Below are 112,866 nucleotides of genomic sequence, written 5' to 3' on the forward strand. Positions count from 1 at the left end.
ACAAGGGGGATATAGTGTCGAATAAAAACCAGGAAGCTTTAACTGAAATTTTAAAGATTGGAAACGTAAAAGACTTTAGTGTTAATATCAAAGCTTCAAAACCAAAGAAAATTCCGACAAAGACAGTCTCTCTTTATCTTGAAGACATGGAAATCAGAGACACGATAAATCAGCCATTTTTATTCATTATATTACCTTTTTTCACATCTAAAAGACAAAGAAATGTAAACCTTGTTTACGAAATAGCCAATGCAGGTATAAAGTTTGGGGCTTCTTTGAGTACAGATAACTTTGAGGGAATAAAAAATCAACAACCTTCAGATTTTGAAAAAAATGTTTTTTATTTTGTATTATACAAGTTTCAAGAACTTTTTATGAATTCTAGTAAGAATGATGAGGAAAAAAATAATAGTATAGCTTTTAATATAGAGGAAGTAATAGATTATTTAGGGCTTAAATTTTCAATGAAATATTATAGAAAAATGGAAGAAACACTTTACAACTTGCAAGCAACAACTTATAAAATAGTAATAAGAAACAGAAAAAAAGCCGGTAACATAATAAGAGAGGTATACAAAGAGCCTTTGAATTTGATTAAATATGAAAAATTTAAGGAAAGAAATAAAGAAACCAATAAAATGAAAGTTTATTACAAAGTCAGACTTGATTACAGGATTATAGAGGAGCTTAAAAGAAAACACTACTCAATATTTGATCGACACCTCTTAAATGACCTTAGAAAGGCTGACAGAGCTTCTGAAAAGATATATCAGTATATAAGCATGAAAAGATTTTCTGATGACATAGGAGAACAGAGAATAGAAACTCTGGCTACGATCATACCACTTACACTAACAAGTAGAATAAAAAAACAATTGAAAAGCGGAGAATATAAAGAATATGAGGTTAGTAAAATAAAACAGGGATTGAAACGGATAAGAAAATCATTTGATATTTTAGTTTCAAAGGGATATCTTTTGAATTATCATGTTGAAGAGCTAAAAGATATAAAAAGTTATAGATTTGTATACAACTTTAACCCTGAGAAAGATAATAACTGCCATATATCTAGCTTAGTTGAAAATAAAAAACCAAAACAAAAGGTAATGGCAAATAAAACAACTCAAAATAATGAAAAATTAGAATTAAATGAGTTTTCTGAAAAAGTGAAAGAAGAGATTAAAAAAGCAAAACGTAACATTTTTGTTTCTAAGTCCTGGAATAAAAGGGTAGATAATAAAATAATAAAACTTTACAAAGAAGAAGGCGAAGAATACGTAATAAACATTTTGAAAATACTGTATTCCAATTTAAATACCCAAATAACCAAGACTCTGGTCTCTTACATAAATGGTATTATAAAAAATCTTAAAAACAAAAATATGGAATTATTCAGCGAAAAAATTGAAACTCCTGAAATAATTGAAAGCAATTCAAAAAAATCTAGAGTCAACTCAGTACCTTTTAAAAATAAAGGTAATATAGAAGATGCCGAAATCGTAGAAACTCCAAAAGATAAAAAAGAAGTTTTAAAAGAAGATCCTATTACAAAATTATTATTAGAATTATACGACAAAATGAGTGATGAAGAAAAACTTGATATAAAAGAGAAAGCAATAAAAAAATATTTAAAAACGACTAATAGTAAGACTTTCAGCAATATTCATGAAAAAATATTCACATCAATGGAAAGGGTATATATTTCACAAATACTAAAAGAGGAAAAAGGATTTGCATGATATAAAAAGCTGTTCTGCATAGAGCAGCTTTTTATATTGTTGGTTATTAAATATTTTATAATATATCCGTGATGACAAAATCAAAAAAAATACTAAACAGGATTTATTATAAATGTAAAATAAAATCAGTATAATTGTAATCCTTGATAAATTATAAAATTTAATCAACAAAATTTTATAAGCTTATTTAAAACTTATTATAATAAAAAATAAATCTTATAATCCTTTATAAATTATACTGAAATATGTATACCTAAGTTTATTATTTTAAATACCTATGCTATAATCTCTAAGGGGAGGAATTAGATGATTGTACAATTTTTATTTATATTTGGAATTACCTATCTTGGAGAGCTTATAAGCACATTATTTAGTTTACAGATTCCGGGAACAATATTAGGAATGTTAATTATGTTTTTTCTTTTAAGTACAGGAATAATAAAAGTAAAACAGATAGAAAAAGCCGCTAATATTTTACTTTTAAATATGGCAATATTTTTTCTTCCTCCTGGAATAAAGCTCGTTGATTCTCTTGATATTTTAAAAGGTAATTGGTTAAAATTAATATTAATAGCAGTAACAACAACACTGATAACAATGGTTGTAACAGGTAAAGTTGTAGATTTTTTTATAAGGAGGAAAAAATGAAAGAGTCTATTTTATATAATCCTTTATTTGGAATAATTTTAAGCCTTATGACTTATGAAATAGGTAAAAAAATTTATACTAGATGGAGATATCCAATATTTAACCCTCTTATGATAGCAATTACGTTAACAATTTTGTTTCTTTTAAAATTTAATATACCCTATGAAGCTTATTCTAAAGGCGGGGATATAATAATGTTTTTTTTAGGACCTGCAACGGTTGCTTTGGGAATTTCTTTGTATAAAAACAGTCAAAGGTTAAAGGAATATTTTTTACCAATATTAGCAGGAGTAACTGCAGGATCATTCACAGCTATAGTATCTGTAATAATTTTGGGAAAGGCACTTGGTTTAAAAAAAGAACTGATAATATCAACGATACCAAAATCAATAACAACTCCAATAGGAATAGAACTATCAAAAAGCTTGGGTGGCAATCCATCAATAACAGTTATTGGAATAATGATTACAGGAATCACAGGAGCTATATCCTCACCATTTATCTGTAAATTTTTTAAAATTGAAAACAAAATATCAAAGGGGATAGGAATTGGGACTTCAAGCCATGCAGTAGGGACTTCTAAGGCAATTGAAATGGGAGAAGTAGAAGGTGCAATGAGCGGCCTTGCAATAGGAATGGCTGGACTAGTAACAATCTTTTTAGTACCTATTTTGACAAAGTTTTTAATTTGAAACATTTAATTAAATCACTATAAAAAGGCTCGTACGAGCCTTTTTATAGTGATTTTTCTTTTATAATTTTAGCAAGCATCTCTTTGATACCAACGTCTACATTTTTAAAAGTAATTTTAAATTGTAGGGCTTCAAAGGTGTAAGAATCCAAAAGTTTTCCTATACTTTCTTCTAAAAATCCATAATTAAGAGACTCTAAAGAATGGAAATCTAAAATAATATTTTTTTTCTTTTTTAAATTTTCGGAAATTTTATTGAAAAGTACTTCTGGACCGTGTTCTATAAAATTTATAATTTTAATAGTCATTTTTAATCACCTCTCATAAGAAAGGTACAAATAATGGGTAGAAATTCCTTTTTAAAATCTATTTTAATTCTATTAAAACTGGACAATGGTCAGATCCGGTTATGTTGTCAAGAATTTCTACTTTTTTTATAGTTGAGATAAAATCCTTATTAACGCAGTGATAGTCGATCCTCCAGCCAATATTTTTTTCTCTGGCTTTGAATCTATAAGACCACCATGTATACTTTATTTCATTTGGATACAAATATCTAAAAATATCAATATATCCTGAGTTTAAAAATTTACTCATCCATTCTCTTTCCTCAGGTAAAAAACCAGGATTTTTTGTGTTGCTTTTGGGATTTTTAAGATCAATCTCTTGGTGGGCAATATTATAATCTCCACATAAAACAATATTTTCTCCATTTTCTACAAGTGAGTTACAATAATCTAAAAGATCAGAACAAAAATTTAACTTATATTCAAGTCTCTTTCCTTTTTCCTGACTATTTGGAAAATAACAGTTTATTAAAGTGAAATTTTCAAATTTTGCCTCTATATACCTTCCTTCATCATCAAAAATATCTATTCCCATATTTTTGATAGATAGCGGCTTTGTCTTTGAATAAAGTGCCACTCCACTGTAACCTTTTTTTACAGCTGATTCAAAAAAAGAGTAGTAACCAGGGATTTTTTTTATATTATCTGTCAGCTGCTCTTCAGAGGCTTTTGTTTCCTGAAGACACAAAATATCAGGATCTAGCTTTTCAAAAACATCTTGAAAAGCTCCTTTTTTTTCAACAGCTCTTATTCCATTAACATTCCAGGACAAAATTTTCATAAGTTATAAGGCTCCTTTTTGAAGATATCGTTTAAGTTTTGCGATCACCATATTTACAGCTATTTTATTTTCTCCCCCTCTCGGGATAATAATGTCGGCATATCGTTTACTAGGTTCACAAAATTCTAAATACATTGGCTTTACTGTTTTTAAGTACTGATCTCTTACTGATTCAAAAGTTCTTCCTCTTTCATGTATATCTCTTTCAATTCTCCTTAAAAGCATCTCATCAGCATCTGTATCAACAAATATTTTTACATCAAATATATCTCTGATTTCAGGTACTGCAAACAATAAAATTCCCTCCACAATTATTATTTTTGAAGGATGGATAGTTATAGTTTCTTCTTTTCTAGAGTGAGTTTTGAAATCATATATAGGTCTCTCTATAATTTGGTTTTTTAAAAGAGTTTCCAAGTCTTTTTTTAGCAGTTCAAATTCAATGGAATTAGGGTGGTCAAAATTTACACCGGCCCTTTCTTGAACCGACATCTCTTTAAGTTCTTTATAATAGGCATCCTGAGCTACTAAAACTGCATCCTCTGACTTAAATGCTTTTACTAAATTTTTTGCCACAGTGGTTTTTCCACTTCCACTACCTCCTGCGACTCCTATAATGATGCAATTTTTCATTATTTTATTTCCTCCTGCATTTTATAGATAAAAATAAGATATTAAATTTTTAAAAACTATTTTTAAATTATACAATACTTGAAATAAAATATCAATAAACCAAAAGAAGACAGCATAGGCTGTCTCCTTAGAATAAAAACTATTTTTACCAACCACCAGAAGTAGCTCTTCTAGAACTAACAGCCCAACCACCAGAAGTAGCTCTTCTAGAACTAACAGCCCAACCACCAGAAGTAGCTCTTCTAGAACTAACAGCCCAACCACCAGAAGTAGCTCTTCTAGAACTAACAGCCCAACCACCAGAAGTAGCTCTTCTAGAACTAACAGCCCAACCACCAGAAGTAGCTCTTCTAGAACTAACAGCCCAACCACCAGAAGTAGCTCTTCTAGACGAAGTAGCTGCAAAGGAAACAGAAGAAACAATTAAAATAAGTGTTAATAATAGAACCAATCTCTTTTTCATAGTGATACCTCCCTATAATATATTGTGTTTAAAATTTTGAAAAAGGTTTTATACTGTTTAAAATATTATAAACTTCTTTTTGTAATCCATTTTTCATGTAAAAATCAATAAAATCAAAAGCAATTTCCAGTCTTTTTTCCCTTTTTAAAAGAGTAAAATAAAATTTTTCGATTTTTTTAACAGTTTCAAGATCTTTTTTGGTAAACAAAGTCAACAAATAACGAACTGAAGAGAATTTTTTATTTAAATTTCTTTTTGTTTTTTCGTCACAAAGTTTTAAAAAATAAGTTATAGCATCTTTTCGTTTATTTAATAGAAGGGAAGTTTCTCCAATTTCAAAAATAATTTGTTCAAAAGTATAATTTGAGAACTTGTCTAAATCAACTAATTCAATCAATTTTTTACATTTTCTAAGATAAAACTTAATTTTATCAGAGTTATTTTCAAGTCTTGAAATATAAAGGAGATTATTATTTATTATAATTTTACGATTTATATCTTTATATTTAAGCATTAAACTTCTATATATAGAGATTGAATTATCATATTTACCGAGGTCTGCAGAAGAAATAGCTTGAAAGTTTTTAACATCAAAATATTGGTCTGAGTCAGAAATATACTCTTCTACTTGACAAAAGTATTCAAGAGCTCTATTGTAATCTTTTAAGCTATCAAAGATACATCCAAAATTAAATAAAATAATTGATTTTTCAGGTAAAAGAAAAGAAATAATTTCAGATTTAATTAAATTTTCAAGGTCTACAGCTGCCTGGAAATTTTCTGTCTGAAGATATATTCTGATTAAGCTCAAGCTAACTTTTCCTAGTGTTTTGGAGTCTCTTATAATGATCAGGTCGTTTAATATTCTTAAATAAAAACTCGCAGCCCTATGAAAATTTTCTTTTTCAAAAAAGATGTTACCAATTTTTTCATAAAGTGTGATTTTGGTCTGAATATCATATTCAGATGCATAACTTTCAATATCGGAGATGACAGGTTCTATAGTATCTTCTTTTTCAAGTTTCTTTAGAAAGTCGATTTTTAATTTTTCAATTTGTTCTTTCTTACTCTCCATCAACTCTTCTAGTTTTACCTTTTCAGGAATGTTTCTTTCTTTGAAAATTTTGTTAAAATTCTCTACAAGAATTTTAGCTGTATTTTCATTGAATTTATTTTTTCCTGTTTCTATCATGGCAAGATGACTTCTAGAAATTTGATCTCCTGCCAGATCTTTTTGGTTTATTTTGTATTTTTTTCTAAGTGCTATAAGTTTTTCAACAGGACTTAAAATTGCCATTTCATTCACCTCTTGTAAAATTGTAGTATATATATGCCTTATTGTCAATAAAAATAATGACCAAAATACAAAAAAATTATTATTTTTATAAAAAAAGACATTTTAATATATAAGAGTAAAAAAATATTATAAAAAGTTATAAAAATATATATTTTTTTCAAAAAAACATCATCTTGTCACTTTTATCAATGACAAAAAAGAATAAAAATGGATAAGTTTTCAAAAAAAACTTGATTTACTCTCTTAAAGGTTGTATATTTAAAGCAAGAAAGATAAATCAACTTTAAAACCAGGAGGACATGTTATGTATATTAATTCAAATTATAGAGAAGAAAATAGATTAACAGGATTATTAAGTCCTTCTGAAATTATTGGAATCTTTCAAAAAGATTACATTGAAAACTTAGGAAGAGAGAAAGTAAAAAGGTATTTACTGGAGAATCTTCTTATGAAACTTCATGCTGTAGATTCTAGTGAAGCTTTATTTCATCTAAAAATGGTGGGAGAAGTTTCAGCTTTACTTTCAAGAAAATATGGTTTTTCTGAATATAAGATAAATAAGATAGAGTTTTTTGCAAAAATACATGACTTGGGAAAAATAGGAATTCCGGGAAAAATATTAAATAAGCCTGGTAAATTGACTGCAGATGAATTTGAAGTTGTAAAGGAACATACTGAAATAGGTTATCATCTTATAAGTAAATTTGGATTTTCAAAAATGGGCGAGAATATAATAAGATACCACCATGAAAAATGGAATGGTAAAGGGTATAGAGGACTTGTGGAAAGAGAAATACCTATAGAGGCTAGAATTGTATCAATTGCAGATGTTTATGATGCACTCAGAATGAAGAGGACTTATAAAGAGCCATTTACCCATGAGACGGCAGTTGAAATTATAAAAGAGGGAAGAGGCGAAGATTTTGATCCTGAACTTGTAGATATATTTTTAAAATGCCATCAGGAGATTAAAGTTATGTATAATACAAAGTTCAACTAAAAAAAGAACCATAATGGTTCTTTTTTTAGTTGTAAAGTATATTTTGATATTAATATATATGTAGCGAAGAAGGAAAAAATAGGAAATATCTGTTTATATAATTAGAATATTACATAACTTGATTTTTATTAACCTTGTGTCGCGGCGCTACCTAAATAAAGTTTATTTTTCCAAGATCCATTTTATCAATAATGGCCAATGATTCTAGGTGGACACCTTCGTTTCTAAGAATATTTCCACCAGGCTGAAAGCCCTTTTCTATAGCTATGCCTATTCCCACAAGTTCGGCTCCAGCTTGTTCTACAATCTTTTGAATTCCAATAATAGCATTTCCAGTAGCAAGAAAATCATCGACAAATAAAATCTTATCATCAGAATTTAAGAACTCCTTTGAAACGCAGATATCATAATCAACTTTTTTTGTAAATGAATGAACAGTTTCAACATACATTCCTTCCATAGTAGTTGGTTTTTTTTTCTTGGCAAAAACTAAAGGAACGTCAAAAGCTACTGCAGCTGCAAGTCCGATGGCAATACCTGAGGCTTCGATAGTAAGGATTTTATTGATTTTTTTTTCTTTAAATCTTTTTTTAAATTCTTTTCCCATCTCCATCATAATGGTAGCATCTATCTGGTGATTTAAAAAACTGTCTACTTTAAGAGTAGTTGGATTTATTATTTCTCCACTTTTCAGAATTTTTTCTTTCAATAATTTCAATTTTATCCTCCTGAACAATAAATATATTATTTTGATAAGATTAGCAATAAATAAAGATATTTCTCAAATTTGATATCATAGCTCTAAAGAGTCTATATTTTTAAAATAAACTTTTACCATATATAACATGGATTATGTTAAATGTCAATTAGTATAAATTCTTATGACGGTTCACTATTCTTTTAATGATTGACAAAATAATGCTTTACGTGTTATATTTTTTAAATATAAATTTAATTAAAAACATCAAAAATGTGACTTATAAACTCTATATTGGTCACAATTTTATTTTGTTTAGATAAAAATATTACTCATATAAACTGCAAATACGGTGCAGTGTATCTACGACTAACCTTAAATTGGTCTCTATGAGAGGTGTAATGACTTAGGTAAAGTTTGAGTATACGCTTTTCGTACTTTAAAATGGTAAGATAGAGCATAGACTTGAACTTTTTTTAATATTATTTTGGAGGTTTTGAATGAAAAAGAACAGTATCGTCATATTAGATTTTGGTTCACAGTACAACCAACTTATTGCGAGAAGAGTAAGAGAGATGGGTGTTTATGCAGAAGTTGTGCCTTATTTTGAAGACATTGAAAAAATCAAAGAAAGAGAACCAAATGGTATAATTTTATCTGGAGGACCAGCTTCGGTATATCTCGATGATGCCCCTACTATAGATAAAGAGATATATGAATTGGGAATACCTGTTTTGGGTATATGTTATGGAATGCAGTTAACAATGCACCTTCTTGGTGGAAAAGTAGCAAAAGCAGATAAACAGGAATTTGGAAAAGCAGAACTTTTGATAGATGACAAGAAAAATCCTTTCTTTGACTGTGTACCTGATCAGTCACAGGTTTGGATGAGTCACGGAGATCACGTAACTGAGATAGCAAAAGGATTTGAAAAGATAGCCCATACAGATTCTTCAATAGCTGTAGTCTGCGATACAAATAGAAATTTTTATTGTGTACAATTCCATCCAGAGGTAACTCACTCTGTTTATGGGAAACAGATGCTTGAAAATTTCGTTTTCAACGTAGCAAAATGTGAAAAAAACTGGTCTATGGGAAACTATATAGAATCAACAGTGGAAGAAATAAGAGAAAAGGTCGGAGACAGGAAAGTGATACTTGCTCTTTCAGGAGGAGTTGACTCATCAGTTGCAGCGGTTCTTATACATAAGGCTATAGGAGATCAGCTTAGCTGTTTCTTCGTAGATACAGGTCTTATGAGAAAAGATGAAGCCAAAAAAGTAATGGAAACTTATGGCGAACACTACAATATAAATATAGAGTGTATAGATGCAGAAGATAGGTTTCTTTCTAAATTAGCTGGAGTAAGTGATCCAGAAGAGAAAAGAAAAATAATAGGTAATGAATTTATTTATATTTTTGAAGATCAGAAGAAAAGATTTAAAGATGCAGATTTTCTTGCCCAAGGAACAATTTATCCTGATGTAATAGAATCTCAGTCTGTAAAAGGTCCTTCTGCAACAATAAAATCACACCATAATGTTGGTGGACTTCCAGAAGAGATGAAGTTTGAACTGTTAGAACCTTTGAGAGAGTTATTCAAAGATGAGGTAAGACAAGTGGGAAGAGAGTTAGGAATCCCAGATCATATGATAGACAGACATCCTTTTCCAGGACCAGGTTTAGGAATCAGAATTTTAGGGGAAGTTACCAGAGAAAAGGCTGATATTCTAAGAGAAGCTGATGATATCTTTATAGAGGAACTAAGAAATGAAGGTCTTTACAGCAAGGTAAGCCAGGCCTTTGTAGTGCTATTACCTGTAAAATCTGTAGGGGTAATGGGAGACGAAAGAACCTATGAATACACAGCTGTGCTAAGGTCTGCAGATACTACAGACTTTATGACTGCAACATGGTCTAGACTTCCATATGATTTTTTGGAAAAAGTTTCAAATAGAATAATAAATGAAGTAAAGGGTATAAATAGAATGACCTATGATATTTCCTCAAAGCCGCCTGCAACAATAGAGTGGGAATAGGATTGAATGGAATCAAATAGTTGAAAACAAAGAGATTGAGAGTAATATATTTTTAAATGCTCCTAGAATGCTCCTAAAAATAAAAAATAGTATTAATTTAAAGCCTGGATATCAAATCCGGGTTTGTTCTTTTTTTGTGGAAATATTTAATATTTTTTTTGAAAACCATTGACACGTACCAAATACACGTGTATAATATAAATGTAGGAGGTGAGGGAGTGAGGTCAAAAGATTTGATGAAAATCATTGAAAAAGATGGTTGGTATCTTGTGAATATTAAAGGTTCGCACCATCAATTCAAACACCCTACTAAAAAGGGGAGAGTTACAATACCACATCCCAAGAAAGACCTACCAAAAGGAACTATTAAAAGTATCCTGAAACAAGCAGGGCTTGAATGAAGCCCTGCACCAAAGGAGATGATTATATATGAAAGATGTTTATATTTATCCGGCAATTTTTACTTATGCTGATGATGGGATCTCTATTGAATTCCCAGGCTTAGAAGGAGCTTATACTTGTGGAGACACTGAAGAAGAAGCCCTTTACATGGCTAAAGACTGTTTAGAATTACATCTTTATGGAATGGAAGAAGATGGTGAGACTATCCCTGAAGCTCTAAAGATTAGAGATATTAAGCTAGGAGAAGATCAATCAGTAGTAATGGTCAGAGTTAATATGAAACCTGTAAGGGATGAGATGCAAAATAAAGCTGTGAAAAAAACTTTAACTATTCCAAAGTGGCTAAACGATGCAGCTTTAAAGCAGCATATTAACTTCTCAGCACTTTTAAAGTCAGCACTCATGGATGAATTAGAAATTAATCACTAAAAAGTCGGGCAATCAAGCCCGACTTTCATCATCTGAAAATATTCTTAAAAATCTCTGATATAGAATCCCCTCTAAGGTTTGCCTTGATACTGAACAGCTTGGTTTTATATTGCAGAGGGTTAAAATTGAACTCAAAGCCCTGTTTTTTCAGGGTTATTCCTTCAAACCCAAGTCTAATTTAACTTTCTTCAGTTCATTTTTAACAGTTTCATTATCCACTAAATTTATATCTCCATTAACATCGCTATTCAGCAGCCCTCTCTCAAAAGCTTTTAACCTATCTGCTATAAGTTTAGCCAAAGATGGTGGAATAGTCTCAGCGGCTTTCCTCCCCAATGCTAAAAATTTTGGGACAGGTAATATCCATCCAACCAAAAATATTGCCAATGGCCAGAGCAACGCCGCATTTTCACTTAAAAAGTCTAATATCCTTTCCATTGTTTCCCTCCTATTTTAAATAAGCGTTAATCATAGCACCCATGAACCCGCTCACCAATACAGTTATTATTGTACTCGTGAGTTGTTCCCAGTACCTTCCAGGCTTTTCTTTTAATTCCTCTACATCTTCCACAACCTTACTTAGTTTCTTATTAAGTTCTGTGTGTTTCTCAGCAATCACAGCTATGTTTTTGTTCATTTCCATAAGGATTTCTTGGTTCTTTTGGACTTCATCTATGCGATGGTGTGCAGATCTCGCTGATGCTTCTACTAAAGATATTCTTTGCTCATGACTAAGCTGCAATTCTTTACACCTTCCTTCCACTTAAGTACCACCTCCGATGTCAGATATTTTCTCCTGCTTTCCACTTCTTATAAAGTCCTAAAGCCCACTCACGGTTTTTCATATATTCTTCCTTTGTTGCGGCACCTAAATATGAATTATAGTATCGTTTATAATATTCCCATAGTCCCTCTGTGGTGTTAGGGATAGGTTGAGGCACAACTTTATACCTTATTCGGCTTGCAATCACGCAGAGGAGAGCTGAGGTCTCCAGTTCCCTGTGCTGAAGTTTGTCGAAATGAATATCATATTTTCTTTTGCAAAATTCTATCCATTTGTTTCCTCTTCTAAGGATGTCTGTAATTCCTATTGGGTCTATCTGCATTATACCAGTACCATAACGGTAATCAGACTTGTCCATCAAGGTCCCTAATTTAGTTTCCTGAGCTGCCGTACAGATCATCAACTCTTTTGTAGCCTCTATATTCTCATTCTCGCTTTTCATAGCTTCACAGACATCTTCTATCATCTCAAATAGCTGTGAAATTCTTGTTATTCCATAGTAAGTTTTCATTGGATCATCTCCTAAAAATAATAATGTACCCATCCAAGTAATGTTACAGATCTATAAAATAGTTTTGCTGTTTTTTTATCCACATCCCATGTTCTCATTGCTCTATAAAACCTTCTATTAGCCTTTCTGAAACCAATTTTTTCTTTAAACCACCAGTCATGGAGAATTGAAGGTGTCGTGTATTTTTCACCAACAGAAGGGAATAACCACTTGGCCCACCACGGACTTGAGGCTCCATCAGTCTCGAAAGTTTTAGTTACGGTCGTGTCTTTATAGGTAAAGTCTTCTGTGACTTCCCATAAGTTTTTGCCTATCTTTTTTAATTTTATTTCTTCCATACGCTATTACCATATTTGGTCTGTATTAAACTTTAAAAGACCTGATTCATCTAGATTGTATACAGCTACTTTTAGCTCTGCTTCTCTAAAAAATTGTGAACTTCTAAATGCACCTATTGCTCGATATATTGTATTGATTCTTGCCGGATCGGTTATTGGGTTCTCTATTTCTCCACTTGAGAAAGCCCAGAATGTGCTCCCATCTTCTTCTAGTTCATCTTTACATGCACGAGCATCTGCTAGGTCCTGAGTTCTACCTTTTATGATTTTGGTTTCTTCAAATGTAGTCCCTGTTTTTAGCATAGTATCTCTTTTATCTGCAAGAGAGTTAATTAAAAATTCTTTCCATTCAGTTTCTTTTTCTTCAGTTAAAATGTAAGTTTGAGAATCTACATCCCAAGTGTGATAATTAGAAGGCTTGTCAATATTTACCACTTCTCCGTTCTGGTACATTTCACCTTCTCCCAAAGAAATTAGTCCGGTTTTAAATTTCTCAGCTGTATTCATCTCTCTGACTATTCCATCGTCCACAGTTGGACAACTCATTACCTCCCCATAATAAATGCAGTGAACTTCTGAATCGTATTCAGGGAGATCTCCCCATTCAGGAAACATCTTTTTATAGTCTCCTCCATAGATGCTTTCAAACTCTTCGGTTCCATAAGAACAATCCCTAATTTTTTTAGCACACCCTTGAGAATCTTTTTCTGTTTTATGATACATAATATAGAGTTTTTTACTCATTTTTACCTCCATTTTTTAATTATTTTTATAATTTTTAAACCTCATAAATTTTAGAATTTAATTAGACTTCTGTAATTGTAAATCTGCTCGATAGATATGTATAAGCTTCATCACTCGCACTTGTTCTGTTAGCTTTTATTTGTAAAATTCCTCCACTTGTAACTGTTGTGGTGTTCATTAGGTTTATAAGTGTTTGGTCTGTGTCGTCCGATGTCATCCCCGTACCATATAGATGTATATCTTTTAGTGTTGTTGTTGGTGAAAGTGTGCCTGTAACGTTGCTACACCCACTTAAACTAAGGTAATAATTCAAAGCAGGCAAATCGCTTAAATCACCCGTTACGTTGCTACAATTCAATAAATTAAGAGCATAAGTCAAATTTGGGAGGTCGCTTAAATCACCTGTAACATTAGTACAGCCACTTAAACTAAGGTAATAAGTCAAAGCAGGCAAATCGCTTAAATCACCCGTTACGTTGCTACAATTCAATAAACTAAGAGTATAAGTCAAATTTGGGAGGTCACTTAAATCACCTGTAACATTAGTACAGCCACTTAAACTAAGTAAATAAGTCAACGCAGGTAAATCGCTTAAATCACCTGTATAGTTTGAATCTGTACCATTATCATTAATTTGCACACCATCCCCATATAGATTGCTAGCATAGAGATAGCTAGTCCCAGCAGGAAGTGTTTTAGCAGGTCTAGTTGAATAAGAAATAGTACCATCTGCCAGTTCCCACATTATGTTAGTTCCGTTTATTATTTCAAAGTCCATCAACCCTGCTCCATGCTTGATAGGGAATCTAGTATATTTCATATAGCTACCTCGTAAAGTCTCTACTTTTTGCGAAGTTGCTTCCAGTGAAAACAGTTCAAAATCTGATGTAGGGTTTGCCACTGCAATTGATCCATTTTCATTAATACATTTGTAATATTTACCTGTATTTTCATCCAGCATTATTTCTTTATATTCAGATGCATTATTTTGCATGGTCTTTGGTTCGGTACTTTCTCCATGTATTGAATTTGATACTTTTTTATTAATTAGCTCTTCCGGAGTATCTCCTAAATACATTATTTCATCCCCCATTACCACATCACCACTTCGGCACCGTTACCATCAACGGTAGTTTTTAATATTGTATATTTACCATCTTTTTTTATTCCAGCGACTACATTAGTTGGTACTAATATCCAAGGTGCTGGAGTTTCTGATTCATCAGGAATTGTATCTGTATCTGCAAAATGAACCAGTATATTTCCTGAAGCACGTTTGCACTGTACTTTTTCAAAATCGCCATAATCTGATAATTTTACAGGCGTTTTTCCTATGATTGCTCTATGCATGAATTACCTCCCTATTTTTAATAAAGTTTAAAGTTTATACTATTTTTGTTATTTTTACTTGTCCGTATTCTTCTCCACCAGTCCAGGTAGTGCTTGAAACTTCTAACTTAAATTGAGTGCCTTTAGTGTCTGTATCGTGAAACCATCCTACTGAGTGCGTCTGTCTTGTCGAAGCGTTTGTCTGATTATGCCCAGCATATCTGGAAACACCTAAATTTGTATCGTCTGGCTTTCTACCGTACAGATATGTACTCCATGAGGAAACCAAGACACCCTTATCCGTACTCGCTACTGCTTCTATGAAATATCTCCCATCGGGCATTGTAACTACTCCAGAGTCTACAGTTATCCCAATTTTATTATGGAGTATACTCAATAAAGCTACCCCAGTAGTATCACTTGGGTTGTACAAAACAGCACCCGATAAACTTTCTAATTTCTTAGCATTATGCCAAACTGAAAATTCTTCAAAATCACTCGTTGGGTTCGCAACTGCTACAGATCCGGAAGTATTTGTGCAGATATACATTTTCCCAGTAACACTGTCTAATCTCTCGTCTAAGTACTCTGACGAATTATCTTGCATTGTAAATACGTCCGTGGTGCTATTATGCCTATCTATGTTTCTAGATTCCTTTGTAGACTTTCCTTCGGCTACCTCGTTTTCTCCATCCCCAAAATTTTTGTTAAATGCAGAATTTTTAGAAAAAGCATCTTCTTTAGTTGCTAAGTCTTGCACAGTAACATAGACATTTGTTGCATCTATAACTGCACTTATGCTTGAAGCGTTTGAGATATAAGTAACTACATCTTCGACTCTTTCAATAGCCCCTCCACTTTCTGCCGGTATCAGGTCAGGGGAATCGGTTCTACAGTATGCGTACAAAATTTCTGCATCATCTTCTCCTTTTGCGAAGACACCTATTTCTTTAAAATAAGTATCCTCTGTTAGTCCTGAATTAGTGAATGTAGTTCTTATCCTAAAAGCTCCACCTCCTAGATCTTCGGTGCTGACTATGCTAATAATTTTAAAAGAGTTTTTCAAATCAGTAAGTTCTGTTTGTATATCTCCTTCTTCTAAGTCACCTTTACCTACCTCAACCTTACTGAAAGTTATTGTTTCTCCTAAAGCTCCCCTTGCTAAGAGGGCTTTCCCTAAATCCGTTAGGATTGTTCCTGTAAATTTAGCCATCCTATCCTCCTATATAATTCTCAAAATCTTCCGCTACTCCATCAGCTATTTGGATCTCTTCAAAAATAGCTGTATTAATTATTGTTCCAAAGTAGTTTGCTCCTTCCCATTGGGATGATGTCATGACTCCTTCTAGGGTACTTCTTGTATTTTTATTGGCTTCTATAACTTTATAAATTTTTGTAAGTTCATCACTTGTCATACTAGAAGGTGTTACAACTTGGAATTTATAAGGATCTCCCTCGTAGTTAAACCATTCTAGAATCTCCGCATCTTCAAAAATTGTTTTTAAATTAGTCTCCAAAGCATATGGGGTTCCTTTTCTCTTATGACTTTTTGTGCTGGCTTGTATCAATGTTATTTTTTGATCTTTTGTAAGATCATCGACATAATAATCCACACTTTCCTGTATTAATAGCTCGTCTACTTCCCAATCTTCAAGGTCATAGTCATTAAGTCTTGTTGTTAGCTTGACCTTTTCACCTGCTTTATATATTCTACTGAGTTCATCATCTAGCCACGCTGCTATTGCCTGTATTTCTATATTGTCTTGCAGGCAAGATTGCACGAGTTCTATTATATTGATATCTTCTAAAACATTATTCATCTTCAACACCTGCATACACAGCACTTATAGTTTCTGCCACTGCGACTTGTTTACCTGATGTTTCAGAATAAGCAGGCTCCCTTATAACAAGTCTTTTTAGAGCTTTTTCTCCATTAACTTCGATGCTCATTAGATCCCCAGTTAGAGAATCTGGGACCACATCTTTTCCAAGTTTAGACTTATTACTTGCTACCCAATCACTCACAACTGTGTCTACTTCGTTCTGAATTGTTAATGTAGAGGATTCCACAGCTTCATTAATATAATAATCAAAATCTATATTATAAGAAGCTTGAGTACATTTATTTACTTCGACTGTATCAGTAAGAGGCCTCACTGTTTTACTTGACAATCTAGAGAGCGTATCCGCTATAGCGTCATCGCTTGGTATTTCACCATCTTCTGCAAGGATCCATACACCAATAACTCCTTCGGACAATTGTTCAACATATGCATCTGTAATTGTGGGGTGTGCATTTAAAGCATGATATCTATATGCTCCGCTTGGACCTGCTATAGAGTACCCTTCCATGGACTCATTAATGTCTTTCCTATATTCTTCTATATCTTGAACATCTGAACCACCGTCAGATTCTGTGATGTTTGTGACTGATGTTACAAATGGAATAGAATCTATAATAGTATTTATCTGCCCAGATACATATCCGTTTCCAGAACTCCCCTCTTCGGTACATTCGGCATTTACTGTAGCTGTGGTATAATTTATTTCGAAATAGGCTGTTTCTGTTGTCTCAAAAATAGCCTGTCCTCCAGCTGTAACTCTTGACCCCATAGGGATAGGCTGCCTCTCGGATAGATTTCCTTCTCTTTTGTACTGTAGTGTCGTAGATGCTTTTGAAGCTTCCCCTCTATCTACTTCTTTATTTTCTCCGTGAAGCTCAATGGTTGTTTCATCTGCAAATCTGACAAAGTTGTTTGCTCCAGCATAATTTATTTTCTTTCCGTGGGTGTATAGTAGATAAGATAAGACTTTTATTAGGGACCTTCTCTCGTCTCCTTCTCTGAGTGTTATACCTGTCAGATTTTTAAAGGTGTTGACTCCTCTTGTTTCTATTTCTTCTCCTGTCTCATTATAATAATTAATATTACTCATTAATACTTATCACCACCTTTGGAGTTATTTTTCCATCAACATCATATTCAAATTCAATATCTTCTACAGTAACAGGTTCATACTCCTCAAGCATGGTAACAATAGCAGACGAATACTCTCCTTTAACTTGGTCAATAGGTTTGTCAACTAGATCTCTTGATACACCTAAGTACCTACCTAAGATCAATTCACCAAGAACAGTTCCCAAGAGGTTTGAACAATTCTGGATTACTCTATCAGTACCTGTAGCATTTAGATTCATTGTCATTCCGGTTGTTATTTCTGTCATACAGCTTCACCTGTTTCATAATCAATATTTTTAACAGTATTTACTTCAGTTACATTCTTTACTGTAGAGCTTTCAATATAAGTTTCCCTGGAATACTCTAATAAAGAGACACTTACATCTATTTCCCATGGTATTCCTTGCTGATCTATTCTTTTTTCTTCTACTTTCAAACTTTCAATACAGTAACTTCCAAGGTTTCGGCTTCCAATCATAAGAACTTCATTTTCTCCAGATTCTTTTATAGTTCTTAAAATATCGAGCCTTTCCGTAGGATTTATACCTAGTTCTGCTTTAAGCTTCATTGATAAGGATAACTTTTTTAAATCGTTTGCCATAAATTCTATTCTGGGTTTTACATTTATTAAGTTATGAGTTTGTATCCTAGCTCCTTCATCTAGTTTCAAATTTTTGAAAGTGCTGGTTTTGTCATAAGCAGCTTCAAAAATTACATTTCCAAAACTTCCTACCATAGATATCCCTCCTACTCATTCATTGCGGTTGTTGGGCTTGTGTTTTTATTATGAATATGTGCATTAACTGAGCCTTTGCTAGTTTCTACGTCAGGAGCAGATATGTTTTCTCCGGCCCCTATAGTCCCTCCTGTAGTTAACGCTGTGGAACATTCTACTAAGGGAGTCGTGCAAGTTATTTTTGAAGAACTTTCAAATACTATATTGTCTGATTTGAATTTAAGAGTTTTAGTTTCTCTGTTGTATTCTAAAAAATTTTCATCTTCCAAAAGGTATTTTATCCTGTTGTCAGAAGCTGGTGGAGTATCTTTTGCTTGATAATACGAACCTAAAACTATTCCTTTATTATTTGAAAAAGGACTACAAAGACAAACTACTGCTTCGTCAATACAGGGCATATTCCAAAATTTATCTTTAGAGGTCCTTGGGGTCAATACAAGGTATTCTCCAGACTGTATTCCTGTATCTGGGAAAGTAACTCTTACAGTCCCAGTAGAGTAATTAACCTTACTAATTTCTCCGTACCTGACTATTTTTCTCAATATTTTTTCAAGCCATCTAAAATCCATCAGAAATCCAACACCCTTCTTATTTTTATCTTTGTATTATATCCACTACCAGTACTGTGTACTGCTTGAGTAACCAGGTATTTGTAATCATAGATTCCAAATCCACTTGTTTTTATTACTACCCCGGCTACTATATCCACATCTCCCATAAGTGATATTTCACCTTGGACTTCAGCTTTATTTTTTTCTCTGAGTTTAGCCCAACCAACTGCTTCTAGCTGTTTTTCTTTTTCTTCTTTACTACCTGATACTGAATAAGAATCGTTAAGTTTTAAAATTCTATTTGTATTATCTTTGTATCCATCTCGAAACTCTAAAGTTCCTGAAGCTGTCAAAGTTTCTTTCAAGTCCTGGTCAAAATAATTTATTTCAAATCCGTCCCATGTATCAAACTCTTCATCCCCAAAACTATAGGATTTTACTTCTGTCTTTTTTATAGTTTTTATTGCATCTTTGCTCTCATATTCTTCTTCATCAAAAATAACTAATTTTTTATCCAGAACTTTCAATGATTTAGCATAATCTTTTGCAAGCTGGTAAAGAAATGTAGAATCTGTTTCTTCGATCTGTTCTACACGGTTTATATCCTCGTCCTCTTCTGATAAAAATACAAGTGTAAGTTCGTTTTCATCTGAGATCTTTTCACAAACAGCCTTTAAAGTCGTGTTTTCAATAGCTCGATTCTTTTTTACCCTGTTGAAATTGGAAGTCACATCTATGGAAAGAGCACCTATTTTCAAAGTATCTGGTGGTCCTTGAAAATTTCTTTTATCTATAGAAAACTCACCACATTTAAGTGTTGTTTCACCATCTTCTTCTATAACTTTGATGCTAGGTGTTATGCTCTCTCCTTTGAGAGGGGCCCAAGAATTTATCCATTTTTTATCTAAATCAGCTATGGTAAGGCTTATTTCGTCCGCTTTATCCAAGTTGTCTGTGTATGAAAAGCTAGTTATTCCGCTGTTTATTTCATCAGAAATATCAGTGCCTTCAAATAGTACTTCTAATATTACCTTTCTAGTTTTTGCCATTTTTTTACCTCCAAGGCGGGAGAGTATCGGAGGTACTTGTTTCTATCTCAGGAACTTCCAGTTCTATCCCAGCCTGAAAAAATACTACATCAGAATATTTTTCATTTGAATTAATTAGATCATCGTAGAAATCGTAGCTGTCGTACACTTTATTTGAAATAATATCCCAGGTATCTCCCTGGACGGTTGTGTATACATTCATCAGAAAGCCAACCTCCCATTGTTTTTATTCATTGCTTCCCATTCTTTTAGAAGATCCTTATTGGAATCAGATATTTGTTTGTTTATTGCGGCATGATCTGCGCCTTCTGGAATTTTGATAGTCCTTCTATCTTCTAAAACTATGCTGGTGTGCTTTGTGTTTGAAGTAGAGCTACTTTGACTATTATTTACTATGCTTTGTGCGTTTCCAATGGTTTTATCCACACCTTTTAATTCTGAGTTTTTATATTTATCTGGATCAATACTTGCCCAATTAGATTCATCTAGCTCTGCAGTTTTGTCATCATCTTTTTTACCCTTCCAACCAGAAAACCATTTTTTTATCTTGTCAAAATTTTTCCAAAGTAAAAATATGGCACCTGCCACTGCTGCAATGGCTGCGACAATCCAAGTTCCTGGGAAAGCTGCCACTGCTGCATTATAGGCCCACTGTGCAACAGTCAATCCTCCTTGTGCTGCAGAGGCTGTAGCGTAAGCTGCAGACATTGAATTAAACACCCCTATAAGACTTTGAATAAACATACCGGTTTTAAATACTCCGAACATAGTTATTGCAGCACCTGTTAATGAGCTAACCGCATCCCAATTTTCTGATAAAAAACCAGTTAATGCTACTATATCTTCTGCAAAATTTGAAATTGTCGGAGCCAGGTTGGCACCAACTTCTATACTTATACCTTCTAAAGCACTTTTCATACTTCTAAGACTGCCGCCAAGGCCACTCTCATTAATTTTTGCCATTCTCTCTGCACTACCTGAATAATTGTTTAAACTGTTGTCAAGTTTGGATGTAGCCTCCTCTGTGGCTGTCAAAATTGTCAGCATCCCTGCGTAGGCCTGTTTTCCAAAAATAGTCTCAGCCTTCATCGCTTTTTGATCTCCTGTTAACCCTTTAAAAGCATTCTGAAGAAGTTTCATTTTACCCATTGTGTCTGCATTACCAAAGTCGCTTATATCAATTCCTAATTCTTTCAATTGACTGTTGTTTACTTTATTTAGAGAAGTTAATGCACTTCTAAGAGTTGTACCGCTTTGACTTGCCTTTATACCATTATTCGCCATGATCCCTATAAGTCTAGCAGTATCTTTTACTTCTAAACCAAAGGCATTTGCAACTGGTGCAGCATACTTGAATGACTCTCCCATCATACTAACAGAAGTGTTTGCTCCTGTTGCTGTAGCAGCCAAAATATCTGCAAACTCTTCTGTCTTATCTGCAGATAAACCGAATGCAGACATGGAATCAGACACTATATCTGCTACAATACCGAGCTCTTCACCACTTGCAGATGCAAGATTTAATGTCGGTCTCAAGGATTTATTTATCTGTTCCACACTGTAACCTGCCATTGCATAATACTCTTGGGCTTCTGCTACTTGTGTAGCTGAAAAGGCTGTTGTCCTACCTAACTCTTTAGATGATTCAGTCAGAGCCTTATACTGGGCTTCTGTAGCCCCACTAATGGATTTTACCCTTAACATTTGATCTTCAAAATCCATAAAAGTATTTATAGAGGCTGTCAGACCAGCGATAATACCACCGCCTACAGCCATTCCAGCAAAATTTTTAAGGTTCATAATTCCAGTGCTAGTCTGCTTGTTTAAATTTTCCATTTGTCCAACTAGTTTTTTATTTTCTTTGACAAAATTCTTATAACTGGAGTCAACTTGACCACTCAGCTTGAAAATCAAATCATGAACTTTCATTTTTACTCCTTTCGTGGATCTCAGTTAACTCTTCTACAATCTTTGGAACTTCATCCAAATACCTGTCTTCAAAATAATCTATAGAGGTATTTGTAGCCCTGTTTAACATCAGGCTTATTTTCCTGATATCTTCATATTCTGTGGGGATACCTAAGCTCCAACTTCGTGCAAAAAAGTTTGTACAAGGGTCACCACCATTTTGTGGTCTTTCCAGGATAATTTATCAAAACTTGAAAGATTCAAGCCGGTTGCTTTGGCCGCACAGGTAAGACAATATAATTCTGAAAACTGCTTTTTTATGGCTGGAACCACTCCTCTTTTTTGATATGTTCTTTCTATGTCTCTAAGATCTGAACCTTTTATTGAATCAAAATCAAGAAAGATCTCCTCTATTGTTGTATCTTTTAAGACAATTGGATTTTCTAATATGACCATTTTTAAGTCTTCTTTAGCTCCATTGTGGGAAAAGTGCATTAACTCTTTTGAAATTGCATTGGTTATTGCAGAAATGTCTTGAACATTCATGATATCCAAAACCTCAGTTGGGACGTTAGAAGCTTTAGCAGCGACCAATACAAAGTAAAAATCTATAAATTCTATTTTAGAAGTTAATACAAATTCGTTTTGATATGTTAGTTCTTTTTCTATCTCTAAAAAATCTTTTGCCTTTAGATTATTTAAGTCATAATTTAATTCTGTTATATCTCTATCTTCTGAAACTGCATATTTACCAGTTAGTTTAACGATTCCTCTACCTGATACGCCTGTGTTTTTCTCGTTCATTTTAATTTATCATCTCCTTAATAGAATTCAAGCACTTCCAATTAAAGAAGTGCTTGAAATATTAACTCAATCCAAGAGCATTTCGGACTTCTGCTAGAACATCTGTTCCATCTATAATGCACACTTGGTTAAATTTGTCATACTCTATAGCCACTTCACCATCAATAGTTTCCTTATATGAAAGTAAGTTAAACGTTTGCTCTGCATCCTGTTTGGTATTTGGCCCTGTAGTGCCGCTGTTTAGTGATTTGTGTGTCGCTTTTGCTTGAATTTCTATTTTTTGAATCTCGGTTTCTCCAGATTCACTGTTATATATTTGTTTTGCCATATAAATTGTTAAATCTTTTGCTCCAGGTTTCATAAGTCTTCTAGAAGCTATTGAAGGAACAACTCTATGCTTCAATACCAAAGGAAGATTGCTATAACCTCCAACAGAACTTGATTCATAGGACCCATCTATCCCGGCACCTGTTATTTCTTCTGATTGATTTTCAAAGTTAGGAGGAGTAATATCCACGATTCCTCCTAACTCGCTGCTTCCTTCTAAGACTCTTATTTGAAGGATTTTTTCAGGTATGTTCTTCATTTATTCCCTCCCTATTGAAATAAAGTTTCTAAATAGCTGACATCATACTCAACTATATTGTGAATATTTTTAGCAGGAATAGAAACACCTAGATAATGATGGAAAACATATTTTCCTGCCAGTAAATTTATAGTACTATTTTCAGTTTCTAAAAATTCAATTCTTCCTCCGAGAAGTTTTCCCTGACTGGTTAGGGAGTTATATCTCAAGTTATAACTATTTACTATATTTTTAATTAGTGTAAGGTTTCCAGGATCATCAACATTGTCCCTTAGATTTAACACAAGTGAATTTTCTTCATTTATAAAAACCGATTTTACATTTATAAAATAATCTTTTACATCTGTACTATCGGGTTTGCAGGCTGTGTAGTTTCCGAAGCTTTTTAACCCTCCACCGAAACTTAATCCTGTTGTAACTCCATTGTCTTCGAGATACTTGCACTTGGTCTCATTCAACGTAACCTCTGTTCCGTCTTTCAAACATAACTTATCTAATTTTAAAGACTTATTGGATGGGGACTCGTAAGCAAAGTTATCATTGTCCCTGTTTACAGTCATCGAAAGACAAGCTTGGTGTAATGCCAAGTGCATTATTTTGTCTCCTAGTCCTCCCATAGGCCATGCAAGAATTTGTTTGTCAGATGTTAAGTTTTTAGAAGTTCTTTCTGCAGGAACGTCTGAGTATTTTTTTATTGAGTCTGTATCAATATCCACCATTGAAATCCCCTGGAAATTTCCATTGTAAAGTTGCATCTTGGTGTCTGATATCGCTGCGACTTCACTATCAGAGCTGAATTCTGTCCAGAGTTTATTTACAACGAGATTATATTTAGAATAGACATCTTCTAGACACTCAAGCCCGCTGTTGTCTCCATCTGTATCAGTACCGCCTATGATATCATCCTGGGTAATTGCAGATGGGTCCAGTTTATCGTATTCTATGTGCGGAGTTCCATCTATTGCCCCCCCATCAACTGCAACGACTTGAAGATATCCGTCTGAGTCGTAAGCCAAGGTATAGTCTGTATCCAATTCATAAGTTGTGTCACCTGCTGAGTTTTTTACTACTACACTCGATTTTATTATTCCATATACCTCTTCTGCCCAAAGATCTGTGTCTAAGGTTTTCAGTTCTTTCAAAGCTACGCTTTTTTTATGTGTTGATTCTTCCAGTACATTTACAAAAATTACAGGAGAAACTCCGTACAAATCAAAAGCTGTATATGCTGCTTCACATAAACTATAACTGAACAGCCCGTTATTGTCGTCTGTGTCATCCACATAACCAAAAGCTTCTGTAAATTCAGATTTTGAATAACATAAAATAGGTTTATTAACATTTTTTTCAGTCGCATAAACAGTCGGAGCACTTCCTATTACCAGTAAGACATCCGAGCCACTCGTTACGGTCTGGACGGTCGTTGCCGCTTCTTCGCTAGAAATTCCTCTATCTAACACTATTTTTCACTCTCCTTTTTGTACTCTTCAAGAGCTTTATTTATTTTGTGATTATAGATGCTCTTTCCGTCAGCTATTTTACTTCTAGATTTTGCAAACTCTGCTGTACTTATAAAAAGTGATAAAAAACTAGGGTTTTTATCTAAAAAAGTTTCAATAACAGATAAAAATTTACCATCTTTTTTGATATATGTTTTATTTTTAGTCAAAACAGTCCCTTTTATATTTGGGCCGATATATACTAACCTTTCTTTAGCCATTATTTAACAACCTCCCACGGGTTTACGCTATAGCTTGGAACTTCAAGCTTTACAATTGTTCTTGATAAAAATATTGGGAACAGATGCTGTTCATCAGGTGTCTCAATGGAAATATCTTTCCATTGAATCCTTAAATCTTCCTGTACAGTTTTTTTTATGATTTCATTGATGTTTATGAGTTCGGCCATTCCCTCTTCAACTTCATCTGATGAAATAAAAACTCTTAATGATATTTCTAATTCTCTATAAGTATCCTTATCATTAGTTTCATGATCAAAAGGAGCAGAAATGCATATATAAGGAGGTTTGAATTTTTCTTCATTATCAAGAGGAGGTACAAACCTATGAAAGTTCATTTTTGACCTTTCTTCTCCGTCTTCTGACTCTCCGTCATTGAAATAATTATTTTCTAATTTTTCTCCCAATAATTTTTCAAAATATATGATGTGATCCAGTGGTGTTCTCAGACTTAATTTATCAGATGTCATTTATCCAGTAACCTCCTTACCTCATGATCAAACCTTTTATCAAACATTGTCTGAGCCGATTTGTTTGCTGCTTCTTTCACTTCAGAGTTATTTGCCATTTCTGGTACAGATGGTCCATATAGCTGTCGTATAGGAAGTCTTGAGCTATTGACCCTTTCAAATACGCCAAAATGTGTTGATACTTCTCCTCCTTTGGATCTAGCTGCAACATTGCTGGTAAAGGCTCTTTTGAAAGTTTTTACTCTGCCCCCTTTTTTTACAGATATTTTCACCTTTTTCCCTTTTCTTGACAGAACCTTATAAGAACTTAAGGGAAGTAAATAGCCTTTTACTCTTATACCTGAATTCATGCTTGAAGAATTAGCTTTTATTACACTGACATCTTTTTTTACAGTTTTAGCTTTCACATAATATCTTTTCCTTATTTCTTTACTAAGAGTTGTTTTAGCAGTAGAATTTGCTCTATTTAATGACCTGTAAAGAGATTTTACAACTCCTTTACTGACACCTTTCAACATATAATCTGCTACTCTTATACTCATGGGGTCTATTGTAATCATTAAGCACCTCTTGTAAGAGTTATATGGTACATCCCACTTTCTTCTTCAAAAGCTGTTATAAGATAAAGTTTGTGGTCTATGTAGATCTTTTGATTTTCTGAAATTTCCTCCTGTAAATCTGAAATTTTTACACTCATTAGATACTCTTTCAGATAAACAACACCGTCTTCATCTTTTAATTTTTCTGTATTGTCTGTCCAAATAACTTTTATAGTTTTATATTCATCTTTTGATCTGAATTTTATATCCTTATTTTCTGAAAACTCTTCGGTATTTAAAAATACATTGTAGATATCTGCATCGACCATTTCTGCAAAGTTCATAGAAATCACTACTCTGATTTTTTGTCTTGATTTAATTCTTCAAGTAGAACTTTATTTTCAGCTTCTAAAGATGATATTTTTTCGGTCAAAGCTTTATTTTCTTGTTCTATTTTTTTTAAATTAGTATCAAGAGCTTTATTTAATTGCTCTAAATCTTTATCATCTTTTTTTTCTGTTATCGATTTTATAGTCCCTGTAGTTTTTAAAAACTGAAAATCTTTGGCAGAGATCCCTTTTACAGGGACCTCTTCTCCAATTTTGTAACCTTTTTTATTTAGTTTACAGTTTCTGTCAAATATATACTTTCCCATAATCCCTCCTAGCTAGTTACAACCCAAGAGAAGTATCCTGCCATATCTCCTGGCTCAAATACAGGTCTTGTTTCTGTAGTCACATGTGCAGTTTTACCGTTTTCAGCTACCTTCAAGTCAGAATATCTTGCTGTAAATTTCAAAGGGCTATCTTTATCTTTTAAATTAATAATAGGAGCATAGAGAATACTTCTGTCAATAGGCCCTCCTACCATGGCATTGTCTGCTAATATTTTTACATTAGAACCATCTGGAGCAGTAACACTTCTGTTGTAAGAGTAAATGTCTACACCAGAATAATTTATAGTTCCTAGATATTTGAATCCTGGAGCTAATTTTTTAGGGTCAATTTCCCCTAACTTGATTCTTCTATTATCAAGTAAAGCCTGAGCTTTTGTGTTATTTATAAAATCGTTTGCTGCATTTTGTCCCAGTACAATTACCTCAACTTTTTCCCCGGATTCTTCTGCTGTATTTATAGCCGTTTCAATATCGGCTACAGGATCCGACGTTGAGGTGTTCCAAAGATCTTCTCCTGTAAGAGTAACCTTATTTGACATGGCATAGTCATATTCCCACTGAGATTCTCCATCAAGTGAATTGATTTTTCCAGTCTGGAGAAACTGTCCAACCATATATTCAATTTTATTTTTAACTTCTGCCTCTTCTTGTCCTAGGAGTTTAGCTTGTTTTCTCTGCAAAGCTCCTGCAGCTCCTGTTTCAACTGCTTCTCCAGCCTCTCTTTTAAATAAAGTTTCTGCTGAGATAACTTTTCTAGATTCTACATACGGTGGATTTTCTATTATTTTTGTGGATTGTCCATTTTCTGTCTGGGCTTTCCCTCCTACTATCGGTGAAACAAATACTGCCATTGATTTACCCATGTTTTTTAGGTCTAAAACGACCTGTTCTGTGTAAACTATTTCATCATTCGGGAAAAACATCTTTGTTAGAGCGTCTCTTTGGATTTCTCCCCTTCTTCTAATCTCTCTAATCGTCTTTTTGTGTGTAATTGTATTTGACATTAATTAATTCCCCTCCTTATACTGTTTCCATGAACAGTGACTGTTTATTGAAATCTACTACCATTGTTTTTTCTGTTACAGAATCATCTTTTACTATGTATGATACATCTACTGCACCTGTTTTTAATATCTCAACTTCTTTAGATCCTCCAGTAGCATCTATAGCCTCCAATGTCACTCCGTAGGCAGTTTCAAAACCTGTGCTTCCATAAATACCACATTCATTACTAGAATTGATTCCTAGTGCTGTGTAAGCTTCCAGGTCTTGACCAGATGCTATTGTTGCAGATACAGTTTTTGCTGGGAAATTCCCACGCATAAATGACTTAAATTCTGTTGTAAAATTCATTAATTACCCCTCCTAGCATTTTGACTGAATACATTCATAATATCTTCTGATACTACCACTGGATTTTCTTCTGAAGGTAATTCACCTTCTTTATGGGCATCAATTACATTCTCTAAAGTTTCTGTGTGCGACTCTTTGGCATGTGATTGAAGTGTGTTGTAAGCTTTAAATTTGTCAGAGTTTACAATTTCAACCATTACCTCGTTTGCTTCTTTGCCATTCTCTCTTGCATTGTTGATGAAGTCAGAAATATCAAAATTTCCAAATTGATTTTGAAGTTTTTCAAGGTTTTCAATCCTTGTTCTTTCCTTTTGCTTTGAACTTGCAGATGCTTCATTAACTACTTGATTGTAAAGATCCGGGTGGCTCTCTTTTAGCTCTTTTAAATCCATGTTTTCCTCCTTTGAATTTTTGTTGTTGTTTTTTCTGGTTCTCAATAAGTTTAAAAACTTATTTTTCGGAAGCTCTTTGAAGGTGTTCATTACTCTCCCCCTCATAAAATTGTTGACTTCCTCTGTATCTGAATCCTCAGCTTTCAATGATAAAATTTCAGTTATAAACCCTGCATCAAAAGCTTCTTGAGAAGTTAACCAGGACTCTTCATCCATTTTATTCATTATTTCTTCCCGAGATAAAGTTGATTTACTTGCATATACATTTACAATTGTTTCTCTAATGGTATCCATAGTTTCAGCCTTTTTTCTAAAATCTTTGGCTTCTCCGCTGGACCATGACCACGGATTATGAATCATGAAAATAGCGTTTTCAGGCATGAGTATCTCATCTCCTGCCATTGCGATTACTGTCGCTGCACTTGCTGCCAAAGCATCTATTCTAACTATAACTTTTGCAGGATGATTTTTTAGAGAATTGTATATTGCTTGAGCTTCAAAGACATCTCCACCTGGACTATTAATTCTCACTAAAATTTCTTCTGCTTCTATTTTTTCTAGTTCCCTGCAGAAACTATTTGCAGATACATCTCCTTCCCAGCATGGGATATTTACAATCTCTCCAAATATTTTTATTTCCGAATTCTTCTCTGAACCTGTCTCACTGAAACACCAAAACTTATTATTCTTCATTACTCACCCCTTTGAGTTGCTGATTTTCAAGCAATAATTGTTTACTTACTTCCTCGAAATCGTTTCCTATGCTTCCTGCTTCTATTTCTCTATTGGATATACCCATTTTCACTCTTTCAGATGCTGCCCTGACCTCTTTATATGGATCTAAGCTGGATTTAGAAGGACCTACCCAATAGGCTCTTGAATAAGCAAGTCTTTTTCTATCGTTGTCCATGTATCCAGGCAAATGAATTTCTCCAAGGGATACCTGTTCTGTAAGCCATTCCTCATAGAAAGGCTGGCACATGTACATCTCAATGAGGCTTCTTTTTTTTAAAAAACCTTTCCAAGCTTCATCCAAGGCAGCTTTTGAAGCTGAGTAGTTTGATCCAAAAGAAGTCAATAGTACTTCCCTCGGAACTCCTATACCTGCACCTATTTCTGTGATTATTGCGTCTACGAAAGTTGAGTAATTCGCATTTGGTCTTCCGGGATTTGCTATTTCCACCTTTTCTCCAGGATTTAGCTTTACAATTCCACCTTTTTTCATACCCACGGTTTTATCTGGTAAATTATTATCTTTTTTATCCACACCTAAGTTTTTTAAAGGATCTGTATTTGCTTCTGTTGTAACAAACACCGTGTACATAGCACCGATAACTGCCGCCATGAGTTCACTTTCACTATATCTACTGTGTTGCTTTAAGGCGGATATAACAGGTGCTAAAAGTGGTACCCCTCTTCTCTGTCCGGGTCTTTCTGGCTCAAAAATATGATGTACAAGCCTGTTTCCATCATCCCCAAAAGCTTTTAATCTTATAGTTTCGGTTGTGTAATACATGTCTCCAGGATGTCTTTTTGCAACATAATAGGCTTCTAACTCACCGTTTGTATTAAATTCCACTCCATTTCTTATCAAATCCGTATCAACAGCATAAGGAGAAGTTATAAGGTCTCCTTCGATCACTCTAAGACAGAGTCTAGTTTTAACGCCTTTTCTTTTCTTATAGCAAGGGACTACTAAAGCATCTCCTGCTACAAGTGAGGTTATCAATGTTAAAGTTTGAAGAGTGTAAAAATTAAACATTCTGCTATAATCACAATTGGTGCTCTTGGCATAGAGATCAAACTTTCTTTTGATTTCTCTTTCTAGTTTTGCTGATTCTTCTTTCGTTATTCCTAATACATCTATATCTATATTTGGTTTGGCCTTCAGACCTGTTCCTATACCGTTAACATGGTATTTGTTAATAGCTGCCCTGGCTATAGGACTTGACATATACAAACGTCTCGTCCTAGCTCCAAGTGTGGCTCTATTATCGTCAATTTCTTCAGTGGGGGATCTGGAAATAGGCCAAAAATCCCAAAGAGCGGAATCGGTTATACTTGCACCTGAATCCACATAATTTTTATATTCCTGCTTAGCTTTTAGCCTGTCTTTAGCCGCTTTTGGACTAAAAAGATATATAGCTTTATCAACTATGCTTGGTTTTACATCGGAATTCCCCATGATGTCGTCGGCCCTCCTTCTCCTTTGATTTCTCTAACCTTTTTCTCCCAATATTGAATTGATTTTCTGATCTCCGGGAGGTCTGCTTTGGTTACTTTTCTGTTTTTATACTCGTACTCCTGAGCTCCTGTCAGTATCGCTTCCTCTGCTGATACTGCATTATCCAGCATCCTTTCAGCCGTTTCTAATGATATTGACATTTTTCACCTCCTTTCTAAGACATATTTATTCAAAGGTTCTCTCATCCTCTTGAGGAGACTGTCCTATGCTGTACCTTACCATTTCAAAGGCTGCCCTGGCATAGTTTCTTATATCCAACGCCTCATTTCTATCTCTGATTTTCTTCCAAACTATTGTCTTTCCATCGGCTTCTTTAACTTCTGAAGTCAGCATCTTGAAGTAGTCGGCTCCATAACCCCTTGAGAGATCTAAAGGAAAGTGACAGTATTTAGGTCCTGGAGTATCTATTTTTAAAGATGCGTAGGTCATATCTTTAAGTGCATTTACACCCAGTGAGAGGAGGTCTATCTTGTTACATTTAGTCCTTCTGAATCCGTTATGAACAGAAACACCTTCTCCCCCACGTCCTTTAATCCCGATGACTTTTAATTCCGCTATATTTTCATTTACGAAATCATAGGTTCGGTCAGTATGATGTCCTCCTGTATCAATGAAACTTAGAGATAATCTCTTTTTAGTTCCGTCTTCACCTTCAAATTCTCTTGCAAGGTAATTTTTTAAGTCGTTCCAAACATCATCAAGCTCTGGGTTTCCTGGGAAAATTTTATATTCTATTCCCCAGTTTTCTCCTTCTTGGTTCCATGCTACAACTTCTGTTTCTATTCTGTTATCCTGGACATCTATTCCTGCTGTAAGAATATCTGACCCTGCAGGTACTTCCGCTTTATAGTTCTCTCTTCTGTTATACAGTATTTCGTAATCTATAATTTCATTTAGATTTATTACAAATGGTAATCCCAGGGAAGTGTTCCAAAAGGTTATTAATCTTTCAGGATCATCCTTTACCTGCTTGTAATCATCTATAATCTCGTTCCATGTCTTCCATGGAGAGGCGAATTCATTTAGATGAAAACCTCTGTGGTCTTTTATATTTGGATTTTTAGATACCCATTTTCCGTTGAGTTGTTTCTCCTTTTTCCAGGCTCTCTCGTCATGATAAGAGCCACACTCTTCACACTCCATTACTACTTCGTTCAGGTCTTCCCATTTGATTCTTTCAAAATCTAGCTCGTTTAAATGTCCACAAGCCGGACAAGGTAGACACCAGACTTCCATACTGGATTCATTGTAAGATTTTTCTATCCTAGAAATACCCTGTATAGTAGGAGTTGATACCCTTATTTTTTTAGAATCCCAAAATGTAGTGGTTCTTTTCTCCACAAGTTCTAAAGGATCTCCTTCTTTCCCAGCACTTACTGGAAATCTGTCTATTTCATCAGCCAATACAATTTTTATAGGCCTTGAAGCTAGTGAACTAGGAGAGTTGGCACCTACAAACACTACATATCCTCCTGGAAAACTTTTTTTTGATACGGTGTTCCCGCTGTCTCTTTTCCTTGGGTTTTCAAAGATTCGTGCTAGTACAGGAGTGTCCCGAATCATCGGGGCTATTCTCTCCCGTGAATATGACTGAGCCATCTCTACGGTAGGCTGTATAAATATAATAGGCGAAGGGTCCAGGTGAGCATAGTAACCAAATACATTATTCAGTGTCTCGGACTTTCCAACCTGAGCCGATGTCATAAGAGTTGAAATTTTTATTTTCTTGTCAGCTATAGTTTCCAGTATTTCAATCATGTAAGGAGTGACCTCGGTTTTCCACTTACCAGGTTCAGCCGAACTCTCTTTTGAAAGCACTCTGAACCTGTCGGCCCACTGGTGAATAGTTAGGTTAGGCGGTGGAGCGAGTCTTTTGAGAATGGTTTTTAATAAATTTATAGTGTGATTATTGTTTATCTTCATTCTCGCCTCCAAAATGATTTTTTACCGTCTCTTCTGATAGTTCAGTCAATATATTGTTGATCTCTTCTTTGGTAATCTCTTCAATGTCTGCCCTGTTTGTTGCACCTATTAAGCTCTTCCCGAGCTTTCCTGGGAGTGATAGACATTTACTCCTGAATGCCATTATCATATCTAAAATAAATTCTTCTACAACCTTTGTTTCATGGAGCTGATTTCTACGTTCCATCAAATCCAGTTCCTTCATTTCCCTCTGGACTCTCTTGAGTTTCATACTCTCATCATTGGAACTCATATATCTCTGTACATTTGTAGCTATGTCATAATTCCCATCTTTGTCAGCTATAAGGATTTTCTTTTCTGTTAAGTTCCTGATACTCTTATGTGTGATCCCTAGAATTTCAGAGAGTTCCTTCTGATTTACGCTCAGCTCTTTCCCGAGTTTTGCCTGTTCGATATATTGCTTTACAGATTCTTCCAGATCATATTTTCCTTGGGAAATTTTTACACCAATTTCTCTTACTCTTCTTGCTGAAATCCCTAGAATTCGAGCTAATCTCTCATCTTTAACTTTTATCCTCATGCTCTACCCCTTATATTTGCTTAATTCTTTGGAAGTGGGAACTCCTGAAAAAATCCTGAATCAAGCCTTTTTTTGGGGTCTTCCGACCCGTTAAAAAAAATTTTAGTTTTACAGTACCTTTTTTAATCGAGCTCTATGTCATTTGCATCTCCAAGCTCTTTCTTGCTGATCTCATACTTGACCATCTCTTGGCGGTGGCTCAGGTTTTCTTCTGCACTCTTGATGTCATATAACTCTTTATCTATGTTATATAATTCCTTGATAGCAGCGGCTCGATTCTTAAGTGCTTCCTCTCTGGACTTCACAGTAGATACTCCAGCATCTAACAGGTACTCTCTTAGCTGAGTGGTAAGATTTTTATACTGGAGTTTAATTTTTACTCTGTCCTCTGCCACTTTAGTAATAAGTTTTTCGGACTCTATATTTCTTATTAGAGCTTTGGTTTTACCCTTCTTCCACTCTTCTCTTGACGACATGTTATATAAAGTACCTAAAGGGACCATGTACTCTATAGATAGATCTACTAGATCCTCACCAAACTCATATCTTTTTTTTATTTCATTTTTCTCTGTAGCAGATAATTTTTTATATCTTTCATTTGGCATATGAGGTCTCCTAGTCTGACTTAATAATTACTTAACGAATATAAGTAGGGTGCTCTTATTGTTATATAGAACTTTTTTATTAGTTTATAGAAAGTGTATTTTTAATCTAGACCATAGTTATTAAAGCCTAGAGAAAGAAATAGAGGTTTTTTTATTTCCTCAATAATTGAGATTATTGAGGAAAAATAAAATCCATCAAATAATTTAATTTTTCTAGATTATTATGATTGGATAGTCTTTTTTCTATTGTTTTTTTTTCTCGGTTTTTGTTCTTCTTTTCATGCTTGTCTACTATCTCGTATAAGAAGAGATAATCAAACAACCAATAATTTTCTGCCAAATGTCTATAGACGCCTTTTCTTTGTTTTTTTCCTATTTTTGCAGCTGAAGCATTTGATTTTTTATATGCTAAATACTCTGACTCTAAAGTTGGCTTAATATTTTCTTCGATGTAATTTACAGCTCTTTTGTAGACTATATTTTTTATGTAGTCCTTAAAAATTAACTCTATAACTCCATAATTTTCTGTTAAAGTGCTTAGTTTGTCATCAAGCTTATGTTTGCTCATTCTGTTCCTGTAACTTGCTCCTATGAGCTCTAATTCTATTCTAGTTATCATTTTATCTAATAATTTTTGATCATTGACTTGAGATGTTTTGCAATAAGCCTGAAAGCTGATTGTTTTCTTTGAGTAGAGAAAAGTATTGTCTTGATATATTTTTTTAAAGTTTTTATTCTTTCCACCATTGCTGATTTTTACAGAATTATCAAAACTTATGAAAAGAAGTGTAAGTGCTTCTATAAGCTCTTTTATATGAATGTCATAATTTTTATTTATTTCTACTGATCTAACCCTAGCGTCTGACAAATCCAATTCGATACCTTTTTTTCTCAAAATCTCAATTAATTTTATTATAGAATTCATAAGGTCTGTTTTGTCTGCATTGTAAATATTGTGGCTGTGTAAAATTTTATTTGGGTTAAAAATAAGTACCTGAAAATGAGTTGTTCTACCGTCAGAGTAAAATCTGGTGGAACTGTTTAGAGAAATCATCTCGTCGTCCAGGTAAAAAGATTCTTCGGTATAATAATCTGTTGTCTTTTCTGATTTCAAAAGCTGGGATCCGTCTTTAATTTTGAAATTATAAATAGATATCTTATCGAGACCTATTCTAAATATTTTATTTAAATCCAGTTCCATACTTTCCCGCCTTTACCCGTATATATTTTATTCTCAATGAAGGGGCTGATTGGTATTGTCTATTTTGACGCTTAAGCCAATCAAATCTAATACCCCTTTATCCAGAACAAAAAATAAAAGGTCCACAGATACAGACTATTACACCTGTACCAATGGACCTTGGGTCTCTATTTTCTATTTAATTTTATTTAATGTGCTACACTTTCTACACCGTATATAGGAGTCTGTGCCATTGCTTGAATAATCTGTATTCCCTGTTATTTTAACCCAGCCATCTTTGACAACAGCTAAAATACGTTCGCATTTTTTACATTTGATTTTTTTCATCTTTACTCCTTTAGTTATAGCTTATGCTCTTAATTTTGTCAAACTTTTTTTGAATATAAAAAATCCCTGAAATAAATCAGGGATAGTTTTTTTAGTTGCTTCCAAATTTTTTAGATGTAAGTATTGATTGTGTGCTCTCAGTATCGATTATATCGGCCATTCGCAAAGCGTGAGTGCTCAGTATCGTGTATTCAGCTTTTATTCTTTCTTGCAGATCTCTTAGTTGCTCTTCCAGATTCTTGATATTGTCTACACGTTCTTTTATCTCTCTTAGCCTTGGGTTGAACTCAATATTGTTGATAGATTCTATTACTTTGTAGTATTGCTCTTCACACTGGATAAAATATTTCCTAGCCTGTCTCCCCTTCTCGTTGTTCTCGATCATTGAGAGCTCTTTGGCCATGTTGAGAGTTATAATGTAATCCAGTTTATATCCTTTTTGAACCATAGAGTGCTTGTTGCCGTTAAATTTCACAACGACACCCGATTTGGTGTCGTTCCAAAGGGTAGTAAAGTCTAGGTTTTCTTCAAATTTGTATTTCTCAATTCTTTCCTTTATCCAACTTGTGAAAACTCTTTTTACTTCTAAAAACTCATGCAGTTCTCTTGCTGAGACCAGGCTATTTCCATACTTGTCTTTTTTTACTTTTACTAACATTTATGTCCACCTACTTTCATGGCTATCTCTATTGCCACTTTTTCTGATGTCACATAAATTTTGTCGCAAAGCCCTTTGATTGTTACTTCGATCATACCGTTTTCCAGAATTTTCATACTCATACTACTACCTCCTATTGAATTTATGAGGCAAATGCAGTATACTATACCTAGCGACGGTGTTAGTTTACTAGCATCTGCCCCTGTGAGTTTTTTCTAGACTTACAGGGGATTTTTTATTTCTTTTTACGGATAATAAGTTGTTGGTTTTCTTCATCTAAAATCAACTCTATTCCTTTTTCTTCCTTTGTAATGCCTAACTTTTCTAGCCATGGCTTAGGAAGAGTCAATCTAGTACCAGTACCATTACCGGCCTTGTAAAAAGAAATGGTCAAGTCTCTCTTTTCCAATTTAGCCTCCTTTTGTTCGCCCCTAATATAAATATAACCTGTTAGGGTCGGACTTGTCAAATGTTTTTTTAATTTACTTCATCTGCCTCATAAAATTCTATAGGAAAATCCCTGATTTATTTAGTTTTTAATGTCCTTGATTACTTCTTTTTATTTTTTCCTGTAAAATTTATCTTTAAAAGATGCATCCATATCAATTAACTGGGTAAATATAATGATTAGCATTCCAAATTCTTTTTCTCCCATCACCAGAATATAAATTCCATATAAGAATGTTATTAGTGACAATATCATGGTTAAAATTCTTTTGAGCTGTCTCTTATTTATCATAATAACCACTCTCGATTCTCTCAAGGGTGCGGTCAATTTTTCGCTTTATGATCTCTCTTATATCATCTCTGTAGGTTTCAAGTATGTTTTGGAACTGATGGTGAAGGCCGTGACTTTCCAGGGCATCTTTGAAGTGGCGACAATGATCGTCAAAGTCGTTCCTTATAGCTCCTTGAGAGTTCTCTATCATTTGCTGGGCAGTTATTATCCTGTCAGCTATCTCCTCTTTTGCTTCTTGAAGTCGCTTTTGACATGGGTCCATCACAAATCTTTGAAGGGAGAGAAGCAACTCAAATCCTTCGCACTTGGCCTGCTCGAGCTGATTTGCTCCTCCAAAATGAATATACACATTGCTGTTTTTATTTCTGTAAGCTGCCGTTATCATAAATCCCTCCCCAAAATATCTATTAGAACTGCACCATTTTTTAAGTTTGAAATAGTTGTATCTTTTTCTTCTATGATCTGCAAAAACTGTTTATGTGTCTTTAACTGGCTCTTTACTTCGAAATAGTCGTTATGAAGGACCTCATTTTCTTCTTCATTTATCAATTCTTCATACTCTTCTATTTCAAGTTGTGCTTCTGCATATTTGACTTCAAGCTTTTGATATTTTTCTGTGAGTTTGTCGAAGCAAGACTTTGGAACTGTTTCGCTAAGCCCTTCGTGATATGGATTGAGGTCTTCTAGCTGTTTTTTTAGGTCGTCAATGTGATTTTCTCTGTATCTCAAGGCTGTATTTAGCTCCCTGAGGTGTCTTTCGTGGCCCTCTGCATCTTTTTCTGTACCTGTGATCTTTCCTTGGAGAGACGATATAGTGTGGAGGTGTTTTTTATTGTTCTCTGAATACTCTTTGAGCTCTTTATTTTTAATATCCAGCTTTTTTTTTAACTGCTGGATTTCTTTTTCTTTTTCATCTATCACATCAAAGGCTTCTACCAGTGTGGGATCTTTCTTTACTGGTATCTCTTTTTTTACTAAGTTGGGTTTTCCTAGCTGGCCAAGCTGCTTCATTTTCTGAATTTTGCTATTGATCGCCGGAAGTGATACCCCTAGGTGTTCCGCCAGGTCTTTTCTTGATTTTTCAAAATTTTCTTTGATATAAGTTTCTTCTGCTGCTGTCCATGTTTTCCGCATTTTTCACCTCTTATGAAATATTATCGATGACTTGATATAGTATTTTTTAATCTTTTAATTGAAGTATTTTAAGTGCTATTTCCATCTTGCCTATGTCTGCCTGAGCTTGATTTTTTAAAGCTTTTTCCAAACTCTCGGCGGCTATTATTTTTAATTCTTCAAGCTTTTCATCTGATTTTTTCTTCATCGTTCCACCTCCTGAACTTTAAGCATGTGATAAACTGCTCCTCTACTCCTAAAAGCTTTATAGGGTCATTAAAACCTTGAGGACCAAGTTTTGAAATAAATTTACCATCAATTTTTCTGAGGTATCCCTCTTCTATTTCAAAAAAACAACTCAGAGTTTTAAACTCTACACTACAGCATTCTTCTGCAGAAAGTCCTGTTATGCCTGACACTTCCACACTTGTAAAATTTTCTTTAGTTTTAGATGCTTCATTTATGCCTTTTAAAACTTCAATATAAGTTTCTAGTTTCACTCTTTTACCTCCTGTATTTTTATATTTTTCAATTTTTCTAGCTGCTTTTTCTTGAACTTCCAGAATTTTCTGAGAGCTTCTATGTTTCCGATTCCATACTTCCTGAGGAGTGCTCTGTGTTCTCCAGGAGTTAGGAATTTACTCTGTTTTCCTAGGTCCTCAAGAAACTTCACTGTTTTTTCAAGAAGTTCTTTTTCAGAGCCATTCAATTTCTATCTCCCAGCCATTTTCAAAGGCATCTCTAGATAATTTTTCAAGGTCTTTGTCAAATCTGACACTGTCTAATTTTATTGATTTTATTTTGTTTAAGATTTTTAAAAAGTTTTCGAGATTAACTATATGTCCTATCATGTCACCCTCCTAATTGAAATCTATTTTTCGTAATAACCTATAAAAACAAACTGTTTTGTCTGTTTATCATAATCAAAATATGGTGGTATCACTGCATTTCTGTTGCTGAGTTTTCCTATTTTTAGATCAAATAATTTAGAATTTTTTTCTATGATTGTGACTCTTTCCCAGATTTTCATGTGTCCCTCCAAACTTAAAATTATAATCCTGTGTATTTTGATAATTTATCCCTATATTCAGTTACTACCGTATCAAACTCGAATGAATATTGTTCTGACAACTTATCAAATTTTTCTATTGGGTCGTTGCAGATCCCGATATCAAATTCATTTACGATAAGGTTTGCAATGTCTTTAATCCTCTTGGTAGCTTTTGATTTACTGAGATTTAATCTAACTTTAACAGGTTTTAAATCATAATTCATCTTGATGGCGTCTACTACAAATCCGGGTCCTTTGTTATTTGATACTACATAATTTACTACTTCGATAAGCCTTTTTGGTGTAGTGTCCAGCTTTTCAATGTTTTTTAATGTCCCATCAGGAACTTTGTAATTGATGGAATCTAATGTTTTTATTATTTCTTTTTTACCGAAGGAACTACCACCAAGGGAACCACTGTGACCGCTAGTAGTGGTTTTTCTTTTTAAGTAAGTATTATTAAGTAAGTATTTATATGTGGCATTTTCATTTTTCTGATTGTCTTTTAGATCAATGTTTTCGGTGCTTACAGAGTTTGACACAGGTGTGTCAACAGTGCAACCCACTGATTTTACTGGTTTAGATGGTGCTTTTGATTTTGGTTTTGACACAGGTGTGACAAGCTCAAACTCTTCCTCTTCTGTATCTACTGTTTTTATTGGCTCCAAGAGGGTAGAGGGGTGTGTCAAGCTATAAACGTTTGAAGTAAACTCACCATTTTTCTTTTTTCTGTTTAATTTTTTTATTAATCCAATGGAGATCATCTTGTCTATTGATCTTCTTGTTTTAACTTTGCATATTTCACCATTTTTATTTCTGATCTTGCATGCTTCTGCAATGACAGGATATGAAGGAAATGCAACCTCTCCATGATTGCTCTTTAGCTTTACCAAATACATGAAAATAATTCTCTCAGACATCTCTAAATCAAGATCCCATATCTCATTGGGGACCATTGTAAAGTTTGTATTCCAGGATACTTCTATTCTCGCGTCCATTAAATTCATCTCCTATGCAGGACCTTCCAGAGTCCTATTTTATTTTTATATTCTTATTTAAAAGCCCCGAAGGGCAACCCTGGAAGGCGGCCCATAGACTTTTGAATAAAGATATAAAGTGTTCTTTTGTGCCAGTGCCCCCTACATGCTATAATCGATTCACCACAAAACAATTAAACTCAAGGAGGCACTATGAAAAAATTACGTAATTTAAAATCTGCTATTTGTGAAAGCGGCCACATTCAAACTTCTGTTTTGGATTCTTTGGCAAGCATAGCTTCTCAAAAGGTTATTGATTTTCTGAAGTAGAATCGTTTTCTAATAACAAAGTGGAAATTCTTCCTATCATCCTAATTTCTTTATCCCTCATAGGTGTTTTTGTTTTAATACAGCTATAGAGCCTGACATATATAAAATCTATGGCTCTATCCTCTGTATCTTCCAAAGTTAAATATTTTTCAGTTACCTGGTCTTTCATCTGCGTCCCATCCTTTAATCGTTTTTTCATAAATTTTCTCTTCAAAAACGTAAAAGTGCTGGTTATATTTATGTCCGAACCAGCACGGACAACCGATTTTATTTTATTGAAGGAGTCCAGCCAAAGGCTGTAAAGACTCTACCGTTAGAGCCTCTTCGATACAGCTAAACAAGCGGAAGTTATAATTAAAAGGGGGACTAGAAATTATAATGGTGTTTAGCTGTATAGAGGAAGGTCCTAAGCTTTTAAATAACACCCATTGAAGAGGGGCAGAAGCCCCTCTTCTTTGTACTTTTATGTACAGGAATTATTCAAAAAAAATTACAGGGTCCAGTTCAAATTTTTCACATATAATCTTCAGCTGTTCTACGCTGAATGTTACCTTTCCCTCTTTTAAATTTTGAATATGATAAAAAAAGTTTTGCTTTGTAATGCCCAGCAACGGGTAGACTTCAGTGTATTTTATTCCCAGTTTTTTTTTAGAATCTATTAATTTTTTATACATATATTCACCTCTTAATTCATTGTACAACTTTGTACAATGAAAGTCAAAATTTTTTTTACTGATTTAAAAAAACTAAAAGCGAGGGGTTTTAATTTATATTTTTATTTTTTTCTTGAATTATATTATTTTATGTGGAAAACTTATGTAGATACGCCAATAAATAACTAAAGGGAGAGGATTTTATGAAAAAAATAATTTTAATGTTATTATTATGTATTAGTATCACTGTTTTAGCTGTCCCACAAGCATCTCCATGGGATAGTGTTACGTATGCAGTAAAAAATTATTTGAAGGATAATGCAAACGATCCTAAAAGCATTAAATATGTAGAATGCAGTTATATACTAAAACTCAGCAATGGAGGGTGGGCTCAACGAGTTAAATTCAGAGGTAAAAATGCTTATGGTGGGATGGTTCTTAATGAGTATGCTTTTTTGATATCTGGCGACGGAGACAGTGCTGTGGTTGTTTCGGCTGGTTCTATGGGTGAATTTAGTAAAGCTCTTTCATCGACAGGAATTAGTATAGTAGGATCGTATAATCATGAAGGAAAGAAAGTAGATTAGTAATAAAAAAAGAGCCCCGAAAGGGGCTAATCTTCCTTAAAGTATTTAAGTTTTAAAGAATTAAAAGAAATACCCTCTAATGATTTATCATCTGATATTTCTGCAAACTCAATGACTGTATTTATATTTCTAGCAATCCAACGGTCGTTAATAGTGCTTCCAATATCTGTAAATGCACCAAAAATTAATGCAATAATAGCTATTATAAAATTAATAGCTTCATGAGAAAGGAATCTCCATTTGACTAGTTTTTTAAGTTCTTCTCCTATATAAAATTCTTCACTTAAGTTCTTCAAAATGATTTTTTTATGTTTATTTTCAATTTTAATTTTTATAATACTAGAACCACTAACATCTCTAAATGGCTGAAAGACATATTTAACTTCAGAATTCTTTGGATCTTTCATGATCTCAATCATTTCTTCTTCTAGTAGGTATCCTACCAGTTTAATTATCTCGTAACATTGAATTTTTCTTTTTTGATAATATTCTGAATAATCTTTGTCAGAAACACTTAAGGTACACTCGCTAGAAGTAAGTTTTAGAGAAGTATTTGGGATATGTTTTGTAAACACCTCTTTAATTAAGTCTTCCAACGTAAAATCATTGATCGATGGGCGGTATTTAATTATTGTCTTCATTATTTTTTTTTGAAATTTCGAATATTTCATAATAATTTATCCTATGAGTCTTTTAGAAATTTTTTCAAAATCTTCATCCGATTGAATATAGAAAGTATCAACACTAGTTATTTCACTTATATCAAGAGTCTCCAAATTTTCTCCTACATATTCCTCGTTTAATTTACTCTTTCTATTATCTATCACAACAAGTATCTTGTCCTGCGCTCTCTTTTCTTTAAAGATTATTCTTAAATCTCTTAAAGCTTCCAATAAATGTAACTTCGAATTTATTCCCGCAAGAATTATTTTATCACTTTCAAAATACAGATTTTTACTAGAAAATGTTTTTTTATGTTCTGTTGTTTTTTTTATAGCTTTAAACTTATAACCTTTATGCTTTTTTTGAAAATTATTAAGAAAATTTTGGATTTCAGTTCTAAAAGCTTCGCCTCTTTGACTTTCTTTGACATTACTCAAAATATAATCAGATATGTAATTATAGTATCTTGTTGTAGAAAGTATATACCTTAAAATAATTTCATCAAAATTTTCATCAAATTCCTCTTTACTAACCCTTTTTTCCATAAGTAAAGAGTGATTAATATTATAACTTTCAAGATGTTCTTTAACCAGTTTTTCAAACTTGGGTGTATCTGGAATTAAATATTCTTTCCTTAATTTATCTGTGGAATAAATATTACTTAAAGAAGTTTCCCAATTTTTATAATGATCATTTTTTATTATAACGTCCTCTTCCTGGAAATCAATTATTAACTCCAAGGTATCGCCACTATTGAAAAAATAAGGGAGTCCTATTTCTATTCTGTTTTGATTCTTTTCAATGAATGTGTAGCCCAGAATTAGATTTTGAATTCTTTTCAAAATTTCCATAATTCCCCTCCTTTTTCTTTCGGTGTAGACATTAATTTAATGTTATCTTTTTTCACAGTAACCTTAGTATACTTGTGGGCATTCAAAAAATCAACTATTATTTGTCTGGTTTCTTTTTTATTGTTTATTAGCATTTTTTCTATCTCTTGAGACTCGCGATCTATAGCTTTTGTTTCATAGTCAGGTAGAACTCTGATGTCTTCCCACGTTTCTTTTGCCTCGTGTATTTTAATTTTCCACCACTTATTATGATTTCCTTTATTCCTTCTGAATACTCCTCTGTCCCTCTCGTAAGATATATATATATTAAAATTTGTATCATTTTTAATATCATAGTGTTGAATAGTAATCTTACTATCCAGCAGATCTCCTTGAGAATCATAGTTAGTTATGAATGCTCGATCTAGAGGAAATGAATTTTTTGTTGTTAGTGGAATTTCAAATAATTCTTTCTTTCCTTTTTCTATATGAAAAGCTTCCCTTTTTTTTTTGCAAGGGATTATCCCCTTTTTTTTAGTATACGTTATATCTATTTTTTCACTTTTTTGAAATTGAATATATCTCAAGCTGCAATACCTCCATTTCCTACCATCTCTGTTCATAATATGTTTTTACAACTCTGCCATTACACTTTAGCATCTTGGGGTTTAGGACAATAATGTCCTGCTCTTCTGGATTGAAAGATACCAAGTGAATCAAATTCTGTCTGTCTACGGTAAGCTGTTTAATAAAGGTTTCGTCGTTATAAGTAAACACGCAGACCTTCCCTATAAGTTCTTCTATATCAGTGCACATATTGGGATCAGCAAGGGCAACGGAGCCACAGGGGATAGATTTTATAGGACCGGTCATGGAGTTCCCCTCTACCTTGACGGTGAATCTCCCTTCTCTATAATCTTCTTTTGGGATAATAAATTCTTTCAGCTCTATATCCAAATTTAGATATCCAGGACCTGCAGAAGCAGTCCCATAGAGGGGAACCTTTACAGTATCTATTCTTCTTGCATTGCCTTTTGCATTTTCTATTTTAGAATACCTTTCAAATCTCTCAAGTTTATCAAGAATCTCAGGAGGAGTTCTATCCTTCAAAACTGCATCATATATATTTTTTTTCTCATGTTCATTAAAATTGAAAGCTTTTATAAATTTTTCGATAAAGTCATCCTTGGGCAGTCTCCTTCCAGTTCTATAATGTCCTATAGTAGAAAATGAAGTATTCGTTTTTTCAGCGACATATTCTAATTTATAATCGTTTTTTTCCATGAACTCAATCAAAAATTTTCCAAAGTTTGTACTCAATAAAATCACTCCCTTTCTTTAGTATATTAAATTTTATACAAAAAAGTAAAAAAAAATTTGACTTTCGTTGTACATAAAAGTACAATAGAAATATAAGGATTTACACTTGGGGTAAATCAAAAAAATTTAAGAATCAGTTGTACAATAAAGTACAAATAGTTTTAAGGTATTTTAACTCTTAACAAATATCTTTATTTTTTATAGGGGGGGCTTCTATGAAGACAGAATGCATAGATTCATTAAGGCTTGAGTTTGGGATGAATGTACAATGTCAATTTATGAAAGCTGAAACTTACCTACTGCATAAGGACGATGTAGACAAGAAGGATGACGAAAGAAGGGATAGGAGTTTCAAACTGGATAAATGGCATGAAGATATGATGAAGTACTTTATCAAAAGCTTTAGGAAATCCCTTGAAACAAGGGACTGGTTATTGGTGGAAGAGGCGACAAGGAAGATGGTCACATTTGACAGAGACTACTTTAAGACAAGGAAGATCTTACAGAGGGAAGAGCTGCACTTTGAAGAGATGGACGATGAACTAAGGATGTGGTTAATAGGATTTGTGGCAGAGTGCATCGAGAAAATAAAAGACAGGAGTTCTATTATAGATCTCAAAATAATAACTGAAAATTTGAAAAGTAAAAGAGAAAGATGGGGGACGAAACACTGAATAGGAGGGGTAATGACTAAAACGGAAATAGCTCGTGAGCTCATAAGACCATTCAAGCTGACTTTTGCTGATATCAGAAAACACGATCTTGAGGCTCATGAAATACAATTAATAATTAAAAATAACAGGCAGTATCCGGAAATATTTATCAAGTCGTTATTAGCAGAGGTACACCAAGGAGAGGTGAAAGGAAGATGAAATTTGGGATAAGTGGTAAATCAGCGGTTTTGGATGAACTTGTGGCCAAGTATGGGGATATAACTGTGGTGGAGTGTTTGAGAAAAGAAGAGATTGAAGAGTGTCTGAGGAGGAGGTAACAATTTTGATTTTTTAGATCTCCTTATTTCACTTTTTATTAACTTTATGAAATAAGGGGATTTATCAAAATTAAAAACTGGAGGTAGGTATGGAACTGATCAAAATCGAAAATAACAAAAACTATGGACTGGTAGTATCGAGCAGGGTAGTAGCTGAGGAACTTGGGAAAGAACACAAGAATGTTTGCAGAGATTTAGAGGGGGTGCTCAAATCTGTGCATACCCATGAAAAGTTAATAATACCAAGCTCTTATATACATCCTCAAAATAAACAAGAATATAGAGAATTTCTTCTTACCAAGGATGGCTTCACTTTATATATGTTCAATATTCAGGGATACAATGATTTTAAATTAAATTATATAAATAAGTTCAATGAGATGGAAAGGGCATTACAGGAAACTCAAAGAGTACCTCAGACATTCCGTGAAGCTCTGCTACTTGCTGCAGAACAACAGGAGAGATTAGAGGAGCAAGAACAGAAGATCCTGGAAATGAAGCCCAAAGAGGAGTTCTACAACGAGATCATTGAGAGTAAAGACACAATAGATATCGGGACTGTGGCAAAGGTAATCAATAAAGGAATAGGAAGGAATAAACTCTTTAAAATCCTGAGAGACAGAAAGGTTTTGCAAAATAACAACCAGCCTTATCAGGAATATATAGACAGAGGGTATTTCAGATGTGTAGAGAGCAGGTTCACAAAGCCGAATGGGACTACCAGCATCAATATAAAAACAGTGGTGTTTCAAAAGGGAGTGGACTATATAAATAAGTTGGTTTGTGAGGTGTGAAAATGAATAAAAAACAGACAGAGAGAGCTATAGCTTCTGATGTGAAGAAAATGATAGCTGAAAAGGTAGATGTGGAAAAGCTTTTTGAAAAATGGAATGAGAAATGGCATAAGCCGCTTCTCATGAAGGCAATAAAAAACATGAGGAAGAAAAGTAACAGAAAATTAGAGAAAGAACATCTCAAAATAGTGAAGGACACATATTTCGGGATAGAACCTCACTCGATTATAGGCGGGATTATAGGGGAGGTAGTAACGTATGCAGTAGTGCTTGGAGGAGTTTGGGATATCACATTCGAAGAGATGGAACACATGGCAGTAACTTATCCAAAGTACTCATGGAGATCTTTACAGGATACAGTCAAGGATGTGAAATCCGCCTTGGATGAGGAAAACTTGGAGATCAATAAACAAGCAAGCATTGATTTCCTAAGGAAAAATAAAACCAGAATCCGTAGTTTTAAGCTGAGTCTTGAAGGAAAAAAAGAACCGGTGCTCCAACACTTGAATAACTATTTAGATAAAAAAGTTGCTGAGTGGGAGGAAAATAACTTGATCAGGGTTGAAGGAAAAAAAATCGACCTGGAGCCAGTCAGGAAATTTTTCCCGGAACTAGACAAAATAGAACACTCAAGAATAACAGATTTCTCTTTAATAGGAAAACTACAATTTTGCATAACTGAGTTAGATAAAGCCATGGAGGAACTGGTGAAAAAAGAATATGGAAAAGATTTTATAAGAAGAACCAAAGATCTTATAACGCGGGTTAAAACATATCAAAATTCTGTAAAAAAGAGCATCATAGATTTTGATTCTAAAATTAAAGAAAAAGAGTTTTTCGAAAATATAAAAGGTTATGAGGATGCTGTGAGGATCTCTCTGGAAATGACAGGGCTTGAATATAGTTGGGATAACTACAAAGAAGTAGAAGGCTATCTGAAAGATTTAAAGAAAATGTCTAAAAAGAAGTTGGCACATGAAATGAATTGGCTCAAGGAGTATTATCGTGAAATAGCACCAAATAAAGATAGAGTGAAAAGTACAAAAAAAATTAAATAGCTTGGAGAAGATCATGTTGAATATGAGGGACAAAATACTATAGAGAACCCAGCATGTAGGGATTTTACAGACAGGGTATAGGGGGGTAAATGAAAGGAGTTAATTTTAAAAGTTTACCAGAATTTTTTATAAAAGAAAAGTCTGGAATTAAAAATAATACTGTTAGAAAAGATGATGGCGGAGATAGATTTGAAAAATTAAAAGAAATAGATTTGAGTCAAGAGATTTTATTTTTAAGAATTACAAACTCTGAAACTGGAGAGTACTTTGAAAGGATAATAAGGGATGTTTCGGTGTACGGGAAATTATTTATATTAACATGGTAACAATTGATGAATTTATAAGGAGTTGAGAAAATGAATAGAAAAATTAATCCTAAAAATTATATACCAAAATACAGAATTTTATGTTTCTGTAAAACCTGTAAATTTAACAGATTGAGGGAGTTTTGTACATACCACCAAGAAGTCGTAAATGTAGATGGGTGTAGTGCTTGGAAAGAAAAAACACAGGTATAGGAGGATAAAAATGTTAAATGAATTTTGTTTAAAATATATAGGAGTCAGATTAATAGATTTTTCAATATTATTTTGGCTATGGTTTGTAATTGTCAAAATGTTTAAATTAACTTCAAAAAGTAAATAAAATCAGAACTTTATACAAAAAGGAGATAAAAAATGAAATGTAAAAAATGTGGGAATGAAGATGATTTTTATAAATCAGTAGTTGGTAAATTCACCGGTGTTAGTTATTATCCTTCTGATGATATAGAAGATATTGAAATAACAGATAATGAAGACGTTACAGGATGGGTTTGTAATAATTGCGGATGCGATAACGGAGAATTTGAGGTGAAAATGTAATGAAAATTAAATAAATTTTGGAATTTATAAGGGGGGTTAAGTAGTGAAAGTATTAGAACTTATAAAGCGACTTGAAGCCATAAAAGAACAAGATGGAGATATAGAAGTGAAATTTATTAGCAAGACTTCACGGGGATATAGTGGTAACGTCTCTGTAACAAGCGTGAGAGATGAAGAAAAAGAAGGATCTGAAAAAGAATGCTATATCTTTTGCAGAAATCCAAGGTCAATGGAAGTTGGAGAGATCAGGGAGTTTGAGGGAAAACATTATAAAGCTGTAAGAATTGACAAGGACAATCAAGAAGATTTTAGTTGTAAGGATTGTGATGTAGTTGAACATTGCGGTGAGTACAGTGGGTCTCTAACCTTTTATCTTGGAGAGTGTGAAGAATTTGAAAGGGATCAAGAAGATTGCGATATAATTTTCAAGAAGGTTAGGAAGCCGAGAGCTAAAGAGCCTAAATTTGATATTGTAGATGGCGAGAAACAATTTAAAATGTTTGATTAGAATTTGGAATTTGTAAGAATAAAAAAATGTTTTGGGGGTAATTATGAGGATAATTAGAAAAGATAATGAAATTGAAATAAAAGATATTTCTGAACTTGAGGATAAAATAATAAAAATGGCAGTTGAAGAGGTTATGAAAATAAAAAAAGTACCGTATATGAATGCTTTTAAATTTGTTTGCGCAAATCTCGACAATCCAGGTTTTATGGAACTATTGGGATTTGAGAGTGTATAAATTTTTGGATTTTTAGGAGGAACAGGTAAAAGTTTTGTAAATAACATAAGCCACCTCAAAGAGATGGCTTATGTTATAAACGTCCAATTTACTAAGAAGGGTGTTACATATAACCTCCGGGAACCACCCCATCAACGGCATTTGTTTCTACACCAAAAGTATAACCTACTAGATCAGATTGAGTCAATCCAAATATCAATTTTTTGAAATTATAAAATGCCCTGCTATTGGGTTAGGCATTTTGAAAAATATTAAATTACGTTTTTATAGTTATGGAGGTTTAAATGGCATACCGTTACCTTACTGATGAAAACTTGAAAAACTTATCAAAAGAAAACATTAAACTATATGACAAATACTTGAAGAGCAGCATAATAAAAAACAAGGACACCAAAGAGACTACTTACAAGACTTATAAGAATTCATTTTACCACTTCTTGGTTTATTTGGAAAATGAATGGGATAATATAGGTCTATATTCGAAAGAGTTCATGGAAGATTCTGTAGACATAATAGAAGGGTTTATATCGTGGTCCCAGGACAAAGGAGTAAATAAAAAGGCAGTAAATAATAAAGTTGTAGCTATAAGCTCTTTTTATATATGGAGCGTGAAAAGAGGATTAATTGATACCCACCCATTTTTGCATAAGTTGGACCGTGTAAAAGGTGCAAAAGAGGAGAAAATAAGAAAGTCCTATTTTTTAACTATGGAGCAAATAATTGAAATAAGAGTGGCAATGAGATATAAAACAAATGAGTTTGATATCCAAGACAGGCTTCTATGGGAGATCTTCCTAGACTCAGGGAATAGAATTGGGGCTATAAGCAAGCTGCCTTTGTCTAGACTGAATATTGAAGAAGGTGTTTTTGAAGATGTAAGAGAAAAACACGGGAAAATTGTTGATGTAATTTTTTATGAAAAGGCTAAATCTCTTATAAAAGAATGGTTGGAAGTCAGGAAGGAACTTGATGGGCAAGAGATAGATTCTCTGTTTATAACTAAATATCGTGGCCAATGGAACGTTATGAGTTCACACACGATAGGTGATAGGATAAGAAAAATGGGGCGATTGATTGGGATAACGGATCTGTATCCGCATTCTCTTAGGAAGACCAGTATAAATCTAGTGAAAAAGCTTACTGGGAGCATTGAAGAAGCCAGCGAGTTTGCCGGGCATAGTGGTCTTACTGTTACGAAAGACCACTACATTGAACCGATATCCAAGAAAAAACAAAAGGCTAGGATTAAGCAGCTAAGAGAAGAAAAGGGCTGGAATTAAAAGGAGGTTAAAGTATGGCACAGCTATTAACGGTCAAAGACGTTGAAAAGATATGTCAGGTAAAGCAAGGGAAAGCATATAGGCTAATGAAGGAAATAAATGATGAAATGAAAGCAGAGGGATATATAGTTATAAGAGGAAGAGTTAATTCAACCTTCCTATATGAAAAATTGGGTCTAGGCGAGAAAAATGGCAAGCATTAAGGATAAGAACGGGAAATGGATCTCCCGTTTTTATTTTACAAATTATAAAGGTGAAAAGATCCAAAAATTTAAAAGGGGTTTCAAAACAAAAAGAGAAGCCCAGGAATGGGAAAGAGAGTTTATAGCTAAATCAAAATTTGAGATTACAATGAGTTTTAATAGCTTGTATGAAATGTATTTGGAGGATCTCTCTCATCGTTTAAGAGAGAATACAATAATGACCAAAAGACATATTATAGAAAAGAAGGTTCTACCTTTTTTTAAAGAAATGGAAATCGGCAAAATAACCCCAGTTTTAATAAGAAAATGGCAAAACAAATTAATAAAATATGAAGATCCTAAAACAAATAAATTATATAGTCAGACTTACATAAAAACCATAAATAATCAGTTGGTGGCAATATTAAATTATGCTGTCAAATATCATTCTCTAAATGAAAATCCATGTCATAAAGCGGGGACCATAGGGAAGAAGCAGGCTGATGAAATGGATATCTGGACCGTAGAAGAGTTTGAGAAGTTTGCAGAATGCTTACACCATAAATCGATCTCTTTTGTAGGATTTAATATATTATTTTGGACGGGTATAAGAATAGGGGAGCTTTTGGCTCTTACAATAAATGATATTGATTTAAAAAATAGGACTATAAGAATAAACAAATCATACCAAAGGCTTAACAAAGAGGATGTAATAACAGATCCAAAGACTGCAAAAGGTAATAGAATTATAAAGATAACTGAAAATCTGGCAAATATATTAGTAAATTACATAGATACATTATATAATGTAGAAACTAGTGATAGGTTAATAATAAGTACCAAATATAGATTTCATCACGATATGAAGTTGTATAGTGAAAAAGCTAAAGTGAAAAAAATAAGGGTGCATGATTTAAGGCATAGCCATGCCAGTCTGCTGATCCACTTAGGAGTCAGCCCTCTTGCAATAGCTAAAAGATTAGGACATGAAAAAATAGAAACTACATTAAATACGTACTCACATTTATATCCTGATAAGGAAAAAGATGTCATTGATTTATTGGATGGCTTAAAATGAAAGTGCTCCTAAAATGATCCTAAAAAAATTAAAAAACAGTATAAAAAATGATTATATAGAAAATAGGTAAAATAAAAGTTAATAAAAATAGTAGATAGAGAAAGAGTAGAAATTTATTTTGTTGAGTGGGAATAAGATCTAAAAAAATTAAACTTTTAGAGATATAAAATCCAAAGCAAAAATCTAGTGAATTTTAAACTGAATCCTTTGTCAAGGAGACTTAGAAAAGTATAAACAAGTTGATAAAAGAAGATGATTTCTGTATTGAACAGGAGTCATCTTTTTAAATCCCTGATTTTTATTTTCTTTATAGTCCTTTCTGAGCTAAGACAGTTGCAATTAATTCGACAATCTAGGGAATAAAAAAAACTATATAGTAAATATGTAAACAGGGATTTGTTACTCATATAAATTATTATTTCAATAATAATTGACTTTTCAGCACATATTGAAAAAAAAATTATTTTATGATACAATTTTTTTAATTATTGTTTATTTTAGAGGTGGTGTGTGATCTAAGCACGCCACTTTATTTTTTATATTTATATAGTAGTACATTCTTTATAAAATGGTATAGGGGAGATAACTTGAGATTAGAAAAATATTTAGTTAACTGCGGCGTAGGGAGCAGAAAAGATATAAAAAAAATAGTCGAAGAAGGAAGGGTTAAAATTAATGGCCTAGTCACCTTAAATTTCGGCCTTTGGATTGAAGAGGATAGAGATGATATCACCCTCGACAACAGACATCTTGAATTCAAAACTCTGAGATATTACATTCTGTATAAAACCAAAGGTTATATTACTGCTGTAAAGGATGATCGCCATCCAACTATTATGGAGCTTTTACCAGGTTGGTTAGAGACAAAAGATCTATTTCCCGTAGGACGATTGGACAAAGATACAGAAGGACTTCTCCTTTTTACAAATGACGGGGATACAAATTATAAAATGACTCACCCTGACAAAAAAATCTCAAAAAAATATTATGTGGAGCTCGACAAACCCATCTCCGAAGGAGATATTAAAGATCTGGAAAAGGGCGTTGATATAGGGACGCACATATGTCTTCCTGCAAAAGTTCAATATATAGAACAGAATAAAATATTCCTAACTATTCAAGAGGGAAAATATCATCAGGTAAAAAAAATGGTAGGGTCCATAAAAAATAAAGTTTCCTACTTAAAAAGAGTAAAATTTGGAAATCTTACCCTTGAAGACATGAAACCCGGGGAGTTAAGAGAGATATTTTTAAAGGATATAATTTTATAGAAAAATCATATAGAAAAAGAAAGAAAAACTTTAGTACCAATTTTCTTATAATTTTGATAAGAATATAATTCATAAAAATTTGGAAAAAGAATAGACTGTGGTAAACTGTAACCATGAAATTGAACCCTTTGAAATAAGCGGCAGCTTCATGGTTTTTTTGATTTTGTTACAATTTGCTAATAAGAGTTTAAAAGAGTTGATTAAGTGTCTGAAAAATATTTTAAGATATAGGAAGTATCTAAATTATTTAAAAAAGATGTAGTGTAAGTATAGTAGGATATAATTTATAGACTGTTTATTGAATTTTTATTGGTAAAGAGTTATTATTAATTAACAAATAAATTATGGGTGGAGGTATAATGAAAGATGAAAAGTTTTATGTGAAAATCTTTTTTATAGGTTTATTTCTTGTTATAATTCAAAGTTTTTTTCAGGATCTGGAAAGCTTAAAATTAATAATGAGTAGTTTTTATAAATATATTCAGCCCTTTATTTATGGACTTGTAATTGCAGTGATTTTGGAACCGCTAATAACTTTCTTTTCAAATAAATTTAAATTTGGAAGGAGGCTAGGGATAGTCACTTCACTTTTAGTGTTTTCTTTTATTCTAATAGGTGTATTTTTAATAGTTATACCACCTCTTTCAAAGAGTATAGGGGACCTGATAGAAAGTTTTCCTCAGATGAAAACTAAATCTCAAACATGGGTCATTAAGGTTTTTGAAGCCAATAAAGATAGGCTTGCCTTTTTAGATGAAAAAACTTTAAAGGAAAACCTTATGAGTTTTATAGGTTCCCAAGTAGCTAACACCCAATCTTTAGTAATTAGTTTTTTTGAAAAAATAGTCAAGCTGACTTTTTCAATAGTGGATGTATTTTTTGGTTTTTTAATTGCAGTATATTTCTTGTTATACAAAAAATATTTTATAGGATTTATAAGGAAAACTTTGTCTATTATTTTAAAAAAGGAAGCTGTTAATGAAACCTTAGATTTTCTTTATGAAAGCAGGGAAATTTTTCTGAATTATTTAGCTGGTAGGTCATTGGTTTCACTCTTTGTTGGAGTGGTATGCTTTATAATAATGTTTTTTACGAATGTACCTTATGCTGTTTTAATCTCCTTTGTCATAGGACTTGGGAATATGATACCTTATATAGGGTCAATAATAGCAGGTATTATAAGTACGGTACTGGTTTTATTTACACTGCCTTTAAAAGTGATTCCAATGTGGATAGCAATATTAGTGGCACAGCAGATAGATAGCTGGATATTAGGACCTAAAATTTTGGGGAATTCAGTAGGCATGAATCCATTTTGGGTTGTAACTGCAGTTTTGATAGGAGGAAACGTAGGTGGGCCGATAGGAATGCTTATAGGAGTTCCTGTATTTGCTATGATAAAAATAATATATTACAAGATACTGGATAAAAAAGGAATTTCATAATTCTAAGAAATTAAGGGTTAAGTATGCCTGATAAAGAATTTATTTTAATTTTTTATATTAATGGAGTATCATTTATTAGTGGAATTTTTCTGATAAATAAGGGAAGATAAGATATGCTGTAAAATATTGCTGAAGAAATTTGGATGAGTATTTAAAATTAAATGCGTAAAAAAACTATTAAAATAAATTTTTATTACAAAAGGGGTGGTTTTCATGAAAAAATGGGTATGTACAATATGTGGATATGTTTATGATCCTGAAAGGGGAGATCCAGAAAATGGAGTAGAGCCAGGGACAAGCTTTGAGAATATACCAGAAGAGTGGTTATGTCCCATATGTGCAGCTAGAAAAGATGAGTTTGAAGATACTCTTGGATGTTGTTAAATTTGGGTGGGAATTCTTTCCCACTCTTTTTAATTGTGTTAATTTTAATGGGTTCAATTATAATCCTTTATAAATTATAATTGATTGAAAGTTTCAACTGCTATTTAAGTTTATTTTTAGAATCTAATAATAGGCTTATAAAATTTATAAAAAAATTAAAGAGGAAAAATTATTTTTTTAGGAATAAAGCTTATAGATTCTAAATTATAGAGAATCATATTTCAAGATTCTCCCGTAAAAACCCCTTTTGAAAAGCTGGTGTACCCCTACATCAGCTTTTTCTATTTGTTGACACATATTGTTTTTTTCTATAAAATGAGGGGAAAATTAAATTTGAGAAGGAGTTTTATTATGGATAAAGTAACCTTGATAGCATCAGCTGCGATGGGGATAGAGAGTATAGTGGCTCAGGAAATAAAAGACCTGGGATTTGCAAATGTACAGACTTTTAACGGAAGAGTTGAATTTGATTGTAAAGTAGAGGATATTCCAAAGGCAAACATATGGTTGAGATGTGCAGACAGGGTATTTTTAAAAATGGGGGAATTTAATGCAGTTACCTTTGAACAGCTTTTCGAAAATGTAAAAAAACTTAACTGGGATGAAGTTTTATCTGAAAATGCAGAATTTCCTGTGAGCTGGGTAAGTTCTGTTAACAGCAAGCTTTATTCAAAGTCAGATATTCAGAGGATAACTAAAAAAGCCATAGTTGAAAAAATGAAAGAAAAATATCAAAAGGATTATTTTAGTGAAAATGGTGCAGTTTATAAAATAAAGGTACAGGGAAATAAAGACAGATTCATAGTGATGGTAGATACTAGTGGTGAAGGACTACATAAAAGAGGCTACAGGGCAGAGATAAATCAGGCTCCTATGAAAGAAACCCTTGCAGCTGCCCTTGTAAAAATATCTAGATGGAGAGGTGGAGAGCTTTCTCTTCTAGACCCAATGTGTGGGACAGGGACAATTCCTATAGAGGCTGCTATGATAGCAAGAAATATAGCCCCTGGATCAAATAGAAAATTCGCTTCAGAAGAATGGGGAATTATTGAAAAGAACAAGTGGATAGATGTAAGGGATGAGGCTTATTCCTGTGAAGATCATGATAAGGAAGTGAGAATATACGGGTCGGATATAGATGGAGAGGCCGTAGAAACAGCTAAAAGAAATGCAGTTTTGGCAGGTATAGAGGATGATATTTTATTTGAAAAGAAACATCTTTTGGAAATTGAATCACCCTCAGAGTATGGTTCAATAATAACAAACCCACCTTATGGAGAAAGACTTCTAGATGACAAATCAGTAAATAAATTATATGGGATATTAGGGGACGTATGCAGGATGAGATTTCCTAAATGGTCATATTATGTGATAACTTCTTATGAACAATTTGAGAGAGCTTTTGAAAAGAAAGCTACTAAAAACAGAAAACTTTACAACGGTGGAATAAAGTGCTATTTGTATCAGTATTTTGGAGCTAGACCTCCTAAAAAAAACATTTAAATTTTACATAATTTAAAGATATTTTAACTAGGACAAAAATTTGATGTAGTACAGGATTAAAGGGAAATGCCGAAGCACAACCACATATAAATATTAAATTTTAAAGGAAAGAAGTATTTAAAGCTTCTTTCTTTTGCTATTTTTATAGGGGCTTTTACTTTTAAATTGATTTAAAGTGTGTTAATATATTAAGATGAATACCATATAAAAAGTGGCAGGTGAAGTAGGGAAATGAAGGTTATTTCGATTTTAAACCAAAAAGGTGGAGTAGCAAAAACAACTTCGGCTCAGAACATAAGCTTCGGGCTCAAGAAATTAGGGAAAAAAGTACTTCTAATTGATTTTGATCCTCAGGGAAACTTGACCTCAGGAGTTGGAATTGATAAAAGAGGGCTTGAAAACACCATTTATGATCTGATGAAAGATAGAGCATTTGGCCTACAGAATTTAGGGTTAGATGATATAATGGTGAACAAAGAAGGTGTAGATGTTCTTCCGACAAACATCAGAATGTCCAAAGTTAACTTAGAGCTAGGTGGAGTTCCAGGAAGGGAAAATCTGCTTAAGGAGATACTAAAAGAGGTTTATGGATATGATTATGTAATAATTGATTGTCCTCCGAGTCTTGACAACCTTACATTTAATGCTCTTATTGCCTCTCAAAAAGTGTATATACCGGTTCAAACTGAATTTTATGCATTAGAAGGAATTGTGGAACTCATGGACACTATAGATCTAATTACTCAAAGAATGAATGAAGAACTAGAAATAGGTGGAGTATTCGCAACAATGGTAGATGGTAGAATAAAACTTCATAATGAGGTTATTGAACAGCTGAAGGAATTTTTTGGTGAAAGAATGTTTAATACTAAAATTAGAAGAAATGTCAAAGTAACTGAAGCTTCCTCCTATGGAGTAAGCATATTTGACTATGCATCTAGAAGTAATGGTGCAAAGGACTACCTTGGCCTATGTAAGGAAATTCTTAAAAGAGAGGAAAGTTAGTATGGTTGCTAATAGATTGGGGAATAATCCACTTCTTAACAGAGAGAAAAAAAAAGATAGTTTTGAAGAAAAGAAAGAACAGATAATAAAACAGTACGGACGTCTTGTTCATATGCAGCCAAAACTTATAGAAGAGATAGACTTTGAAGATGTTACTTTTATAAATAGGCTGGCACTGACATCTGAGGACCTAGAACTAGAAGAGCTGAAAGAGAGTATATCTAAGATAGGACTTCTAAATATCATATACCTCCAGGAAAAAGAAAAAGGTAAATACAGACTTGTAAGTGGACTTAGAAGGGCTAGAGCAATAAGTGAAATATATATAACCGGAGGCTCAATAAAAGGCAAGGACAGGGTTGTTATTTTTGATAAAGAAACTCCCTATGAGCTATTAGATTCTGTATCTGTTGATGAAAATATCCAGAGAAAAAATTTGAGCATTTTAGAACAATCTTATAAATTCAACAGAGAAGCTGCTAAAAAAGAGAAAAAAATAGAAGATATTCTAAAAGAATATCATATAAGTAAAAAGACTTTTTACAGAATTAAAAACGCAATAACTTATCCAAAAGAAATTACTGAAATAATAGAATATTTAGGAGCTGATAAAGCTGAAATTTTAAATAAACTGGTGTTTATTTTGAAAGATAAGATGGAAGCATCCCAGGTAGTAAAAGACTATAAAGATCTGAACAGAGATGAGCTTAGAAACTTATTAAAAGAGTTAAAAAAGGTTGATAGATCTGAGAAAGTTATAATTAAATACAGTACTAATGGTTTTAATTTTTCTGTAAAGAAAAAAGTTCCTGATGAAGTTAAAAAGTATTTTGAAAAACTGAAAGAATTTATAGAAAATGACGACTATACATTTTTAAAGTAATAGAGGTGATCTCATGTCCGTTGTTCATTTTGTTCCAAAGGGGAATCTTAACCCTATTTTTGGTGTAAGATTGTGTCCTGCCTTCCATAGGTTACTCGACATCATAGATGATAAAAGGGGAGAAACCTTTATAAAGAAAGCTCTTAATATTCAAAAAGATAGAGCTATAAAATTTAAAGGGTTTACAGATAAAATGGGAAAAAGCGGGACAATAGTTGTAGTGTATGATTATTTTAATGGAAGTGAAAATCCAAAGCTCGTTGTTCCTGAAACATCTGATGGATATTTTGATTTTAAAATTTATGACGTAGATTATAATAAGGAAGTAGATATAGAAAACCTTATTGAAAAAATAAAGAGACTTAGTGTATAATGTATACCGGTCTATAGACCGGTATTTTTATATGTTAGGATCAAATTATAATTTAAAGAGGATGACAATTTTAAAAGTGAAATTTTAGGTTTTTTTCTAAAAACTAAAGTAATTATAGTTTATAATCACTTAAAAATTAGAAAAAATCACATAATTTTATAGAAAGGAGGATAAGTGAAATACAATGACTTTAAAGATATAGGACTTGAAGTCGTGCTAAAAGTCTTAAAAAAAATAGATGATGAAATAAGAAGATACAGGGAACTAGAAGATTATGAAGGTGTGAATACTCTAGAAAAAGAAGTGCTTACCAAATATGAAAAACTCTACGGAGCTTTTTCTACAGACCCAGGTGAAAATATAAAGGATTATAATTTTGAAAGTATAGAAAAATATATTTATGAAATTATGAAAGAGAATGACCTTTCAGAGGACTTTATAAATTCTGAAATTCTAAAAAGGAAAAAGTATAGGGGAAACTCTGGATCTGAAGCAGTTGAAAATCTCTACAAGTATGAGTTAGCAGAATTAGATAAAAAAAAATCTATTCTTTTGCAAGAGGCCAGTGAAATTTTAGATAAAGAATTAAAGCTTGAAACTGAGCTGTCTGAAGCTATTCAAGAAGATGAACAGATGGAAATATTGACTAAACTTCCTGAAATAAGAAGTTCATATAATAAATTATCTAAAAAGATAATGAAATTACACGATAAAATGGTCACAATAAATGAAAAACTTGAAAAAAAATGGCCTATTGATATTTTTGGAACAATTTCTAAAGATGAACTTTTAAAAGTTTATAAAGACGCTATAAAATAATTTAAAAAAGTTATCATATATGATAGAATGGAGATGGTTAGGTGTTTAAATGGATAGTAATAGCTATGCTAATAACTGTGGCAATTTATGGTTTTAAAAATAAAGGACTTTTAGGAAAAGTTGTCCAATTCGATCAGGAGGTAGAAATAGTGGAAAACATTAACTTACAAGCTTGCATAAAAACAGACAAGGGAGATATCAATATAAAACTCTTCCCTCAAGTAACACCAGTGACAGTTTTAAATTTTGTAAATTTATCTAAAAGAGGTTATTATGATGGCCTGAAATTTCATAGAGTTATAAATGACTTTATGGTGCAAGGTGGAGACCCTACCGGTACTGGTTCAGGAGGTCCTGGATACAACTTCAGAGATGAATTCAAAGAGGGTGTAGTTTTTGATAAAAAGGGAATTTTAGCTATGGCCAATGCAGGCCCAAACACAAATGGGTCTCAGTTTTTTATTACACATGTTGAAACACCTTGGTTAAACTATAAGCACAGTATTTTCGGTGAAGTAGTTAGTGAAGAAGACCAAAAAGTTGTAGATGCTATAACTCAAGGAGATAAAATAAAAACTATAGTTATTACCGGAGACGTAGAAGAGTATATAGAGAAAAATAAGGAAACTTTAAATCAACTTAATGAAACACTTGAAAAAACTTTTCCTGATCTTCCTAAATATTATTAATAATTTGACCCTTGGGAAATTTCCTGAGGGTTTTTTATATGTTGAAATAAAAACCCCCTTAGATTTAAGACTTCTAGGGGGATTTTTTATTTTTAAATTTATATTATAGTTGATTTAAACTAATTTATAAAAATAAGTTTTTGGTTTTATTAAAGGTGAATTTTAGAAAAAATTATAAAACAAGTTCCCAGTAGCCTAGGTCGAGCCACTTTTCAAATTTATATCCAACTTCACTAAAATGTGCCACCTTTTTGAATCCAAACTTTTCATGAAGGTTAATGCTGGCATTATTTGGAAGTACAATGGCACTTATTATAGTATGTAAGTTTTTTTTCTTTAATTCTTTTAATAAAGAGCTAAAGAGTTTTGATCCTAGGCCATTGGTTCTTACACCATTTCGAATATATACAGAAAGTTCTGCAGAATGTCTATAGGCACTTCTAAATCTCCATTGATTGAGATATATATAACCAAGAATTTGAGAATTTTCTTCTAAAACAAGCCAGGGATAGTCTTTTGAAATATCTTTAATTTTATTTTTCATGTGTTCTTTTGAGAAAGGAGTTTCGTCACCTGTAAAGGTTGTATTTTCAACGTAGTAGTTGTATATCTCTGCGATGCTCTCAGCATCTCTATCTTCAACGTATCTTATAATCATTATAAGTCCTCCCTAAAGGGTAATTATGCTTAAAAGTTATATTTGAAATCGTGTAATTTTTTTTACACAAATTATAAATATAAAAAATCAACAGAACTATTCTACCATTAAAAGGAGCAAATAAAAAGGCCTCAAGTGGAAAATATGAATCTAAAAGATATTTTTTTTCTGATTAATTTATTATAAAGAAATTTAATGCAGATTTGAGTATCTATCTCTCTAATAATTTTAAAGTATTTTGAGCTGGTATCTGAGGATGAAAGAAACGTTGATTTTTGAATTTTAAATTACAGAAATTAAATCTTTAATAAATAGTGTAGTTTAAAACTTTTTTTTAGACATTTTCGTCTAAAAACAGTAGTTTTATTAAAAAAATTTATATTTATCATGAAATGTTGTATAATAAATTAAAATCAAAGAGTTTAAGGGAGGAAAAATACAAGATGAAAAGACTATTTACATTTGCAGCCCTTGTAATGGCAGTATTTTTGATGAGTGGGTGCTCATATTTAAAAAAAATGGACAATGAGATGAATGCAGTGAAATATAATGATATAAGAGCTACTTTTGTAACCAGCCAGGGAGAAATAAATTTTTATCTGTATCCTGAGGCTGCACCGATCACAGTGGTAAACTTCATAAATCTGGCTCAGAGGGGCTACTACAATGATAATAAAATCCACAGAGCAGTGGACAACTTTATCGTACAAGCTGGAGACCCTACTGAAACTGGAAAGGGAGGGCCTGGATACACTATACCAGACGAGACAGTAAGTTGGCTTGATTTTTATCAGCAGGGTATGCTGGCGATGGCCAATGCAGGGCCAGGTACAGGAGGCTCACAATATTTTTTAACCCTTTATCCGGCAGATTGGCTTAATGGAAAACATACAATTTTTGGAGAGTATGTGGCTGATAAGGATTTTGAAGTGATGCAAAAATTGGAATACGGAGATGTAATAAAAGAGATAAAGTTTGCTGGGAATATTGACTTCCTACTTTCTTTATATAAAGATGATATAGAGAAGTGGAATAGTGTTCTTGATGAGAAATTTCCGAATCTAAAAAAATATCCAATTAAAAATCCTGAAGAATTTGGTGGGCAGGCAGCACAGTATAGAGAAGAGCTTGAAAAAATTTATGCTGTAAAAGAAGAAAAAACCAAAGAAAAAAAAGAAAGTTTAATCCCAAGATTTCTAAGATCAGTTGAAAAGAAATTCAAGGAGAAAAAATCTGGTACAGAAGACATATCTGGTAAAACTGATGATATCTATCCCATCGAGGATGGGGAGTTACAAATCTCAGGAGAGTCTTCTGATGGTATAGAGGGCGAAGTTGAGACAGATAATATAAATACTACAGAAACCGGTGAGAAAAGTTTTTGGCAGAAATTAAAGTTTTGGAATTAAAATTAGATATAAGAGGACCTGAAATTTTCAGGTCCTCTTTATTTAGTCAGCAAGACTTATTAGTATACTTTTGAAATTTTATCGAAAGAAAATCTTTTCTCTCTTGGAAAAAGTTTTTTTTCTTCATTGAAGTATCCCATTGAAATAAGCATTACCACAACCTTATCTTCAGAGATAGAGTAAAGTTCTTTTACCGCCTCTTCGCTAAAACCTATCATAGGGTGCGTAGACACGCCTTTAGATTTTGCCACAAACATAAGAGTCATTGCAAATAGAGAGGCATTTCTCACAGCATAGGCATTTTTTTTAACATCACTATTATAAAGTTTATTTTCACACATATCCATATAAGCTTGTAGAGACTCGCTGTTTAGAGTCTTATTTTTTATTTTTTCATCCCATATTGGATTTTCTCTTTTATATCCATTTTTTTTGCCTACTATAGCTATAGTAACAGGAGCCTCTAAAACTTTTGGCTGATTACATGCTTTTTCATAAAGTTCTTTTCGGGCTTCTGATGATTTTACTATTATTAGTTCCCATGGCTGGGTGTTGAATGCTGATGGAGCTAAAGTCGATAGGTCTATAATTTCCTTTATAAGATTATCAGCAAGCTCTTTGTTTTTATCAAAAAAAGTTGCAGATCTTCTTTCTTTTAATAATTTTTCAAATTCCATAGTTAATAACCTCCTAAAATTAAGTTGGATATGTGACTTTACCATTAAAAGGAGGTTTTTCCTTCGAAATTCAATATTTAAAAGTATAAAAAAAGCTGCCTTGAGAGGCAGCTAATTTCACGCTATGTGTTCAAATAATATTTTACATCCCATTCCGATTAAGATAAAGCCTCCTGCATATTCGGCCTTGTAGCCCAAAAGTTGTCCGGCTTTATTTCCCATGTATACTCCTGCAGAGGATATAATAAATGTGATTATTCCGATGATAAAGATTGTAGAATAAATATTTAATCCTGGAAGAAGAGAAAATGAAAATCCTACTGCTAAGGCATCAATACTGGTAGCAATACCTAGTAATATGATATTTGAAGAAACATCACATTTTCCTTCAGTTTCACACTTTTGGTTTTCCCAGGCTTCTAAGAGCATTTTCCCCCCAACAAAAGCAAGAAGTCCAAAGGCTACCCAATGCTCATATTTTGAAATCATGTCATAAAATAGTCCCCCTATAAACCATCCTAAAAGAGGCATAAGAGCCTGAAAAATCCCGAAGACAAAGGCAACTCTAAAAATATGATTTATATGGTTTTTCTTCAAGGCCATTCCTTCAGTAAGAGAAACGGCAAAGGCGTCCATCGCCAGACCTACGGAGATAAAAAAAAGAGTTGAAAAAGTCATATAATCCCCCTATAAATAAAATAAATAAAAATTTTTTGGTTTTAAAAGACAAGCTATAAAAATATTTTACTATAAAATCTTATCATAAACAATAAAAAATAGGATAAATAGTCATTTGGTGTATATAAAATCATGGATACCTTAATTGGAATTTTAACTATTTTTGGAGAAACTGCAGTTTTGGGGAAATAAATAAAAGAGATTTTTTATTGAAAATTAATGAGGAGCTGAATGATTATGAAAAAAAGAGTGTTGGTAGTGACAGGCGGTGGAGATTGCCCCGGACTAAATGCAGTGATAAGAGCAATTGTAAAAAGGGCCTCTCAGGAGAAAGATTGGGAAGTTGTCGGCAGTATACAGTCATTTAACGGGGTTTTAAAAGAGCCTGAAGAGATAGTTATATTAGACAAGAAGGCTGTTGCAGGGATACATTTCAGAGGAGGAACAATAATAGGTACTACAAACAAAGGAGGACCTTTTGCATGGCCTGTAAAAAAAGGGGATGGGACATGGACAACTGAGGACAGATCAGATAAGATGATTGAAAAATTGAAAGAGTTGGGTATAGAGGCGGTAATAAGTATAGGGGGGGATGGTTCACAAAAGATATCATATGAACTCTATAAAAAAGGACTGAACATAGTAGGAGTTCCAAAGACTATTGACAATGACCTTTTCTCTACAGATTATACATTTGGCTTTCAGACTGCTGTGCAAATTGCCACAGAATCGGTTGATAAACTGGTAACAACGGCTGCTAGCCACAACAGAGTGCTTATAATGGAAGTAATGGGAAGAGATGCAGGTTGGATAGCCCTTCATTCCTCTGTAGGAGGAGGAGCAGATGTGTGTATTATACCTGAGATACCATATGATCCGGTCAAAATTGTAAAGAGATTAAAGGAAAGGTTTGATAATGGGAAAGGGTTTGCACTTATCGTTGTAGCAGAGGGAGCTAAAAGAGTCGGTGGTGAGGTATACAGCAGGAAAAGCAATGAAGCTGGCTATGAAAACCCCATGCTAGGTGGTGTGGCCTATAAACTGGCAGATGAACTGAAAAAAGCAGGATGTGAGGAAGATATAAGAGTTACTGTACTAGGTCATCTTCAGAGAGGTGGGACACCTGTGGCCTTTGACAGGGTTCTTGCCACTGAGTTTGGTGTAAAGGCATTTGAATTGGTTCTAAATAAGGAGTATGGCAAGATGGTATCAGTAAAAAATTCTACAATAACATCTGTACCTATCGAGGAAGCCATATCAAATTATAAATTTGTAGGCAAAAATTCCTATTTAGTGCACACTGGAAGGTCTGTAGGAATATGTTTTGGAGATTGATATTGATAAAAACAAGTTCACCTCTATACGATCAACGTATAGAGGTGAACTTGTTTACTGACATAGAATTCTTTTAATTTTCATCGGTTCAATTCTAAAAGGTGATCCCTTTCCCTGGAGAAAATGATGTTTTTCTAAAAGATGCAATGAAAGGTCTGTATAGATAATAGTTTCTTCAGAGGAGATAAGTTTTAACTGCACAGTTACTTTTTCAAATATTCCGTCTTCAAATGGACATGGAAGGTTTCCTCTAGCCTCTATAGTCTGTACGATCCATTTATCTTCTATGGTAACAGGTTCCCCTAGAGCATGCTCTCCCTTGTGCATAAGATCCCTCAATAGATCTGACACAGTTTGAAATTTCATACCGAGTCTTATCATCTCTCCTTCATCTCTTGTGATTATTTCGTTTAAGTTTAGTTTTTCATCTCCTAAAAATCCTTCGGCTGTTATTTTCCCAGGTAGCATATTTGATTGAGCCTTTATCATATACGGGGTCATCTTCATTCTAAAAATCCTCCTTTCTATGCAAATTTATCATAATAAATTTTATCTTCAGAGATTCCGTTGCTGTCAAAAACTTCAATACAGGCATTTATCATTCCCGGACTTCCACAGAGATAGCCCTCTTTGCTTTCTATATGAGATGTTTTTTCTTTTAGATATTTATCCAAAATATCTGTTATGAGGCCAGTTTCTCCAGTCCATTTTTCATCTTCTTGAGGCTCAGACAAGGCTGGAATGAAATGAAAGTTTTTCCATTTTGCCTCTAGCTCTCTCATCTCCTCCAAGTAAAAAAGATCTTTTAAAGTACGAGCTCCAAAAAAGTACCAAACTTCCCTTTCTGTTTCGCCCTTTTCAAACATATCATATAAAATAGATTTAAAGGGAGCCATACCAGAGCCTCCTGCAATGCAGATCATAGCAGCATCGGTTTCTTGCTTTTGAAATTCACCGAAGGGACCTACAAGCTCTATTTTATCGCCTTCTTTGAGAAAATTATGAACCCATGTTGTGGCAATACCTCCTGGGACCAGTCTTATGAGCATCTCAATTTTGTTTTTATCAGAGGGACTAGAAGAGATGGAGTAGGCTCTTTGATTGTAGTCTTTAATTTTTCCGTAGGGAGGAACAATTAGCTGTATATACATTCCAGAAGTAAATTCGATTGTTTCCTCTCCTATATCTACAAGTACTTCCTTTATGTCGTGAGTTATGTTTTTTATACTTAGAACACTTCCTGTAAACTGCTTTACATTAAAAAGTTCTTCAGGGATCATGATGCTAAGATCTTTTTTTATTTTTACCTGACAGGCCAATCTAGTGTTATTTGCCCTTTCTTCATCTGAAAGATATGGAAATTCAGTCGGAAGAACGGGTCCTACATCTGTTTCAATTTGGCATTTGCAAGCTCCACAACTTCCTCGTCCTCCGCAGGCAGAGGGGAGGTATATACCTTCTGAAGACAAAGAGGAGAGAAGTGCTTCTCCGCCTTTTATTTCAAGCTCTTTTTTACCGTTGTTTATATCAATTTTTACATCTCCGTAGTTATTTACCACCTTATCAACTGCAGATATAAGGGCTGCCAATCCGCCGGCTATTGCCGCCACAGTCAGAGGAGCAATTAAAAAATCCATTAAAATACCTCCCTATTGAACGATAAGCATTCCAGAAAAACCTATAAATGCCATTGCCATAAATCCTATTGTGACCAAAGTAATGCCGGGCCCCTCAAGACCTGCAGGAACAGGTGAGTTTTTAATTTTCTTTTGTATTGCTGAAAGGGCCATTATAGCAAGCCACCAGCCTAATCCTGAACCAAAAGCATAGGAAGCTGTTTGAATAAAGCTGTAATTTCTTATTTCTATAAAAAGAGTCACACCCAGGATGGCGCAGTTTACTGTAATCAGAGGCAGAAATATTCCTAGGGCAATATAGAGGCTCGGAGAAAGACGATCTATTAGCATCTCAAGAATCTGTACTGTAGCTGCAATGACTACTATAAAAACTATAAATCTCAAATAAAGAAGGTCTAATGGAATTAGAATATATTTTAAAACTACCCAGTTTATCATAGAGGTAAGAGTAAGAACTCCTGTGACAGCCATACCGAGACCGTTTGATGATGTCATATCCTTTGATATTGATATAAAAGAACACATACCTAGGAAATTTGCAAGAAGTATATTACTTGTGAAAATAGAAGCCAAAAAAAGGGTAAAAGGATGTATATCAGGTATCATTTTTTTCCTCCATTTTTAATTAGTTTGTTTTGCGGGAATTTCGTTTTTTTCATCCTGTCTCATCATATTTGTTTTGACTATCCATATGAGAATACCAAGGATAAAAAATGCACTGGGAGCCATGACCATAATAGTCCAAGGAGTAAATTCACTGCTTAAGATTTTTATTCCGAACAAGGTTCCAAATCCCAATAGTTCACGAAAAAATGCTATGATCATAAGTACCCACATATATCCTATACCGGAAGTTATACCATCCCAAAAGGAGATGAGAGGAGAATTCGACTGAGCAAAAGCTTCAGCTCGACCCATTATAATGCAGTTGGTGATGATTAAACCTACGTATGGTCCGAGAGATTTGCTTATATCCGGAAGATAGGCCCTTAACATTATATCTACTATTATTACAAAAAATGCGATGATAAGAGTTTGCATTATCATTCTGACTTTTCTAGGTATATAATTTTTCAGAATGGAAACTGACAAGTTGCTGAAAGCAGTTACAAAGGTAACTGACACAGTCATTATAAAGGTATTAGTTAGATTGTTGGTAACTGCGAGGGTAGAACATATACCTAATATCTGAACAAAAACAGGGTTGTTGTTCCATATATTTTCCTTGGCTAAATTTTTAGCGGTATTCAAATCTCACCCCTCCTTTTTAAATTTCTCAGCTGTAAAAGCTTTTTATTGATTATATTTTCTACTGATTCACTGGTTCTAGTGGCTCCAGTTATCCCGTCAACCAGGCCATTATCTGAAACAGTATCCCCACGTCCAGTTCCCATAATTATACTTATGTTGTCTGGAACTTTTTCATCTCTAAACTGATTTAAAAACCACGATTCTTCTATTCTTCCACCTAAGCCTGGAGTTTCAGAATGAGATGTGATCTCTATTCCGATTATTTTATCAATGCTACTATTGACAGCAATGACACCAGAAATAGTTCCCCAAAGGCCTTTTCCTGAAATTCTCGAAAGGAAGATGTTTTCATTGTTTATCTTGGCAGTTAATACTTCCTTATCTTTGAAATCACCTCCAAAAATTTCAGAAAATTTAACCTGTGGATCTTCATTAGGGTTTAATTTTATTCCTGAGGCAGATAAATAGGCTCTTGTTTCAGAAATTTTTTGATGTCTTTTTACCCTTTCAGCCGTTCCTTCATAGGCGACAGCAAGAATAAATACAAAAACAAAAGTAATAATAAAGCTAAAGGTAACAGTATATATCAGAGAATCTTTTTTCATGACTTCACCTCTTTGACTTTTACTTTCCCTATGATTTCATCCATTAAAGGTGCAAAGGTATTTCCTAAAAGAATTGCAAAACTAGTTCCTTCTGGAAAAAGGGAAAAGCTTCTTATAAGGGCGACAGACAAACCTATGAGAAATCCGTAGAGAAAAAGGGAATTATTTTTTTTGGGAGATGAAACCGGATCAGTCACCATGAATATAGAGATAAAAAGGAGACTTCCTGAAAAAATACCATATAGGGGGTTAGCACCCAATCCAAAGTAATATAAAAAGGTCTGAACCATAAGATAACCGATCAAAGTTGCTCCCATGGATCTCCAGCTGGCTGTTTTGGTATAGAGGAGATATATTGCAGCAATTATTATCAGAATTCCTGAACTTTCACCTAGTGAACCGGGCCTAGTACCTAAAAGAAGATCTGTTATCTTTGGAATTCCCCCGTTTCTTAAAATTTCAAGGGGGGTTGCACCAGCTGTTCCATCTGTTAGTCCAAAATTTCCGGGAATAAGCCATTTATTTGCCATGTTGGGGAAAGCTATATATATAAAGAGCCTCCCTGTAATAGCTGGATTAAATATATTACGTCCAAAACCACCATAGGCCATTTTTCCCATAGAGACTCCAAATATTATTCCGATAGCAGCAATCCAAAGAGGTATTCCCGGTGGCATAGACAGAGAGTATAAAGCACATGTCACGAGAACGGCTTCGGTTACTTTTTTATTCCTTTTTTTTAGGAAGAAATATTCTGTGGTTATTCCAAAGAAAAAAGAAACAGCAATTAAGCTTATGGCTTTGAGGCCGTATAAATAAATGGATATAATAAAAATGGGTATTAGTGAGTACATTACTTTTCTCATCATTATTTGTTTTTGAAACACATATATCCCTCCAATTCAGTTATTAATTTTTATTTCTATATTAATAATTAATACATACAATTTGAAATATTCCTTTGAAAGTTTATAAATATTATTTTTAAGAACTTATTTAGATTGAATCAAATTTTAGCTGTACAAAAGTGAAAAAAGGAAATTTAAAAATAAAAACTAGAAATTTTCTTGATATTTATACAGTATTTAAGGCATAATTAAAGACGGGTGAAAAAAATAAAAAAAATGTTGACGCATGTTTTCAACTGTGATATTATACTCCTTGTGCACGAGAGAGCTGCACAGAGAAAAACAAAAGGACATTAGCAATTAAATAGAGAAGGAAGTCAAAATCGTCATCATAGATGACAAAGAAGTCCAAACAAGATTTGGACACAGTTAGGTGTTAATAATCTCGCAAGAGATTTAAATAAACTTTTTGAATGAAGAGTTTGATCCTGGCTCAGGATGAACGCTGACAGAATGCTTAACACATGCAAGTCGACTGGAATTCACCTTCGGGTGATAGTACGGTGGCGGACGGGTGAGTAACGCGTAAAGAACTTGCCCTCTAGACTGGGACAACTGTTGGAAACGACAGCTAATACCGGATATTATGGAACTGCGGCATCGTGGAACTATGAAAGGCTATATGCGCTAGAGGAGAGCTTTGCGTCCCATTAGTTAGTTGGTAGGGTAATGGCCTACCAAGACGATGATGGGTAGCCGGCCTGAGAGGGTGATCGGCCACAAGGGGACTGAGACACGGCCCTTACTCCTACGGGAGGCAGCAGTGGGGAATATTGGACAATGGACTAAAAGTCTGATCCAGCAATTCTGTGTGCACGATGAAGGTCTTCGGATCGTAAAGTGCTTTCAGGTGGGAAGAAGAAAGTGACGGTACCACCAGAAGAAGCGACGGCTAAATACGTGCCAGCAGCCGCGGTAATACGTATGTCGCAAGCGTTATCCGGAATTATTGGGCGTAAAGCGCGTCTAGGCGGCCTTTTAAGTCTGATGTGAAAATGCGGGGCTCAACTCCGTATTGCGTTGGAAACTGGAAGGCTAGAGTATCAGAGAGGTGGGCGGAACTACAAGTGTAGAGGTGAAATTCGTAGATATTTGTAGGAATGCCGATGGGGAAGCCAGCTCACTGGATGAATACTGACGCTAAAGCGCGAAAGCGTGGGGAGCAAACGGGATTAGATACCCCGGTAGTCCACGCCGTAAACGATGATCACTAAGTGTGGGGGGTCGAACCTCCGTGCTCAAGCTAACGCGATAAGTGATCCGCCTGGGGAGTACGTACGCAAGTATGAAACTCAAAGGAATTGACGGGGACCCGCACAAGCGGTGGAGCATGTGGTTTAATTCGACGCAACGCGAGGAACCTTACCAGCCCTTGACATCCCAAGAACTAGGCAGAGATGCTTAGGTGCCTTTTCGGAGGAACTTGGTGACAGGTGGTGCATGGCTGTCGTCAGCTCGTGTCGTGAGATGTTGGGTTAAGTCCCGCAACGAGCGCAACCCCTATCGTATGTTACCATCATTAAGTTGGGGACTCATGCGAGACTGCCTGCGACGAGCAGGAGGAAGGTGGGGATGACGTCAAGTCATCATGCCCCTTATGGGCTGGGCTACACACGTGCTACAATGGACAATACAGAGGGTAGCGATCCCGCGAGGGGGAGCCAATCTCAGAAAGTTGTTCTTAGTTCGGATCGCAGTCTGCAACTCGACTGCGTGAAGTTGGAATCGCTAGTAATCGCGAATCAGCAATGTCGCGGTGAATACGTTCTCGGGTCTTGTACACACCGCCCGTCACACCACGAGAGTTGGTTGCACCTGAAGTAGCAGGCCTAACCCGTTTACGGGAGGGATGTTCCTAAGGTGTGATTAGCGATTGGGGTGAAGTCGTAACAAGGTATCCGTACGGGAACGTGCGGATGGATCACCTCCTTTCTAAGGAGCACAGACGACCTTCTCTATTTATTTGGTATTGTTCTTTCCTGTAAAGGTTTGAATAATTACTGAGATGGACATTGGAAACTATATAGTAGAGAAATCAACATAAAATTTTTTTTCTGAAGAAATTTTCGAGGATGGATTTATTTCATTCGAAGTAAAATTTGTCAAGAAAGAGAGTTAGCTGATGAACAATTTAGGTTAAGATATTAAGGGCACACGGAGAATGCCTAGGTAACAAGAGCCGATGAAGGACGTGATAAGCTGCGATAAGCTGTGGTTAGCTGCAATTGAGCATTGATCCGCAGATTTCCCAATGGGGCAACCTGCTAGATTGAAGATCTAGCGCGAAAGAGGTAAGTGGGTGAACTGAAACATCTAAGTAACCCGAGGAAAATAAAGTAAAAACGATTCCCTAAGTAGCGGCGAGCGAACGGGGATGAGCCTAAATCAATACAGTGTCAAGGATGTAGCCGTTGCTGTATTGGGGTAGTGGGAAGAACGCCTGGAGAACTACAAGGTATCCGGCAATTTTAAAGACGTAACTGGAAGGAATTGGAAAGTTCCGCCGTAGCGGGTGATAGCCCCGTACAGGTAAACTCTTTAAGTTGTGTGTTCTCTCCCGAGTAGCACGGGACACGTGAAACCCTGTGTGAATCTGCGAGGACCATATCTCGTAAGGCTAAATACTCTTGTTAACCGATAGTGAATAGTACCGTGAGGGAAAGGTGAAAAGAACCCCGGGAGGGGAGTGAAATAGAACCTGAAACCGTGTGCTTACAAGCGGTCAGAGGTCTTCGGACTGATGGCGTGCCTTTTGGAGAATGATCCTGCGAGTTACGATCAGTGGCAAGGTTAAGTATAACGGAGCCGTAGGGAAACCGAGTCTGAATAGGGCGATACAGTCGCTGGTCGTAGACGCGAAACCTGGTGATCTATGCCTGTCCAGGATGAAGCTGTGGTAAGACACAGTGGAGGTCCGAACCCACCGTCGTTGAAAAGCCGGGGGATGAGGTAGGTATAGGGGTGAAAAGCCAATCGAACCAGGAGATAGCTCGTTCTCTCCGAAATGCATTTAGGTGCAGCCTTAAGCGTTCAACTATGGGGGTAGAGCACTGAATGGTCTAGGGGGCGTACCGCTTACCGAAATCAATCAAACTCCGAATACCATAGTTCTAGAGCTTAGGAGTGAGACTATGGGTACTAAGATCCATGGTCAAAAGGGAAACAGCCCAGACCACCGACTAAGGTCCCTAATTATAGCTAAGTGGGAAAGGAGGTGGAGATTCTGTAACAACCAGGAGGTTGGCTTAGAAGCAGCCATACCTTTAAAGAGTGCGTAATAGCTCACTGGTCGAGAGTCTCTGCGCCGACAATGTAACGGGGCTAAGCTATAAACCGAAGTCGTGGAATTCAACTTTTAAGTTGGATTGGTAGGAGAGCGTTCTGTAGGCCGTTGAAGGGGAACTGATAAGGGACCCTGGAGGTATCAGAAGTGAGAATGCAGGAATGAGTAGCGAGAAAGGGGGCGAGAATCCCCCTCGCCGGAAGAACAAGGGTTCCAGGGTAAAGTTTGTCTTCCCTGGGTAAGCCGGGACCTAAGCCGAGGCTAGATTGCGTAGGCGAATGGAAAGCAGGTTAATATTCCTGCGCCGGTTATAGTTTGTGATGGAGGGACGCAGAAGGGTATGCGCGCATGGCGACGGTTGTCCATGTGCAAGCATGTAGGGTGACTTGGTAGGAAAATCCGCCAGGTTATATCTGAGGTGTTACGCGGAGTCTTCGGACGAAGGCGCAAATCCCACGCTGCCGAGAAAAGCTTCTAAACGTTAAATTATAACCGCCCGTACCCGAAACCGACACAGGTGTTCAGGGTGAGAAACCTAAGGCGTACAGGCTAACTCTCGCTAAGGAACTCTGCAAAATGGCCCCGTAACTTCGGGAGAAGGGGTGCCACTGATTGTGATAGTTACAAGCGAACTAAAGCGATTGGTGGCCGCAGTGAAGAGTCTCAAGCAACTGTTTAGCAAAAACACAGGTCTATGCTAAGCTGAAAGGCGATGTATATGGGCTGACACCTGCCCAGTGCCGGAAGGTTAAGAGGAGGAGTGAGAGCTCCGAATTGAAGCCCCGGTGAACGGCGGCCGTAACTATAACGGTCCTAAGGTAGCGAAATTCCTTGTCGGGTAAGTTCCGACCTGCACGAATGGTGTAATGACTTGAGAGCTGTCTTGGCGGGAGGCCTGGTGAAATTGTACTACCGGTGAAGATACCGGTTACCTGCAGTAGGACGGAAAGACCCCATGAAGCTTTACTGTAGCTTGGTATTGGGTTTTGGCATTACGTGTATAGGATAGTTGGGAGACTATGAAGGCATGGCGCTAGCTGTGTGTGAGTCGCTGGTGGAATACCAACCACGTAATTTTGAAATTCTAATCTGTGCTTTGTACGCATGGAGACAGTGCTAGGTGGGCAGTTTGACTGGGGCGGTCGCCTCCGAAAGAGTAACGGAGGCGTTCAAAGGTTCCCTCAGGTTGGATGGAAATCAACCGAAGAGTGCAATGGCATAAGGGAGCTTGACTGCGAGACTGACAGGTCGAGCAGGTGCGAAAGCAGGACATAGTGATCCGGCGATTCCGAATGGAAGGGTCGTCGCTCAACGGATAAAAGCTACTCTGGGGATAACAGGCTGATTTTGCCCGAGAGTCCATATCGACGGCAAAGTTTGGCACCTCGATGTCGGCTCATCGCATCCTGGGGCTGGAGAAGGTCCCAAGGGTTGGGCTGTTCGCCCATTAAAGCGGTACGTGAGCTGGGTTCAGAACGTCGTGAGACAGTTCGGTCCCTATCCACTGCAGGCGCAAGAGTATTGAAAAGATCTGTCCTTAGTACGAGAGGACCGGGATGGACAAACCTCTGATGTACCAGTTGTCACGCCAGTGGCACAGCTGGGTAGTCACGTTTGGAACGGATAACCGCTGAAAGCATCTAAGCGGGAAGCCAGCTTTGAGATAAGTACTCTGTTCTATATGAACTAAGACACCTTCGAGACTAGGAGGTTGATAGGTTGGGGGTGTAAGGACCGTGAGGTTTTTAGCTGACCAATACTAATATGTCGAAGTCTTAACCTAAATCTACTATATAGTTTTGAATGTCCATGACAGACAAAAGAATATGATATCAATATATAAATGTTGATAACAGCTTGGTGAGAATAGCTGTAGGGGTACACCTGGTCACATTCCGAACCCAGAAGTTAAGCCTGCATACGCTGAAAGTACTTGAGGGGCAGCCCTCTGGGAGGATAGGTACTTGCCAAGCTTTTAAATATGTGCTTCCATAGCTCAGTTGGTAGAGCGCGCGACTGTTAATCGCGTTGTCGCTGGTTCGAGTCCAGCTGGAAGCGCCATTTTTTTATTTTTTGGACTTTTTAAAGTAGTTATAGAAATTTGTGAAAAATTACTTTTTAAGAAAACTTTGCTAAACATTAATTTATGGTATAATTACATAAAAAATTCATGACTGGAGTGTGAATGGATGAAAATAGAAAAGCAAAGTATGTATTATGAAAAAATGTCCATCGAGAAAAGACTGAGCATGGACAAGGAAATAAAAAAAAATAAGGCAAGAAGACTTGTAATATGGATATGTCTGGGGATTTTTATTGGTATAAGCCTTTTAAATATAGTCAGTGCCAGTTTTTACTCTGCAACATATAGTTATAGAGGTGGTTCATCTTTTCAGTTTTTAATAAAGCATTTTATATGGTTTGTTGTTGCAATAATAGCATTTGTGATAACAAATAAAATCCCCTATACTTTTTATAAAAAAAAATCAATAATAAGATTTTTCCTCTGTATCTCTACATTCCTTTTGTTAGTTGTTTTGATAGGAGCTAAGATTGCTCCTAAATTTGTTCCGGTAATCAATGGAGCTATAGGTTGGATAAGACTAGGTCCCTTCAGTGTACAGCCAGCAGAATTTTTGAAAATACCTTATATAGTAATTTTAGCAAAATTATTTGAAAATGGAGAAAAAAAAGATTTCAAAGATCTTGAGATAATACTAAATACTTCACCTATATTCTTTTTATTTGTTTTTTTAATAATAATGCAGGGGGATTTGGGAACGGTAATTCATTATACATCGATACTCTTTTTTATGCTTTTTCTATCTAAAATATCCAAAAAAATAATAGCTGGTTTTATTGGTATTGCATCGACAACACTAATATCAGGTTTAAGCTATATCTACTATTTTATAAATGATACTCAAGGTGTGGGCTACAGGGTAAAAAGAGTAAAAAGCTATCTTGATGGCCTTTTGAAAGGTGAATATGGAGATGATGTAGGATACCAAGTGGGGCAATCTCTGATCGCAATGGGAAGTGGTGGTATATTTGGAAAAGGATATGCCAATGGAGTTCAAAAATACAGCTATCTTCCAGAGATACATACAGATTTCATACTAGCTTCTTTAGGTGAGGAGTGGGGCTTTGCAGGAGTTCTATTGATAGTAATTTTATTTTATACTATATTTAGTTTGTCTATGACAATAGCTGCTGAATCAAGAGATTATTTCGCAAAGTATCTTGTAGCAGGAATGGCAAGTCTTATATTTACACAGCTTTTGATTAATTCTTTCGTTGTAACAGGGCTTATGCCAGTTACTGGGATCCCATTTCCAATATTCAGCTACGGAGGAAGTTCGTTAATAACTGTTTTTGCTGCACTCGGAATAGTTTTAAATGTTAATAAAAAAAATCTAATAGAAAAATACGGTGCTTATTAATAAAATTCTGTTTATATTTAAAAGTTAGATATAAATAATTTTATGAGAATATATATTTCTAAAACACTAAACTTAATTCTTATTTTTTTAACAATTATGCTATAATAACTAGAGGTGACTTTATGAGAAAAACAGCTTTTTTAGGAATTTTTATTTTGTTTTTTACTTTTTCTAGTGCAAAATTTTTATTTTTTAAGAACAGTGAAAGTAAAATAACTCTAAGGGTAGGTGTTGCTTCCAACTCTATTTCAGAAATTTTTAACTTTATAAAAAATAATTTTAAAGACGAAGAATTTGAACTTGAAATAATAGAGTATTCAGACTATATTCAGCCTAATATTGATCTTTTAGAAGATGTTATAGATGTGAGTTATTGTCAAAATAAAGATTTTTTGAATTTGTATAACACCGAAAACAACACCAATATTGTTTCTTATGGAGATGTATATTTTGAAAGAATGGGGATATATTCAAAAAAATACAGTAGTATAAAAGAGTTTAAAAATATTGTCATCGCAATTCCAAACATTGAAAGTGATAAGATTCGAGCTCTAAAACTTCTAGAAAATACAGGTTTGATAAGAGTGAATGATGAATATCAAATTTTGGAAAATCCAAGAAATATAAGACTTTTAGAAATAAGTCCCAAGTATCTTCTAAGGGTAATAGATCAGGCAGATGCAGTAATTGTAAAAGAAAATAAGGTTTTAAAAAAAGAATCAGATTCTTTTGAAACTTCTCTTTATTTAGAAGAGTATAATGAAAAATATATAAATGTTCTTGCTGGAAAATATAAAAGCAAGAAAAAAAAGCATATAAAAAGGTTATATCAAATATTAAAGTCAAGTGAAGTTAAGCATATGATTGAGAAAAAATATAGAGGAATTATTATCTGAATAATTTAAAAATAGTATTTGACAATGATGTAAATACTGTGTATAATGACTCTAACTTAAAAATAATAATTAATAAAAGCTAAGAAGAGGAGAGTAGCTTTAGGAAGTAGTTTAAGCGAGCCGGTTATGGTGTGAGTCCGGTAACGAAGCCTTTAGTGAAGAACACCTTGGAGCCGCCATCTGAAAGTCTCTAAAGATTATTAGGCGTGGACGTAATTGCAGCGTTAAAGCAAAAGGTATCGAGTGCATATAAAAGCAGCTCCGTACTTTCTTGAAATTTCAATTGAAATTTCTATTTGAAGGAAGTCAAGGCTCTTTGCATATGCATGCAAAGAGTTTTTTTTATAAAAAATAAGTTATTAAAAATAGGGGGTAAATTATGTGTGGAATCATGTATTATTCAGGTAAAGAAGCGGAACTATTAGGATTTGAGAAAAGTTTTGAAAGAATTGTGTATAGAGGACCTGACTCTACAGAAATACTAAAAGACAAAGGGGTATGGGGATTTCACAGATTATCAATAATGGATCTTAGCAACAGCGGAATGCAGCCTTTTATGCTAGACGGAAGTATTTCTATATGTAACGGTGAGATATACAACTTTAGAAAAATAAAAGAGGACCTTCAAGATAAATATAAATTTCACTCAGATAGTGATTGTGAAGTACTGATTCCGTTGTATAAGGAAATGGGTGTAGAGATGTTTAAATATCTAGATGCAGAATACGCCATGGTTATGTATGATGCCGGAGCTGACGAAGTAATAGCTGCTAGAGACCCGATCGGGATAAGACCACTTTTTTACGGTTATTCAAAAACTACCAAAGAAATAGCATTTGCAAGTGAGGCAAAAGGCTTAACTGATTTTTGTGAAGATGTAGCTGCATTTCCTCCAGGACATTACTATAAAGGTGGAGAATTCATATGCTACAGAGATATGACAAAGTATACGCAATTTATCGACGGAGACCTTGAAGAGATAACAGAAGGTATAAGAGAAAGACTTGAAGCAGGGATAATAAAGAGATTAGATTCTGATGCACCAGTCGGGTACCTATTGAGTGGAGGTTTAGATTCAAGTTTAGTTTGTGCAATTGCTCAGAGAAATCTTGAAAAGCCTTTAAAGACTTTTGCAATAGGGATGGAAAAGGATCCTATAGATCTTAAATATGCCAAAGAGGTAGCTGAATACCTGGGAACTGAGCATACAGAGGTAACTATCAGCGAGAAAGATGTTTTAGATAACTTAAAGCATGTAATATACTGTCTTGAGACTTGGGATATAACAACTATTAGAGCAAGTATGGGAATGTACCTTATTTGTAAATATATAAGAGCAAATACTGATATCAAAGTTCTATTGACTGGTGAAATCAGTGACGAAATATTTGGATATAAATATACAGATTTTGCACCAAGTGGAGAAGAGTTCCAAAAAGAAGCGGAAAAAAGACTTAGAGAGATCTATATGTATGACGTACTAAGAGCTGACAGATGTATATCAGCAAACTCTCTAGAGGCTAGAGTACCTTTTGGTGACTTAGATTTTGTAGACTATGTAATGGGGATCAATCCTGAAAAAAAATTAAATACATATAACAAAGGTAAATACCTTCTTAGAAAGGCTTTCGAAGGTGGAGAATACCTTCCGAAAGACATTTTATACAGAGAAAAAGCAGCCTTTAGTGACGCTGTAGGACACTCATTAGTTGACTGTATCAAGGCATTTGCTGATGAAAAGTATTCTGATGAAGATGTAGAAAAGGCAAAAGAAAAATATGCTTATGGGACTCCATTTACAAAAGAATCACTGCTATACAGAGATATCTTTGAAGAGTTCTTCCCTGGTAAAGCAGAGTGGATAAAAGACTTCTGGATGCCAAATAAAGAGTGGGAAGGTTGTAACGTAGACGACCCTAGTGCAAGAGTATTATCAAACTATGGTGACAGTGGAAAGTAACCCTTGACAAAGAAGTTTACTCTAAAGTATAATTACCCTATATAAATAAAGGCCATGAAGAGGAGAGTAACTTTAGAAAGTAGTTTGAGCGAGCCGGTTATGGTGTGAGTCCGGTAACGAAGTCTTTAGTGAAGAACACCTTGGAGCCTCCACCTGAAAGTCTAAAAGATTAGTAGGCATGGACGTAATTGCCGCGTCAGAGTAAAAGGTATCGAGTGCTCGTGTAAGTATCTCCGTACTTTCTTGGATTTAATACTGGGAAAGCTGAGCTCTTTGCGTATACTCGCAAAGAGCTTTTTTATATGGAATGGAGGATTAGTTATGGATATGAAAGATATTATAAAAAAGGTTAATTATTATGCTGGTGAATCAAAAAAAAGAGAATTAACAGAGGAAGAAAAAATAGACAGACAAAAATACAGAAACATGTATCTTGAGAGGTTTAAGGCACAAGTTAAGGGCCACCTAGATAGTATAAAAATAGTTGATGAGAATGAACCTAAATATAAAAATTAGGATGATGAGTATAGTTAGGACAGATAACTGCAAAAGAGTATAACTAGAATAAGAAATATATTAAAAATGCATTGGAGGATAAGATGGAAAAAACTTTAGTAAAGAAACTCTTTAGAGAGAGTGAAAGCTTTATTGGAAAAGAAGTTGTCATCTCAGGATGGGTAAAAAAAATAAGGTCTCAAAAGAAATTTGGATTTATTGAAATAAATGACGGATCTTTTTTTAAAGGAATTCAGGTAGTATTTGAAAGTGAACTCGATAATTTTGAGGAGATTTCAAAAGTATCTATTTCGTCTACTCTTGTTATTAAAGGTAAACTTGTAGAATCTCAAGGTAAGGGACAGTCTATAGAAATACTAGCTAGTGAGGTAGAGATATTTCAAAAAGCTGACCTTGATTTTCCGCTTCAAAATAAAAGACACTCTTTTGAGTTCTTGAGAACTATTGCCCATCTTAGACCGAGGACAAATACATTTTCTGCAGTATTTAGAGTTAGATCGGTTCTAGCTTATGCTATTCATAAATTTTTTCAAGAAAATGATTTTGTATATGTACACACTCCAATTATCACAGGGGCAGACTGTGAAGGAGCAGGAGAGATGTTTAGGGTTACTACATTAGATTTGGATAATGTTCCTAAAACTGAAGAGGGTTCTATAGACGAAGCTAAAGATTTTTTTGGAAAAGAGACTAACCTCACTGTAAGTGGTCAACTAAATGTGGAAACATACTGTGCTGCTTTCAGAAATGTATATACTTTTGGACCAACTTTCAGGGCTGAAAACTCAAATACATCGAGACACGCTTCTGAATTTTGGATGATTGAACCTGAAGTAGCTTTCGGAGATCTCGGTGTAAACATGGAACTTGCAGAGGCAATGGTAAAATATGTTATCAAATATGTAATGGATGAATGTCCTGAAGAGATGGAGTTTTTCAACAGCTTTATAGAGAAAGGCTTATTTGAAAAACTAAACAATGTATTGAATAATGACTTTGGAAGGGTTACATATACTGAGGCGATAGAGATTCTTGAAAACTGTGGAAAGAAATTTGATTTTCCTGTAGAATGGGGAATCGATCTTCAGAGTGAGCATGAGAGATATCTAGCTGAAGAACATTTTAAAAAACCAATATTTGTAACAGATTATCCAAAGGATATAAAAGCTTTTTACATGAAAATGAATGAAGATGATAAAACAGTAAGGGCAATGGATCTGTTAGCTCCTGGTATTGGAGAGATAATAGGCGGATCTCAGAGAGAAGACGATCTTCCTTTACTAGAAAAAAGAATGGAAGAAATGAATCTTAATAAAGAGGATTACACTTTTTATACTGACTTGAGAAGATATGGAAGCTTTCCTCATTCAGGATTTGGTCTAGGTTTTGAAAGAATGATGATGTATATAACTGGAATGACCAATATAAGAGACGTAATTCCTTTCCCTAGAACACCTAAAAGTGCTGAATTTTAAAAAGAATATTATTTAAAAGATGCCGGTTAGCCGGCATCTTTTATTATAATTATATAAGTCAGTTATCTAGTGCTGAGGACGTATTTTAGAACATTTTTTAGATTTTAATTATGGATAAAAATACAGCAATTACAAGAAAAAGAATTATAAAAACTTGAAATTACTGGATTATTTAAAGTATAGGATTACTATAGTTTTACTTTTTAATTGGTTTTTGGTATAATTTTTTAGAATATGTTCAGAAGGGTGAAATATATGTTTGGTTTTATATGGTGGGTAACCCTGCTTCTTTTGATTTTTTATCTGTTGACAGGAACCAGTGAGAACAAAATAAAAAGAAAAATAGAGAGAACCCTTACCTTTCCAGATGTATGGTATCGAGAGAAAATGGTAGAATGGGAATGGGAATCAGAGGCGTTGACCTTTAGCAAGGATATAAAAATAAGAGTAAGATATATAAAAAGCTTTTGTACAGGGGAAAACATGAGATATATTGTAATGTCTCCGAGGGTATTAAAAGAAAAAAAATACCCATGTATACTTCTTCTGCATGGTATGAGAGACAATGCAGATGACTGGCTTGAGAGAGCTAAAATTATAGAAAATTACGAAGGACTTTTGCATAGTGGTAAAATAGGTGAGATGATTTTGGTTATGCCTGATTCGGGTTATAATGGAGAGAGCTGGTATTCTGATTTTATAAAAAGAAAATCACATGATTATGAAAGTTATTTTGTAAAAGAACTTCTTCCAAAGATAAAATCAGAATATCCAGTTGGAAGTATTGGGATAGCAGGATTTTCAATGGGAGGTCACGGGGCCTTAAAGATCGCCCTAAGGAATATAGATGAGTTTAAGGCTGCAGGGAGTTTTGCAGGGGCCATAAGTCTTATAAGGCTAGCTGTTAACCGGAGAGTAATGAGGGTAATAAGAATGCTTTACGTGCCTCAGTTTATTTTCGGAGAAGGTGACGGTCGTCATTTTGTGCAGGTTTTTGGCTCTTGGGGGTATCAAATAATAAAACAGGATCCCTATTCTCTTATAAAATCCTATGGAAGAAAAAATCCTCATAAGCTAAAGGACAAGTACTTCTACCTAAGTGTAGGAGACGAGGATAAAAAGCCATATCTTATGCTGCAGCAGTGGATAGACGTTGTGGGAAGGCTTAAAAAATACGGATTTAATTACAATGCTCACCTCTATAGGGGTGAATCTCATTCTTGGAATTATGTGGCAAAGGATCTTCCTAACCTTTTGAAATACTTTTACGACAAGCTTAAATAAGTTTTAGGCTTTATATTTTTGTCAAACTGAAAAAAACTTTTGACAAAGCTATGGAGTTATGATATTATCATATCTGTTGTTTCAACAAAAGGAAACTACAAAATTTATAGGTATGATAATAATATGCGTCACTAGCTCAGTTGGTAGAGCACACGACTTTTAATCGTGTTGTCACAGGTTCGATCCCTGTGTGACGCACCACTCAAACGCGGGGGTGGCGGAATTGGCAGACGCGCTAGACTTAGGATCTAGTGTCTTTGACGTGGGAGTTCAAGTCTCCCCCTCCGCACCATAAGAAACTTTAAACAGCTTTTAGGAGCTGTTTTTTTATACATATTTATTTTATAACAGCCAAAGTTTGGAATAATGATTTTTTAAAAAGTAGGATTGGACTTAGATTTCAAGTATATCACTGAATATAAAGAGATCAAAATGAGATTATATTGATTGTAATTTTTAATAAAAGCGAGGTGAAAAGATGGAGATGCTAAAACCATTTGAATACTTCCTAAAAGATATTATTTTTATAGTCGGTGAAATAATAACCTTGAGTCTATTATTTTTATTTGTGTATATTATTTTCAAGATTTTATTCAAGAAAACAGATTATATACCCTTTTTAAAAAAATATAAAGAGCATTCTAAAATGGTTTTGAAAAAAATAAAAAGACTTTTGATATATAGCTACATCTTTGTTTTTATACTCCTTATGGGATACAATGGATATCTATTTTATAAAAAAATCGGTATTTATGAAAATGCTCTGCACCTAGCATCTAAAATTCCTAATAAATTTTGGACTGAAACTCTAATAGGGTCAGTAAAACTAATACTGGTGTGTATAGGGGCTAATTATTTAATCAAAATAATCTTGAAAATATTGGATAAGGCACAAGCCGCTGCAAAAGAATATAAAAATATAAGCTCAAATAATGAAACTATAGATAGTTTTTTTCTCAGACTGCGCAAAATCATAAAAAATTCTGTAAAATTTCTAGTTGTAATATATGCTATGAATTTAATGCTTTTTCCAGAGGTTTTTTTAAGCAATATGTACGTTCTTTTGAAAATATATCTTATCATTTCAGGGGGAATGTTATTTACAAAGGCAGCTACAGCAGTTGTAGATAGTCTAGAAGATCTTAGTAAAAGATACTGGTACCGTGAAGATTATGTAGGATGGTACAATAGACTCAATAATTTACTGCCACTATTTAGAAGATGCTTGGAATATGTTATTTATGTATGGGTTACTTCATTAGCGATGCTGCAGATTAGTTTTTTTGAAAGATTTGTTCCTTTTGGAACTGCATTAGTTCAAATAATAGGTATATTCTTTATAACCCGGGTTATTGTAGAGATTTTGAAATTCTTTGTTGATAAGTATATGATGAAGTCTGAAAAACAGGTTCTGAACAAGCAAAGAGAAACTCTTGTGCCTATAACTAAATCTATATTACAGAGTATAATATATTTTATTGCATTTGTACTTATGTTGAGAGCTTTGAATATAAATCCAATGCCTATACTAGCCGGTGCTGGTATTTTAGGTATTGTCATAGGTATGGGTGCCCAGTCTCTCATCAATGACTTGGTTGCAGGAATATTTATTCTTTTTGAAAGCATATTTTTAGTGGGTGACTATATAGAGACGGGTTCAGCTAAGGGTATAGTGGAATCAGTCCTTCTCAGAACTACTAAAATAAGAGATCCTAACGGACAACTTCATATACTTAGAAACGGACAGATAGAGGGTGTTGAAAATTACTCTAAGGGATACACTTTTGCTGTGGTAGAGGTAGGGGTAGCCTATGAAAGTGATCTCAAACATGTTTTTAACGTTCTCACTAGTTTAGGGAAGCAGATAAAAGAAAAAAATTCTAGTGTGCTAGAGGAAATGATAGTTCAAGGGATAAAAGAATTTGGGGAATCTGAGCTTCTTATAAGAACCGTAACTAAGGTGAGACCGGGGCATCATTTTAGTGTGGCCTATGAGCTGAGAAATATGATAAAAGATGAATTTGAAAAAGAAGGAATAGAGATTCCTTTTGCAAGAAGAGTGCTTATATTTAAAAATCAAGAGGAGATAAAACAAGATATAGAAATATAAACTGAAACTTTATTATTTTTGAAAGTTAATAGATTTTTAAAAATTCCAGAGGTGTGCAAAGTATAGATTTTAAGAAACATATTCTATAACTTTTACACCTCTTTTTATATTGTCTTATTGATCTTTTATTTCTATGGGAATTATCGATTTTGACTTGGAAGAATAAAGTCCTCGCAGAGTCAATTTTGTCTCATGGGTGACTGAAAGTGAAAGAAACGGAAGTGCTATAATTGTATTGAAATAATCTTTTTCTATTTTTAAAATATTGAAATGATTGTTTTGATTTTTTAATTGTCATTAGACAGTAGAGCATAAAATTTCAAAATATGTCAAATTAAACTATTAAGGTTTAATCATGTTTAAAAGATAAACCAAGAAAATTGTACCAGATACAACTAAGAGCATATTTTTTTTGAGAAGAATAAGTGTTCCAGCAAATATTAGTCCTGCAAGAGATATCCACATAGTATCTGTAGAGTAAAGCACATCTGGAAATAAAAGTGCTCCTATTGCAGCAAAGGGAATATATTCTAAAAATGATTTTAAAAAACTACCTGGTTTCTTTCCTGTATGGCAAATTACAGGCACAGCCCTTAAAAAGTAATTTATGAACATACTACCTAGAATTACCATCAAAAATTTAGTTTCCATCTTCGTCCTCCTTTACTGGGAAAAGCAGTGCCCCTATTGCAGATGTGAGTATAATAGAGATAATAACTCTCCAGTTGCCCACAAAGTTTTTAAGAAGCGGGGTATAAAAGAAAATGGAACTTATAAGTATTCCCAGTAGAGTGACAACTGCAATCTCTTTTGAATTTTTTACAGCTGGAAGAATAAGTCCGAGAAACATTATGTATATGGCTATACCGGTACTGGCTAATATTGATCCTGGCAGGAAGTCGGCTGCAACTATCCCCACAAGTGTCCCTCCAACCCAACCAAGCCACGACATAAGCTGTGATCCCAACATAAAATTGACGTTGGTCTCTTCTTTTGTCATGGCCAAGACAAAGACCTCATCTGTTATTCCAAAGGCTAGTATTCCTTTAAGTTTGGTACTAATCCCTCTTGAAAGCTTGTTGGCAACACATAAAGACATAATAAAATATCTGGCATTTATCATAAATGTCGTCAGAAGGATATTCCAAAGAGATGCTTTTGATAAGAGCATAGTAGTAGAAATAAATTGAGTAGCCCCGGTAAAATTAGTCATGGACATAAGTACAGCCATATAACCCGGCAAACCTGCAGATTTTATGATGAGTCCAAATGTCACGGCAATTGGGAAATATCCCATGAAAATGGGAGCGGCACTTTTCATACCTATTTTAAAATCATTATTTGATCTTAGTCTTTTTAAAGCCACAGCTTTCACCTTTCATTCCTCCAATTATTGAAAATTTAAATAATCAGTATTTTACACCTATTTTTTTTATTTTTCAATAAATTATTAGAAAATTCGGTTTTTGGATGCTCAAAAATTAATCTCAATATTTTTTCTTTCACTGAGGAGAATCATATTTCTCATATATTTTGTATTTTTTGAACTTAGACATTTTTCTTGAATTTTTTTTCCTGTGTGAATGGACCTTCGTTAACAAAGGGGGAAAATTCTAAGCATAATTATTTTCCTAATAAAAAAACACAAGAAAATAAAAACTTGTGTTTTAAAATAATGATTGTCTGCTACTTTATTACTTTTTTCTCAATGAAATTGACATCTAATAAGAAATTTTTATGAAAATTCTACTTTTTCTATCTTTGGTTTATCCTTTCTAAAAATTCTGAATAACTGCAAGAACCCAGTATATCCGAAAGCATTTTTTTATCAGTAACTATTTTCGCAATTTCAGAAAGAACCTTTAAGTGTCGGTTCATAGGATCTGATTTTGGTGACAAAAGTACTATGATAACCTTAGGATTTGATTTTACATTCTCCACTGAAAACTTATTTTTATTTGTTGCAATATATACTTGATAATCATCGATAGACTCCATATAGGTATGAATAAGAAGAGTTTCGTGTGTCAGCTCTACCGGATATTTTTTAAGTACATCTTTCAAATCTTCATATACTTCCCGGCTTTCTCTTTCATCTGAAAATTTATCTGTGATTATTTTTAACAATTTTTCAGGATTATTTTCAGAAAAATCAAACAAAAAATTATTTTTTGATAATCTTCTTATAATAGAGATATCCCCCTTGGTATTTTCATAGGAACACTCTTCTTCACCGTTGCAGTTAGTTGAAGGATAGACGGCGATAAGATTGTTGTTTACAAATTTCTCCACAAGTTTATTTGGAAGTCTGTCAAAAGTAAGACGCCATGCCAATTGTCCCTGTTTTGCCATTATCTGAATAATCATGTCACTATCCTTTATTATCCCTGACAGATTTTCTTCAATAACTTTCCAGCTATTTAAAGTCTTAAATTCATAGTTAAGATTAGATGTGTTTTTAAGGATTATCTTTTGTAATTCCCCTTTTGTCGGTTCATCTGATATTATTACCAATTTGGAGTTTATTGATAAGGCCATCTTAATTATAGAATAAAATTCATCAACAAAGCCAATCTGTCTGTTAATTAAAGGAGGGACTATTAGAAACATATTTTCTGTTATCCCAACAGGATGGATTATCCTTGTTATGTATATGCTTACATTACTTTTTTTCACCGATTGATCTATAACCTTGCTAAAGACTCTGTTGTGGCTTTTTTTTATATTATTCCAGTTTATAATAACCTTAGAAATCCTGTACTCTTTAATAACTTTTGTTATGGCATTGGACACGTTGATATCTATTCGATTTAGAGGTATGACACTCTTTTGCAATGAATTTGCATGGGTAACTACTTTGGCGAGGAATCTCTCACCTTCTAAAATCTGTCTCTCCACATCTTGACCGTCTATAGCCACCGTAAGTGGATATAAAGGCTCATGGCTTCCTTTTTTCTTTATTAAAAAAGCAAATTCTATTAAGTCTTTTAAATTGTTTGCTTCACTGACAGGTATAAGTATTCTATCGGTTTTTACATCAGATGAAACTTTGTAATTGGTCTGTTCATCCAACATCACTTCTTTTGCATATTTTTCTGTAAAAATAGTTCCTAAAAAACAAGTAGAGACTATCATCATTATAGATCCAGTCAGAATATCTTCATTGAATATCCCCACTCTGTATCCTATCATTACAACTGCCAGTGTAGCCGCAGCCTGATTCACACTCATTGCAAACATCAAATTTGTCTCTGATTTTTTAAGCTTCACCTTATTTCCAAACCCCACTGCTGCCAGATACTTAGACAGTATCGCCACTGTAATCATTGTCAGGGATATTTTTAGTGCTCCAGTCCCTGTAAAGAAATGGCTTACGTCTATTATCATTCCTACAGATATCAAGAAAAAAGGTATAAACATAGAACTTCCTATGAATTGTACCCTGTTCATCAGGGTACTCTTTTCAGGTATAAGAGTGTTTAATACAAGTCCTGCCAAGAAGGCTCCTATAACAGGCTCTAAACCGATCATGTGTGATAGATGGGCCAAAATAAACAACACAGCTATTACAAAAACATACTCCTCAACTCCAGACTCTGAAGAATAGTTTCTAAAAAACCACCTTGTCAGTCTCGGAAGATATAATCCTGTCAATGCAACATATAGAGTACTTAAGGAAAATAATTTTATCCAGAAGTAAACCCCAAGGTTTCCTTGGTTGGATGCTATGACAACTATCATTACTAAAAATGCCAAGGTATCAGTAATAATAGTAGCTCCTATGGTTGTAGAGACAGAGCTCTTTTTAGATAATCCCAGTTTACTGACTATAGGAAAACTTATTAGAGTATGAGATGAGAAAAGACTAGCCATGAGCACCGATGCCATTAAATTCATTTTTAGTATATAGACTCCACTTAGAATTCCCATAACCAAAGGGACTGAAAATGTCAGCAGTCCAAACAATATACTGTGATGTTTATTCTTTTTTACCTCTCCGAGGTTTATTTCAAGACCAGCTTCAAACATGATATACAAGAGCCCAATTGTCCCTAGTAAATCTATGGTTCGGTCATTTTCCAATATTCCGAAGGTATGTGGCCCTACTATGAGACCTGCTGCAATAAGACCTACTATCCCTGGGAGTTTTAATTTTTGAGCAAACAGCGGTGCTACAAGTACACTGGACATAACAATAGCAAATATTAAGACAGGATCATGTATAGGTAGACTAACCAAAGTATATCACTCCTTTTATATTAAATTTTTATTACTTATATTTTACTATAAGAATAGTAGTAAGTCTACTACAGAGATCAACTTGTGAAGCATTAATATTGTTATTAATAATAGACGCTTAAAACTGCCAAATTCTATATTTATAAACTATATATTCAGAGTTTTAATTCTCAAAAATACAACTTTTTAGAATGTATTTATTAAATTTTGACTTAAAACTTTTTTTGCACAAGTCGAATATATCACTATTTTTATCATGAAAAGAAACTGATTCATTTAAAAATTCAAAAAAAATTGAGAATTTCTGAATTCTGGTATAAAAAAGATTGAAAAATGTTAGAATAGATAGTGAATGGAGGGATTAAAATGGAATTAATTGTAAACGGCAGTTATATATACATATTTTCAATTTTTATTATGATGTTTTTATTTTCAAAAATAGCAGAAGGAAAACTCTTTGAAGGCGAGGAGATACGTGTATATAATAATTATCCGGTGATGATGAAATTTGTTCCTGGAGAAAAAAATATGCCCTTAGTTGTAGTATCACCAGGGGCAAACAGCACAGCTAGAATTTTTTACGGTGTTCATGAAAGTTTTGATTCTAAACAGTTTTTGGCCTACTGGCTTTATAAGCGAGGTTATAATTTACTTTTTCTTTCTTATCCACTGGAGGTAAAGGATCAGGTGTTTGAAGGAGCCTACCCGGGTTTTACAATTAAACAGTGGGGCGAGCAGATAGCTCTAGCTTCAAAAGATGTAATACAGGAAAACAACCTGGAAAATAAAGTCATAGCCGTAGGGTGGAGCATGGCTGGGAGGGTATCCCATGCTTTGGGAATAGCTGCTGAAAAAATAAAACTGGATATAGAACTATGGATAGGGCTAGCTGCGACACCTCCTATGCCTGGATTGTCGTCTCCTACAATATACCCAAAATTAAAAAAGAGTAATGATGATAAAGGAATATTTATGGTTGGTGATAAAGGTTATGCAGTTTTTGGAAGCGGAAGAAGAGAAGCCAGAACAGTGGCTGAAAACGCAATGTTAAATGGGTTAGAAAGTGACAGTTTAATCCCTCGTGAAATTGGAAGGACACATTATTTTGGGAATACTCCCATAAATCTTTTTAACCATGGATGGAGGTATAGAGGTGGGGAATTTGTTAAAAATTTTAGTGAAACCATAGAAGACTCTGCAGGATATGATTATGCGGGATATCCTCTCACTGCAAATATAACCAATGATTCAATAGATGATGCCAGACACGCCATGACAGACAAGTATAACTGGGGGATGGTTATAGTAAATAAGATAACCAAAAGTTATGTTTTGCCTCAGATGAGATTAAAAAAATTTAACGATACAGAGTGGAAAAAGATAAGGGAGATGGTCCGAAAAGCTCCTGAAGAGTTAAGTCTTGAATTATCAGGTAATCATTTCTTTTTTCTGGGCAGAAAGGGAGCCAAAGGGACTGCAGACGCTATAGATGAATTGCATAAAAGGTCGAAGGATTTTAAAAGTAAACTTGTAGAAATTTTGGGTATAGAGGTAAAATGATTTTTATAAAGAGCTCACTTACTTAAAGGAAAACCAAAATTTTAAAGTATATAAAAAAGGTCGACTTTTTAGCCGACCTTGAAAAATTCTTATCAAAAAGAGTTAAAGCTCTTTTTAAATGAAACATTTTTAATTTTGTTTCTTAGTATAGCAGATAAAAGATAAACTGCTAACTCATAACAATTACTTCGTTAGCTTTGTCTTTTTGATTTTTTTCAATATTCAATTGTCTCAAGAGTTATACCTCATCTTCAATATTTTTGACATCATCAACTCCTATTAAATCTTAAAAAAATCAATAGAATCTTTAGTATATCCCAGATCCTAAATAAAAATAAATTTACGATTTCTCCCTAAATGATTCCTAGGGTAAAATGGAATTTTTAAAATCTGAGAAACTAAATCCGTTTTTTTGAAAACTTTAATATCTCTTTCTTATAATACCTTTACAAAGTGAGAAAAGATATTCCTTTATTTTTTGTTATTTTGTTTTTGTTCAATTAAAATAAGTTTACAGGGGAGGAAATAAATGATAATAGTAGTAGCGAAATCAATTTTGAAAGAAGGAAAGACAGAGGAGTTTAAAAGCCTGACTAGGGAACTTATAGATGAGACTAGGAAGGAGAAGGGGTGTATAGAGTATGTTCTTTATGAAGATACAGAAAGTGCAGGAACCTTTACCTTTATAGAGAAATGGGAAGATATGGACTGTCTCGAAGCACATTTTCAAAGTGAACATTTTAAAAGAATAGGAGCTAAGGTGAAAGAACTCAGAAAAAGCAGAGATATCAACATTTACAAAGAGGCTTAAAATCGAGCTATGTATTTTGAAGCGTTGTAATATTAAATTTTTATATTTTCTCTAGGAGTTGACAAAACAGGGAAAAAGAAGTTATACTAGTTATGAAAATAATAAATATAGGAATCTTCAGGGCAGGGTGAAATTCCCGACCGGCGGTGACAGTCCGCGAAGGCCATAGGGCCTTGATCTGGTGTAATTCCAGAACCGACAGTAAAGTCTGGATGGGAGAAGGAGATTTATAGAGCTGTATTTTTACGGCTAATTTCAGTCTAATCCTAGTAAGAACTATGCCCGGAGTTTATCCGGGCTTTTATATTTATAATAAATGGAAAAACAAGGAGGAATTATGAGAGTTATTGAGGGAAATTTCACAGGAAAAGGTCTAAAAGTAGGAATTATAGCAGGAAGATTTAATGAGTTTGTTTCGTCTAAATTAATAGGTGGAGCTTTAGATGCTTTAAAAAGACATGAAGTCTCTGAGGAAGATATAGATTTAGCATGGGTTCCAGGCGCCTTTGAAATGCCGCTAGTAGCTCAAAAAATGGCAAGATCTGGGAAATACGATGCTGTTATTACACTTGGAGCAGTAATAAGAGGAGCCACTCCGCATTTTGATTATGTATGCTCGGAGGTTTCAAAGGGAGTAGCTTCAGTCTCTTTAGAAACAGGTATCCCTGTAATATTTGGAGTTCTTACAACGAATACAATAGAGGAGTGTATTGAAAGAGCCGGTACAAAGGCTGGAAACAAAGGATTTGATGCAGGAGTATCTGCTATAGAAATGGTAAACCTTTTAAAGGGGATGTAAACTATGGATAAAAAATACATGGAGACGGCTCTAAAACTCGCATTAAAGGGAGAAGGGAATGTAAACCCAAATCCTATGGTAGGAGCCGTGGTGGTGAAAAACGGAACTATAGTAGGGGAAGGGTATCACAAACAATACGGAGGTCCTCATGCTGAGGTCTATGCCTTGAATGAGGCAGGATCTGAGTGTCGCGGCGCCACGATTTACGTGACCTTAGAGCCTTGCTCTCACTACGGGAAAACTCCTCCGTGTGCTGAAAAAATAATAGAGATGGGTATAAAAAAGTGTGTGATAGCCTGTCTTGATCCTAATCCCCTTGTGGCAGGAAGAGGAGTAAAAATTCTAGAAAGAGCCGGTATAGAGGTGGAAGTTGGGCTGATGGAAAAAGAAGCCTTAGAACTAAATAGGGTATTTATGAAGTACATAACTACGGAAAAACCATTTGTTTTTCTTAAATGTGCTATTACCTTAGACGGAAAAATAGCTGCCAGAACAGGAAGTTCTAAATGGATAACCAACGAGGTCTCTAGAGAGAAGGTACAAAGATTGAGACACCGTTTTATGGGAATAATGGTAGGGGCAAATACCCTTGTTATGGATAATCCACGGCTCAATGCAAGGATAGAAGGCGGAAATGATCCCTTTAGGATAGTAATAGATCCTGAGCTTATTGTTCCCAGTGATTCAAATTTTGCAAGTATGAAAGACGGTAAGAGCATAATAGTAACTTCAGAAAAAAACAAAGATTCAGAAAAAGTATCACTCTTGGAAGCGAGGGGGGTTCGTTTTGCCTGGCTTCCTGGGGATGAGTTTAAAATAAGTGATATTCTAAAAAAAGTTGGTGAACTTAAGATAGATTCTGTTTTACTTGAAGGAGGAAGTTACCTCATATCTAAGGCCTTTGAAGAGAATGCTATAGATGGAGGAGAGATATTTATAGCCCCTAAGATATTGGGAGACCAAAAAGGGATACCTTTTATAAAAGGATTTTCATTTGACAGTATTGAGGAAGCTTTTGAACTGAAAAATGTTAAATTTAATCAGTATGGAAATAATATTTCAGTGGAATTTTATAAAGATTAAAAAAAGGGGGTGACCCAAATTTTTACAGGACTGGTAGAAGAGATGGGGGAAGTAATCTCTGTTGCAAGAGGAGAAAAATCCCTGAAAATAAAAATAAAATGCAAAAAAGTACTTGAGGGTGCCAAGATAGGTGATAGTATAGCAACAAACGGTACCTGTCTCACAGCTGTAGAGTTAGGTGATAATTATTTTACGGCAGATTGTATGTTTGAAACAGTAAAAAGAACAAACCTGAAAAGGCTGAAAAGTGGGTCAAAGGTAAATCTTGAAAAATCCCTGACGCTGGCCACTCCACTAGGAGGTCATTTGGTTACAGGGGACGTAGACTGCGAGGGGAAAATAATCTCTATAAAACAGGAAGGAATTGCAAAAATATATGAGATCAGCGTAGAGCCTAGACTGATGAAATATGTGGTTGAAAAGGGTAGGATAACCCTCGATGGAGCCAGTCTAACAATTGTTGACTTTACAAAGGAAAGTATAAGTGTATCACTCATACCACACACTCAAGAGATGATCACTCTGGGCTATAAAAGAATCGGAGATTATATCAACGTTGAGACTGATCTTATAGGAAAGTATGTGGAAAGGCTTTTACATTTTGATAACAGCAAAGAGGAGAAAAAGAAGAAGGGAATCGATGAAAAATTCCTTTTTGAAAACGGATTTTTTTAAAAACGGGAGATGAATTACTATGCTAGATAGAATAGATGAAGCTATAGAGGATATAAAGGCCGGAAAAATGGTAATTGTGGTAGATGATGAAAACCGTGAAAACGAAGGTGACATCATTATCGCCGGGGAAAAGGTAAGCTATGAGAGTATAAACTTTATGGCCAAATACGCCAGAGGTCTCACATGTGTACCTATGACAAGAGAGAGGGCAGATCAGCTGCACCTTCCTCAAATGGTAAATAGAAATACAGACTCTCACGGGACAGCATTTACTGTCTCAGTAGATGCTGCAGAAGGTACCACTACTGGAATTTCTGTAGCAGACAGAGTAAAAACTATAACTGATCTAGTAGATGAAAGCAAGGGACCATGGGATTTTAAAAGACCGGGACATCTTTTCCCATTGGTGGCAAAAGACGGAGGAGTCTTGGCAAGACCAGGGCACACAGAAGCTGCTGTAGATCTTGCAAGACTTGCGGGTTTAAAGCCTGTGGGAGTTATCTGTGAAATACTAAAGGATGACGGAACAATGGCGAGACTTATGGACCTAAAAGAGTTTGCAAAAGAGCATGACCTAAAAATTGTATCTATAGAAGACCTCATAAAATACAGAAAAGAACATGATGTACTAATGGAGGTCTATGCAACTGCAACTATGCCTACAATTGCTGGAAATTTTGAAATAGTTGCCTTTGATAATAAATTGGATGGTAAAGAGCATATTGCTCTTATAAAAGGAGATATAAAAGGTAAGGAAGATGTTCTTATCAGAATACATTCAGAGTGTTTTACAGGAGATATATTAGGGTCGATGAGATGTGACTGCGGACTTCAGCTGAAGGAAGCTATGAAAAAAATAGACGAAGAAGGAGCTGGGATTATCCTGTATCTCAGACAAGAAGGTAGAGGGATCGGTCTTATCAACAAGATAAAAGCCTATGCACTTCAGGACAAGGGATTGGATACAGTAGAGGCAAATGAGCAGCTAGGATTTGAAGCTGATCTAAGAGACTATGCTGTAGCTTCTCAAATGTTAAAGGCTTTAGAGGTTAAATCTGTGAGAGTCATGACAAATAACCTTAGGAAGGTAAATGGCCTCGAGAAATACGGAGTAAAGGTAAATAAAAGAAAGGGTATAGAGGTAGACTCAAATGAAAATAATCTGAGATACCTTAAAACCAAGAAGACTAAACTTGGACACATATTAAAACTGGATGAAAATAAATAATTTTATGGTATTTGTATAGGATGAATTATCATGTTTATGGGAAATTGTCTGCTAAAATTATTCTGATAGAGATACTTAAAAGAAGAGGGAATTTTCCCCTCTTCTTTTATCTTGTTATAAAAGTATATTCAGTAAAATTCGAGTTTAACAGTAAAGATTCTGACATGGAAATGTCTGTATTATTTTGATTTTTTAATTAGGTTATATTTTTTTCTAAAATTTCTATTATTTCCCGGATAATTTCTCCTATTTCATTTTCTACTTTTGGATTTTTAAAATGGGTTTTTCTTACTGGAACTACCAATTCGTGATAATTGTCTGCATATTTATAAAGATGACTTTTATAGCCTTGAGAATCGAGCAAGAGCTTTATTTTACTGAAATCATCGCTTTCTTTCTGGTTGATGCTAAAGCATAGCGGAAAACCAAAGGTATTCCATATACCAAAGTGCATTCCAAACCAAAGGCCGTACTTCTCATTTTCTTTTATCCAGTATCCGTATTCCTCTTTCCATTCTTCATCTTTTGTTACTTCTCCAAACTGTTTGTTGAGACGGTCTACAATTTCACAAGAATTTCTAATTAATTCAGGTATTTTTTTGTTTTCAATTAACATAATCTTACACCCCTATTTTAAAAGTATAAAAACCCAAAAAAATCCTATACAGTATATAATTCAGTAAAAAACAGTTATATCCTTCTTTAAAAATATAAAGAAGAATTAGTACAAGAAATTATCCAGAAGAATGACAAAATTTAATTATATTTAATATGCTGTATTTTATTATTGAATAGTGGGGTATTTGTATTTTACAAGGATTACTACTGATCATATCTTCTAAATCGGACTTCTTTTTTATAAATAGGTACTTCTAAGTCTTGAGCTATTTTTTTAGTAGAAGTATTTTTAGAAAGGTCGATACTTTTAAAATCTCCTAAAACCGAGACAGTTTCATTTTCTTCTGAGGTATCATTTTCCTCAACAACTTTAGTTTTAGGATCTAACTTTTTCTCAGGGTCAATATATCCATCAGGATAAGTATAGTAAAGTGTTTCTAGTAGAGTTCCGCTGTTTATGATTTCTAGTCTTTCTATATGTCTTTTTTCATTTTTTCCAATGTAAAAATAGTTGTATGAAAATCGTCGTCCATTACTTTCGACAAAATCTAATCTTCCTTTTGGATTGTAAACCTTCACTGTAACCCCTATACCGTTACCAGTGATAAAACTCTGGGGTCTGTAAATAGCTTCTGTGGTATAGTTTACGAAGTTTTTGCCTTTTCTTACACTGTAATATCCTTCCTCGTTTGTTGTGTAACTTATCTCGGACCATCCTCTTTTCCTGGTGGGGACCTTTCTGGTAAATCTTCTTATAATTGGATATTTCATGAAATAAAGAGTCGAGTCCTTTCCTATACGTCTGACATATTCTTTTTCTAGAATTTCAAAGGGTTTTCCTTTTTCGTCTAATAGTGTTTCTTTTGAAAAAAGTAGCTTATTCTGGGAAAATCCGGAATGAAAGGCAACTGTACGACCGTGAATTTCTTCTGTTTTCATAGTTGGGGTCTCTTTTTTTATGATCTTATAGGAAAAATCTCTTCTTTTGGATTTTTCTCTCATGACCACAGTTACATCGGTGCTGTTGTCGGGGTTATCATTATAGGCGTAGGTCATTGTGATATCTCCATCATCTAAAAAAATAATCCTTCCCAAATCATCATATTTAAAGCTGAAAAAATCTTTTTTTATGATGTTTCCATTTCGGTCTTTTTCATATGTTATTTTTCCGTTAGAGTCTTTTATTATTATCGGTATCTCAGACTTGGCAGGCAAACATGATAATGTAAAAATGATAAAGTAAATTATTATTTTCAATTGTATTCCTCCTAAAAAAATTCGATTAAAACAAGACGAATAAAATCGATTCTCTAAATTATACTACAAAAATATATAGAATCTCTTTGTTTATGAAATTTTTTTTAAAAATTAAAAAAGCTATTTATTTCACTTAAGTTGCATCTTTGGTTTTTTAAAGTTATATTATTATTAGAGATTATTATTCATTTTAATGAAAGATAGAAGTAAATGACAGGTCTTTTAAGCTGTGGAAAATCCTTTTTTCACGCCTTTTCAGACAACAAATCGTTTTACTTTCTTTGTTCGTAAGGTACAGAGAGTGGGGCGTATTTTTTTTGTGATTTTTTTAGGATTGATTGCAAGAGGCAGAGTTATTATAATTATTAAAGATTAATTTAATTAAATAAAGTGGCATTAAAACTGTTTTCTGTGTTAAATTTTAATAGAGAATTAAAATGCTTTTTTGAGATTAAATGTTTTGTTTTAGAATAATTTGTCGCTTAATATAACTTATAAATGATATATTTGTTGAGGATTGTATTTATCAATTTTTAAGAATCACCAATAAAAGATATAATCTAATTATGTGATACGGGATATATGTGTCTGTTATAATTTAAGAAATGCCTCGGTAGTATAAAAAATTTTAAAAAAGGGTGGTTAATGTGAAAGAACTTGATTTGACAAAAGTAACAGAAGAAGTTGCAAGACTCTGTATAGAGGCCAACTACTTTATTGGTAAGGATGTAATGGGGAAAATCAAAGAAGCCTTGGAGAAAGAAGAGTCTCCTGTAGGAAAAAACATTTTAGAGCAGATAATTACAAATGATGGTATCGCTGCTGATGACCAGGTCCCTATGTGCCAAGATACTGGACTGGCAGTAGTTTTCTTGGAAGTGGGTACAGAAGTAAAAATAAACGGTGACATCTATGAGGCTATCAACGCCGGTGTAAGAAAAGGATATGAAGAGGGATATCTCAGAAAATCTGCAGTAAGACATCCTCTTGACAGAGTCAATACAAAGGACAATACTCCTGCAATTATTCATACTAAACTTGTACCTGGATCAGATAAGGTGAAGATTATCGTGGCTCCTAAAGGTGGAGGAAGTGAAAATATGAGTTATGTAAAAATGCTCGCTCCTGCAGCAGGTGTAGAGGGAGTAAAGAATCTAATAATTGAAGCTATCAAAGCCGGTGGAGGAAATCCATGCCCTCCAATGGTAGTAGGTGTGGGCCTAGGAGGAACTTTTGAAAAAGCTGCTCTTCTAGCCAAAGAGGCACTTATGAGAGATCTAAATGATAAAAGTCCAGATCCTGTAAATGCAAAATTAGAAGATGAACTTCTTGAGCTTATTAACAATACTGGAGTAGGGCCACTAGGTCTAGGTGGAAAAGTAACAGCTCTAACTGTAAAAGTAAACAGTTATCCATGTCATATAGCATCACTTCCAGTTGCTGTAAACATAAACTGTCATGCAGCTAGGCATAAAGAAGTAATCCTATAATATATCATTTAAATTTGGAGGGGAAAAATGATTAAGTTAACAACACCTTTAACGGCAGAAGATACAGAAAAACTAAAATCAGGAGATATAGTACAAATAACAGGTACAATTTATACTGCAAGAGATGCAGCTCATGCTAGACTTGTAAAGTTAGTAGAAGAAGGAAAAGAATTACCTTTTGATGTAAATGGTCAGATTATATATTATGTAGGGCCATCTCCTGCTAAGCCAGGAAATCCTATAGGAAGTGCAGGGCCTACAACAAGCTATAGAATGGATCCTTTTGCTCCTACTCTTTTGGATCAGGGCTTAAAAGGAATGATAGGTAAAGGGGGAAGATCTCAAGAGGTAAAAGATGCCTGTGTAAGAAATAAAGGGGTTTATTTTGCTGCCACAGGTGGGGCTGCTGCACTTATAGCAAAGTGCATCAAAAAAGCTGAAGTGATAGCTTATGAAGATTTAGGATCAGAAGCAATAAGAAAACTTGAAGTAGAAGATTTTCCTGTTATTGTAATCAATGATACTTATGGAAATGATCAATACGAAACAGGACAAGCTGAATATAGAAAATAATTATTAGGAGGTCGTCATGTCAACAGTTTATGAAAAGTCTTTAAAGCTACACGAGGAAAATAAGGGTAAAATAGAGGTAATCTCAAAAGTAAGGGTAACCAACAGAGAGGAACTTAGTCTTGCATATTCTCCAGGAGTTGCAGAACCTTGTAGAAAGATTCAGGAAAATAAGGAAGATGTCTACAAATATACATCTAAAGGGAATATGGTGGCTGTAATAAGTGACGGATCTGCAGTATTAGGTCTTGGAAACATAGGGCCTGAAGCTGCTCTCCCTGTAATGGAGGGAAAGGCCATTTTATTAAAAGAATTTGCCGGTGTAGATTCTTTTCCAATCTGCCTCGATACTCAGGATACAGAAGAGATAATAAAAACGTGTAAGCTTTTGGCACCAAGCTTTGGTGGTATTAACCTAGAGGATATATCTGCACCTAGATGTGTAGAGATAGAGACAAGGTTAAAAGATGAATTAGACATACCTGTATTTCATGATGACCAGCACGGAACTGCAATCATAGTGTCCGCTGCTATAATGAATTCTTATAAATTATTGAAAAAAGATCTAAAAGATGCCAATGTAGTGGTATGCGGTGCAGGAGCAGCAGGAAGCTCGATAATAAAAATGATAAAAGAGCTCAATGTAAATAATATCATAGCAGTGGATAAGGATGGTATTATCGCAAGAGACGATGAAACTAGGGAATATGACTTCCTTTCTAGAGAACTCTCTACTATTACCAACAAAGAAAACCTAAAAGGTGGACTAGGAGATGCAGTAAAGGGTGCAGATATATTTATAGGGGTATCAGCTCCAGGTATACTTAAGCCTGAAATGATAAAGACTATGAATACTGATTCAATAATCTTTGCCATGGCAAATCCTACTCCAGAGATAATGCCTGATGAGGCCTTAGCAGCAGGAGCTAGGATAGTGGGGACAGGAAGATCTGACTTCCATAATCAGGTTAATAATGTTCTTGCATTCCCAGGACTTTTTAGAGGTGCTCTAGATGCAAAGGCGAAAAAAATAACTGAAGAGATGAAGATGGCGGCAGCTATAGCTCTTGCTAACGTAATAGAGGAGTCGGAGTTGAGAGATGACTATATAATTCCTGATCCATTTGATGAGAGAGTTGTAAAGGTAGTGTCTGAAACTGTGGCGAGAGTTGCAAAGGATATGAAGATCTGCAGGGATTAAGTAGGTAAGTAAGAAAGTATAGGGGCTGACTCTAAAAGGTCAGCCTCTATAAATTTAATATTTTTAAAAATTAAGATTATAAATAAAAAAGTTGACAACTTTTAATAAGTGATGATATACTTTTGCTGCAGCCTTACGCCGCCTTAGCTCAGTAGGTAGAGCAATACCATGGTAAGGTAGAGGTCGGCGGTTCGACTCCGCCAGGTGGCACCATTAAAATTAACTGTTAGAGAGGAATGTAAGTTCTTCTCTTTTTTATTTGGCAAAGAAATGGCAAAGAAAAAAGGAGAATTATGAAAGAATTAACACTTTCAAAATTAGATATAGTTAAAAGACAACTGGAAACAGCAATTATTTTATATTTTAATGAAAAAGATCCTGTGTCTATTCATACTCTTACTTGTGCAGCATATAATGTTATTAGAGATTTAAATTATAAAAAAGAAAATTCTTCTTTTTCAATAAGAGAAATGTTTTTTAAATATGGAGTAAAAAAAGAGCATGAAAAAGAAGTTATAAAAAAATTTAATGCAGCTCAAAATTTTTTTAAGCATGCCGATAAAGATTCTGATGAATTTTTAAATTTTAATCCTAAAGCAACAGAGATTTTAATTTTTGATGCAGCAAATCTTTACTCAAGTCTTTCAGGTGAGAAGCCTGAATTGTTTTTATTATTTATATCATGGTACATAGCAAATAATAGCGATTTATTTGAATTCCCATTAGAACATACGGAAATTTTAAATTCAAATAAAGAAGATATATTAAAATTAGGTAGGCAAGGTTATTTTAATAAGATATTGCCCACATTATATAAAATTTAAGCCAGGGACTCGACCCCTGGCTTTTATCATCTGAAAATATTTCTAAATATACTTTGTATAGAATCCCCTCTAAGATTGAACCTTACTGTGAATAGCTTAGTCTTATATTGCAAAGGGTTAAAACTTAACTCAACACCCAGTTTTTTCAGGGTTATTCCTTCAAACCCAAATCAATCTTCACCTTTTGTATCGCATTATCAATTTGGGTATTACTTACAAGGTTTCCGTCCCCATCATAGTTTTCACCTTTTAGTCCCTCTGCAAAAGCTTCGATATATTCACCCATTTCCTTCCTAACAGTTTCCGGCAGTCTATCCCCTATATTGTCTCCTAATTGATGGGCTTTTTTCTTGAACTTGAAAAAAACACCTAAAAAAACTACCCCGGAGAAAATAACCAATCCATACTTACTTAAAAATTCCATAATATATCCCTCCACTTTAAAACAAAGATTTTATAAAAGCTCCTAAAACTCCGCTAATTACAACAGTCATAATTAAACTGATTAACTGTTCATATCGCTTTCCAGATTTTCCTTTAAGTTCCTCTAGATCTGTTTCAACCTTATCAAATTTTTTATTTAACTCTGTGTATCTCTCCGCTATTACTTTTATATTAGCGTTCATATCTGTTAAAATCTTTTGATTTTCTTCTATATGGTTCATTCTAGAAAATGCCCCTTTTATAGAAGTCTCAAGAGCAGAAATTCTTTTTTCATGGTCTAGTTGTAGTGGTCCGCAGTTCTTATCCAATTTTTCCCCCTTTCAAATTTCTGCTAAAAATAGTTCTTTTTCTGATTTTCTTCTTTTTCTTAATCCCTCTAGTTTTTTACCGTTGCTATAAATCCACCTTTCAAATTCTTCAGAGGCCCCTTCAAGTTCTCCGGAGTTGATTTTTTTCAATAATGTAGATTTTCTGAAATTTCCAATTCCTAAATTATATATAAAATCAACTAAAGCTGAAAATTGGTTTTCATTGAGTTCAATCTTGATTAGTCTTCTTGCTTCTTCTTCAAATTTAGAAATTAAATTATTTAATAATTTATCTGCTCTTTCTTTGGTTATAGTATCTCCTTTTTTTACTTTTGAGCCATCTTCATATAGGGTTGATCCATAACCTATAGTCCATTTCCCAGCTGGACATAAGTACGCTTTTAATTTTAAGCCTTCTGAGTTTTTTACTAAGTCATATCCCGCTTGATTCATTTTCAAAACAGTTCCTCCTTTTTCACTGATAAGATCCTCCTATATATTTAATTATTTTGGATCCATTTTTAGTTGTTTCCCTATGAAGTTCCCGAATCTTATATTCTGGCTTTTTCTTTGAAAGAATCCTTACCAGATTTTCTCCGGGACTTTTTTCCATCACTTCAAACGTGGCCCAATCCAAGAACAACATTGTATAGTCTAAAAATTTAATGATATCGTTATAAAAAGCCGGGCCGCCATCAGTTTTTAAAGCGAATATTTGAAGTGCTTTATTTTTATAGGTATTTATTCCAATATAACCGATTAATTTATTTTTTATATAGGAACCATATAGCTCTATTGGTTCTATTTCAATTTGATTAAAATTTAAGATCCTACTCTCGATATTTAAATTTTCTGAGGCCGTCATAAGCCCTGCAAGGTGCTTCCTTGTATTAAGGCGTTTAATCATAAGCTTAACCTACTTCAAATAGTCAGATTTAATCATATAAGACACATTAGAAAATGTAGGATCTGTATAAAATTCAAATCCATACTTTTCTGCAAGGGCCTTAAATTTTATTTCAGTCAAGAAATTGATCCGGGCCTCATCATTTAATACAAATCCAAATCTATATGTAATTATTAGAGCTTTCAGATCCCCGGTATTTTTCTCAAAGAAATTTGTTAGTTCATCCTCTGAAAAATACATCAATATATTTGCGTGTCCAATATCAAAACTTTCCGGGATCCCTTCCAAAACATCTAAGGTTTCAACATTTTCTCTTTGATAAGAATCTTCTAAAATGCTTTCCCTTATTTCGTAACCTTTAACACTTTTAAAATATTTACTCATAGCCTCAAGCACAGCTCCATTCCCAGATCCAAAGTCCACTATTGATAGATCCTCCGGGATTAAAGTTGTATTTTCCTCTAAAAAGCTGCACATAACTTTTACTTTTTCCTCTCGATTAACAGGATCCGCCATATTTTCCCCGTACCAATCACCGGTCATATATTGAAAAGTATCTTTATTTGAAACATTTTTCATAAAGTAGTACATTTAATCACCTAGTCCTTTGCTACAACCAAACCGTCATAAATTCCGTCTGTAGCTTGAATTATTTCGTCAACGTAATTAGCACTTTCTATAGCTGCTTGAGTTTTACATAAACACATACCGGTTTCCGATATCTGACTAGCTAGTTCAATTCTATTTGCCACAGCTTCTTGAAAAGTAGTAGTGTCAATATGTCCTATATACCCATCCTCATAGCAACCCATAGTCATTCTGGTACACATAGCAAATTCTCCGGTAGAAAATACCGTTACCCTTTCAAGATCATCCATAACACAGGCTGTAGCGTCTGGATTCGTTAAATTTACATTGAAAAAGGCTTTTTTATCAGCTACAAGTTTTAAAATGTTTGATACATCTGAGGCCGGGATAGAAGAAAGATCACTATATACATCTGGCTTTATTACAATTCCACCACCTAATTTAGAATTTTTAAGAGTGTCTATAAGGTCCTCTGTAATACTTGTATAATTACTAGAATTAAATATAAAAGAATAAGAACTTTCAATCAATATTTCATCCGGTATATTTGACAAGGTTAGATCCTCTTTGTTGCTTAATGTGAAAGATACTTCCCATCCTCTTTTATTTATAGCTTTTTTTATTCTCAGTACAGCGTCAGTGTCTATAGCATTTGTTGGCATAGTGAATCTAAAAACTTTAGAATCTTTTAAGTTTTCTAACTTTTCCAATAAATAAAGTATTTTATCCTCTGCCAGAGTAGGTTCTCCACCAAAGAGAGCTATTACAAATTTGTTGTAATACTCTTCACTTTTTATTTTTTCGTATAACTTATCAATGAACTCTTCATCCATATCTGGCACTTTTTCCGCTCCGTTTTGATAGCAATAATCACAATTAGCATTACACTCCATTGTCAGTATCAACTCTAAATGTAAAACATTTTCCTCCATTGTTACCTCCCTAAGATATTTTGTTCAAAATTATCAAGATACCTGAGTATGTCAGCCTCAGTATTAAATTCAGAGAAAAAGATCCCGGACAAACTAGAATTTAATATTTTATTTAATCCTTCTTTAGTTTGATTTTCCGTTATTTCTAAATATAGATTCAGGCTCTTATAACTCCCTCTATGAATTAATAAATCGTCATCTATAAAATTAAGCTTTTCCCCTCAAGAATAGCAAATAGAGAAAATTCAGAGAATCTAGTTGTCCATATTTCTTTAGCTTTTTTATATAGCGTGAATCCAGATTGCATAGGACCGTAAACCTTACCTTTCCAAGTCCGGTTTAATAGTTCTAAAACGTCCTCAGTTGTAACCGGGTGAGGTTTTAACATAGCCCCTTGGTTTACAGCTTCATTTATCAACTCTTTCTTTGTGTGAGTCCCTAAAAAGTTAGATCCACAAAGCAAAGCTACCTTTTCCGGCATTTCTTCTATTTCTTCTAAAAAGTATTTGTCCCCGGCTGAATCTATTAATTTTGAAAAATCAATTTTTATAGGTGTATCATCTAAAAAAGCTTGATGATATTGTTTCATTTGACGTGTGAAGTTCTGCGGCTTTATCATAACGCCACCCATTCCACCGAAAAACTCAGTAAAAATTAAAAGTTCTCTTTCACTTTCTATATCTTCTTTATCGTACATTAGTTCTATATTACGCCTTTTACACTCTTCAATTAAGAAGTCTTGAAAAGGAATATCTTTTTTTCTTATTACCGTTCCAAGTCTGTCTTTTTTAGTGTCAAACTCCATCTTTTATATCCACCCTCCTTGTTTAGTTGTTTTACCTGTGGCCTTGGAAGTGGTCCAACTTGTAGTTGTACTTTGTGAAGTGGTCCAACTCGTTGTGGTACTTTTCGAGGTTGTCCTTGATGTCGTTTTACTCGTGTACCAATATGTATAATCAGAATAGTCACCGTACCTTGTCCACTCTTTAGTCAAATATGATGTAGAATATGAAGTAGACCAACTTGTAGTTGTACTATTTGAGGTAGTCCAACTTGTTGACGTACTTTGCGAAGTTGTATTTGAAGTAGTCCAACTTGTAAAGCTAGAAGGTAACTCTTGAATATATCTAGCTGTACCATCTTTAGTGAATACTGGCCTAGGTCTTACAGTTGAAAGGCTACTGTCAGTAGTAAGTTGTAAATACATATCGCCACATTTAAGATAAGGAACATTTGCTGTCGAGTATAAAGGAAAGTCATAATCTCCAAACCTAAAATATTTTGAACAATCTATTGTGTAGCCGCTAGAACTTGTTACGAAAGTTCCTTGAATTACTGAATCATAAGGGGCTACCCAAACGGAACCATCTTGTGAAGTGTTTACTCTAGTAGAATAATAAGTTCTTCCGTCTGACCAATAAGGGTATACTTTTATAGTGTCAATGTCGTAAACTGCCCCAAGATCTATTTGAACATAACAGTCATACCCTACAGTAGAACCACCAAAGCTACAATAAGGACTTGTGGCTTTATCTCCATTTGTTAATATATCCAAGTTTGAAGCACTTCCGTAATTTGAGGTAGCTGTTATCCCGCTTGCTTTATTCGTGGTTCCTTCAAAGGCTTCTAGTTCAACTATGTGATTGCTAGTATTTGAAGAACTTCCGGCTGCGTACCACCTTAGATATCGCATTTTCATAAGGTTACACCTCCACAGTAATAGTCACACCGTTTATTATCAAAGAGGTATCTCCAGTAGAGGGATAAGCCCCTATTTCTGAGGCTGTAGGTGTCCAAGTATCCGCTCTATAAGGATGAGTATGAGTATTTGATTTTGTAGACAAACCATCATATAGTGCCTTTTGACTAGCGACCAAACTTGAACTAGGTTCGGTATAATCATCTGTTATGCTAGATTCAAAAACAACCTCGGTACTTTCTTCAATCTCTGAAATTTTTTCTAGAGCGTAGCTATCTAACTCTGATTTTTTTATTATCAGATAGTCATCCAGAGATCCTTCAAGTTGTATCTCGTAGGTGTTAAGCTCTGATTTTTTAGTAGTTGTATAAGTTTCGAGTTCACTTTCTTTCTCTCCCTTATAGGTATCTAATTCACTTTTTTTAGCTGTTGTATACGTATTAAGCTCGGTTTCTTTTTCTGATTCATAACTGTCCAGATCCGGCTTGCTAGTATCCGTGATATAATCATCCACCGTATCTTTGGCATTTTGAATAACAGTATCATTTGCATAGCTTTCCAGATCGGTCTTTTTAGTTTCAAGATCCTTTGTAAGATCCGCATATATATTAAAAAGAATTTCTTTAAAAGTTCCACCTCTAAAATTCAATTAGTCCACCCCCCCTTATAAAAGATCCAATTCAGCCTGTAAAGTAGACGGTATAAGTTTATTAGGATTCTTTTCAACGTCTATTTCCACATAGATCTTAGAAATTACTGTAGAACTTAGGTCAGAAGTATAACTCATATCTACAGAGTGTCTTAGGGTAAAATCATCTGCTGTGGCTGTGGCGAGATCCTCATTATCCAAACTCCAATGCTCTTTTGCTATCATTTCCCCGGCTGAGTTCATTTTCCAAGCTGAAACAGCAAAGCTCGTGTCTATAATAGTCATAGCTGTGCTTTTTATCCCGGTCTGGATATAAGTTTTTATTGCTTTTATAGTTTCTAACATTTAGGCCCTCCTTTATGAATATGTCCTTTCTTGTAACCAAGAAAAGCTAGGTGTATCTGTATCAAAATGTGTGGCTGTTAATCCTGTTCTTACATAGCTGTCAATTCTTCCGTGATCTTTTAAGCCGCCTTTTGTAGCCCAACAAGTATAATATGAATCCCCGTCTATAACGGTTCTTTTTATATACATGTAGCCCTTTTCAATGACTTCGGAGCCTTCATCTTGACTTCCTGTCCAGTAGGAGGCCTCTATTTCAAATGTGGCCGTTGCTCCGTTTGGAATGTTGTGTAAGTTCCAAGCGTGTACCCAGACTTTATCGTCACCGCCTCCTACATTTGACCAACTTACCCCGGACACGCTGCACGAATAACAGAGCGGCACTCTGTCCCAACCTGTTTCAAAATACCCTATGACTTTTGAAGTCGTACTGCCATAATTTTGAGTCTTGCTCCATTCTTTGATAACATCTATATTTGATTCAAGGTTATTCATAAACCAATAATTCCCGGCCTCATAAAGTTCCTTCTCAGCGTTTATTATACTAGTAAGCATATAATAATCGGCTGAGGTCACATTTGCCTCATATCCGTTTGAATGATCCTCTACAGCGGAAAACTCATAGCCAAAGGTTTCTAGATTCGGCATGCTCGCCTGTTTTCCAATTACCCAAGTGTTATAAGCTGAAAAAAGCGTCTGGTATCTCGCCTTTAAAGCAAGTTGTGCAGCATTTAGTGATACTATCAATTCTTTACTAAAAGGATCTGCCGCCTCTGCCGTCAAATAACTCGCTCCGGGATCGCTCGTGATCTTCCTTGTGAGCTGTGAAAATCCCGTGTCCAATAGTTTTATCGAGGCTTGGCCACTTTTTAGTTTCTTTTTAAATTCAGTTATTTCCATAAGCTTCTTTCCCACTTAGTAACCTCCTTGATTGCTTAAAAAGCTGCTGACACTATTATGATTCTCTAAGCAACTTTTAAAATTAGGGTCAGTTGTATCGTTAAAAAGTTTATGAGAGATCTCAGCCTCTGTGGTAGTGACTACCCAAGTGCCGTCAATAGCTTTCCCAAGATTATTTCCATCTATAAAGGCTCCCCATTCAACCCCTAGATCCATAAATGCCAATCCGCCAAAAGGATCTTCTTCATCTTCCACCGCTCCTATTCCTGCTAGTCCCGGATTGTCCCCTTCCCAAGCAACAACTGTATTATGAGAGAAAAAAACATAATCACCAGCTTTCAAGGACGTAGCCTCTTCCAATGGAACTGTCAAAGAGATTTCTATTGAAGGTAGAGCGTACCTTGAGAATATAGCGTCTGTAACCCCTTGAGCAAACGTGGCCCTCGCTGTATCTGAAAGGTTATTGATCCCTCTTATTTCAATCTCTTGTGGGCTGTCAGTAGGTATAAACATTCTGAATTTATTATATGACGTTGCATTTCCAAAGTATCTTATGACCGATTCTTCATCATCTTTAAACTTCCACCCGTACTTACATTGGATATGATTCACTACGTTGTTATCTGTGATAGCTTTCTTATCTACAGAAACAATATTTTCTTCTGAAAAAGTAGCCACCTCGTCACTGGATTGCGGCTGCTTGTGTAGTTTTATCCCTAGTTTCCCCTGTGAATTTACATACGGGAATATAGCACAAGGCTTGTAAATGTTTTCTTTCAGATATTCATAAGGATCTTCAACGGCCTCTCTGAACTCAAAATAGAATTGATAAGAGCTGCTACTTAATGAGGCCCTAACAGAGTTAAAAGAGTCCAGATCCACAAAATCTTGCCAATCATTTGATAAATAAAAAACTTGAACATCAAGGGTATCTGTAGAAAAGGCTATCTGGTAGATCATTTCCACAAAGTCAATCACATGACCATTAAAAGTTATCACTCTTGTATTTACAGCGTTTCCGCTATCGTCTGTGTCCCCTTCGTCCTGCTCTATAATAGTGAATCCCTTTCTTGTTCCCCCATCATCATAATGAGGCAGCCTGTAAGCGTTTATATCACTAATGCTTTCAGCTTGATAATTAGAAAACTCTCTATCAAATATAGAAGTTTTTAGCCTCTCTTGTACGTCTGCAACCTCTATTTCATAATAAGTTTCAAGAGTATCGTTGTTTATTTCTCTTATAATTCCCATATAGATTAAATAGGTGTTTTTATCAGCGTCTACAGCGTAGATCTCAACTTTTTCTCCGTAGGTCATGGTCCCTTCTGAATTTTGCCGCTCATAGAACCATTGTGATATTGAATAGTCTGGATTCCCTATTCTTATTTTGCTAGATGATACAGAACATTTACTGTCTGTAGGCATTATGCTTGAAGTTATGTCGCTTGGCGTATTTGCTATAGCCAGACACTCTATACCATCAAGATAGATCCCCTCACCTGTAGCAACATATAAAGGGCTTTCATCATTTGTCCCGGATCTAAGAGAATCAAAAATTTTAATGGCGTAATGATAATACTTCATACCAGATCAACTCTCTCGATTAAGGATATTGTCAGATCATAAAAGCTAGTACCGGTTTTCTGAGAAGGTTTTAAATCAGTTAGTTCAAATGAAAAAACAGGCTCTCCGGCTGTAGTTTTAAGATCCAAATACCCTTTTGAAGTAAGTTTTGATTTCGTTATCGTCACTTTTTCCTGATTCTTTTTAGCTGTCTGGAACTGTTTTATAATGTTTTCTATTTCATCATAGGTCAGCCATTGGAGTGATAAGGCGTATTTATGCTTTAGCCATCTTATTATGTTGTATTCCTTGCCACTTTCAGAAGTGTTTAAAATGGATCCGTCAGAATCTTTCTCATACCCCTCATATTTAATACCCTTGATTTTATAAGGTTCAAGGCTATTGATAGTTGTTAAAATCTGCATTTTTACACCTCCCTTATCACTTTTTATTCCCTATAATTGAAACATTATATTCATCATTAAGTTCCTTCTCTAAGATGTTGACCATAGCCTTCGCCATAGCGTTTTCCTCTGTACTAACATAGATCTGAACCTTTTCATCATCAGCACTTGAGGCTGTACTTTCTGCGGCTGCTATATCATTATCATTTGTACTTGATACACTTTCTGTAGTGTCATCACTACTAGAAGAGGATCCAGAAGAAAGAGCACTTGAGGCTCCTCCAAAGAGTGCCGCTGCGGCTGCGTGTTCGGCTGCGGATAAAAAAGCTGCCGGGGCCATAGATTGTATAACCGGATTAAGACTTGCCAAATACCCAAAACCAGTTGCCGTCCAAGAAATAGCCTCTGCCATGTGTTCCTGTCCTTTAGCAAGTAGTAATTCAGCAATCTTCTCTTTGCAATAGCTCTTAAAGGCTGCCAGATCCTTTATTTGTCCACTCGCTAGAGCTGCATAAGTGTCCATTACAGCCTCGGCAGATTGCTCGTATACGTCTACTTTGTAACGTTCAGCCCAAGATTCCCACTTCATTTTGTTTTCAGTGGCTTTTTTCTCAGCACTATTCACCTGGGCTTTTTTTTCATTTATCGTTGCTTGAACCTCAAGAGCCTCGTCCTGCATATTCCCTTGCTCTAGATAAAAGCTCCTTAGATCCTCAAGTTGTTCTATCCTAAAAAGGCTCTCAAGCTCTCTCTGGTTATAATCAAAATCATTTTTTCTATCTGTAAATTCCTGTTCTGAAATTTCACCTTGTAACCTCAAAGCTCCTATTTCCTCAAGGTATTCCCACTCTCTTATAAGTTTTTCATTGTTGAAATTAGTGAGATCCTCAAGTTGTTTCTGTCTAAAAGCCTCTAGTTCTGGATTTTCTAAGCCATCTAGCAAATCCCCTTCCATACCCGTGATCTTCACTTCTATTTCGAGGATCTGTTTCTCTATAGCGTTTGCCTTTGCTATCTCTCCCGCATTTGTATAGAAGTTTTTAAGGTCCTCTAGGGCCTCTTTATAGCTTGTATTTTGTTTTATTGTGTTCTCTTCCTCAAAAGCCTCTAGCTTTTTATTATATTCCTCTCTTGAAATAAGCCCGGATTTTAGCTGTTCATTAAGGTTTTCTTGATATTCACTCTTAGATCTTAAAAATTGGATGTCAATCAAGTTGATTTTATTAGCGTGTTCAGCTTCATAGTTGGCTATTTTTTCAAGTAACTTTCTCTTTTTTTCTGCTTTTTCTTCGTCTGTTTCCCCTTTGGGTTTTGGGTCATCTGGAGGGGTTGTGGGCGTTGAAGGTGTTTTGTATTTAGCTTTTATGTCGAGAGCTGCTATATCATTGTTGGCCTTTTCATACTCCCATGTGGCTTTCTTGAGAGTTTCTTGAATATTAGCCAATTTGACTTTGAGCGACTCAGTACCACCCCAACCTTTTTCAGCCCACCACGTCGGATTTTTTTCATTCTCCTTTATCTGCTTCTGAAGCTCATCTTCCTGTTGGGCCAATTTAGCTATTTTACTTTCAGCCTCTGAAAGGGATTTTGTGGCATCACTCCTCAGATCATCATCAGTTTCTCCACCAAGTCCTCTTCTTATTACTTGTAAAGTTACTATGATCGGATCCCTCATTTTTGTTACGAGTTCCATCCACTTTTTATTCATCGTCCCTGTAAGCTTCGTCCATTCTGTAGAAATAGTAGCAGAAGCCAACTGGTAAGCTGTTTCCAGTTCCCCGGCAGATTTTTTCATGGAATCTAAGTTTTTGGTAAATGCCTCTGCATTTTCACCGGTCAATCCCATAGCCCCCTGCCCAGATTCTATGCTTGACCAGAGGTCTATCATCTGTTTTCCGTTGGACTTGGCGTACTTCTCCATCTCCTGAAGGGCTTCCCCCACGTTTCCGCCCTCTGTTATGAACTCCTTAAAGCTTTGTCCTGTTATTTTTCCAAAGACTTTAGAGGCATCTGTCCCCTCTTTGGCAAGTTCTGAAAACATAGCCTTTATTCTAGTCCCTGCCTGTGCTGCAGGTGTACCGCTCATTGTGATTGTTGATAGGGCAGCTCCCACATTGTCCAGATTCACACCTAGAGAATTTGAGATATCAGCAACATCACCCATGACAGTGGACATCTCTCCAAGGACTATCTTACCGTTGTTCTGTATCGTGATAAGCTTGTCCATAACATCTGTTGCGTCGGAGCTTTCAAGCTTGAATCCGTTTATTGTGGATGTGAGTACATCTGTAGCAGTTGTTACGTCTGTCATTCCGGCAGCTGCACCTTTTGCAGCAGTTTCCATGAAGCTTAGCAGATCTGTAGCGTCTACTCCTGCACTCAGAGCCTCATATGCCCCGCTTGCCAGTTCCTCTTTAGTTGTCCCAGTCTTTATAGCCACATCTATAAGACCGTTCCCGTACTCTGTCAGCTCTTTTCTGGACACTTTCAGAAGGGTGTTCACCGATGACATTTGCTTCTCGTAGGCTGCAAAGTCTTTGACAGCTTGAACAGTCCTGTAAGAAAGATAAGCGGCAGCAGCTCCGGCAAGATTTGCAGGTGTTACCATTCCTTTTAGCTTACTAGTTACCCCACCAACGGCCCCGTCCAATGCACCCGTGGATTTTTTAGCCTCTTTATTTCCCGTTATAAGTCCGCTGTTATCAACCGTCAATTTCTGTTCAATGATAAAGGTTTCCTTACCAATCATCTATTTCAACTCCCTCCCTTCTGAATAAAGTTACTGATCCATCTTTTGTATTTTGTTTTTTGATTTTCGGAGAATCCAAGAAAAGGCCGCCCCGGTTTATCTCCCCAAGGAGCACCTTGATTATCCCGCTCATGTGCTTTTACGTTATGCTTTTTAACTGTTGTTTCCCCGTTTCTTGTCCGTCTTGTATGAGCTTTTCGGCTATGAGCCTTGACAGTTTCTTTTTCTTTTTTCTTGAATTCCCCTTTTTTAGCAGGGAATTGCTGGTAAGCAGCATAAGGTCGATCAGACCCAACCACAGCGGAACTTGAGTCGTGTTTCTCATGAATAGAAAGTTTTAGGGCACTGCTATCACTGAGGGGTTTACTGCTTCTTCCTTTTCTTTTAGATATAGTGGATTCCTTTAGAGGAATCCAAGCTGTCCCATCAGGACCTTTAGTTTGTCTAAATCTAAAATCCACCTTTGTCTGCATATCCCCTGAGATTTTCTTCATAACAGGCTTTAAGTCTTTGGCCCTAGCTGTTTTTTCATCTAAAATCGCCTTGAATTGTTCAAAGGTCACTTTTTTAGCCATAAGATCACCCTTTTTCGACCATAGCTTTTAGTCTTTCAAGTCCGGCTATGTCAGCTTTTTTCCTCCATTGTTTAACACCTTTTTCTGTGTAGATCCTTTTATGGTACTTCATCAGATCCGGGTATTGAGAGGCGTTTTTCTTGCTTTTTAACAGCAATTTGTTATCGTAGATCTTCATTAGTCTTATGCTGTCCTCTGAAATTACAGCCTCAGAGGCTCCCAGAAGGGTAAAAAATTCAAATATGTTAGTATTCATTATCTCTTCCATAGCTGCCCCGGTCAGCATTTTGTACTTCATAACAAGATAAGGAAAAGAGATCTTTGTTTCTATAGGATTCTCTTCATTATCTCCTCCGGGGATGGGATCTTTCCCATGTGTTTTCCACTAAGGACCTTTGTGCATATCCTTCCTAGAATTGACAGTTCAGAATTTGTAATATCTTCTAGTCGAATGGTTGGGACCAATAATTTTATCAACCATTTCTGCCCCTCTATAGGATCCGCCTCTAGACGTTCCTCAAGTTCCTTCTGG

General features: G+C 34.5%; 137 protein-coding genes, 4 tRNA genes, 3 rRNA genes, 1 pseudogene and 2 riboswitches (1 of these 147 only partly in view). Of the genes and pseudogenes, 56 read left to right on the forward strand and 89 right to left on the reverse strand.

Annotated features, from left to right (window positions below; all coding sequences use genetic code 11):
- Positions 1-14 precede the first annotated feature (14 nt).
- The 3 genes from ILYOP_RS09765 (at position 15) to ILYOP_RS09775 (ending at position 3,079) form a co-directional block, all read left to right on the forward strand.
- Positions 15-1,739, forward strand: coding sequence for a hypothetical protein (locus tag ILYOP_RS09765; RefSeq protein WP_013388342.1), 1,725 nt, complete (start codon positions 15-17; stop codon positions 1,737-1,739).
- A gap of 306 nt (positions 1,740-2,045) precedes the next feature.
- Positions 2,046-2,387 (forward strand): CidA/LrgA family protein, encoded by a 342-nt coding sequence (locus ILYOP_RS09770; protein ID WP_013388343.1) that lies wholly within the window; start codon positions 2,046-2,048, stop codon positions 2,385-2,387.
- Entirely contained in the window at positions 2,384-3,079 is a 696-nt protein-coding gene (locus ILYOP_RS09775) for an LrgB family protein (protein ID WP_013388344.1), read from the forward strand. Before ILYOP_RS09770 ends, ILYOP_RS09775 begins: the two co-directional genes overlap by 4 nt.
- Before the next feature lie 43 nt (positions 3,080-3,122).
- On the opposite strand, the gene ILYOP_RS09780 is transcribed toward ILYOP_RS09775, so the two are convergent.
- The 5 genes from ILYOP_RS09780 to ILYOP_RS09800 all read right to left on the reverse strand — a co-directional run bounded on the left by ILYOP_RS09780 (position 3,123) and on the right by ILYOP_RS09800 (position 6,599).
- A complete protein-coding gene (locus tag ILYOP_RS09780) occupies positions 3,123-3,386 on the reverse strand; it encodes an STAS-like domain-containing protein (protein ID WP_013388345.1) in 264 nt (87 codons plus the stop codon).
- A gap of 58 nt (positions 3,387-3,444) precedes the next feature.
- Positions 3,445-4,206, reverse strand: a complete 762-nt coding sequence (locus ILYOP_RS09785) for an exodeoxyribonuclease III (RefSeq protein WP_013388346.1) — start codon at positions 4,204-4,206, stop codon at positions 3,445-3,447.
- Between the two features lie 3 nt (positions 4,207-4,209).
- The gene (udk, locus tag ILYOP_RS09790) at positions 4,210-4,839 is read right to left on the reverse strand and encodes a uridine kinase (RefSeq protein WP_013388347.1); all 630 of its coding nucleotides are present in this window, start codon (positions 4,837-4,839) and stop codon (positions 4,210-4,212) included.
- 145 nt (positions 4,840-4,984) lie between these two features.
- Positions 4,985-5,302, reverse strand: a complete 318-nt coding sequence (locus ILYOP_RS15835) for a hypothetical protein (protein ID WP_013388348.1) — start codon at positions 5,300-5,302, stop codon at positions 4,985-4,987.
- A gap of 28 nt (positions 5,303-5,330) precedes the next feature.
- On the reverse strand, positions 5,331-6,599 hold the full coding sequence (locus ILYOP_RS09800; protein ID WP_013388349.1) for a helix-turn-helix domain-containing protein: 1,269 nt from the start codon (positions 6,597-6,599) through the stop codon (positions 5,331-5,333).
- Positions 6,600-6,903: 304 nt separating this feature from the next.
- Between ILYOP_RS09800 and ILYOP_RS15225 the strand changes: the two genes are divergently transcribed.
- Positions 6,904-7,599: an HD-GYP domain-containing protein gene (locus ILYOP_RS15225; RefSeq protein WP_013388350.1), complete on the forward strand. Its 696-nt coding sequence runs from the start codon at positions 6,904-6,906 to the stop codon at positions 7,597-7,599.
- 151 nt (positions 7,600-7,750) lie between these two features.
- Here ILYOP_RS15225 and ILYOP_RS09810 read toward each other — a convergent pair whose 3' ends face one another.
- A complete protein-coding gene (locus ILYOP_RS09810; RefSeq protein ID WP_013388351.1) occupies positions 7,751-8,317 on the reverse strand; it encodes a xanthine phosphoribosyltransferase in 567 nt (188 codons plus the stop codon).
- Positions 8,318-8,608: 291 nt separating this feature from the next.
- A riboswitch (purine riboswitch) is annotated at positions 8,609-8,706 on the forward strand.
- 90 nt (positions 8,707-8,796) lie between these two features.
- Here ILYOP_RS09810 and guaA point away from each other — a divergent pair.
- The 3 genes from guaA to ILYOP_RS09825 all read left to right on the forward strand — a co-directional run bounded on the left by guaA (position 8,797) and on the right by ILYOP_RS09825 (position 11,166).
- Positions 8,797-10,335 carry a glutamine-hydrolyzing GMP synthase gene (guaA, locus tag ILYOP_RS09815; protein WP_013388352.1) on the forward strand — a complete coding sequence of 513 codons (1,539 nt, stop codon included), beginning with the start codon at positions 8,797-8,799 and terminating at the stop codon, positions 10,333-10,335.
- Positions 10,336-10,553: 218 nt separating this feature from the next.
- A complete protein-coding gene (locus ILYOP_RS09820; protein WP_013388353.1) occupies positions 10,554-10,736 on the forward strand; it encodes a type II toxin-antitoxin system HicA family toxin in 183 nt (60 codons plus the stop codon).
- Between the two features lie 28 nt (positions 10,737-10,764).
- Entirely contained in the window at positions 10,765-11,166 is a 402-nt protein-coding gene (locus tag ILYOP_RS09825) for a type II toxin-antitoxin system HicB family antitoxin (protein WP_013388354.1), read from the forward strand.
- A gap of 153 nt (positions 11,167-11,319) precedes the next feature.
- On the opposite strand, the gene ILYOP_RS09830 is transcribed toward ILYOP_RS09825, so the two are convergent.
- The 48 genes from ILYOP_RS09830 to ILYOP_RS10035 all read right to left on the reverse strand — a co-directional run bounded on the left by ILYOP_RS09830 (position 11,320) and on the right by ILYOP_RS10035 (position 41,054).
- Positions 11,320-11,604, reverse strand: coding sequence for a hypothetical protein (locus ILYOP_RS09830; RefSeq protein ID WP_013388355.1), 285 nt, complete (start codon positions 11,602-11,604; stop codon positions 11,320-11,322).
- Between the two features lie 10 nt (positions 11,605-11,614).
- Positions 11,615-11,929: a hypothetical protein gene (locus ILYOP_RS09835; RefSeq protein ID WP_013388356.1), complete on the reverse strand. Its 315-nt coding sequence runs from the start codon at positions 11,927-11,929 to the stop codon at positions 11,615-11,617.
- 19 nt (positions 11,930-11,948) lie between these two features.
- Positions 11,949-12,461, reverse strand: a complete 513-nt coding sequence (locus ILYOP_RS09840) for a hypothetical protein (protein ID WP_013388357.1) — start codon at positions 12,459-12,461, stop codon at positions 11,949-11,951.
- A gap of 11 nt (positions 12,462-12,472) precedes the next feature.
- Positions 12,473-12,799 (reverse strand): DUF1353 domain-containing protein, encoded by a 327-nt coding sequence (locus ILYOP_RS09845; RefSeq protein ID WP_013388358.1) that lies wholly within the window; start codon positions 12,797-12,799, stop codon positions 12,473-12,475.
- Between the two features lie 6 nt (positions 12,800-12,805).
- On the reverse strand, positions 12,806-13,543 hold the full coding sequence (locus ILYOP_RS09850; protein ID WP_013388359.1) for a hypothetical protein: 738 nt from the start codon (positions 13,541-13,543) through the stop codon (positions 12,806-12,808).
- A gap of 61 nt (positions 13,544-13,604) precedes the next feature.
- Entirely contained in the window at positions 13,605-14,621 is a 1,017-nt protein-coding gene (locus tag ILYOP_RS09855; RefSeq protein WP_013388360.1) for a hypothetical protein, read from the reverse strand.
- A gap of 14 nt (positions 14,622-14,635) precedes the next feature.
- Complete coding sequence (locus tag ILYOP_RS09860) at positions 14,636-14,893, reverse strand: hypothetical protein (protein WP_013388361.1); 258 nt, start codon at positions 14,891-14,893, stop codon at positions 14,636-14,638.
- Positions 14,894-14,927: 34 nt separating this feature from the next.
- Positions 14,928-16,085, reverse strand: a complete 1,158-nt coding sequence (locus tag ILYOP_RS09865) for a hypothetical protein (protein WP_013388362.1) — start codon at positions 16,083-16,085, stop codon at positions 14,928-14,930.
- A 1-nt stretch (position 16,086) separates the two neighbouring features.
- Positions 16,087-16,692, reverse strand: a complete 606-nt coding sequence (locus ILYOP_RS09870) for a phage tail protein (protein ID WP_013388363.1) — start codon at positions 16,690-16,692, stop codon at positions 16,087-16,089.
- Entirely contained in the window at positions 16,685-17,806 is a 1,122-nt protein-coding gene (locus ILYOP_RS09875) for a baseplate J/gp47 family protein (RefSeq protein ID WP_013388364.1), read from the reverse strand. Before ILYOP_RS09875 ends, ILYOP_RS09870 begins: the two co-directional genes overlap by 8 nt.
- On the reverse strand, positions 17,799-18,095 hold the full coding sequence (locus ILYOP_RS09880; RefSeq protein WP_013388365.1) for a hypothetical protein: 297 nt from the start codon (positions 18,093-18,095) through the stop codon (positions 17,799-17,801). Before ILYOP_RS09880 ends, ILYOP_RS09875 begins: the two co-directional genes overlap by 8 nt.
- Positions 18,092-18,565, reverse strand: coding sequence for a phage tail protein (locus ILYOP_RS09885; RefSeq protein ID WP_013388366.1), 474 nt, complete (start codon positions 18,563-18,565; stop codon positions 18,092-18,094). The genes ILYOP_RS09880 and ILYOP_RS09885 overlap by 4 nt, the downstream gene beginning before the upstream one ends.
- 11 nt (positions 18,566-18,576) lie before the next feature.
- Entirely contained in the window at positions 18,577-19,134 is a 558-nt protein-coding gene (locus ILYOP_RS09890; RefSeq protein ID WP_013388367.1) for a phage baseplate assembly protein V, read from the reverse strand.
- Positions 19,134-20,165: a phage late control D family protein gene (locus ILYOP_RS09895; RefSeq protein WP_013388368.1), complete on the reverse strand. Its 1,032-nt coding sequence runs from the start codon at positions 20,163-20,165 to the stop codon at positions 19,134-19,136. The genes ILYOP_RS09890 and ILYOP_RS09895 overlap by 1 nt, the downstream gene beginning before the upstream one ends.
- A 4-nt stretch (positions 20,166-20,169) precedes the next feature.
- Positions 20,170-20,367 (reverse strand): tail protein X, encoded by a 198-nt coding sequence (locus ILYOP_RS09900; protein WP_013388369.1) that lies wholly within the window; start codon positions 20,365-20,367, stop codon positions 20,170-20,172.
- Complete coding sequence (locus tag ILYOP_RS15230) at positions 20,367-22,094, reverse strand: phage tail tape measure protein (RefSeq protein WP_013388370.1); 1,728 nt, start codon at positions 22,092-22,094, stop codon at positions 20,367-20,369. Before ILYOP_RS15230 ends, ILYOP_RS09900 begins: the two co-directional genes overlap by 1 nt.
- Positions 22,081-22,203 carry a hypothetical protein gene (locus ILYOP_RS16145; protein ID WP_013388371.1) on the reverse strand — a complete coding sequence of 41 codons (123 nt, stop codon included), beginning with the start codon at positions 22,201-22,203 and terminating at the stop codon, positions 22,081-22,083. Before ILYOP_RS16145 ends, ILYOP_RS15230 begins: the two co-directional genes overlap by 14 nt.
- A 41-nt stretch (positions 22,204-22,244) precedes the next feature.
- On the reverse strand, positions 22,245-22,877 hold the full coding sequence (locus ILYOP_RS09910) for a hypothetical protein (protein ID WP_013388372.1): 633 nt from the start codon (positions 22,875-22,877) through the stop codon (positions 22,245-22,247).
- A 61-nt stretch (positions 22,878-22,938) separates the two neighbouring features.
- Positions 22,939-23,463 carry a phage major tail tube protein gene (locus ILYOP_RS09915; RefSeq protein ID WP_013388373.1) on the reverse strand — a complete coding sequence of 175 codons (525 nt, stop codon included), beginning with the start codon at positions 23,461-23,463 and terminating at the stop codon, positions 22,939-22,941.
- 11 nt (positions 23,464-23,474) lie between these two features.
- Positions 23,475-24,923 (reverse strand): phage tail sheath family protein, encoded by a 1,449-nt coding sequence (locus ILYOP_RS09920; RefSeq protein WP_013388374.1) that lies wholly within the window; start codon positions 24,921-24,923, stop codon positions 23,475-23,477.
- A complete protein-coding gene (locus ILYOP_RS09925) occupies positions 24,923-25,183 on the reverse strand; it encodes a hypothetical protein (protein ID WP_013388375.1) in 261 nt (86 codons plus the stop codon). The genes ILYOP_RS09920 and ILYOP_RS09925 overlap by 1 nt, the downstream gene beginning before the upstream one ends.
- A complete protein-coding gene (locus ILYOP_RS09930; protein WP_013388376.1) occupies positions 25,183-25,671 on the reverse strand; it encodes a hypothetical protein in 489 nt (162 codons plus the stop codon). Before ILYOP_RS09930 ends, ILYOP_RS09925 begins: the two co-directional genes overlap by 1 nt.
- Positions 25,668-26,231: a phage tail protein gene (locus ILYOP_RS09935; RefSeq protein ID WP_013388377.1), complete on the reverse strand. Its 564-nt coding sequence runs from the start codon at positions 26,229-26,231 to the stop codon at positions 25,668-25,670. Before ILYOP_RS09935 ends, ILYOP_RS09930 begins: the two co-directional genes overlap by 4 nt.
- Complete coding sequence (locus ILYOP_RS09940) at positions 26,231-26,554, reverse strand: hypothetical protein (RefSeq protein ID WP_013388378.1); 324 nt, start codon at positions 26,552-26,554, stop codon at positions 26,231-26,233. Before ILYOP_RS09940 ends, ILYOP_RS09935 begins: the two co-directional genes overlap by 1 nt.
- Positions 26,555-26,562: 8 nt before the next feature.
- Entirely contained in the window at positions 26,563-26,865 is a 303-nt protein-coding gene (locus ILYOP_RS09945; RefSeq protein ID WP_013388379.1) for a hypothetical protein, read from the reverse strand.
- A gap of 8 nt (positions 26,866-26,873) precedes the next feature.
- Positions 26,874-27,890, reverse strand: coding sequence for a major capsid protein (locus ILYOP_RS09950; RefSeq protein ID WP_013388380.1), 1,017 nt, complete (start codon positions 27,888-27,890; stop codon positions 26,874-26,876).
- 16 nt (positions 27,891-27,906) lie between these two features.
- Positions 27,907-28,239: a head decoration protein gene (locus ILYOP_RS09955; protein WP_013388381.1), complete on the reverse strand. Its 333-nt coding sequence runs from the start codon at positions 28,237-28,239 to the stop codon at positions 27,907-27,909.
- The gene (locus tag ILYOP_RS15235) at positions 28,239-29,324 is read right to left on the reverse strand and encodes a head maturation protease, ClpP-related (RefSeq protein ID WP_013388382.1); all 1,086 of its coding nucleotides are present in this window, start codon (positions 29,322-29,324) and stop codon (positions 28,239-28,241) included. Before ILYOP_RS15235 ends, ILYOP_RS09955 begins: the two co-directional genes overlap by 1 nt.
- Complete coding sequence (locus ILYOP_RS09965; protein ID WP_013388383.1) at positions 29,314-30,816, reverse strand: phage portal protein; 1,503 nt, start codon at positions 30,814-30,816, stop codon at positions 29,314-29,316. Before ILYOP_RS09965 ends, ILYOP_RS15235 begins: the two co-directional genes overlap by 11 nt.
- Complete coding sequence (locus ILYOP_RS09970) at positions 30,798-31,016, reverse strand: hypothetical protein (protein ID WP_013388384.1); 219 nt, start codon at positions 31,014-31,016, stop codon at positions 30,798-30,800. The genes ILYOP_RS09965 and ILYOP_RS09970 overlap by 19 nt, the downstream gene beginning before the upstream one ends.
- Positions 31,017-31,041: 25 nt before the next feature.
- Entirely contained in the window at positions 31,042-32,799 is a 1,758-nt protein-coding gene (locus ILYOP_RS09975) for a phage terminase large subunit family protein (RefSeq protein ID WP_013388385.1), read from the reverse strand.
- On the reverse strand, positions 32,783-33,379 hold the full coding sequence (locus ILYOP_RS09980; RefSeq protein ID WP_013388386.1) for a hypothetical protein: 597 nt from the start codon (positions 33,377-33,379) through the stop codon (positions 32,783-32,785). The genes ILYOP_RS09975 and ILYOP_RS09980 overlap by 17 nt, the downstream gene beginning before the upstream one ends.
- A 122-nt stretch (positions 33,380-33,501) precedes the next feature.
- Positions 33,502-33,984 (reverse strand): hypothetical protein, encoded by a 483-nt coding sequence (locus ILYOP_RS09985; protein ID WP_013388387.1) that lies wholly within the window; start codon positions 33,982-33,984, stop codon positions 33,502-33,504.
- Positions 33,985-34,156: 172 nt separating this feature from the next.
- Positions 34,157-35,185: a hypothetical protein gene (locus tag ILYOP_RS09990; protein WP_013388388.1), complete on the reverse strand. Its 1,029-nt coding sequence runs from the start codon at positions 35,183-35,185 to the stop codon at positions 34,157-34,159.
- 418 nt (positions 35,186-35,603) lie between these two features.
- The gene (locus tag ILYOP_RS09995) at positions 35,604-36,170 is read right to left on the reverse strand and encodes an antA/AntB antirepressor family protein (protein WP_013388389.1); all 567 of its coding nucleotides are present in this window, start codon (positions 36,168-36,170) and stop codon (positions 35,604-35,606) included.
- A complete protein-coding gene (locus ILYOP_RS16150; RefSeq protein WP_013388390.1) occupies positions 36,164-36,292 on the reverse strand; it encodes a hypothetical protein in 129 nt (42 codons plus the stop codon). The genes ILYOP_RS09995 and ILYOP_RS16150 overlap by 7 nt, the downstream gene beginning before the upstream one ends.
- A gap of 113 nt (positions 36,293-36,405) precedes the next feature.
- Positions 36,406-36,579 carry an AbrB/MazE/SpoVT family DNA-binding domain-containing protein gene (locus ILYOP_RS15645; protein ID WP_013388391.1) on the reverse strand — a complete coding sequence of 58 codons (174 nt, stop codon included), beginning with the start codon at positions 36,577-36,579 and terminating at the stop codon, positions 36,406-36,408.
- A 150-nt stretch (positions 36,580-36,729) separates the two neighbouring features.
- Positions 36,730-36,909: a hypothetical protein gene (locus ILYOP_RS10000; RefSeq protein WP_041921273.1), complete on the reverse strand. Its 180-nt coding sequence runs from the start codon at positions 36,907-36,909 to the stop codon at positions 36,730-36,732.
- Positions 36,899-37,294: a hypothetical protein gene (locus tag ILYOP_RS10005; RefSeq protein ID WP_013388392.1), complete on the reverse strand. Its 396-nt coding sequence runs from the start codon at positions 37,292-37,294 to the stop codon at positions 36,899-36,901. The genes ILYOP_RS10000 and ILYOP_RS10005 overlap by 11 nt, the downstream gene beginning before the upstream one ends.
- Positions 37,291-38,043: a V-type ATP synthase subunit I domain-containing protein gene (locus tag ILYOP_RS10010; RefSeq protein ID WP_013388393.1), complete on the reverse strand. Its 753-nt coding sequence runs from the start codon at positions 38,041-38,043 to the stop codon at positions 37,291-37,293. The genes ILYOP_RS10005 and ILYOP_RS10010 overlap by 4 nt, the downstream gene beginning before the upstream one ends.
- 46 nt (positions 38,044-38,089) lie before the next feature.
- A complete protein-coding gene (locus ILYOP_RS15840; protein WP_013388394.1) occupies positions 38,090-38,230 on the reverse strand; it encodes a hypothetical protein in 141 nt (46 codons plus the stop codon).
- Positions 38,211-38,522 (reverse strand): hypothetical protein, encoded by a 312-nt coding sequence (locus ILYOP_RS10015; RefSeq protein ID WP_013388395.1) that lies wholly within the window; start codon positions 38,520-38,522, stop codon positions 38,211-38,213. The genes ILYOP_RS15840 and ILYOP_RS10015 overlap by 20 nt, the downstream gene beginning before the upstream one ends.
- Positions 38,519-38,731: a hypothetical protein gene (locus ILYOP_RS10020; RefSeq protein WP_013388396.1), complete on the reverse strand. Its 213-nt coding sequence runs from the start codon at positions 38,729-38,731 to the stop codon at positions 38,519-38,521. Before ILYOP_RS10020 ends, ILYOP_RS10015 begins: the two co-directional genes overlap by 4 nt.
- Entirely contained in the window at positions 38,718-38,873 is a 156-nt protein-coding gene (locus ILYOP_RS15845; RefSeq protein ID WP_013388397.1) for a hypothetical protein, read from the reverse strand. Before ILYOP_RS15845 ends, ILYOP_RS10020 begins: the two co-directional genes overlap by 14 nt.
- Positions 38,874-38,893: 20 nt before the next feature.
- Entirely contained in the window at positions 38,894-39,052 is a 159-nt protein-coding gene (locus ILYOP_RS15850) for a hypothetical protein (RefSeq protein ID WP_013388398.1), read from the reverse strand.
- A 20-nt stretch (positions 39,053-39,072) separates the two neighbouring features.
- A complete protein-coding gene (locus ILYOP_RS10025) occupies positions 39,073-40,071 on the reverse strand; it encodes a helix-turn-helix domain-containing protein (RefSeq protein WP_013388399.1) in 999 nt (332 codons plus the stop codon).
- Positions 40,072-40,360: 289 nt separating this feature from the next.
- The gene (locus ILYOP_RS10030) at positions 40,361-40,579 is read right to left on the reverse strand and encodes a hypothetical protein (RefSeq protein WP_148223706.1); all 219 of its coding nucleotides are present in this window, start codon (positions 40,577-40,579) and stop codon (positions 40,361-40,363) included.
- A gap of 277 nt (positions 40,580-40,856) precedes the next feature.
- Positions 40,857-41,054, reverse strand: a complete 198-nt coding sequence (locus ILYOP_RS10035) for a helix-turn-helix transcriptional regulator (RefSeq protein ID WP_013388401.1) — start codon at positions 41,052-41,054, stop codon at positions 40,857-40,859.
- Positions 41,055-41,254: 200 nt separating this feature from the next.
- Between ILYOP_RS10035 and ILYOP_RS10040 the strand changes: the two genes are divergently transcribed.
- Positions 41,255-41,620, forward strand: a complete 366-nt coding sequence (locus ILYOP_RS10040; RefSeq protein ID WP_245546526.1) for a hypothetical protein — start codon at positions 41,255-41,257, stop codon at positions 41,618-41,620.
- Between the two features lie 26 nt (positions 41,621-41,646).
- On the opposite strand, the gene ILYOP_RS10045 is transcribed toward ILYOP_RS10040, so the two are convergent.
- The 4 genes from ILYOP_RS10045 to ILYOP_RS15240 are packed head-to-tail and all read right to left on the reverse strand — an operon-like array spanning position 41,647 to position 44,433.
- A complete protein-coding gene (locus ILYOP_RS10045) occupies positions 41,647-42,261 on the reverse strand; it encodes a hypothetical protein (RefSeq protein ID WP_222838884.1) in 615 nt (204 codons plus the stop codon).
- Positions 42,262-42,297: 36 nt separating this feature from the next.
- Positions 42,298-43,134, reverse strand: coding sequence for a hypothetical protein (locus ILYOP_RS10050; RefSeq protein ID WP_013388404.1), 837 nt, complete (start codon positions 43,132-43,134; stop codon positions 42,298-42,300).
- Positions 43,122-43,700: a hypothetical protein gene (locus ILYOP_RS10055; RefSeq protein WP_013388405.1), complete on the reverse strand. Its 579-nt coding sequence runs from the start codon at positions 43,698-43,700 to the stop codon at positions 43,122-43,124. Before ILYOP_RS10055 ends, ILYOP_RS10050 begins: the two co-directional genes overlap by 13 nt.
- Before the next feature lie 19 nt (positions 43,701-43,719).
- A complete protein-coding gene (locus ILYOP_RS15240; RefSeq protein WP_013388406.1) occupies positions 43,720-44,433 on the reverse strand; it encodes a LexA family transcriptional regulator in 714 nt (237 codons plus the stop codon).
- A gap of 215 nt (positions 44,434-44,648) precedes the next feature.
- Between ILYOP_RS15240 and ILYOP_RS10070 the strand changes: the two genes are divergently transcribed.
- The 22 genes from ILYOP_RS10070 (at position 44,649) to ILYOP_RS10165 (ending at position 59,794) form a co-directional block, all read left to right on the forward strand.
- The gene (locus ILYOP_RS10070; RefSeq protein WP_013388407.1) at positions 44,649-45,107 is read left to right on the forward strand and encodes a hypothetical protein; all 459 of its coding nucleotides are present in this window, start codon (positions 44,649-44,651) and stop codon (positions 45,105-45,107) included.
- Between the two features lie 12 nt (positions 45,108-45,119).
- The gene (locus ILYOP_RS10075) at positions 45,120-45,305 is read left to right on the forward strand and encodes a hypothetical protein (protein ID WP_013388408.1); all 186 of its coding nucleotides are present in this window, start codon (positions 45,120-45,122) and stop codon (positions 45,303-45,305) included.
- Positions 45,302-45,424, forward strand: coding sequence for a hypothetical protein (locus tag ILYOP_RS16155; RefSeq protein ID WP_013388409.1), 123 nt, complete (start codon positions 45,302-45,304; stop codon positions 45,422-45,424). The genes ILYOP_RS10075 and ILYOP_RS16155 overlap by 4 nt, the downstream gene beginning before the upstream one ends.
- An 89-nt stretch (positions 45,425-45,513) precedes the next feature.
- Complete coding sequence (locus ILYOP_RS10080) at positions 45,514-46,218, forward strand: phage antirepressor KilAC domain-containing protein (RefSeq protein ID WP_013388410.1); 705 nt, start codon at positions 45,514-45,516, stop codon at positions 46,216-46,218.
- A 2-nt stretch (positions 46,219-46,220) separates the two neighbouring features.
- Positions 46,221-47,276 carry a hypothetical protein gene (locus tag ILYOP_RS10085; protein WP_013388411.1) on the forward strand — a complete coding sequence of 352 codons (1,056 nt, stop codon included), beginning with the start codon at positions 46,221-46,223 and terminating at the stop codon, positions 47,274-47,276.
- An 89-nt stretch (positions 47,277-47,365) separates the two neighbouring features.
- Complete coding sequence (locus ILYOP_RS10090) at positions 47,366-47,602, forward strand: hypothetical protein (RefSeq protein ID WP_013388412.1); 237 nt, start codon at positions 47,366-47,368, stop codon at positions 47,600-47,602.
- A gap of 30 nt (positions 47,603-47,632) precedes the next feature.
- Positions 47,633-47,794: a hypothetical protein gene (locus ILYOP_RS15855; protein ID WP_013388413.1), complete on the forward strand. Its 162-nt coding sequence runs from the start codon at positions 47,633-47,635 to the stop codon at positions 47,792-47,794.
- A gap of 159 nt (positions 47,795-47,953) precedes the next feature.
- Positions 47,954-48,139: a hypothetical protein gene (locus tag ILYOP_RS10095; RefSeq protein WP_013388414.1), complete on the forward strand. Its 186-nt coding sequence runs from the start codon at positions 47,954-47,956 to the stop codon at positions 48,137-48,139.
- 43 nt (positions 48,140-48,182) lie between these two features.
- Positions 48,183-48,647 (forward strand): hypothetical protein, encoded by a 465-nt coding sequence (locus ILYOP_RS10100; RefSeq protein WP_013388415.1) that lies wholly within the window; start codon positions 48,183-48,185, stop codon positions 48,645-48,647.
- Positions 48,648-48,690: 43 nt separating this feature from the next.
- Positions 48,691-48,882, forward strand: coding sequence for a hypothetical protein (locus ILYOP_RS10105; RefSeq protein WP_013388416.1), 192 nt, complete (start codon positions 48,691-48,693; stop codon positions 48,880-48,882).
- Between the two features lie 284 nt (positions 48,883-49,166).
- The gene (locus ILYOP_RS10110) at positions 49,167-50,162 is read left to right on the forward strand and encodes a site-specific integrase (protein WP_013388417.1); all 996 of its coding nucleotides are present in this window, start codon (positions 49,167-49,169) and stop codon (positions 50,160-50,162) included.
- 14 nt (positions 50,163-50,176) lie between these two features.
- The gene (locus ILYOP_RS10115; RefSeq protein WP_013388418.1) at positions 50,177-50,365 is read left to right on the forward strand and encodes a hypothetical protein; all 189 of its coding nucleotides are present in this window, start codon (positions 50,177-50,179) and stop codon (positions 50,363-50,365) included.
- Entirely contained in the window at positions 50,352-51,422 is a 1,071-nt protein-coding gene (locus ILYOP_RS10120) for a site-specific integrase (protein ID WP_013388419.1), read from the forward strand. The genes ILYOP_RS10115 and ILYOP_RS10120 overlap by 14 nt, the downstream gene beginning before the upstream one ends.
- A 587-nt stretch (positions 51,423-52,009) precedes the next feature.
- Positions 52,010-52,693, forward strand: coding sequence for a pseudouridine synthase (locus tag ILYOP_RS10125; protein WP_013388420.1), 684 nt, complete (start codon positions 52,010-52,012; stop codon positions 52,691-52,693).
- Positions 52,694-53,052: 359 nt separating this feature from the next.
- Positions 53,053-54,138 carry an AI-2E family transporter gene (locus ILYOP_RS10130; RefSeq protein WP_013388421.1) on the forward strand — a complete coding sequence of 362 codons (1,086 nt, stop codon included), beginning with the start codon at positions 53,053-53,055 and terminating at the stop codon, positions 54,136-54,138.
- 213 nt (positions 54,139-54,351) lie between these two features.
- Positions 54,352-54,522 (forward strand): rubredoxin, encoded by a 171-nt coding sequence (gene rd, locus ILYOP_RS10135; RefSeq protein ID WP_013388422.1) that lies wholly within the window; start codon positions 54,352-54,354, stop codon positions 54,520-54,522.
- A gap of 351 nt (positions 54,523-54,873) precedes the next feature.
- Entirely contained in the window at positions 54,874-56,025 is a 1,152-nt protein-coding gene (locus tag ILYOP_RS10140) for a THUMP domain-containing class I SAM-dependent RNA methyltransferase (protein WP_013388423.1), read from the forward strand.
- Positions 56,026-56,256: 231 nt separating this feature from the next.
- Positions 56,257-57,030 carry a ParA family protein gene (locus ILYOP_RS10145; RefSeq protein ID WP_013388424.1) on the forward strand — a complete coding sequence of 258 codons (774 nt, stop codon included), beginning with the start codon at positions 56,257-56,259 and terminating at the stop codon, positions 57,028-57,030.
- Between the two features lies 1 nt (position 57,031).
- A complete protein-coding gene (locus ILYOP_RS10150; protein WP_013388425.1) occupies positions 57,032-57,913 on the forward strand; it encodes a ParB N-terminal domain-containing protein in 882 nt (293 codons plus the stop codon).
- Positions 57,914-57,926: 13 nt separating this feature from the next.
- Positions 57,927-58,286 (forward strand): hypothetical protein, encoded by a 360-nt coding sequence (locus ILYOP_RS10155; protein ID WP_013388426.1) that lies wholly within the window; start codon positions 57,927-57,929, stop codon positions 58,284-58,286.
- A 174-nt stretch (positions 58,287-58,460) separates the two neighbouring features.
- Positions 58,461-59,105: a hypothetical protein gene (locus ILYOP_RS10160; RefSeq protein ID WP_013388427.1), complete on the forward strand. Its 645-nt coding sequence runs from the start codon at positions 58,461-58,463 to the stop codon at positions 59,103-59,105.
- A gap of 158 nt (positions 59,106-59,263) precedes the next feature.
- Entirely contained in the window at positions 59,264-59,794 is a 531-nt protein-coding gene (locus ILYOP_RS10165; protein WP_041921316.1) for a peptidylprolyl isomerase, read from the forward strand.
- A 172-nt stretch (positions 59,795-59,966) separates the two neighbouring features.
- Here ILYOP_RS10165 and ILYOP_RS10170 read toward each other — a convergent pair whose 3' ends face one another.
- Positions 59,967-60,452 carry a GNAT family N-acetyltransferase gene (locus ILYOP_RS10170; RefSeq protein WP_013388429.1) on the reverse strand — a complete coding sequence of 162 codons (486 nt, stop codon included), beginning with the start codon at positions 60,450-60,452 and terminating at the stop codon, positions 59,967-59,969.
- Positions 60,453-60,895: 443 nt separating this feature from the next.
- Here ILYOP_RS10170 and ILYOP_RS10175 point away from each other — a divergent pair.
- A pseudogene (locus tag ILYOP_RS10175) lies at positions 60,896-61,669 on the forward strand (peptidylprolyl isomerase); the annotation flags it as partial.
- Positions 61,670-61,920: 251 nt separating this feature from the next.
- Here ILYOP_RS10175 and ILYOP_RS10180 read toward each other — a convergent pair.
- Positions 61,921-62,538, reverse strand: a complete 618-nt coding sequence (locus tag ILYOP_RS10180; RefSeq protein ID WP_013388431.1) for a nitroreductase family protein — start codon at positions 62,536-62,538, stop codon at positions 61,921-61,923.
- A 117-nt stretch (positions 62,539-62,655) separates the two neighbouring features.
- On the reverse strand, positions 62,656-63,216 hold the full coding sequence (locus tag ILYOP_RS10185; protein WP_013388432.1) for a manganese efflux pump MntP: 561 nt from the start codon (positions 63,214-63,216) through the stop codon (positions 62,656-62,658).
- A gap of 237 nt (positions 63,217-63,453) precedes the next feature.
- On the opposite strand from ILYOP_RS10185, the gene ILYOP_RS10190 reads away from it, so the two are divergent.
- Complete coding sequence (locus ILYOP_RS10190) at positions 63,454-64,551, forward strand: 6-phosphofructokinase (RefSeq protein WP_013388433.1); 1,098 nt, start codon at positions 63,454-63,456, stop codon at positions 64,549-64,551.
- Between the two features lie 54 nt (positions 64,552-64,605).
- Here ILYOP_RS10190 and ILYOP_RS10195 read toward each other — a convergent pair whose 3' ends face one another.
- Genes ILYOP_RS10195 through ILYOP_RS10220 form a run of 6 tightly spaced genes read right to left on the reverse strand, consistent with a single transcriptional unit; the run spans position 64,606 to position 68,931 of the window.
- Entirely contained in the window at positions 64,606-65,058 is a 453-nt protein-coding gene (locus ILYOP_RS10195) for a hypothetical protein (RefSeq protein ID WP_013388434.1), read from the reverse strand.
- Between the two features lie 17 nt (positions 65,059-65,075).
- Positions 65,076-66,188 carry an NADH:ubiquinone reductase (Na(+)-transporting) subunit F gene (locus ILYOP_RS10200; protein ID WP_013388435.1) on the reverse strand — a complete coding sequence of 371 codons (1,113 nt, stop codon included), beginning with the start codon at positions 66,186-66,188 and terminating at the stop codon, positions 65,076-65,078.
- 12 nt (positions 66,189-66,200) lie between these two features.
- Entirely contained in the window at positions 66,201-66,794 is a 594-nt protein-coding gene (locus ILYOP_RS10205) for an NADH:ubiquinone reductase (Na(+)-transporting) subunit E (protein ID WP_013388436.1), read from the reverse strand.
- A gap of 15 nt (positions 66,795-66,809) precedes the next feature.
- Positions 66,810-67,439, reverse strand: coding sequence for an NADH:ubiquinone reductase (Na(+)-transporting) subunit D (locus ILYOP_RS10210; protein WP_013388437.1), 630 nt, complete (start codon positions 67,437-67,439; stop codon positions 66,810-66,812).
- Positions 67,436-68,044: an FMN-binding protein gene (locus ILYOP_RS10215; RefSeq protein ID WP_013388438.1), complete on the reverse strand. Its 609-nt coding sequence runs from the start codon at positions 68,042-68,044 to the stop codon at positions 67,436-67,438. The genes ILYOP_RS10210 and ILYOP_RS10215 overlap by 4 nt, the downstream gene beginning before the upstream one ends.
- Positions 68,041-68,931 (reverse strand): RnfABCDGE type electron transport complex subunit D, encoded by an 891-nt coding sequence (locus ILYOP_RS10220; RefSeq protein ID WP_013388439.1) that lies wholly within the window; start codon positions 68,929-68,931, stop codon positions 68,041-68,043. The genes ILYOP_RS10215 and ILYOP_RS10220 overlap by 4 nt, the downstream gene beginning before the upstream one ends.
- A 431-nt stretch (positions 68,932-69,362) precedes the next feature.
- Between ILYOP_RS10220 and ILYOP_RS10225 the strand changes: the two genes are divergently transcribed.
- From ILYOP_RS10225 to ILYOP_RS10285, 13 genes are all read left to right on the forward strand, one after another.
- Positions 69,363-70,884: ribosomal RNA gene (locus ILYOP_RS10225) — 16S ribosomal RNA — on the forward strand.
- A 202-nt stretch (positions 70,885-71,086) separates the two neighbouring features.
- Positions 71,087-74,018, forward strand: a 23S ribosomal RNA gene (locus tag ILYOP_RS10230).
- A gap of 73 nt (positions 74,019-74,091) precedes the next feature.
- A 5S ribosomal RNA gene (gene rrf, locus ILYOP_RS10235) occupies positions 74,092-74,208 on the forward strand.
- Together the 16S, 23S and 5S rRNA genes with 1 tRNA gene alongside form the textbook arrangement of a ribosomal RNA operon.
- 12 nt (positions 74,209-74,220) lie before the next feature.
- Positions 74,221-74,296: transfer RNA gene (locus ILYOP_RS10240), tRNA-Asn, on the forward strand.
- Between the two features lie 128 nt (positions 74,297-74,424).
- Positions 74,425-75,678: an FtsW/RodA/SpoVE family cell cycle protein gene (locus ILYOP_RS10245; protein WP_013388440.1), complete on the forward strand. Its 1,254-nt coding sequence runs from the start codon at positions 74,425-74,427 to the stop codon at positions 75,676-75,678.
- A gap of 122 nt (positions 75,679-75,800) precedes the next feature.
- Positions 75,801-76,574: a MetQ/NlpA family ABC transporter substrate-binding protein gene (locus ILYOP_RS10250; RefSeq protein WP_013388441.1), complete on the forward strand. Its 774-nt coding sequence runs from the start codon at positions 75,801-75,803 to the stop codon at positions 76,572-76,574.
- Positions 76,575-76,953: 379 nt separating this feature from the next.
- The gene (gene asnB, locus ILYOP_RS10255) at positions 76,954-78,534 is read left to right on the forward strand and encodes an asparagine synthase B (protein ID WP_013388442.1); all 1,581 of its coding nucleotides are present in this window, start codon (positions 76,954-76,956) and stop codon (positions 78,532-78,534) included.
- A 321-nt stretch (positions 78,535-78,855) separates the two neighbouring features.
- Positions 78,856-79,050, forward strand: coding sequence for a DUF896 domain-containing protein (locus ILYOP_RS10260; RefSeq protein ID WP_013388443.1), 195 nt, complete (start codon positions 78,856-78,858; stop codon positions 79,048-79,050).
- 83 nt (positions 79,051-79,133) lie between these two features.
- The gene (gene asnS, locus ILYOP_RS10265) at positions 79,134-80,525 is read left to right on the forward strand and encodes an asparagine--tRNA ligase (protein ID WP_013388444.1); all 1,392 of its coding nucleotides are present in this window, start codon (positions 79,134-79,136) and stop codon (positions 80,523-80,525) included.
- Positions 80,526-80,780: 255 nt separating this feature from the next.
- On the forward strand, positions 80,781-81,809 hold the full coding sequence (locus ILYOP_RS10270) for an alpha/beta hydrolase (protein ID WP_013388445.1): 1,029 nt from the start codon (positions 80,781-80,783) through the stop codon (positions 81,807-81,809).
- Positions 81,810-81,934: 125 nt separating this feature from the next.
- A tRNA-Lys gene (locus ILYOP_RS10275) sits at positions 81,935-82,010 on the forward strand.
- Between the two features lie 7 nt (positions 82,011-82,017).
- Positions 82,018-82,101, forward strand: a tRNA-Leu gene (locus ILYOP_RS10280).
- A 186-nt stretch (positions 82,102-82,287) separates the two neighbouring features.
- Positions 82,288-83,919 carry a mechanosensitive ion channel family protein gene (locus tag ILYOP_RS10285; RefSeq protein WP_013388446.1) on the forward strand — a complete coding sequence of 544 codons (1,632 nt, stop codon included), beginning with the start codon at positions 82,288-82,290 and terminating at the stop codon, positions 83,917-83,919.
- Between the two features lie 342 nt (positions 83,920-84,261).
- Here the strand turns inward: ILYOP_RS10285 and ILYOP_RS10290 are convergent, their stop codons facing one another.
- From ILYOP_RS10290 to ILYOP_RS10300, 3 genes are all read right to left on the reverse strand, one after another.
- On the reverse strand, positions 84,262-84,570 hold the full coding sequence (locus ILYOP_RS10290; RefSeq protein ID WP_013388447.1) for an AzlD domain-containing protein: 309 nt from the start codon (positions 84,568-84,570) through the stop codon (positions 84,262-84,264).
- Positions 84,560-85,294, reverse strand: a complete 735-nt coding sequence (locus ILYOP_RS10295; protein ID WP_013388448.1) for an AzlC family ABC transporter permease — start codon at positions 85,292-85,294, stop codon at positions 84,560-84,562. The genes ILYOP_RS10290 and ILYOP_RS10295 overlap by 11 nt, the downstream gene beginning before the upstream one ends.
- A gap of 380 nt (positions 85,295-85,674) precedes the next feature.
- Positions 85,675-88,158 (reverse strand): cation:proton antiporter domain-containing protein, encoded by a 2,484-nt coding sequence (locus ILYOP_RS10300; protein WP_013388449.1) that lies wholly within the window; start codon positions 88,156-88,158, stop codon positions 85,675-85,677.
- Positions 88,159-88,524: 366 nt separating this feature from the next.
- On the opposite strand from ILYOP_RS10300, the gene ILYOP_RS10305 reads away from it, so the two are divergent.
- The 6 genes from ILYOP_RS10305 (at position 88,525) to ILYOP_RS10330 (ending at position 94,314) form a co-directional block, all read left to right on the forward strand.
- Positions 88,525-89,718 carry a hypothetical protein gene (locus tag ILYOP_RS10305; RefSeq protein WP_013388450.1) on the forward strand — a complete coding sequence of 398 codons (1,194 nt, stop codon included), beginning with the start codon at positions 88,525-88,527 and terminating at the stop codon, positions 89,716-89,718.
- 529 nt (positions 89,719-90,247) lie between these two features.
- Positions 90,248-90,529, forward strand: a complete 282-nt coding sequence (locus tag ILYOP_RS10310; protein WP_013388451.1) for a putative quinol monooxygenase — start codon at positions 90,248-90,250, stop codon at positions 90,527-90,529.
- A 109-nt stretch (positions 90,530-90,638) separates the two neighbouring features.
- Positions 90,639-90,757, forward strand: a riboswitch (FMN riboswitch).
- Between the two features lie 109 nt (positions 90,758-90,866).
- Positions 90,867-91,328 carry a 6,7-dimethyl-8-ribityllumazine synthase gene (ribH, locus tag ILYOP_RS10315; RefSeq protein WP_013388452.1) on the forward strand — a complete coding sequence of 154 codons (462 nt, stop codon included), beginning with the start codon at positions 90,867-90,869 and terminating at the stop codon, positions 91,326-91,328.
- A gap of 3 nt (positions 91,329-91,331) precedes the next feature.
- A complete protein-coding gene (ribD, locus tag ILYOP_RS10320; protein WP_013388453.1) occupies positions 91,332-92,411 on the forward strand; it encodes a bifunctional diaminohydroxyphosphoribosylaminopyrimidine deaminase/5-amino-6-(5-phosphoribosylamino)uracil reductase RibD in 1,080 nt (359 codons plus the stop codon).
- An 18-nt stretch (positions 92,412-92,429) separates the two neighbouring features.
- The gene (locus tag ILYOP_RS10325) at positions 92,430-93,086 is read left to right on the forward strand and encodes a riboflavin synthase (protein ID WP_041921323.1); all 657 of its coding nucleotides are present in this window, start codon (positions 92,430-92,432) and stop codon (positions 93,084-93,086) included.
- Between the two features lie 19 nt (positions 93,087-93,105).
- Entirely contained in the window at positions 93,106-94,314 is a 1,209-nt protein-coding gene (locus tag ILYOP_RS10330) for a bifunctional 3,4-dihydroxy-2-butanone-4-phosphate synthase/GTP cyclohydrolase II (protein ID WP_013388455.1), read from the forward strand.
- A 196-nt stretch (positions 94,315-94,510) separates the two neighbouring features.
- Here ILYOP_RS10330 and ILYOP_RS10335 read toward each other — a convergent pair whose 3' ends face one another.
- Together ILYOP_RS10335 and ILYOP_RS10340 are read right to left on the reverse strand one after the other, a co-directional pair.
- Positions 94,511-94,930 carry a hypothetical protein gene (locus ILYOP_RS10335; RefSeq protein ID WP_013388456.1) on the reverse strand — a complete coding sequence of 140 codons (420 nt, stop codon included), beginning with the start codon at positions 94,928-94,930 and terminating at the stop codon, positions 94,511-94,513.
- Between the two features lie 206 nt (positions 94,931-95,136).
- Positions 95,137-96,189 carry a hypothetical protein gene (locus ILYOP_RS10340; RefSeq protein ID WP_013388457.1) on the reverse strand — a complete coding sequence of 351 codons (1,053 nt, stop codon included), beginning with the start codon at positions 96,187-96,189 and terminating at the stop codon, positions 95,137-95,139.
- A gap of 647 nt (positions 96,190-96,836) precedes the next feature.
- On the opposite strand from ILYOP_RS10340, the gene ILYOP_RS10345 reads away from it, so the two are divergent.
- From ILYOP_RS10345 to ILYOP_RS15245, 5 genes are all read left to right on the forward strand, one after another.
- Complete coding sequence (locus ILYOP_RS10345; protein WP_013388458.1) at positions 96,837-97,679, forward strand: fumarate hydratase; 843 nt, start codon at positions 96,837-96,839, stop codon at positions 97,677-97,679.
- Positions 97,680-97,706: 27 nt separating this feature from the next.
- Positions 97,707-98,252, forward strand: coding sequence for a Fe-S-containing hydro-lyase (locus ILYOP_RS10350; protein WP_013388459.1), 546 nt, complete (start codon positions 97,707-97,709; stop codon positions 98,250-98,252).
- A 16-nt stretch (positions 98,253-98,268) separates the two neighbouring features.
- On the forward strand, positions 98,269-99,450 hold the full coding sequence (locus ILYOP_RS10355) for an NAD(P)-dependent malic enzyme (RefSeq protein ID WP_013388460.1): 1,182 nt from the start codon (positions 98,269-98,271) through the stop codon (positions 99,448-99,450).
- Between the two features lie 137 nt (positions 99,451-99,587).
- Positions 99,588-99,663: transfer RNA gene (locus ILYOP_RS10360), tRNA-Thr, on the forward strand.
- 80 nt (positions 99,664-99,743) lie between these two features.
- Entirely contained in the window at positions 99,744-100,274 is a 531-nt protein-coding gene (locus ILYOP_RS15245; RefSeq protein ID WP_013388461.1) for a hypothetical protein, read from the forward strand.
- Positions 100,275-100,425: 151 nt separating this feature from the next.
- Here the strand turns inward: ILYOP_RS15245 and ILYOP_RS10370 are convergent, their stop codons facing one another.
- The 17 genes from ILYOP_RS10370 to ILYOP_RS10450 form a co-directional block, all read right to left on the reverse strand.
- A complete protein-coding gene (locus tag ILYOP_RS10370) occupies positions 100,426-100,698 on the reverse strand; it encodes a hypothetical protein (protein WP_013388462.1) in 273 nt (90 codons plus the stop codon).
- Positions 100,699-100,714: 16 nt separating this feature from the next.
- Positions 100,715-101,026, reverse strand: a complete 312-nt coding sequence (locus ILYOP_RS10375; protein WP_013388463.1) for a hypothetical protein — start codon at positions 101,024-101,026, stop codon at positions 100,715-100,717.
- A 12-nt stretch (positions 101,027-101,038) separates the two neighbouring features.
- A complete protein-coding gene (locus ILYOP_RS10380) occupies positions 101,039-101,479 on the reverse strand; it encodes a lysozyme (RefSeq protein ID WP_245546529.1) in 441 nt (146 codons plus the stop codon).
- 22 nt (positions 101,480-101,501) lie between these two features.
- Positions 101,502-101,933, reverse strand: a complete 432-nt coding sequence (locus ILYOP_RS10385; protein WP_013388465.1) for a hypothetical protein — start codon at positions 101,931-101,933, stop codon at positions 101,502-101,504.
- Positions 101,934-101,942: 9 nt separating this feature from the next.
- Positions 101,943-102,512 carry a class I SAM-dependent methyltransferase gene (locus tag ILYOP_RS10390; RefSeq protein WP_222838886.1) on the reverse strand — a complete coding sequence of 190 codons (570 nt, stop codon included), beginning with the start codon at positions 102,510-102,512 and terminating at the stop codon, positions 101,943-101,945.
- A gap of 20 nt (positions 102,513-102,532) precedes the next feature.
- Positions 102,533-103,453: a radical SAM protein gene (locus tag ILYOP_RS10395; RefSeq protein ID WP_013388467.1), complete on the reverse strand. Its 921-nt coding sequence runs from the start codon at positions 103,451-103,453 to the stop codon at positions 102,533-102,535.
- Between the two features lie 199 nt (positions 103,454-103,652).
- A complete protein-coding gene (locus ILYOP_RS10400) occupies positions 103,653-104,258 on the reverse strand; it encodes a hypothetical protein (RefSeq protein WP_013388468.1) in 606 nt (201 codons plus the stop codon).
- Between the two features lie 3 nt (positions 104,259-104,261).
- Entirely contained in the window at positions 104,262-105,152 is an 891-nt protein-coding gene (locus ILYOP_RS15250; RefSeq protein ID WP_013388469.1) for a discoidin domain-containing protein, read from the reverse strand.
- 4 nt (positions 105,153-105,156) lie between these two features.
- Positions 105,157-105,801 carry a hypothetical protein gene (locus tag ILYOP_RS10410; protein ID WP_013388470.1) on the reverse strand — a complete coding sequence of 215 codons (645 nt, stop codon included), beginning with the start codon at positions 105,799-105,801 and terminating at the stop codon, positions 105,157-105,159.
- 15 nt (positions 105,802-105,816) lie between these two features.
- Positions 105,817-106,146, reverse strand: a complete 330-nt coding sequence (locus ILYOP_RS10415) for a hypothetical protein (RefSeq protein WP_013388471.1) — start codon at positions 106,144-106,146, stop codon at positions 105,817-105,819.
- Between the two features lie 12 nt (positions 106,147-106,158).
- Entirely contained in the window at positions 106,159-107,058 is a 900-nt protein-coding gene (locus ILYOP_RS15255) for a hypothetical protein (protein WP_013388472.1), read from the reverse strand.
- Complete coding sequence (locus ILYOP_RS10425) at positions 107,059-108,627, reverse strand: hypothetical protein (protein WP_013388473.1); 1,569 nt, start codon at positions 108,625-108,627, stop codon at positions 107,059-107,061.
- Complete coding sequence (locus tag ILYOP_RS10430; RefSeq protein WP_013388474.1) at positions 108,624-109,031, reverse strand: hypothetical protein; 408 nt, start codon at positions 109,029-109,031, stop codon at positions 108,624-108,626. The genes ILYOP_RS10425 and ILYOP_RS10430 overlap by 4 nt, the downstream gene beginning before the upstream one ends.
- Before the next feature lie 16 nt (positions 109,032-109,047).
- A complete protein-coding gene (locus tag ILYOP_RS10435) occupies positions 109,048-111,759 on the reverse strand; it encodes a phage tail tape measure protein (protein WP_013388475.1) in 2,712 nt (903 codons plus the stop codon).
- 5 nt (positions 111,760-111,764) lie between these two features.
- Positions 111,765-112,334, reverse strand: coding sequence for a phage virion morphogenesis protein (locus ILYOP_RS15260; RefSeq protein WP_013388476.1), 570 nt, complete (start codon positions 112,332-112,334; stop codon positions 111,765-111,767).
- Positions 112,335-112,338: 4 nt separating this feature from the next.
- A complete protein-coding gene (locus ILYOP_RS10445) occupies positions 112,339-112,632 on the reverse strand; it encodes a hypothetical protein (protein WP_013388477.1) in 294 nt (97 codons plus the stop codon).
- 29 nt (positions 112,633-112,661) lie between these two features.
- A protein-coding gene (locus tag ILYOP_RS10450; RefSeq protein ID WP_013388478.1) for a hypothetical protein crosses the window boundary here: on the reverse strand, positions 112,662-112,866 show its 3' portion. It continues 107 nt past the right edge of the window; the window shows 205 of its 312 coding nt (coding positions 108-312); its start codon lies off the right edge, out of view; its stop codon occupies positions 112,662-112,664.

Source organism: Ilyobacter polytropus DSM 2926, assembly GCF_000165505.1.
In the GTDB taxonomy this organism is placed as follows: Bacteria; Fusobacteriota; Fusobacteriia; order Fusobacteriales; family Fusobacteriaceae; genus Ilyobacter; species Ilyobacter polytropus.

Bases quoted from the DNA above. Each gene is read 5' to 3' on its own strand.
- ILYOP_RS10425 (WP_013388473.1), bottom strand. From the start codon at position 108,627: ATGAAGTATTATCATTACGCCATTAAAATTTTTGATTCTCTTAGATCC.
- ILYOP_RS09770 (WP_013388343.1), top strand. From the start codon at position 2,046: ATGATTGTACAATTTTTATTTATATTTGGAATTACCTATCTTGGAGAG.
- asnB (WP_013388442.1), top strand. From the start codon at position 76,954: ATGTGTGGAATCATGTATTATTCAGGTAAAGAAGCGGAACTATTAGGA.
- ILYOP_RS10095 (WP_013388414.1), top strand. From the start codon at position 47,954: ATGAAATGTAAAAAATGTGGGAATGAAGATGATTTTTATAAATCAGTA.
- ILYOP_RS09910 (WP_013388372.1), bottom strand. From the start codon at position 22,877: ATGAACGAGAAAAACACAGGCGTATCAGGTAGAGGAATCGTTAAACTA.
- ILYOP_RS10040 (WP_245546526.1), top strand. From the start codon at position 41,255: ATGTTATTATTATGTATTAGTATCACTGTTTTAGCTGTCCCACAAGCA.
- ILYOP_RS10380 (WP_245546529.1), bottom strand. From the start codon at position 101,479: ATGAATCAAGCGGGATATGACTTAGTAAAAAACTCAGAAGGCTTAAAA.
- ILYOP_RS10430 (WP_013388474.1), bottom strand. From the start codon at position 109,031: ATGCAGATTTTAACAACTATCAATAGCCTTGAACCTTATAAAATCAAG.
- ILYOP_RS15245 (WP_013388461.1), top strand. From the start codon at position 99,744: ATGAAAGAATTAACACTTTCAAAATTAGATATAGTTAAAAGACAACTG.
- ILYOP_RS09880 (WP_013388365.1), bottom strand. From the start codon at position 18,095: ATGACAGAAATAACAACCGGAATGACAATGAATCTAAATGCTACAGGT.
- ILYOP_RS10400 (WP_013388468.1), bottom strand. From the start codon at position 104,258: ATGGAGTTTGACACTAAAAAAGACAGACTTGGAACGGTAATAAGAAAA.
- ILYOP_RS10080 (WP_013388410.1), top strand. From the start codon at position 45,514: ATGGAACTGATCAAAATCGAAAATAACAAAAACTATGGACTGGTAGTA.
- ILYOP_RS10245 (WP_013388440.1), top strand. From the start codon at position 74,425: ATGAAAATAGAAAAGCAAAGTATGTATTATGAAAAAATGTCCATCGAG.
- ILYOP_RS10150 (WP_013388425.1), top strand. From the start codon at position 57,032: ATGGTTGCTAATAGATTGGGGAATAATCCACTTCTTAACAGAGAGAAA.
- ILYOP_RS09995 (WP_013388389.1), bottom strand. From the start codon at position 36,170: ATGTTAGTAAAAGTAAAAAAAGACAAGTATGGAAATAGCCTGGTCTCA.
- ILYOP_RS09895 (WP_013388368.1), bottom strand. From the start codon at position 20,165: ATGGCAAAAACTAGAAAGGTAATATTAGAAGTACTATTTGAAGGCACT.
- ILYOP_RS10035 (WP_013388401.1), bottom strand. From the start codon at position 41,054: ATGTATAAAAAATTAATAGATTCTAAAAAAAAACTGGGAATAAAATAC.
- ILYOP_RS10000 (WP_041921273.1), bottom strand. From the start codon at position 36,909: ATGATAAATAAGAGACAGCTCAAAAGAATTTTAACCATGATATTGTCA.
- ILYOP_RS10260 (WP_013388443.1), top strand. From the start codon at position 78,856: ATGGATATGAAAGATATTATAAAAAAGGTTAATTATTATGCTGGTGAA.
- ILYOP_RS09785 (WP_013388346.1), bottom strand. From the start codon at position 4,206: ATGAAAATTTTGTCCTGGAATGTTAATGGAATAAGAGCTGTTGAAAAA.
- ILYOP_RS16145 (WP_013388371.1), bottom strand. From the start codon at position 22,203: ATGTTAAACAGGGCTACAAATACCTCTATAGATTATTTTGAAGACAGG.
- ILYOP_RS09975 (WP_013388385.1), bottom strand. From the start codon at position 32,799: ATGAAGATAAACAATAATCACACTATAAATTTATTAAAAACCATTCTC.
- ILYOP_RS10085 (WP_013388411.1), top strand. From the start codon at position 46,221: ATGAATAAAAAACAGACAGAGAGAGCTATAGCTTCTGATGTGAAGAAA.
- ILYOP_RS10250 (WP_013388441.1), top strand. From the start codon at position 75,801: ATGAGAAAAACAGCTTTTTTAGGAATTTTTATTTTGTTTTTTACTTTT.
- ILYOP_RS10070 (WP_013388407.1), top strand. From the start codon at position 44,649: ATGAAGACAGAATGCATAGATTCATTAAGGCTTGAGTTTGGGATGAAT.
- ILYOP_RS16155 (WP_013388409.1), top strand. From the start codon at position 45,302: ATGAAATTTGGGATAAGTGGTAAATCAGCGGTTTTGGATGAACTTGTG.
- ILYOP_RS10185 (WP_013388432.1), bottom strand. From the start codon at position 63,216: ATGACTTTTTCAACTCTTTTTTTTATCTCCGTAGGTCTGGCGATGGAC.
- ILYOP_RS10215 (WP_013388438.1), bottom strand. From the start codon at position 68,044: ATGAAAAAAGATTCTCTGATATATACTGTTACCTTTAGCTTTATTATT.
- ILYOP_RS09915 (WP_013388373.1), bottom strand. From the start codon at position 23,463: ATGAAGAACATACCTGAAAAAATCCTTCAAATAAGAGTCTTAGAAGGA.
- ILYOP_RS10155 (WP_013388426.1), top strand. From the start codon at position 57,927: ATGTCCGTTGTTCATTTTGTTCCAAAGGGGAATCTTAACCCTATTTTT.
- ILYOP_RS10385 (WP_013388465.1), bottom strand. From the start codon at position 101,933: ATGATTAAACGCCTTAATACAAGGAAGCACCTTGCAGGGCTTATGACG.
- ILYOP_RS09925 (WP_013388375.1), bottom strand. From the start codon at position 25,183: ATGGCTAAAGAAAGGTTAGTATATATCGGCCCAAATATAAAAGGGACT.
- ILYOP_RS10180 (WP_013388431.1), bottom strand. From the start codon at position 62,538: ATGGAATTTGAAAAATTATTAAAAGAAAGAAGATCTGCAACTTTTTTT.
- ILYOP_RS09855 (WP_013388360.1), bottom strand. From the start codon at position 14,621: ATGTATTTAGGAGATACTCCGGAAGAGCTAATTAATAAAAAAGTATCA.
- ILYOP_RS10145 (WP_013388424.1), top strand. From the start codon at position 56,257: ATGAAGGTTATTTCGATTTTAAACCAAAAAGGTGGAGTAGCAAAAACA.
- ILYOP_RS09935 (WP_013388377.1), bottom strand. From the start codon at position 26,231: ATGATTACAATAGACCCCATGAGTATAAGAGTAGCAGATTATATGTTG.
- udk (WP_013388347.1), bottom strand. From the start codon at position 4,839: ATGAAAAATTGCATCATTATAGGAGTCGCAGGAGGTAGTGGAAGTGGA.
- ILYOP_RS10025 (WP_013388399.1), bottom strand. From the start codon at position 40,071: ATGGACGCGAGAATAGAAGTATCCTGGAATACAAACTTTACAATGGTC.
- ILYOP_RS09970 (WP_013388384.1), bottom strand. From the start codon at position 31,016: ATGTCAATATCATTAGAAACGGCTGAAAGGATGCTGGATAATGCAGTA.
- ILYOP_RS10310 (WP_013388451.1), top strand. From the start codon at position 90,248: ATGATAATAGTAGTAGCGAAATCAATTTTGAAAGAAGGAAAGACAGAG.
- ILYOP_RS10445 (WP_013388477.1), bottom strand. From the start codon at position 112,632: ATGAAGTACAAAATGCTGACCGGGGCAGCTATGGAAGAGATAATGAAT.
- ILYOP_RS09780 (WP_013388345.1), bottom strand. From the start codon at position 3,386: ATGACTATTAAAATTATAAATTTTATAGAACACGGTCCAGAAGTACTT.
- ILYOP_RS09890 (WP_013388367.1), bottom strand. From the start codon at position 19,134: ATGGATTTTAGATGGCTTGAAAAAATATTGAGAAAAATAGTCAGGTAC.
- ILYOP_RS09950 (WP_013388380.1), bottom strand. From the start codon at position 27,890: ATGTCAAATACAATTACACACAAAAAGACGATTAGAGAGATTAGAAGA.
- ILYOP_RS10170 (WP_013388429.1), bottom strand. From the start codon at position 60,452: ATGATTATAAGATACGTTGAAGATAGAGATGCTGAGAGCATCGCAGAG.
- ILYOP_RS10115 (WP_013388418.1), top strand. From the start codon at position 50,177: ATGGCACAGCTATTAACGGTCAAAGACGTTGAAAAGATATGTCAGGTA.
- ILYOP_RS15230 (WP_013388370.1), bottom strand. From the start codon at position 22,094: ATGAAAGTTCATGATTTGATTTTCAAGCTGAGTGGTCAAGTTGACTCC.
- ILYOP_RS10195 (WP_013388434.1), bottom strand. From the start codon at position 65,058: ATGAAGATGACCCCGTATATGATAAAGGCTCAATCAAATATGCTACCT.
- ILYOP_RS10075 (WP_013388408.1), top strand. From the start codon at position 45,120: ATGACTAAAACGGAAATAGCTCGTGAGCTCATAAGACCATTCAAGCTG.
- ILYOP_RS10120 (WP_013388419.1), top strand. From the start codon at position 50,352: ATGGCAAGCATTAAGGATAAGAACGGGAAATGGATCTCCCGTTTTTAT.
- ILYOP_RS10335 (WP_013388456.1), bottom strand. From the start codon at position 94,930: ATGTTAATTGAAAACAAAAAAATACCTGAATTAATTAGAAATTCTTGT.
- ILYOP_RS15835 (WP_013388348.1), bottom strand. From the start codon at position 5,302: ATGAAAAAGAGATTGGTTCTATTATTAACACTTATTTTAATTGTTTCT.
- ILYOP_RS10290 (WP_013388447.1), bottom strand. From the start codon at position 84,570: ATGGAAACTAAATTTTTGATGGTAATTCTAGGTAGTATGTTCATAAAT.
- ILYOP_RS09800 (WP_013388349.1), bottom strand. From the start codon at position 6,599: ATGGCAATTTTAAGTCCTGTTGAAAAACTTATAGCACTTAGAAAAAAA.
- ILYOP_RS10270 (WP_013388445.1), top strand. From the start codon at position 80,781: ATGTTTGGTTTTATATGGTGGGTAACCCTGCTTCTTTTGATTTTTTAT.
- ILYOP_RS10395 (WP_013388467.1), bottom strand. From the start codon at position 103,453: ATGGAGGAAAATGTTTTACATTTAGAGTTGATACTGACAATGGAGTGT.
- ILYOP_RS09865 (WP_013388362.1), bottom strand. From the start codon at position 16,085: ATGGCTAAATTTACAGGAACAATCCTAACGGATTTAGGGAAAGCCCTC.
- ILYOP_RS10010 (WP_013388393.1), bottom strand. From the start codon at position 38,043: ATGCGGAAAACATGGACAGCAGCAGAAGAAACTTATATCAAAGAAAAT.
- ILYOP_RS15260 (WP_013388476.1), bottom strand. From the start codon at position 112,334: ATGGCTAAAAAAGTGACCTTTGAACAATTCAAGGCGATTTTAGATGAA.
- ILYOP_RS09945 (WP_013388379.1), bottom strand. From the start codon at position 26,865: ATGGGAAAGTATATATTTGACAGAAACTGTAAACTAAATAAAAAAGGT.
- ILYOP_RS10370 (WP_013388462.1), bottom strand. From the start codon at position 100,698: ATGGAATTTTTAAGTAAGTATGGATTGGTTATTTTCTCCGGGGTAGTT.
- ILYOP_RS10090 (WP_013388412.1), top strand. From the start codon at position 47,366: ATGAAAGGAGTTAATTTTAAAAGTTTACCAGAATTTTTTATAAAAGAA.
- ILYOP_RS15840 (WP_013388394.1), bottom strand. From the start codon at position 38,230: ATGAAGAAAAAATCAGATGAAAAGCTTGAAGAATTAAAAATAATAGCC.
- ILYOP_RS15855 (WP_013388413.1), top strand. From the start codon at position 47,633: ATGAATAGAAAAATTAATCCTAAAAATTATATACCAAAATACAGAATT.
- ILYOP_RS09845 (WP_013388358.1), bottom strand. From the start codon at position 12,799: ATGGAAGAAATAAAATTAAAAAAGATAGGCAAAAACTTATGGGAAGTC.
- ILYOP_RS09930 (WP_013388376.1), bottom strand. From the start codon at position 25,671: ATGACATCTGATAAATTAAGTCTGAGAACACCACTGGATCACATCATA.
- ILYOP_RS10435 (WP_013388475.1), bottom strand. From the start codon at position 111,759: ATGATTGGTAAGGAAACCTTTATCATTGAACAGAAATTGACGGTTGAT.
- ILYOP_RS10005 (WP_013388392.1), bottom strand. From the start codon at position 37,294: ATGATAACGGCAGCTTACAGAAATAAAAACAGCAATGTGTATATTCAT.
- ILYOP_RS10305 (WP_013388450.1), top strand. From the start codon at position 88,525: ATGGAATTAATTGTAAACGGCAGTTATATATACATATTTTCAATTTTT.
- ILYOP_RS15845 (WP_013388397.1), bottom strand. From the start codon at position 38,873: ATGATAGGACATATAGTTAATCTCGAAAACTTTTTAAAAATCTTAAAC.
- ILYOP_RS09980 (WP_013388386.1), bottom strand. From the start codon at position 33,379: ATGAGGATAAAAGTTAAAGATGAGAGATTAGCTCGAATTCTAGGGATT.
- ILYOP_RS10330 (WP_013388455.1), top strand. From the start codon at position 93,106: ATGCTAGATAGAATAGATGAAGCTATAGAGGATATAAAGGCCGGAAAA.
- ILYOP_RS09885 (WP_013388366.1), bottom strand. From the start codon at position 18,565: ATGGTAGGAAGTTTTGGAAATGTAATTTTTGAAGCTGCTTATGACAAA.
- ribH (WP_013388452.1), top strand. From the start codon at position 90,867: ATGAGAGTTATTGAGGGAAATTTCACAGGAAAAGGTCTAAAAGTAGGA.
- ILYOP_RS10050 (WP_013388404.1), bottom strand. From the start codon at position 43,134: ATGGAAATTTTGAAAAGAATTCAAAATCTAATTCTGGGCTACACATTC.
- ILYOP_RS10130 (WP_013388421.1), top strand. From the start codon at position 53,053: ATGAAAGATGAAAAGTTTTATGTGAAAATCTTTTTTATAGGTTTATTT.
- ILYOP_RS10415 (WP_013388471.1), bottom strand. From the start codon at position 106,146: ATGTTAGAAACTATAAAAGCAATAAAAACTTATATCCAGACCGGGATA.
- asnS (WP_013388444.1), top strand. From the start codon at position 79,134: ATGGAAAAAACTTTAGTAAAGAAACTCTTTAGAGAGAGTGAAAGCTTT.
- ILYOP_RS10190 (WP_013388433.1), top strand. From the start codon at position 63,454: ATGAAAAAAAGAGTGTTGGTAGTGACAGGCGGTGGAGATTGCCCCGGA.
- ILYOP_RS10140 (WP_013388423.1), top strand. From the start codon at position 54,874: ATGGATAAAGTAACCTTGATAGCATCAGCTGCGATGGGGATAGAGAGT.
- ILYOP_RS09830 (WP_013388355.1), bottom strand. From the start codon at position 11,604: ATGGAAAGGATATTAGACTTTTTAAGTGAAAATGCGGCGTTGCTCTGG.
- ILYOP_RS09965 (WP_013388383.1), bottom strand. From the start codon at position 30,816: ATGGGGAATTCCGATGTAAAACCAAGCATAGTTGATAAAGCTATATAT.
- ILYOP_RS09940 (WP_013388378.1), bottom strand. From the start codon at position 26,554: ATGAACTTTGCAGAAATGGTCGATGCAGATATCTACAATGTATTTTTA.
- ILYOP_RS10205 (WP_013388436.1), bottom strand. From the start codon at position 66,794: ATGATACCTGATATACATCCTTTTACCCTTTTTTTGGCTTCTATTTTC.
- ILYOP_RS10390 (WP_222838886.1), bottom strand. From the start codon at position 102,512: ATGAAAAATGTTTCAAATAAAGATACTTTTCAATATATGACCGGTGAT.
- ILYOP_RS09900 (WP_013388369.1), bottom strand. From the start codon at position 20,367: ATGAATGTATACACAACCGTCCAGGGAGATACCTGGGATATTATTTCA.
- guaA (WP_013388352.1), top strand. From the start codon at position 8,797: ATGAAAAAGAACAGTATCGTCATATTAGATTTTGGTTCACAGTACAAC.
- ILYOP_RS10285 (WP_013388446.1), top strand. From the start codon at position 82,288: ATGGAGATGCTAAAACCATTTGAATACTTCCTAAAAGATATTATTTTT.
- ILYOP_RS09985 (WP_013388387.1), bottom strand. From the start codon at position 33,984: ATGCCAAATGAAAGATATAAAAAATTATCTGCTACAGAGAAAAATGAA.
- ILYOP_RS10105 (WP_013388416.1), top strand. From the start codon at position 48,691: ATGAGGATAATTAGAAAAGATAATGAAATTGAAATAAAAGATATTTCT.
- ILYOP_RS10200 (WP_013388435.1), bottom strand. From the start codon at position 66,188: ATGGATTTTTTAATTGCTCCTCTGACTGTGGCGGCAATAGCCGGCGGA.
- ILYOP_RS09850 (WP_013388359.1), bottom strand. From the start codon at position 13,543: ATGAGTAAAAAACTCTATATTATGTATCATAAAACAGAAAAAGATTCT.
- ILYOP_RS09990 (WP_013388388.1), bottom strand. From the start codon at position 35,185: ATGGAACTGGATTTAAATAAAATATTTAGAATAGGTCTCGATAAGATA.
- ILYOP_RS10030 (WP_148223706.1), bottom strand. From the start codon at position 40,579: ATGAAAAAACGATTAAAGGATGGGACGCAGATGAAAGACCAGGTAACT.
- rd (WP_013388422.1), top strand. From the start codon at position 54,352: ATGAAAAAATGGGTATGTACAATATGTGGATATGTTTATGATCCTGAA.
- ILYOP_RS16150 (WP_013388390.1), bottom strand. From the start codon at position 36,292: ATGAGTATGAAAATTCTGGAAAACGGTATGATCGAAGTAACAATCAAA.
- ILYOP_RS15225 (WP_013388350.1), top strand. From the start codon at position 6,904: ATGTATATTAATTCAAATTATAGAGAAGAAAATAGATTAACAGGATTA.
- ILYOP_RS09775 (WP_013388344.1), top strand. From the start codon at position 2,384: ATGAAAGAGTCTATTTTATATAATCCTTTATTTGGAATAATTTTAAGC.
- ribD (WP_013388453.1), top strand. From the start codon at position 91,332: ATGGATAAAAAATACATGGAGACGGCTCTAAAACTCGCATTAAAGGGA.
- ILYOP_RS15235 (WP_013388382.1), bottom strand. From the start codon at position 29,324: ATGAAGAATAATAAGTTTTGGTGTTTCAGTGAGACAGGTTCAGAGAAG.
- ILYOP_RS10045 (WP_222838884.1), bottom strand. From the start codon at position 42,261: ATGAAGACAATAATTAAATACCGCCCATCGATCAATGATTTTACGTTG.
- ILYOP_RS09860 (WP_013388361.1), bottom strand. From the start codon at position 14,893: ATGCATAGAGCAATCATAGGAAAAACGCCTGTAAAATTATCAGATTAT.
- ILYOP_RS09955 (WP_013388381.1), bottom strand. From the start codon at position 28,239: ATGAATTTTACAACAGAATTTAAGTCATTTATGCGTGGGAATTTCCCA.
- ILYOP_RS15850 (WP_013388398.1), bottom strand. From the start codon at position 39,052: ATGAAAATCTGGGAAAGAGTCACAATCATAGAAAAAAATTCTAAATTA.
- ILYOP_RS15250 (WP_013388469.1), bottom strand. From the start codon at position 105,152: ATGAAAATGCGATATCTAAGGTGGTACGCAGCCGGAAGTTCTTCAAAT.
- ILYOP_RS10355 (WP_013388460.1), top strand. From the start codon at position 98,269: ATGTCAACAGTTTATGAAAAGTCTTTAAAGCTACACGAGGAAAATAAG.
- ILYOP_RS09870 (WP_013388363.1), bottom strand. From the start codon at position 16,692: ATGAATAATGTTTTAGAAGATATCAATATAATAGAACTCGTGCAATCT.
- ILYOP_RS09875 (WP_013388364.1), bottom strand. From the start codon at position 17,806: ATGAGTAATATTAATTATTATAATGAGACAGGAGAAGAAATAGAAACA.
- ILYOP_RS10110 (WP_013388417.1), top strand. From the start codon at position 49,167: ATGGCATACCGTTACCTTACTGATGAAAACTTGAAAAACTTATCAAAA.
- ILYOP_RS10350 (WP_013388459.1), top strand. From the start codon at position 97,707: ATGATTAAGTTAACAACACCTTTAACGGCAGAAGATACAGAAAAACTA.
- ILYOP_RS09840 (WP_013388357.1), bottom strand. From the start codon at position 12,461: ATGAAAACTTACTATGGAATAACAAGAATTTCACAGCTATTTGAGATG.
- ILYOP_RS09825 (WP_013388354.1), top strand. From the start codon at position 10,765: ATGAAAGATGTTTATATTTATCCGGCAATTTTTACTTATGCTGATGAT.